At 52.6% G+C, this 110,966-nt stretch carries 98 protein-coding genes and 1 pseudogene; 52 read left to right on the top strand and 47 right to left on the bottom strand.

What is annotated here, in order from left to right:
* The 3 genes and pseudogenes from F454_RS16670 to F454_RS0109910 all read right to left on the bottom strand — a co-directional run.
* Nucleotides 1–697: pseudogene (locus F454_RS16670) on the bottom strand (transposase); the annotation flags it as partial.
* Between the two features lie 152 nt (nucleotides 698–849).
* On the bottom strand, nucleotides 850–1,635 hold the full coding sequence (locus tag F454_RS0109915) for a class I SAM-dependent methyltransferase (RefSeq protein ID WP_018970505.1): 786 nt from the start codon (nucleotides 1,633–1,635) through the stop codon (nucleotides 850–852).
* Nucleotides 1,636–1,960: 325 nt separating this feature from the next.
* Entirely contained in the window at nucleotides 1,961–3,898 is a 1,938-nt protein-coding gene (locus tag F454_RS0109910) for a phospho-sugar mutase (protein WP_026292835.1), read from the bottom strand.
* Between the two features lie 97 nt (nucleotides 3,899–3,995).
* On the opposite strand from F454_RS0109910, the gene F454_RS0109905 reads away from it, so the two are divergent.
* Together F454_RS0109905 and F454_RS0109900 are read left to right on the top strand one after the other, a co-directional pair.
* A complete protein-coding gene (locus F454_RS0109905; RefSeq protein WP_018970503.1) occupies nucleotides 3,996–4,901 on the top strand; it encodes a class I SAM-dependent methyltransferase in 906 nt (301 codons plus the stop codon).
* Nucleotides 4,902–4,954: 53 nt separating this feature from the next.
* A complete protein-coding gene (locus F454_RS0109900) occupies nucleotides 4,955–5,629 on the top strand; it encodes an ABC transporter ATP-binding protein (RefSeq protein ID WP_018970502.1) in 675 nt (224 codons plus the stop codon).
* Between the two features lie 3 nt (nucleotides 5,630–5,632).
* On the opposite strand, the gene F454_RS0109895 is transcribed toward F454_RS0109900, so the two are convergent.
* The 4 genes from F454_RS0109895 to F454_RS14845 form a co-directional block, all read right to left on the bottom strand.
* Nucleotides 5,633–6,421: a hypothetical protein gene (locus tag F454_RS0109895; RefSeq protein WP_018970501.1), complete on the bottom strand. Its 789-nt coding sequence runs from the start codon at nucleotides 6,419–6,421 to the stop codon at nucleotides 5,633–5,635.
* A gap of 15 nt (nucleotides 6,422–6,436) precedes the next feature.
* Nucleotides 6,437–6,667: a hypothetical protein gene (locus tag F454_RS0109890; RefSeq protein WP_018970500.1), complete on the bottom strand. Its 231-nt coding sequence runs from the start codon at nucleotides 6,665–6,667 to the stop codon at nucleotides 6,437–6,439.
* A 57-nt stretch (nucleotides 6,668–6,724) separates the two neighbouring features.
* Nucleotides 6,725–7,342 carry an HAD family hydrolase gene (locus F454_RS0109885; RefSeq protein ID WP_018970499.1) on the bottom strand — a complete coding sequence of 206 codons (618 nt, stop codon included), beginning with the start codon at nucleotides 7,340–7,342 and terminating at the stop codon, nucleotides 6,725–6,727.
* 197 nt (nucleotides 7,343–7,539) lie between these two features.
* On the bottom strand, nucleotides 7,540–8,934 hold the full coding sequence (locus tag F454_RS14845; RefSeq protein WP_033367832.1) for a UTP--glucose-1-phosphate uridylyltransferase: 1,395 nt from the start codon (nucleotides 8,932–8,934) through the stop codon (nucleotides 7,540–7,542).
* A gap of 184 nt (nucleotides 8,935–9,118) precedes the next feature.
* On the opposite strand from F454_RS14845, the gene sufT reads away from it, so the two are divergent.
* From sufT to F454_RS0109860, 3 genes are all read left to right on the top strand, one after another.
* Nucleotides 9,119–9,667 carry a putative Fe-S cluster assembly protein SufT gene (gene sufT, locus F454_RS0109875; RefSeq protein ID WP_018970497.1) on the top strand — a complete coding sequence of 183 codons (549 nt, stop codon included), beginning with the start codon at nucleotides 9,119–9,121 and terminating at the stop codon, nucleotides 9,665–9,667.
* A gap of 722 nt (nucleotides 9,668–10,389) precedes the next feature.
* Nucleotides 10,390–12,561: a catalase/peroxidase HPI gene (gene katG, locus F454_RS0109870; protein WP_018970496.1), complete on the top strand. Its 2,172-nt coding sequence runs from the start codon at nucleotides 10,390–10,392 to the stop codon at nucleotides 12,559–12,561.
* A gap of 603 nt (nucleotides 12,562–13,164) precedes the next feature.
* The gene (locus F454_RS0109860; protein WP_018970494.1) at nucleotides 13,165–13,584 is read left to right on the top strand and encodes a hypothetical protein; all 420 of its coding nucleotides are present in this window, start codon (nucleotides 13,165–13,167) and stop codon (nucleotides 13,582–13,584) included.
* 162 nt (nucleotides 13,585–13,746) lie between these two features.
* On the opposite strand, the gene F454_RS0109855 is transcribed toward F454_RS0109860, so the two are convergent.
* From F454_RS0109855 to F454_RS0109845, 3 genes are all read right to left on the bottom strand, one after another.
* The gene (locus tag F454_RS0109855) at nucleotides 13,747–14,898 is read right to left on the bottom strand and encodes a 5-(carboxyamino)imidazole ribonucleotide synthase (protein ID WP_018970493.1); all 1,152 of its coding nucleotides are present in this window, start codon (nucleotides 14,896–14,898) and stop codon (nucleotides 13,747–13,749) included.
* Between the two features lie 21 nt (nucleotides 14,899–14,919).
* Nucleotides 14,920–15,402, bottom strand: coding sequence for a 5-(carboxyamino)imidazole ribonucleotide mutase (gene purE, locus F454_RS0109850; RefSeq protein ID WP_026292832.1), 483 nt, complete (start codon nucleotides 15,400–15,402; stop codon nucleotides 14,920–14,922).
* A gap of 147 nt (nucleotides 15,403–15,549) precedes the next feature.
* Complete coding sequence (locus F454_RS0109845) at nucleotides 15,550–16,581, bottom strand: tRNA dihydrouridine synthase (protein ID WP_018970491.1); 1,032 nt, start codon at nucleotides 16,579–16,581, stop codon at nucleotides 15,550–15,552.
* An 80-nt stretch (nucleotides 16,582–16,661) separates the two neighbouring features.
* On the opposite strand from F454_RS0109845, the gene F454_RS16745 reads away from it, so the two are divergent.
* The 3 genes from F454_RS16745 to F454_RS0109835 all read left to right on the top strand — a co-directional run bounded on the left by F454_RS16745 (nucleotide 16,662) and on the right by F454_RS0109835 (nucleotide 18,501).
* Nucleotides 16,662–16,745, top strand: coding sequence for a PEP-CTERM sorting domain-containing protein (locus F454_RS16745; RefSeq protein ID WP_083912956.1), 84 nt, complete (start codon nucleotides 16,662–16,664; stop codon nucleotides 16,743–16,745).
* Between the two features lie 212 nt (nucleotides 16,746–16,957).
* Nucleotides 16,958–17,626, top strand: a complete 669-nt coding sequence (locus F454_RS0109840) for a PEP-CTERM sorting domain-containing protein (RefSeq protein WP_156817239.1) — start codon at nucleotides 16,958–16,960, stop codon at nucleotides 17,624–17,626.
* 203 nt (nucleotides 17,627–17,829) lie between these two features.
* Nucleotides 17,830–18,501 (top strand): PEP-CTERM sorting domain-containing protein, encoded by a 672-nt coding sequence (locus F454_RS0109835; protein ID WP_018970489.1) that lies wholly within the window; start codon nucleotides 17,830–17,832, stop codon nucleotides 18,499–18,501.
* A gap of 203 nt (nucleotides 18,502–18,704) precedes the next feature.
* Here the strand turns inward: F454_RS0109835 and F454_RS0109830 are convergent, their stop codons facing one another.
* The 3 genes from F454_RS0109830 to ribD form a co-directional block, all read right to left on the bottom strand.
* A complete protein-coding gene (locus tag F454_RS0109830; protein WP_018970488.1) occupies nucleotides 18,705–20,123 on the bottom strand; it encodes a DUF1501 domain-containing protein in 1,419 nt (472 codons plus the stop codon).
* Nucleotides 20,124–20,210: 87 nt separating this feature from the next.
* Entirely contained in the window at nucleotides 20,211–23,462 is a 3,252-nt protein-coding gene (locus F454_RS0109825; protein WP_018970487.1) for a DUF1553 domain-containing protein, read from the bottom strand.
* Nucleotides 23,463–23,751: 289 nt separating this feature from the next.
* Complete coding sequence (ribD, locus tag F454_RS14840) at nucleotides 23,752–24,831, bottom strand: bifunctional diaminohydroxyphosphoribosylaminopyrimidine deaminase/5-amino-6-(5-phosphoribosylamino)uracil reductase RibD (RefSeq protein ID WP_018970486.1); 1,080 nt, start codon at nucleotides 24,829–24,831, stop codon at nucleotides 23,752–23,754.
* A gap of 375 nt (nucleotides 24,832–25,206) precedes the next feature.
* Here ribD and F454_RS0109815 point away from each other — a divergent pair, with 375 nt between their 5' ends.
* The 5 genes from F454_RS0109815 (at nucleotide 25,207) to F454_RS0109800 (ending at nucleotide 29,553) form a co-directional block, all read left to right on the top strand.
* Nucleotides 25,207–26,598 carry an FAD-binding oxidoreductase gene (locus tag F454_RS0109815; RefSeq protein WP_018970485.1) on the top strand — a complete coding sequence of 464 codons (1,392 nt, stop codon included), beginning with the start codon at nucleotides 25,207–25,209 and terminating at the stop codon, nucleotides 26,596–26,598.
* Between the two features lie 87 nt (nucleotides 26,599–26,685).
* Complete coding sequence (locus F454_RS14835; RefSeq protein WP_018970484.1) at nucleotides 26,686–27,306, top strand: GDSL-type esterase/lipase family protein; 621 nt, start codon at nucleotides 26,686–26,688, stop codon at nucleotides 27,304–27,306.
* Nucleotides 27,303–27,545 carry a hypothetical protein gene (locus tag F454_RS14830; protein ID WP_156817238.1) on the top strand — a complete coding sequence of 81 codons (243 nt, stop codon included), beginning with the start codon at nucleotides 27,303–27,305 and terminating at the stop codon, nucleotides 27,543–27,545. The genes F454_RS14835 and F454_RS14830 overlap by 4 nt, the downstream gene beginning before the upstream one ends.
* Before the next feature lie 289 nt (nucleotides 27,546–27,834).
* The gene (locus tag F454_RS0109805; RefSeq protein WP_018970482.1) at nucleotides 27,835–28,164 is read left to right on the top strand and encodes a hypothetical protein; all 330 of its coding nucleotides are present in this window, start codon (nucleotides 27,835–27,837) and stop codon (nucleotides 28,162–28,164) included.
* 84 nt (nucleotides 28,165–28,248) lie between these two features.
* Nucleotides 28,249–29,553: a YiiX/YebB-like N1pC/P60 family cysteine hydrolase gene (locus F454_RS0109800; protein ID WP_169334362.1), complete on the top strand. Its 1,305-nt coding sequence runs from the start codon at nucleotides 28,249–28,251 to the stop codon at nucleotides 29,551–29,553.
* Nucleotides 29,554–29,563: 10 nt separating this feature from the next.
* Here F454_RS0109800 and F454_RS0109795 read toward each other — a convergent pair whose 3' ends face one another.
* On the bottom strand, nucleotides 29,564–31,054 hold the full coding sequence (locus F454_RS0109795) for a trypsin-like peptidase domain-containing protein (protein ID WP_018970480.1): 1,491 nt from the start codon (nucleotides 31,052–31,054) through the stop codon (nucleotides 29,564–29,566).
* Between the two features lie 17 nt (nucleotides 31,055–31,071).
* Nucleotides 31,072–32,934: a hypothetical protein gene (locus F454_RS0109790; RefSeq protein WP_018970479.1), complete on the bottom strand. Its 1,863-nt coding sequence runs from the start codon at nucleotides 32,932–32,934 to the stop codon at nucleotides 31,072–31,074.
* 108 nt (nucleotides 32,935–33,042) lie between these two features.
* Here F454_RS0109790 and F454_RS0109785 point away from each other — a divergent pair, with 108 nt between their 5' ends.
* Nucleotides 33,043–33,462, top strand: a complete 420-nt coding sequence (locus F454_RS0109785; RefSeq protein WP_018970478.1) for an acyl-CoA thioesterase — start codon at nucleotides 33,043–33,045, stop codon at nucleotides 33,460–33,462.
* Between the two features lie 9 nt (nucleotides 33,463–33,471).
* Here F454_RS0109785 and F454_RS14825 read toward each other — a convergent pair whose 3' ends face one another.
* Together F454_RS14825 and mnmG are read right to left on the bottom strand one after the other, a co-directional pair.
* Nucleotides 33,472–33,912, bottom strand: a complete 441-nt coding sequence (locus tag F454_RS14825; RefSeq protein ID WP_018970477.1) for a DUF1499 domain-containing protein — start codon at nucleotides 33,910–33,912, stop codon at nucleotides 33,472–33,474.
* An 11-nt stretch (nucleotides 33,913–33,923) separates the two neighbouring features.
* Nucleotides 33,924–35,798: a tRNA uridine-5-carboxymethylaminomethyl(34) synthesis enzyme MnmG gene (mnmG, locus tag F454_RS0109775; RefSeq protein ID WP_018970476.1), complete on the bottom strand. Its 1,875-nt coding sequence runs from the start codon at nucleotides 35,796–35,798 to the stop codon at nucleotides 33,924–33,926.
* A 207-nt stretch (nucleotides 35,799–36,005) separates the two neighbouring features.
* Between mnmG and pdhA the strand changes: the two genes are divergently transcribed.
* From pdhA to F454_RS0109755, 4 genes are all read left to right on the top strand, one after another.
* Nucleotides 36,006–37,070 carry a pyruvate dehydrogenase (acetyl-transferring) E1 component subunit alpha gene (pdhA, locus tag F454_RS0109770; protein ID WP_018970475.1) on the top strand — a complete coding sequence of 355 codons (1,065 nt, stop codon included), beginning with the start codon at nucleotides 36,006–36,008 and terminating at the stop codon, nucleotides 37,068–37,070.
* Between the two features lie 41 nt (nucleotides 37,071–37,111).
* Nucleotides 37,112–38,095 (top strand): alpha-ketoacid dehydrogenase subunit beta, encoded by a 984-nt coding sequence (locus F454_RS0109765; protein ID WP_018970474.1) that lies wholly within the window; start codon nucleotides 37,112–37,114, stop codon nucleotides 38,093–38,095.
* A 218-nt stretch (nucleotides 38,096–38,313) separates the two neighbouring features.
* Nucleotides 38,314–38,667 carry a hypothetical protein gene (locus F454_RS0109760; RefSeq protein ID WP_018970473.1) on the top strand — a complete coding sequence of 118 codons (354 nt, stop codon included), beginning with the start codon at nucleotides 38,314–38,316 and terminating at the stop codon, nucleotides 38,665–38,667.
* Between the two features lie 205 nt (nucleotides 38,668–38,872).
* Entirely contained in the window at nucleotides 38,873–40,162 is a 1,290-nt protein-coding gene (locus F454_RS0109755) for a pyruvate dehydrogenase complex dihydrolipoamide acetyltransferase (RefSeq protein WP_018970472.1), read from the top strand.
* Nucleotides 40,163–40,315: 153 nt separating this feature from the next.
* Here the strand turns inward: F454_RS0109755 and F454_RS0109750 are convergent, their stop codons facing one another.
* From F454_RS0109750 to F454_RS0109735, 4 genes are all read right to left on the bottom strand, one after another.
* A complete protein-coding gene (locus F454_RS0109750; RefSeq protein WP_018970471.1) occupies nucleotides 40,316–41,056 on the bottom strand; it encodes a PEP-CTERM sorting domain-containing protein in 741 nt (246 codons plus the stop codon).
* A 337-nt stretch (nucleotides 41,057–41,393) separates the two neighbouring features.
* Nucleotides 41,394–43,127: a bifunctional lysophospholipid acyltransferase family protein/GNAT family N-acetyltransferase gene (locus F454_RS0109745; RefSeq protein WP_018970470.1), complete on the bottom strand. Its 1,734-nt coding sequence runs from the start codon at nucleotides 43,125–43,127 to the stop codon at nucleotides 41,394–41,396.
* Nucleotides 43,128–43,130: 3 nt separating this feature from the next.
* Nucleotides 43,131–43,853: an NRDE family protein gene (locus F454_RS0109740; RefSeq protein WP_018970469.1), complete on the bottom strand. Its 723-nt coding sequence runs from the start codon at nucleotides 43,851–43,853 to the stop codon at nucleotides 43,131–43,133.
* Nucleotides 43,854–43,857: 4 nt separating this feature from the next.
* Nucleotides 43,858–44,385 (bottom strand): hypothetical protein, encoded by a 528-nt coding sequence (locus F454_RS0109735; protein WP_018970468.1) that lies wholly within the window; start codon nucleotides 44,383–44,385, stop codon nucleotides 43,858–43,860.
* Nucleotides 44,386–44,580: 195 nt separating this feature from the next.
* Between F454_RS0109735 and F454_RS0109730 the strand changes: the two genes are divergently transcribed.
* On the top strand, nucleotides 44,581–45,384 hold the full coding sequence (locus F454_RS0109730) for an MlaE family ABC transporter permease (RefSeq protein WP_240471559.1): 804 nt from the start codon (nucleotides 44,581–44,583) through the stop codon (nucleotides 45,382–45,384).
* Between the two features lie 74 nt (nucleotides 45,385–45,458).
* On the opposite strand, the gene efp is transcribed toward F454_RS0109730, so the two are convergent.
* From efp to F454_RS14820, 3 genes are all read right to left on the bottom strand, one after another.
* On the bottom strand, nucleotides 45,459–46,022 hold the full coding sequence (efp, locus tag F454_RS0109725) for an elongation factor P (RefSeq protein ID WP_018970466.1): 564 nt from the start codon (nucleotides 46,020–46,022) through the stop codon (nucleotides 45,459–45,461).
* Between the two features lie 87 nt (nucleotides 46,023–46,109).
* Nucleotides 46,110–47,093: a KpsF/GutQ family sugar-phosphate isomerase gene (locus tag F454_RS0109720; protein ID WP_018970465.1), complete on the bottom strand. Its 984-nt coding sequence runs from the start codon at nucleotides 47,091–47,093 to the stop codon at nucleotides 46,110–46,112.
* Nucleotides 47,094–47,106: 13 nt separating this feature from the next.
* Entirely contained in the window at nucleotides 47,107–48,306 is a 1,200-nt protein-coding gene (locus F454_RS14820; protein ID WP_018970464.1) for a formylglycine-generating enzyme family protein, read from the bottom strand.
* Nucleotides 48,307–48,353: 47 nt separating this feature from the next.
* On the opposite strand from F454_RS14820, the gene hisA reads away from it, so the two are divergent.
* The 3 genes from hisA to F454_RS0109700 are packed head-to-tail and all read left to right on the top strand — an operon-like array spanning nucleotide 48,354 to nucleotide 50,447.
* A complete protein-coding gene (gene hisA / locus F454_RS0109710) occupies nucleotides 48,354–49,121 on the top strand; it encodes a phosphoribosylformimino-5-aminoimidazole carboxamide ribotide isomerase (protein ID WP_018970463.1) in 768 nt (255 codons plus the stop codon).
* A 34-nt stretch (nucleotides 49,122–49,155) separates the two neighbouring features.
* Entirely contained in the window at nucleotides 49,156–49,977 is an 822-nt protein-coding gene (locus F454_RS0109705; protein ID WP_018970462.1) for a M90 family metallopeptidase, read from the top strand.
* Nucleotides 49,978–50,021: 44 nt separating this feature from the next.
* The gene (locus F454_RS0109700) at nucleotides 50,022–50,447 is read left to right on the top strand and encodes an RNA-binding S4 domain-containing protein (protein WP_026292828.1); all 426 of its coding nucleotides are present in this window, start codon (nucleotides 50,022–50,024) and stop codon (nucleotides 50,445–50,447) included.
* Between the two features lie 21 nt (nucleotides 50,448–50,468).
* On the opposite strand, the gene F454_RS0109695 is transcribed toward F454_RS0109700, so the two are convergent.
* Nucleotides 50,469–51,626 carry a substrate-binding domain-containing protein gene (locus F454_RS0109695; protein ID WP_018970460.1) on the bottom strand — a complete coding sequence of 386 codons (1,158 nt, stop codon included), beginning with the start codon at nucleotides 51,624–51,626 and terminating at the stop codon, nucleotides 50,469–50,471.
* 137 nt (nucleotides 51,627–51,763) lie between these two features.
* Here F454_RS0109695 and xylA point away from each other — a divergent pair, with 137 nt between their 5' ends.
* Both xylA and F454_RS0109685 read left to right on the top strand, forming a co-directional pair.
* Complete coding sequence (gene xylA, locus F454_RS0109690; protein WP_018970459.1) at nucleotides 51,764–53,068, top strand: xylose isomerase; 1,305 nt, start codon at nucleotides 51,764–51,766, stop codon at nucleotides 53,066–53,068.
* 205 nt (nucleotides 53,069–53,273) lie between these two features.
* Nucleotides 53,274–54,824 carry a xylulokinase gene (locus F454_RS0109685; RefSeq protein WP_018970458.1) on the top strand — a complete coding sequence of 517 codons (1,551 nt, stop codon included), beginning with the start codon at nucleotides 53,274–53,276 and terminating at the stop codon, nucleotides 54,822–54,824.
* A gap of 223 nt (nucleotides 54,825–55,047) precedes the next feature.
* On the opposite strand, the gene F454_RS0109680 is transcribed toward F454_RS0109685, so the two are convergent.
* Nucleotides 55,048–56,514: a glycosyl hydrolase family 28 protein gene (locus F454_RS0109680; RefSeq protein ID WP_156817237.1), complete on the bottom strand. Its 1,467-nt coding sequence runs from the start codon at nucleotides 56,512–56,514 to the stop codon at nucleotides 55,048–55,050.
* Nucleotides 56,515–56,610: 96 nt separating this feature from the next.
* Here F454_RS0109680 and F454_RS0109675 point away from each other — a divergent pair, with 96 nt between their 5' ends.
* A complete protein-coding gene (locus F454_RS0109675) occupies nucleotides 56,611–57,117 on the top strand; it encodes a hypothetical protein (protein ID WP_018970456.1) in 507 nt (168 codons plus the stop codon).
* A 16-nt stretch (nucleotides 57,118–57,133) separates the two neighbouring features.
* On the opposite strand, the gene F454_RS15815 is transcribed toward F454_RS0109675, so the two are convergent.
* From F454_RS15815 to F454_RS0109650, 5 genes are read right to left on the bottom strand one after another with little or no spacing between them, the layout of a single operon-like run.
* Nucleotides 57,134–57,904, bottom strand: a complete 771-nt coding sequence (locus tag F454_RS15815; RefSeq protein ID WP_018970455.1) for an energy transducer TonB — start codon at nucleotides 57,902–57,904, stop codon at nucleotides 57,134–57,136.
* Between the two features lie 3 nt (nucleotides 57,905–57,907).
* A complete protein-coding gene (locus F454_RS15810; protein ID WP_018970454.1) occupies nucleotides 57,908–58,327 on the bottom strand; it encodes an ExbD/TolR family protein in 420 nt (139 codons plus the stop codon).
* Between the two features lie 24 nt (nucleotides 58,328–58,351).
* Nucleotides 58,352–58,945 carry a MotA/TolQ/ExbB proton channel family protein gene (locus F454_RS0109660; protein ID WP_018970453.1) on the bottom strand — a complete coding sequence of 198 codons (594 nt, stop codon included), beginning with the start codon at nucleotides 58,943–58,945 and terminating at the stop codon, nucleotides 58,352–58,354.
* Between the two features lie 55 nt (nucleotides 58,946–59,000).
* Entirely contained in the window at nucleotides 59,001–59,933 is a 933-nt protein-coding gene (locus F454_RS14805; RefSeq protein ID WP_018970452.1) for a DUF6607 family protein, read from the bottom strand.
* 21 nt (nucleotides 59,934–59,954) lie between these two features.
* Nucleotides 59,955–62,003 (bottom strand): TonB-dependent receptor domain-containing protein, encoded by a 2,049-nt coding sequence (locus tag F454_RS0109650; RefSeq protein WP_018970451.1) that lies wholly within the window; start codon nucleotides 62,001–62,003, stop codon nucleotides 59,955–59,957.
* 214 nt (nucleotides 62,004–62,217) lie between these two features.
* Here F454_RS0109650 and ald point away from each other — a divergent pair, with 214 nt between their 5' ends.
* On the top strand, nucleotides 62,218–63,336 hold the full coding sequence (ald, locus tag F454_RS0109645) for an alanine dehydrogenase (protein ID WP_018970450.1): 1,119 nt from the start codon (nucleotides 62,218–62,220) through the stop codon (nucleotides 63,334–63,336).
* A gap of 11 nt (nucleotides 63,337–63,347) precedes the next feature.
* Here the strand turns inward: ald and F454_RS0109640 are convergent, their stop codons facing one another.
* Nucleotides 63,348–64,232 carry a helix-turn-helix domain-containing protein gene (locus F454_RS0109640; protein WP_169334361.1) on the bottom strand — a complete coding sequence of 295 codons (885 nt, stop codon included), beginning with the start codon at nucleotides 64,230–64,232 and terminating at the stop codon, nucleotides 63,348–63,350.
* A gap of 154 nt (nucleotides 64,233–64,386) precedes the next feature.
* Between F454_RS0109640 and F454_RS0109635 the strand changes: the two genes are divergently transcribed.
* The gene (locus tag F454_RS0109635) at nucleotides 64,387–65,355 is read left to right on the top strand and encodes a L,D-transpeptidase family protein (protein WP_169334360.1); all 969 of its coding nucleotides are present in this window, start codon (nucleotides 64,387–64,389) and stop codon (nucleotides 65,353–65,355) included.
* 112 nt (nucleotides 65,356–65,467) lie between these two features.
* Here F454_RS0109635 and pheT read toward each other — a convergent pair whose 3' ends face one another.
* Complete coding sequence (gene pheT / locus F454_RS0109630) at nucleotides 65,468–67,870, bottom strand: phenylalanine--tRNA ligase subunit beta (protein WP_018970447.1); 2,403 nt, start codon at nucleotides 67,868–67,870, stop codon at nucleotides 65,468–65,470.
* A 350-nt stretch (nucleotides 67,871–68,220) separates the two neighbouring features.
* Here pheT and F454_RS0109625 point away from each other — a divergent pair, with 350 nt between their 5' ends.
* Together F454_RS0109625 and F454_RS0109620 are read left to right on the top strand one after the other, a co-directional pair.
* The gene (locus tag F454_RS0109625; RefSeq protein WP_156817236.1) at nucleotides 68,221–68,670 is read left to right on the top strand and encodes a hypothetical protein; all 450 of its coding nucleotides are present in this window, start codon (nucleotides 68,221–68,223) and stop codon (nucleotides 68,668–68,670) included.
* 88 nt (nucleotides 68,671–68,758) lie between these two features.
* Complete coding sequence (locus tag F454_RS0109620) at nucleotides 68,759–69,262, top strand: DUF2059 domain-containing protein (protein ID WP_018970445.1); 504 nt, start codon at nucleotides 68,759–68,761, stop codon at nucleotides 69,260–69,262.
* A 187-nt stretch (nucleotides 69,263–69,449) separates the two neighbouring features.
* Here F454_RS0109620 and F454_RS0109615 read toward each other — a convergent pair whose 3' ends face one another.
* On the bottom strand, nucleotides 69,450–73,184 hold the full coding sequence (locus F454_RS0109615; protein ID WP_018970444.1) for a 3-keto-alpha-glucoside-1,2-lyase-like domain-containing protein: 3,735 nt from the start codon (nucleotides 73,182–73,184) through the stop codon (nucleotides 69,450–69,452).
* Between the two features lie 324 nt (nucleotides 73,185–73,508).
* Between F454_RS0109615 and pheS the strand changes: the two genes are divergently transcribed.
* Nucleotides 73,509–74,525, top strand: coding sequence for a phenylalanine--tRNA ligase subunit alpha (gene pheS / locus F454_RS0109610; RefSeq protein WP_026292824.1), 1,017 nt, complete (start codon nucleotides 73,509–73,511; stop codon nucleotides 74,523–74,525).
* A gap of 72 nt (nucleotides 74,526–74,597) precedes the next feature.
* Here the strand turns inward: pheS and tadA are convergent, their stop codons facing one another.
* A complete protein-coding gene (tadA, locus tag F454_RS14800) occupies nucleotides 74,598–75,161 on the bottom strand; it encodes a tRNA adenosine(34) deaminase TadA (protein WP_018970442.1) in 564 nt (187 codons plus the stop codon).
* Between the two features lie 187 nt (nucleotides 75,162–75,348).
* On the opposite strand from tadA, the gene rpe reads away from it, so the two are divergent.
* The 6 genes from rpe to F454_RS0109575 all read left to right on the top strand — a co-directional run bounded on the left by rpe (nucleotide 75,349) and on the right by F454_RS0109575 (nucleotide 80,976).
* Nucleotides 75,349–75,987: a ribulose-phosphate 3-epimerase gene (rpe, locus tag F454_RS0109600; protein ID WP_240471557.1), complete on the top strand. Its 639-nt coding sequence runs from the start codon at nucleotides 75,349–75,351 to the stop codon at nucleotides 75,985–75,987.
* Between the two features lie 72 nt (nucleotides 75,988–76,059).
* Entirely contained in the window at nucleotides 76,060–77,031 is a 972-nt protein-coding gene (locus F454_RS0109595; RefSeq protein ID WP_018970440.1) for a CPBP family intramembrane glutamic endopeptidase, read from the top strand.
* A complete protein-coding gene (locus F454_RS14795) occupies nucleotides 76,977–77,735 on the top strand; it encodes a ComF family protein (protein ID WP_156817235.1) in 759 nt (252 codons plus the stop codon). The genes F454_RS0109595 and F454_RS14795 overlap by 55 nt, the downstream gene beginning before the upstream one ends.
* Nucleotides 77,736–77,782: 47 nt before the next feature.
* Complete coding sequence (gene accD / locus F454_RS0109585; RefSeq protein ID WP_018970438.1) at nucleotides 77,783–78,613, top strand: acetyl-CoA carboxylase, carboxyltransferase subunit beta; 831 nt, start codon at nucleotides 77,783–77,785, stop codon at nucleotides 78,611–78,613.
* A 35-nt stretch (nucleotides 78,614–78,648) separates the two neighbouring features.
* On the top strand, nucleotides 78,649–79,902 hold the full coding sequence (locus F454_RS14790) for a bifunctional folylpolyglutamate synthase/dihydrofolate synthase (protein WP_156817234.1): 1,254 nt from the start codon (nucleotides 78,649–78,651) through the stop codon (nucleotides 79,900–79,902).
* A gap of 72 nt (nucleotides 79,903–79,974) precedes the next feature.
* Nucleotides 79,975–80,976, top strand: coding sequence for a V-type ATP synthase subunit I domain-containing protein (locus F454_RS0109575; protein WP_156817233.1), 1,002 nt, complete (start codon nucleotides 79,975–79,977; stop codon nucleotides 80,974–80,976).
* 23 nt (nucleotides 80,977–80,999) lie between these two features.
* Here F454_RS0109575 and F454_RS0109570 read toward each other — a convergent pair whose 3' ends face one another.
* The gene (locus tag F454_RS0109570; RefSeq protein WP_018970435.1) at nucleotides 81,000–82,628 is read right to left on the bottom strand and encodes an esterase/lipase family protein; all 1,629 of its coding nucleotides are present in this window, start codon (nucleotides 82,626–82,628) and stop codon (nucleotides 81,000–81,002) included.
* 32 nt (nucleotides 82,629–82,660) lie between these two features.
* On the bottom strand, nucleotides 82,661–83,872 hold the full coding sequence (locus F454_RS0109565; protein ID WP_156817232.1) for a carbohydrate porin: 1,212 nt from the start codon (nucleotides 83,870–83,872) through the stop codon (nucleotides 82,661–82,663).
* A gap of 175 nt (nucleotides 83,873–84,047) precedes the next feature.
* Between F454_RS0109565 and F454_RS0109560 the strand changes: the two genes are divergently transcribed.
* The 11 genes from F454_RS0109560 (at nucleotide 84,048) to F454_RS0109510 (ending at nucleotide 95,446) form a co-directional block, all read left to right on the top strand.
* Nucleotides 84,048–85,064, top strand: a complete 1,017-nt coding sequence (locus F454_RS0109560; protein ID WP_018970433.1) for an HAD family hydrolase — start codon at nucleotides 84,048–84,050, stop codon at nucleotides 85,062–85,064.
* 6 nt (nucleotides 85,065–85,070) lie between these two features.
* Nucleotides 85,071–86,684: an arylsulfatase gene (locus F454_RS0109555; RefSeq protein WP_018970432.1), complete on the top strand. Its 1,614-nt coding sequence runs from the start codon at nucleotides 85,071–85,073 to the stop codon at nucleotides 86,682–86,684.
* Between the two features lie 72 nt (nucleotides 86,685–86,756).
* Nucleotides 86,757–88,289 (top strand): arylsulfatase, encoded by a 1,533-nt coding sequence (locus tag F454_RS0109550; RefSeq protein ID WP_018970431.1) that lies wholly within the window; start codon nucleotides 86,757–86,759, stop codon nucleotides 88,287–88,289.
* An 83-nt stretch (nucleotides 88,290–88,372) separates the two neighbouring features.
* Entirely contained in the window at nucleotides 88,373–89,341 is a 969-nt protein-coding gene (locus F454_RS0109545; RefSeq protein ID WP_018970430.1) for an AAA family ATPase, read from the top strand.
* Nucleotides 89,342–89,367: 26 nt separating this feature from the next.
* Complete coding sequence (locus tag F454_RS0109540) at nucleotides 89,368–90,330, top strand: DUF58 domain-containing protein (protein WP_018970429.1); 963 nt, start codon at nucleotides 89,368–89,370, stop codon at nucleotides 90,328–90,330.
* Between the two features lie 3 nt (nucleotides 90,331–90,333).
* Nucleotides 90,334–90,744 carry a DUF4381 domain-containing protein gene (locus F454_RS0109535; protein WP_018970428.1) on the top strand — a complete coding sequence of 137 codons (411 nt, stop codon included), beginning with the start codon at nucleotides 90,334–90,336 and terminating at the stop codon, nucleotides 90,742–90,744.
* A complete protein-coding gene (locus F454_RS0109530; protein WP_018970427.1) occupies nucleotides 90,741–91,730 on the top strand; it encodes a VWA domain-containing protein in 990 nt (329 codons plus the stop codon). The genes F454_RS0109535 and F454_RS0109530 overlap by 4 nt, the downstream gene beginning before the upstream one ends.
* Entirely contained in the window at nucleotides 91,723–92,628 is a 906-nt protein-coding gene (locus F454_RS0109525; protein WP_018970426.1) for a VWA domain-containing protein, read from the top strand. Before F454_RS0109530 ends, F454_RS0109525 begins: the two co-directional genes overlap by 8 nt.
* A 77-nt stretch (nucleotides 92,629–92,705) precedes the next feature.
* The gene (locus F454_RS14785) at nucleotides 92,706–93,281 is read left to right on the top strand and encodes a tetratricopeptide repeat protein (RefSeq protein ID WP_169334358.1); all 576 of its coding nucleotides are present in this window, start codon (nucleotides 92,706–92,708) and stop codon (nucleotides 93,279–93,281) included.
* Nucleotides 93,278–94,525 (top strand): BatD family protein, encoded by a 1,248-nt coding sequence (locus F454_RS0109515; RefSeq protein ID WP_018970424.1) that lies wholly within the window; start codon nucleotides 93,278–93,280, stop codon nucleotides 94,523–94,525. Before F454_RS14785 ends, F454_RS0109515 begins: the two co-directional genes overlap by 4 nt.
* A 120-nt stretch (nucleotides 94,526–94,645) precedes the next feature.
* On the top strand, nucleotides 94,646–95,446 hold the full coding sequence (locus F454_RS0109510; protein WP_156817231.1) for a hypothetical protein: 801 nt from the start codon (nucleotides 94,646–94,648) through the stop codon (nucleotides 95,444–95,446).
* Between the two features lies 1 nt (nucleotide 95,447).
* On the opposite strand, the gene F454_RS0109505 is transcribed toward F454_RS0109510, so the two are convergent.
* From F454_RS0109505 to mqo, 4 genes are all read right to left on the bottom strand, one after another.
* Nucleotides 95,448–96,380: a DUF6268 family outer membrane beta-barrel protein gene (locus F454_RS0109505; protein WP_156817230.1), complete on the bottom strand. Its 933-nt coding sequence runs from the start codon at nucleotides 96,378–96,380 to the stop codon at nucleotides 95,448–95,450.
* Nucleotides 96,381–96,446: 66 nt separating this feature from the next.
* A complete protein-coding gene (locus F454_RS0109500; protein ID WP_156817229.1) occupies nucleotides 96,447–97,004 on the bottom strand; it encodes a DUF6036 family nucleotidyltransferase in 558 nt (185 codons plus the stop codon).
* A 296-nt stretch (nucleotides 97,005–97,300) separates the two neighbouring features.
* Nucleotides 97,301–98,233 carry a ribose-phosphate diphosphokinase gene (locus F454_RS0109490; RefSeq protein ID WP_018970419.1) on the bottom strand — a complete coding sequence of 311 codons (933 nt, stop codon included), beginning with the start codon at nucleotides 98,231–98,233 and terminating at the stop codon, nucleotides 97,301–97,303.
* A gap of 116 nt (nucleotides 98,234–98,349) precedes the next feature.
* Nucleotides 98,350–99,885 carry a malate dehydrogenase (quinone) gene (gene mqo / locus F454_RS0109485; RefSeq protein ID WP_018970418.1) on the bottom strand — a complete coding sequence of 512 codons (1,536 nt, stop codon included), beginning with the start codon at nucleotides 99,883–99,885 and terminating at the stop codon, nucleotides 98,350–98,352.
* Between the two features lie 251 nt (nucleotides 99,886–100,136).
* On the opposite strand from mqo, the gene F454_RS0109475 reads away from it, so the two are divergent.
* The 5 genes from F454_RS0109475 (at nucleotide 100,137) to F454_RS0109455 (ending at nucleotide 105,639) form a co-directional block, all read left to right on the top strand.
* The gene (locus F454_RS0109475; RefSeq protein WP_156817228.1) at nucleotides 100,137–101,561 is read left to right on the top strand and encodes an arylsulfatase; all 1,425 of its coding nucleotides are present in this window, start codon (nucleotides 100,137–100,139) and stop codon (nucleotides 101,559–101,561) included.
* A gap of 92 nt (nucleotides 101,562–101,653) precedes the next feature.
* Nucleotides 101,654–102,589 (top strand): homoserine O-succinyltransferase, encoded by a 936-nt coding sequence (locus F454_RS0109470; protein ID WP_018970415.1) that lies wholly within the window; start codon nucleotides 101,654–101,656, stop codon nucleotides 102,587–102,589.
* A gap of 99 nt (nucleotides 102,590–102,688) precedes the next feature.
* A complete protein-coding gene (locus F454_RS0109465; protein WP_169334357.1) occupies nucleotides 102,689–102,973 on the top strand; it encodes a hypothetical protein in 285 nt (94 codons plus the stop codon).
* Nucleotides 102,974–103,041: 68 nt separating this feature from the next.
* Nucleotides 103,042–103,509 carry a GAF domain-containing protein gene (locus F454_RS0109460; protein ID WP_018970413.1) on the top strand — a complete coding sequence of 156 codons (468 nt, stop codon included), beginning with the start codon at nucleotides 103,042–103,044 and terminating at the stop codon, nucleotides 103,507–103,509.
* Between the two features lie 87 nt (nucleotides 103,510–103,596).
* Complete coding sequence (locus F454_RS0109455; protein WP_018970412.1) at nucleotides 103,597–105,639, top strand: FAD-dependent oxidoreductase; 2,043 nt, start codon at nucleotides 103,597–103,599, stop codon at nucleotides 105,637–105,639.
* 8 nt (nucleotides 105,640–105,647) lie between these two features.
* Here F454_RS0109455 and bamJ read toward each other — a convergent pair whose 3' ends face one another.
* The 6 genes from bamJ to F454_RS15805 form a co-directional block, all read right to left on the bottom strand.
* Nucleotides 105,648–106,241, bottom strand: coding sequence for a BamJ family beta-barrel-assembly machinery protein (gene bamJ, locus F454_RS0109450; protein ID WP_018970411.1), 594 nt, complete (start codon nucleotides 106,239–106,241; stop codon nucleotides 105,648–105,650).
* A gap of 23 nt (nucleotides 106,242–106,264) precedes the next feature.
* The gene (locus F454_RS0109445) at nucleotides 106,265–107,002 is read right to left on the bottom strand and encodes a Dph6-related ATP pyrophosphatase (protein ID WP_018970410.1); all 738 of its coding nucleotides are present in this window, start codon (nucleotides 107,000–107,002) and stop codon (nucleotides 106,265–106,267) included.
* A gap of 190 nt (nucleotides 107,003–107,192) precedes the next feature.
* Nucleotides 107,193–108,398: a serine hydrolase gene (locus tag F454_RS0109440; protein WP_018970409.1), complete on the bottom strand. Its 1,206-nt coding sequence runs from the start codon at nucleotides 108,396–108,398 to the stop codon at nucleotides 107,193–107,195.
* 133 nt (nucleotides 108,399–108,531) lie between these two features.
* The gene (locus F454_RS0109435) at nucleotides 108,532–109,098 is read right to left on the bottom strand and encodes a hypothetical protein (protein WP_018970408.1); all 567 of its coding nucleotides are present in this window, start codon (nucleotides 109,096–109,098) and stop codon (nucleotides 108,532–108,534) included.
* Nucleotides 109,099–109,650: 552 nt separating this feature from the next.
* Nucleotides 109,651–110,049, bottom strand: coding sequence for a DUF4279 domain-containing protein (locus F454_RS0109430; RefSeq protein ID WP_018970407.1), 399 nt, complete (start codon nucleotides 110,047–110,049; stop codon nucleotides 109,651–109,653).
* 114 nt (nucleotides 110,050–110,163) lie between these two features.
* Nucleotides 110,164–110,646, bottom strand: a complete 483-nt coding sequence (locus tag F454_RS15805) for an Imm26 family immunity protein (RefSeq protein WP_018970406.1) — start codon at nucleotides 110,644–110,646, stop codon at nucleotides 110,164–110,166.
* Between the last annotated feature and the right edge of the window lie 320 nt (nucleotides 110,647–110,966).

Below are 110,966 nucleotides of genomic sequence, written 5' to 3'. Positions count from 1 at the left end.
CCTTCATCTATCACATTAAGTGTTCGAAATCTCCTTCCATGATAGAGGCTGTCACTCATGAAGTCCATCGACCACATTACATGTGGCTCTGACGAGACATTCAAAGGTTGCTGCACTCTCTGTGGAAGACGCTTCTTTTTGCGTCTTGGAAGATTGAGGTCTAGATCCTTATAGACTCTCCAGACCTTCTTGTGGTTTTAGCTATCACCATGCTGCCTCATCCAGTGGTAGCACTTCCAGAATCCCCATCGGCTATGTTTACTTACAACACTATTAAGCCTGTCGATGACTGGCTTATCACGTCGTAAGCGATCTGTAACTCCTCGGTAAAAACTAGAACGAGATAGCTGAAGAGCTTGGCAAGCTTTGGACTTGGTTAGTCCTCCTTCAAGCACAAGCCAGTCGACTGCTTCTTTCTTTTCGACTGGCTTCAGAGCTTTTTTTCAATCAACGATTTAAGCGCATTGTTCACCATAGCTAGATCAGCATACATGCGCTTAAGACGACTATGTTCAGCTTCTAGCTCCTTGATTCGCTTAAGCTCGGAGACACCTAACCCTCCGTATTTGCTCTTCCACTTGTAATAAGTTGGCTGGCTAATCCCATGCTTGCGACATACGTCGCTTACTTTTATTCCTGCATCGGCTTCCTTTAAGATGGAGACGATCTGAGTCTCACTGTATTTGCTTCGTTTCATTTTGCTTCTTTATGAACGAAAACCTCTACTTTAGAAATGTCTCAGTTCAGGGGAAGCTTACATCTCATCTGTGGAGCTCTGAAAAACAATTTTTCGGTGTAGGAAATAGCTTAGGTTCCGGTTAGGATTGGGCTGTAAAATATAGCCAATTCTTACCTTTTTGCAATGATTCTCAATCCACCATCAACTCCTAACACCTGAGTAATCGATAAGAGGAATCTTTTGAGCCCAGAGGCTTTATATTGAACAGGTTGGTAACATCTCTTGATATTCGAAAATCCTGCTTCACTCAAACACTTTTTCAGTGCTACCTCAGAAAATAGATTTATATGTGTTGGATTCTGGGACTCTCTCCATCTAAACCGCTCGATTCTCGCACGCCAACCTAATGAATTTGGTGTAGTAATAACAAGCGCACCATGATCAGATAACAAATTATACACTTTGGCAAGCTCAGCAACAGGATCAGTAATATGTTCAATTACCTCGGTCATAAAGATCCAATCAAATTTTTCTCCATCCAGTACTCTTAGGTCTTTCACCCAAGATATAGATAGCCCAGGATTATTACCATAAGGCTCAAAAACATACACATCGACACACCCAAATTCTACCAAAACAGAAGCAAGTTGTCCTGTACCACCACCGTAATCGAGACATCTCCCATCATGGTTGAATTGGACAGATTTTAACAAAGAACGGCTAATACCTAAATCCGTTGACCCTGTTGCAAACCGATCAGATGTATCATTCTCAACCCATGCATTAAGATACAATTCATTCAACTCCTCTTCAGATGGTAAATCATTATAACCAATGGCTCCACAATTGCAACATTGCCATCTATTCCAATTTGGCCTTTTTATAGGCCCTATTCCCTGCTTTGTTATTCCTTCACACCATCTGCATTGGGACTTTTCTTGGATCTTATATTTCATCTCTTTCTTTGTTGGTTAAATACACTCATCGAATAATTGTTAGCCAAACATGGCACACTATTGCTAACGGCAGAACGGATTTTCACAAGATAATATCTGTGTCGAACCTTCAGGGCTAGTGTTCTTTCTCTCCTCTGCTCACTCATAGGCTATACTTAGCCATCTTTGGAGACACACTCCACAAACCATTGCCGAAGGCTCTGAGTGAGACGTAAAAAACCCAGGGCTCCACGAGGCACCCTAGGTTTTTGAATCATTCTGGTTCGTGCGCATTCGGCTACGTAAAACGTAACAACCTAACACGTTGAACCGGATGCTAGGCAGCCTAGCCCATTCTTGTTTGAGCGTCGGCCTCAAGTGCGCTCCAGAGGCTTACGAGGCCGTCGCGAACCTTTTGCTTGCTCGCGTCGAGATCCGCAGCTGGCTCATCCTTACCGAAGAGGTAGAACTTGATCTTCGGCTCGGTGCCTGATGGTCGAACCGCAAAGGAACGGCCATCCACCAGCTCCACAATCAGCATGCCTGCATTCGGGATGCTGTCGCCCTCACTGTCTTCAAACTGTTCTTTAGCAAAGTCACGGACTCGGGCAACGGCCACGCCATCCACCTCACTTGGTGGCTTGTTGGAGTAGGACTCATTGAGCGCTTTGATCTGGGCGGCACCTTCTGCACCTTCCATCACCATCGCTTTTCCGTCTTCTAAGTAGAATCCGAATTCTAAGTAGATTTCATCGAGAAGACCAGCAATGGTCATGCCTTGGCTCTTCGCGTATGCCGCGACTTCTGCAAACATGACAGCCGCCATGTTGCCATCCTTGTCGCGCACAAAGTCAGCACCAAGGTAGCCGTAGGATTCCTCACCACCAAAGATGAAGAAACGAGAATACTCGAGTCTCAACTTACGGCTCTCCTCTTCACTCAGGTCGCGGTACTCGCCTTTCTTGTCAGCTGGAATGCCGTCTTCATACTTCTGAAGTTTGTCGGCAATGAATTTGAAGCCGGTGAGTGTGTCCACCATGTTGACGCCATACTTGTCCGCAATCGCGGTCTGTAGCTCAGTAGTCACATAAGTCTTGATCAAGCACGCATGACCACGGTTCGAATCGTTGAGGATCCCGAGGTCAAACATCGTCTTGGTGCGGTACCAAGCCATCAATGAACCGATCTGATTGCCTGTGAGCAGCTGCATTTCGCCAGCATCATTGCGCACGGCCACGCCCATGCGGTCGCAGTCAGGGTCGGTGCCGATCACGATCTCAGCGTGCTCCTTTTCCGCCACCTCAATCGCCATCGCGAGAGCTGGTGCGTTCTCAGGGTTTGGAGAAGCCACCGTTGGGAAGCGACCATCCTCGCCGTCTTGCTCATCCACCGTGAGGACATCGAAGCCGAGCTCGCGAAGCATTGGCACTGAAATGTGACCTCCTGTGCCGTGGAGGTTGGTGAAGACCACCTTAGCCCCACCATTCTCAAGTAAATCCGGACGCAATAACAGCGTCTTTAGCTTGTCCATGTAGCGGCGGTCTGCCTCTGCTCCTAGCACGGTGAGTGTGCCTTGCTGATCGGCTGGAAGCGCTTCGTAGGCTTCTTGAGTCACCGACTGGAACTCTTCAAGCACGCCACCAGCGTGCGGCTCAACAAGCTGGGCACCTTGGTTGAAGTATGCCTTGAAGCCATTGTCGTGTGCTGGGTTGTGGCTCGCTGTGAGCACCACCCCAGCGTCCAATCGTAGCTCACGAATCAAAAACGATAGCTGTGGCGTCGCACGTGACGCTTCAAAAAGGTAGGCGTCACAGCCAAGATCCGTGCAGACCTTGGCACAAAATTCTGCGAAGTCGCGGGAGTAATGGCGTGTGTCGTGCGCAAAAGCAAAACTCGGCTTGCGCTCGATCCCCTCGCTTGCGAGGTAGTTCTTCAAGTAAGCAATCATACCGCGAATCGCACGCCCCACATTGTAGAAGTTCATGGTAGCTGTGCCCACACAGGGATGCTCTGGTCGCTCAAGTGGGCCACCTGCGCCTTGCTCGGCCTCGGTAACTACCTTGCCCACGGTGCGGCCACGCAAACCACCTGTGCCAAACACTAGGGTCTTGTAAAATCGATCATTGAGTTCTTCCCATGCTTGCTGAGCCACCAGTTCATCAATCGCTGCTTGCGCAATCGGTGAGTCTGTACCAGCAAGGAGGGAGGAGATATTTTCCAAAGAAGACTCCAGCAAATCTCCATTGGTAACGGCTTCTTTCAATAGGGGTGACAAGTTACTCATTTCGCACTGGATCATAGAATCAAGAAATGAGATAGCAATCACACAAATCCTCTTTCTGCATAACTCTCGTCACAATAGTGACACAACGAGAATCATTATGAACGATACTATCTATCAACTCTTCGAAACTTCCATTAACAAGCGATCCCACCTGCTGGATGCCAACACTGATGCGCTCCGCTTGTTCGACGGAATCGGTGATGGCATCGACGGTATCTTCCTCGAAACGTTTGCGGATCGATGGCTTCTTTCATCCAGAACATCACATCTACCACCACAAGTGAGAGATTACATGTTAGAATCTGGTAGAACTGTCTACTGGAAGCGACTCGACCAACACCAAAAGGAAAGCCCTAGCCACCTCGCCGGCCCAGCACAGGACGAAGCATTCACCGCGAAGGAATCGGGGATCGACTACAAGATCAGCTTCCAGTCTGGTTACTCGCAAGGGATCTTCCTCGACCAACGCGAGAACCGCAAGCGGGTGCGCCAGCGCGCCACCTCAGGCCAGCGCGTCCTCAACACCTTTGCCTACACTGGAGCCTTTTCGGTATCAGCCGCCATGGGTGGCGCCACCACCTCCACGCTCGACCTCTCGCAGCCCTACCTCGACTGGGCCAAGGAAAACCTCAGCCTCAATGACAAATCTCCCGAGGAACATTATTTCTGCAAAGGCGACACCTTCCACTGGCTGCGCCGCTTTGCCAAACAAGGCCGCAGCTTTCACGGTATCATCCTCGACCCGCCGACCTTTTCACGCGATAAGGACGGCAAGGTCTTCCGCGTCGAAAAAGACTACCACCGCCTGGTAGACCTCGCATCACAGTGTCTCGAGCCCGGTGGTTGGATCTTAGCATCCACCAATTGTCGCAAGCTCAGCATCCGCGAATTCCAACAAGAAGCCACCCTCAAGCTACGCAAAAAACACCAAGTCTCCGCCCTGCCGATGCCCGAAGAATACAGCGGCGAGGCCTACCTCAAATCTCTCTGGATTGATTTATAGAAGTCATAAGTTAGGCCTTCACACGCCCCACTTAGCAATTCACACTCCCAACCATGAGCCTCATCACCGCCCAGAACGTTCACCGTGGCTACACCATCGGCAAGAAGCGCATCGAAGTGCTCCGTGGCATCGACCTCAGCATCGAGGCCGGCGAAAAAATCTTCCTCTGCGGCCCCTCAGGCGCAGGAAAGACAACGCTCATGTACACCCTCGCTGGATTGGAACGCCCAGAGCAAGGCACCGTCACTGTCGAAGGCACCAACCTCTATGGCATCAGCAAAAACAAACAGGCAAAGCTACGCAATGCCACGATGTCCTACATTTTTCAAAACTTCAACCTGATGCCGGAGCTCACCGCACTCGAGAATGTCATGATCCCGGCACTCATTGGCGGCAGAGACGCTGCAGCCGCCGCCAAAACGGTGCTGGAACGCGTCGGCCTCGGACACCGGCTTGACCACCTCCCCGCCGAGCTCTCAGGCGGAGAACAACAACGCGTCTCCATTGCCCGCGCTCTGATCAACAAACCCAAACTGGTCTTTGCCGACGAACCAACCGGCAACCTCGACTCGAAGAATGGCGATCAAATCATGCAATTGCTCATCGAACTCACCACCGAGGACAACACCGCACTCGTCGTCGTCACCCACGACACCTCGCTCGCCACCCTAGGCGACCGCACCTACACCGTCGTAGACGGCACGATCGAGCAACAAGTGTCACTTTGACCATCACGATGAAGGCCTTCTCTTACCACGTTTGGAATCTATTTTTCCATCGCCATCGTGGTCTTCGCCATGGGGCATGCTGTTGTGGTAGTTGATACCCTCGCGGCGCCCTTGGCGGATGTGATTGCCGTAGTGCTGGCGTTCTTCGCGCATGCGATATTGCGCATGAAGCTGTACAAGCGTCTTGCTGAGAACATCAGATGAGGTGTTCAATGCCACCTCCTGCACTACCCTGCCAGTCTGTCCGAATCGATCCGCTTGGATCACCACGATCCCTTGGCTAAGTGTCTCAACTCCCACTTTAGATTGCCAGCCGCGATCCCCATCTCCAACTTGGTCGAAGTGCAAGCGCCCAGCGAGTTCTGGATGATTGGCCACCTTGCGCAGCGTCGCCACTGTCTCTGGCTTGGCGCCGATACTGAGCACAAGCAAGCGCTGATCTGCCGCCGCCACATTCAATGCTTGCTTAAAGCTATCAAAGTCCTGAAGCAAGGGAGCCTCTTGTGTATTCCTCTGAGGGTAACGACTCGCAATCTTCTCCATCCCCGCGATCACCGAGGCGTTGTTCCCATCACCACCACCAAAAATCCGGTAGGGACTGCGGCCTGAGCGCGTGAGTTTCTCGCTAGCATCCGGTGAGTACACCACAAAGGCGGTGTTCTTCATCTTGCCGTCCAAGAGACTGCGAATGCGCTGCTGCGTGGACTCACTCTCATAGGTCTCTAAACGAACACACACATAGTCTTTGCTGGCAGCCACAAACTCTGGGTCGGAGAGCAAACTGATCTCCACATTCTTGTAGCCCGGTCAAAACGTGCCCGAAATGTTCGAGCATTGCGCAGCGGCAGCAAAAAAGAAAATTGGCCTATTGCTGCGCTGAGCCTCGGCGAGGCCACTACTCCAAGTAGTGTACCAACGCACGCTCTCCGTGCCTAGTGGGGTGTTGAGCACACCAAGATCAACCGGGCGCACTCGTTGCTGAGACCATGCTGGCACAATGGCCAACATACTGACTGCTGCAATGAGGAGTTTCTGCATGTGTATTCAAACACACGAAACTCCAATAGGTTGCAGCTTTCCGTCAGTAAAAAGAATCTAGTCGACCAAACACAGTGGCGCAGGAACGCGTACCACTGTCATCCCAGCCGTCTGCGCAGCCATGATGCCAGGTGCAGCATCCTCGAGCACAAGACATTGCTCAGGCTCTACTTCCAGTTTATCAGCAGCTTCAAGGAACACATCAGGAGCTGGCTTGCCGCATACCACATCATCAGCCGTCACCACCTCGTCGAAAAGGTCACCAATTTCAAGCTGCTTGAGAGTAGCCTCAACCACCTCACGGCTGCCGCCAGTAGCGATGCCAAGTGGCATCTTGCCTCGGAGCGAGCGCGCGAAAGCAATCACTTCTTCATTGAGTTTCACTTTACCCAGCCCCTGCAAGAATGCCTTGCGCTTGGCAGAGGAGATAACCTCTGGGTCGAGGCTCAAATTAAACTCACCATTGAGTTCTGCCACGATGTCCTTCGTAGGGCGCCCCCCCATGGAGTAGAACACATCCTCGGGGAACACATCTTTGGGAGCGCCATTTGCGCTGAGAGCTTCACACCAAGCAGCAAAGTGTGCTGGCATGGAATCGACCAAGGTACCATCAAGGTCGAAAATAACTGCGGAATAACCAGATTCAGGGATTTCTAGTGAGGTGAACTGTTCCATATGCCTCCGTATGCCCATTAGCTGATCACACTGCAAGCCAGAAGTTTGCACATCATGAAATTACCGTAAGACGAAATACGCATAATGGCAGAAATCCCCATAATTTCCATAGATTTCAATCAACAAAAAGGGCAATGAAACTGATTCATTGCCCTGATGATGCTGAATTAAATCAAGAAATATGACCGGTAAAATGACTAAATTGTCACCGTCTCATTTTGGTAAATCCCGCTGGCCACCCAGGAAAGTTCCTCGGTGGTATTTTCGATGCTCACCACACCGCGTATGGTGACATCATCGCAGAAGCGCACCGGCCCTGTGATACTCAATTTATCAGCAGCTCGAAGCGATGGAATACCGAGCCCACCCAGGCTATCTACCAACTTGTATGCATCACTAAGGCTGACAATTGGTGGCTTGGCATTGCGCTCAGGAATGAGGGCAACCCGTCCATCTTCCGTGGTGGTGTATGCGTCCGAACGAAGGGCAAAGAGGTCTGCGGTAGTCTTCACCGGTGCAAAGCGCGAACGCGGGACACAGATCGCACCCGCTCCCTGGAAGCACTCGATGGCTGCTCCCATCGCAGTCTCCAACTGGTACACAGGTGTGGACGCTTTATTCCGTGGGTCCACCGTCTTTTTGTTGATGATCACTGGCAGTGGCATCACCCCGCCGTGCTCCTGCAACGCCGCCTTGAGAGCCGCGAGATCAATCCACAGGCTGTTGGTGTTGAAGTAGCGATGCTTCTCCACGTTCTGAAATTCCGCGAGGTCTGAATCTGCAGTCTGCGCCACTTCGCGCAATAACATCTGCTGATCCTCCACACGCACCGCAAGGTGACCACCCTTCTTGTCTGCTTCGGTGCGACGCGTCGCTTCCATGAGGAAAGGCTTACCGCTCTCTGCAAAGTAGCGCAAAATACTTGGATCAAGAACTGCGCCAAGGTTGTCAGAGTTCGACATAAAAGCGTACTGCACGCCATCAGCCAAGAGCTTATCCAACCAGCCAGAACCTTCAATCGCAGCGTACAAGTCGCCATGACCCGGCGGACACCACTCAAGATCTGAGTTGTCTGGATTGCTCGCAGGAGCCATGCTCGCCGCGTCGATCTTTGGAATTTGATTCTGCATCAACTCCACCTCTTCCTTCGCCGAAAATGATGGGTCCTCGTGTTGTGATAAATGAGATAGCGTGTCTTCCGATGTGCTAAAGCTGTTCATTAAAAGAAACTTCACTGGGGCGCCAGTAGACTGACGGAGGTAGGAAATCTGGTCCACAATCACGTCGAGGAATGTGGCACCTGGCTTGACCTCAAGCAGGCTCTTAGCCTTCTGCAATCCCATGCTCGTCCCGAGACCACCGTTGAGCTTGATCACCACGGTCTTCGCCAAATACTCTGGATTGTAACTTTCTCCCTCTCTAGCAATGTCTTCTAACATTGGGAGGTCCGCAACCGGCTCAATGGAAGATTCGCGGATTTCGGAGGAGGCACCAGAGAGCAAGGAATGATAATTGCGCTCAAAACTCAAAATGGCAGCTTCGCTCACATTGGCCTGCTCCATCTTTTCTCTAAACGGGGTAAAGGAACTCATTTCACTCTGTGATGTAGCGTAATCAATGAGTAAGTCACGTCCGAAGTTTCCTGCCCACCTCATCATCCCAATGAATAGATTGAGTATCTAGCGACACCGACGATGTCACAGTGATGTCACCTGCTCACTTTCCAACCGATCACAATACACTTGCAACTTGGCCACTCCGCAGCAAACTACCCGCATGAATCAAGAAATCATTCTCGAACGCGAAGTCGAAGCAATCCAGATCCCGAGCGGCGATGCCATCACCCTGCCACAAGGCACTCCAATCGTCGTCACACAAACACTCGGAGGTAGCTTCACCGTTGCCACCCAAGCCGGCCTCGCACGCATCTCAGCCAATGACGCAGATGCCCTCGGTATCGATGAAGCCGAAGTTCAAGAAAAGAAAGAATACATCAATAAACTCAAGGACGCGCCACTCGAAGACCAAGTCTGGGGCCAACTCAAGGAAGTCTACGATCCAGAAATTCCGGTCGACATCGTCAACCTAGGGCTCGTATACGACTGCGTGCTCACCGAGAACGACAATGGTAAAACAGAAGTCAATGTGAAGATGACCCTCACCGCTCCCGGCTGCGGCATGGGCCCCGTCATCGCAGCAGACGCACAAGCGCGCATCATGTCACTCGATGAAATCGAAGACGCTCAGGTGGACCTCGTCTGGGACCCAGTCTGGAGCCAGGACATGATCACCGAAGAAGGCAAGATGAAGCTCGGCATGATCTAAACCGACCCACGCCCTCCCCACTACTCACTGCCAATCAATTAGATACACGCAGTTAGAATCAAACATTCGTTTTTCGAAAATCGTCACAAATAGCAAGATTGTTCAAAAAAATACTTGTACAATCTTGCTCTCAAGCGTATAAATAATCTCAGAAAGCAAGCAGTGCTTGTTTTCGGCCAGAGTCAGTATTTCGGGGGGAATTTCCTGACTCTGTGCCTAATCTTTCAAGAGCCCAATTACTGAAAAGTGATTGGGCTCTTTCTTTGTCAAAACCCTGCACTCTTCTCCCCGTAGCTTTAAACTTTTTTTCGCATGGTGATAATTGAATTTGTTTTGCAGATAATTAAATTTAAACGACTTACAATAGTAGAAATTCCACCTGTTATTTGAATAGCAAGAATATACAAAAAACCACTTGAACAATCACAAGGTGTTGATTAAAAACAACATCAGAAAGCAAGCACTGCTTGTCTTTCGGCCAGAGTCAGTATTTCGGGGGGAATTTCCTGACTCTGTGCCTAATCTTTCAAGAGCCCAATCACGGTAAAACGCGATTGGGCTCATTTTTTTGCAATCACAGTAGGGCTGAGACCAACGAGCAAGACCACTTCTATTTAGTATTAACTTGCTAGAAGAATTTTTGCTCAATACCTTAGTGCATGGTGAAACCGTGAAATAAGGTATTTATGATCGATCACCATCAAACCCTAAACTGAACTCCCATGTCAGATCAAAAACAAGCCGGCAAGTGCCCATTCCATCATGGTGCGACCACAAGCTCCGAAACACCCAACACCTTCTGGTGGCCAAAAAACCTCAACCTAGACATCCTCCACCAACACGACAGCAAACCCGACCCCATGGGCAGTGGATTTGACTATCGTGAGGAACTGAAATCATTAGACTTTAAGGCACTCAAAGCCGACCTCACCGCATTAATGACCGACAGCCAGGATTGGTGGCCGGCAGACTGGGGGCACTATGGCGGCTTGATGATTCGCATGACTTGGCATGCTGCTGGGACATACCGCGTGGCTGATGGTCGAGGAGGCGCTGCCACAGGAAACCTGCGCTTCGCACCACTCAATTCCTGGCCAGACAATGCCAACCTCGACAAGGCGCGTCGCTTACTTTGGCCGATCAAAAAGAAGTACGGTAACAAGCTGAGCTGGGCTGACCTTATCGCTTACGCTGGCACCATCGCCTACGAATCAATGGGACTAAAAACCTTCGGCTTTGCCTTTGGCCGCGAGGACATCTGGCACCCAGAGAAAGACATTTATTGGGGTTCAGAAAAAGAATGGTTGGCACCAAGTGGCAGCGAAGGTAGCCGCTACTCCGGTGAGCGCGAACTCGAAAACCCACTCGCATCGGTGATGATGGGACTTATTTACGTCAATCCTGAAGGTCCAGATGGCAAACCCGATCCCGTCAAAACCGCTCAAGACATTCGCGTCACCTTTGCCCGCATGGCCATGAATGATGAAGAGACCGTGGCACTCACCGCCGGTGGTCACACCGTGGGCAAGGCACACGGCCGCGGCGACGCCTCCAAGCTGGGCCCCGAGCCAGAAGCAGGCGCCATCGAAAACCAAGGCATGGGCTGGCTGAACAAGGATGGACGCGGCATCGGCAACGATACCGTAACCAGCGGGATTGAAGGAGCCTGGACCACCCACCCGACACAGTGGGACGGCGGCTACTTTGACATGTTGCTCGGCCACGAATGGGAGCTTGCGAAAAGCCCAGCAGGAGCCTGGCAATGGGAACCAACAGAAATTGCCGAAAAAGACAAACCGACCGACGTCGAAGATCCATCGGTCCGCTACAACCCGATCATGACGGATGCCGACATGGCAATGCGGGAGGATCCGATCTATCTAGAAATTTCCAAACGCTTCCATGCCGACCCTGCCTACTTCTCCGAAGTTTTCGCCCGTGCTTGGTTCAAGCTCACCCACCGTGACCTCGGGCCAAAAACGCGCTACATTGGCCCCGAGGCCCCCCGTGAAGACCTCATCTGGCAGGACCCCGTGCCCAATGGCAATCACGACTACGATGTGGCAGCAGCTAAATCACTCATTGCCGATAGCGGGCTTAGCACTGGTGATCTAGTGGCGACCGCCTGGGACAGCGCCCGCACCTTCCGCCATTCTGACAAGCGCGGTGGCGCCAATGGTGCCCGCATCCGACTCACCCCACTATGCCAGTGGGAAGGCAACGAACCCGAGCGGCTAGAGCGCGTGCTCGCGGTGTACAACCAGATTGCTAAAGAAACCGGAGCTAGCATCGCCGATCTCATTGTTCTCGGTGGGAATGTCGCGATCGAACGCGCTGCCAAAGCCACAGGAGTCGATGCTTCCGTACCCTTCACATCAGGTCGAGGTGACGCCTCAGCCGCCTGGACTGATGCAGAGTCTTTCGCGCACCTAGAGCCCTTGCACGATGGCTTCCGCAACTGGCAAAAAGATGACTACGCGGTGCAACCTGAAGAACTACTGCTCGATCGCGCCCAGCTCATGGACCTCAGCGCCCCGGAGATGTGCGTGCTCATTGCCGGCCTCCGTGTCCTCGGTGCCAACCATAGCAACTCACCCGTCGGCGTCTTTACCGACAAGCCTGGATGCCTCAGTAATGACTTCTTCGTCCACCTCGTAGACATGAACAACGACTGGGTACCCACAGGTAAAAACAGCTACGAAATCCGCGACCGCCAGAGCGATGCCGTCAAGTTCACCGCCTCACGCGTCGACCTCGTCCTCGGCTCGAATTCGATCCTGCGCGCCTACGCCGAAGTCTACGCCCAAGACGACAACAAAGAGAAATTCGTCCACGACTTCATCGCCGCCTGGACCAAGGTCATGAACGCCGACCGCTTCGACCTGGAAAGCTAAAGCTCAACAATAAGGAAGCCTAGGTTAGAACGCCTAGGCTTCCTCTTAACTCTTTGTGAGCCAAGGATGGCTTTCCAATGAGGAATTACGAATGAGGAGTGAGGTACACTCGGGTGCTGCTATTGATAAATCACATCGCTGAAGGCGATACATATATCACGCGTTCTTCGAAGCTTTAGCGGAATCGGAGCCTAGGGTCAGAGCGGCAAAGCCGCGCGCAACCCTAGGTTCACGAAAAATAAGAATAGTAGGCTGAAGGCCTACTATATAAGTCACACAGCTCAGGCTAATGAGACACGTTTTGCCTATGCTTATGTAGTTCCCTTCAGACAACACACATATTTATCCCAACACACCCAGCCATGCGGCTACGCCTTTGACTGGGCTGGTATGTGAATCACCTTTGGCGATAGCGGCCTGCCGCCTAGCTTCAAAACGACATCAAAATACACAGCCAACTCAGCCGCTCGGTTCGTGAATCTATAATTCATCCCTAGCTGCAAGAGAAGAACCAGCCCTGCCATCAATACTGAGCATCATGGGTTTTGGGTTATGACCAATTCTCCTTGCTAGAACTGCGTATCTCAGAATAGTTCTAACATCATGCATCCCTACAAGATTGTTAGTCCGCTGATATTTATCATTACAGCACTTTTCTACATCAATGCGCACGATTTGATCTGGCCCAATCCAGAGACCGAAGCTGGTTATCACTTTTACCAAACAATGCAGACTCAACAGAACGGCATGCTGGCATACGCCTCCAAACAAGGAGCGCTAGAAACCGTATGTATGATCGTGATGCTGGTGTGTGCGGTCCAATGGCTCATCGGTATTTGGGTAGAGCGCGATAAGGTAGAACCGATCCAGTTCCCAAGCATTCGAGTGAAGCAAACCAGCCGCCCTGCTGAACTTTCCGAAGACGAATCGGCGGACTTCCAACAATGGCTCGAAGAAGACGACGCCCGTTCATACCTCAGTAAGAAAGACCAACTGAGGAAGTTCAGAGCGCAGCGAAGCTAGGTCAGGCTTCGCCTTCCAATGAGGAATTACGAATGAGGAGTGAGGAATGTGTAGAACGGCTCAGCAGAAGCTAGGGCCATCGCGTCAATCGCTTGCGCCCCCCTCTCTACTGACTACTCTTGAATCGTAGATTCACCCCGACCTGTCGGGGCTACTGCCTACTTACTCAAACAACACCGAGCGAAGCTTCTCGCTTTGTTCGAGGGCTGCTTCGAGTGTCGGTTCGACGAAGTTGACGTGGCCGAGCTTGCGGCGGCCGGCCTTCCATTCTTTTTCATAGAAGTGCCACTTGGCGCCGGTGAGGGCCGCGATCTCTGGGTTGTTGAAGGCGTCTTTGTCGTCCTTCCAGATGTCGCTGAGGAGATTGACCATGACGGTGACTCCGTGCGGGCGTGGTTCGCCGAGTGGTAGGCCACAGATCGCGCGCACGTGCTGTTCGAACTGTGAGGTCACACAGCCGTCATTGGTGGCGTGGCCGGAGTTGTGCGGGCGTGGGGCGATCTCATTGACCCAGACGCCGCCGTCTGGCAGCACGAAAAGCTCGACCGCGAGGATGCCCACGTAGTCGAGGCCCGAGATGACTTTTTCTGCGAGCACCTGAGCGCGCTCCGCCACTTGCTGGCCGACGCGACCCGGCAGGATCGACACGTCGAGCACGTGGTGGCGGTGGACATTCTCCACCAGCGGGTAGGCTTGCACATCTCCCTGCGGGTTACGCGCGACGACCACGGAGCATTCCATGGTGAATGGGACAAAGCCTTCCACCACGAGTCGGCAGGAAGCATTCCAATCGGCGATGCAGGCGGCGAGATCTTCCTCGCTCTTCAAGCGCCACTGGCCTTTGCCATCATAGCCGTCGGTTGCGGTCTTTGCCACGCAGTTGCCATCGAGCGCCGCGAAGGCTGCGCTGAGCTGCTCAGGGGTGTCGACCACGTGGAACGCTGTTTGGTCGGCATCGATGGATGCCAAGAAATTGCGTTCAAGCTCGCGGTTGCCAGTGATTTCTACGGCCTTGGCATTCGGACGCAGCACCACCTTTTCGGCCACCGCCTGCATCAATGCCGGCGGGAGCTTCTCGGTCTCAACGGTGCAGACGTCCACCTTCTCCACGAATTCCGCGAAGGCGGCTTGGTCGTCGTAGCTGGCTGAGATCACTTGGTCGACCTCTCGGTCCACGGAGGCGCTGTCGGCACCACCAGACCATGCCACCACCTTGTAACCCAATGGCAAAGCTGCCTGGGTCATCATACGCGCCAATTGGCCGGAACCTAAAATACCAATCGTCGACCCTGGAAGGAATACTTGCTCAGCCATAGCAGTGTGAATTGAAAGGGTTTAGTCTTCGAGCTTCATCTGCGCCACCATCTCCACCATTTCTTCACGGTAGGCTTTGAGCTTCGCATTGAGCTCTGGGCTGCGTCCAGCGAGCATGCTCACGGCAAACAAGCCAGCATTCGCGGCACCTGCTGGGCCAATGGCAAAGGTTGCCACTGGGATGCCCTTTGGCATCTGGACGATGGAAAGTAGGGAGTCCTGACCATTGAGAGCACTGGACTTCACCGGGCAGCCAAGCACCGGCAGCGTGGTGATCGCGGCAATCATTCCCGGAAGGTGTGCCGCACCACCAGCACCAGCAATGATCACATCAAAGCCATTCTCCTCAGCCTGTTGGGCAAATTCTACCATACCAATCGGGGTGCGGTGCGCACTAACGACCTTTGCCTCGTACTCGATACCAAACTTGTCCAACGCCTCAGCCGCCAATTTCATTGTTGGCCAATCCGAGTTACTTCCCATTACGATTGCTACTTTCATGATAGTTCTCTGTGAAATTTGATTTGCTGCGCACCATAACGAGCCAAACCAGAATTGCACGACTTTTTAGTCACGGCAGTAGAGCGCCATAGAAAGTCCTGAGTATCTACGAGAAAGATAGAATCACCACCTCCCAAGTATGGCAGTATCTCAGCGATCAAGTAGCTTTGAAAAGCCAGAGAAAAGCTTCGACTCAACAGGAGGCGCGTCTGGCAGCGGCTGATTGCTGAGCATGAAACGATCACAGATGCCGAAGAATTCTTGTTCACTTTTGGCACGCCTGATTTGATATTCAAATTCTGCATCAATCCCCTGAGCAATATACGCCATGTACTTCTTCATGCGGTTGACGTGACTCGATTCAAGGTAGTCTTTAGCCTCAGCCGCCACGGCGTGGTAGAGCTTGGTAACGTAGCCGTGAAGGTCTCGGCGGGTCGGCACGCTGGGCTCTCGACCTTCGTAGCCATCAATCAGCTGTTGGAACAACCAAGGACTGCGGATGCCACCGCGGCCAATCATCAGGCCTGCGGCTTGGGTCTTGGCATGGTAGGCCCTTCCAGTGGCCACATTCACCACATTGCCATTGGCGATCACTGGGCAGGACATCTCCTGCACCGCCTGAGCAACGAGCTCGTCGTGCACCGGTGTCTTGTATTGCTCGCGCACGGTGCGCCCATGGATCGTGAGCACATCAATGGCGTGCTTTTTGAAAACACTCAGGATCTCATCGAATTCCTCATGGGTTTCGAATCCCACCCGGGTCTTCACGGTGAAGCGCCCCTCAATGCAATCGCGCAACTCGCCGAGAATACGATCCACATGCGCTAAGTTGCGCAACAAGCCCCCCCCTGCATTCTTACGGTACACCGTGGGAGCTGGGCAACCGAGGTTGAGATCCACCCCCGCCACCGGATGATCCATCAAGTGCCGAGCCGAACGCACCAATGCCTGAATGTCCTGCCCAATCATCTGAGCAAAGACTGGCTTACCCGTGGTATTGAGATCAATCGAGCGCAAAATCTTCTTCTCCAGCGTCGAGTCCTTGTGCACGCGAAAATACTCGGTCACATAGTAATCGGGACCACCATAACCATTGATCACCTCCATGAAGGGCTTGTCGGTGATGTCTTGCATCGGCGCCAGCACAAGAGCCGGGCGATGTTCTGGAAATAAGGAATCCATGGCGGCGTCCCACAGCACGTAACAGATCAACAAACAATATCAAGTGCGAGATCCCCCAAGGCTGATGCAGCCACAATAGCTTGGCCGCAGTACCAGAACCATCAAGCACTGCGCTTCTTGGTCTCACGCTTGGCGGTCTCGCCTTCGTGCGCCGTCGTAAGTAAACGAATAGCAGTTGCTGTAAGCAAATCTCTGAAAGGCACCTGGAAACAGGTGTCTTTTTTTGTGCGCACCTCGCGTCGACAACGAAATCCGCAACCAATGCGCGAATCCTATAAAATGAGGATAGTTAATTGTGACAATATCCTTGTGAACTTTTTATAGTCATTATTACCTACAAACCAGTTATTTATAATAACCATACAAACAACCGACTATGAAAACACACACAATGATGCTGATGGCCCTAGGGCTCACCAGCCTATCTGCTTACAGTGCGACTTACATTGCTGTAGACCAATTATTCAGTAGTGCAGCGACCATATCAGCAGCTAATGGCGGCAACGATAGTGGGCTCAACACCTTTACCTCTACTGGCTATACTGGTGATGGTACCAACGCCATGTCGATCAACTACGCCTACACCATGGATCTCTCCTTGATTGGTGGCTCCGGAACAGAAACACTCAATTTTAGTGTCGATTACACCTCTGCTGGAACTTTAGGGTTTTTTGGTGCACAAGTTGCAGTCGTTGGTGGTGATACGACTGCCACAGATCCCGGTGAGTCCATAACGGCTACTATCAACTTTACTCCGACTACTGTGTTTACAGATGTTACGTTCAACGCATTCCAAAGCTATGGCGCCGGTGACATTTCCGTCAACAGTGGGACTGCTGTCACCAATGACAACCCATATGTAGTGATCAATAGTAACACATTCACATATGAAAACGTGGATGTAAATGCAGCTAACCGTGCGAACATTGGCTACATGACACTGAATGTCGTGACAGCGGACTCAGTAGCAGTGCCTGAACCTAGCTCAACCGCCTTGGTTGGTTTGGGTGGCTTGGCTGTGCTTCTGCGCCGCCGCAAGATGTAGCAGCAAGTACTCCATTTATCGTACCCCGTGAAGCGTTAGGCTCACGGGGTTTTTTGTGCGCGCCTCGCGTCGACAGCGAAATCCGCATCCAATGCGCAAATCCCATAAAATGAGGATGGTCAACTGTGACAATATTCTTGTGAATTATTGATAGTCATTATTAACTACATGACAGGACTTTACAACAACCCTAAAAACCACCTATGAAAAAACACACAATGATACTACTAGCCCTCGGGCTGACAACACTCTCTGGGTACAGTGCCACCTATGTAGGTGTGGACCAAGTATTCGACAACCTCACCACCAACACAGCTGCGAATGGTGGCAATGACAGTGGCTTAAACACATTTGTGGCAACAGGTCCTACGGGTGTTGGCACAAGTGCAATGTCAGTAAACTACACCTACACCATGGATCTTTCCTTGATTGGTGGTACAGGTACCGAATCGATCAACTTCAGCGTGGACTACACTTCAACTGGCACACTCGGCTTTACTGGCGGCCAAGTAACCATCACAGATGGTGCTACTGCATTCATTGATTCCGGTGAATCACTCTCAGCGACTATCAACTTTAACCCTGGCCCTAGTTCAGTCTTCACAAACATCACATTTGGCGCATTCCAAGCATACGGGGAAGGTGACGCCTCGATCAATAGTGGGGCTACTATCGCTACCTCAAACCCTGTGGGGGCAATCAATAACACCAGCTTCACTCTTGAAAATGTGGACCCGGGTTCAGATGTCTTTGGCATTGGCTTCATGACACTGAATGTCGTGACAGCGGACTCAGTAGCAGTGCCTGAACCTAGCTCAACCGCCTTGCTTGGTTTGGGTGGCTTGGCTGTGCTTCTGCGCCGCCGCAAGATGTAGCAGCAAACACTTCATTTATCGAACCCCGTGAGGCATTAGCCTCACGGGGTTTTTTGTGTCGAATTCCTGATGGTTTGCTAGAGCATTCACCCATCAGGTGCAGTCTTCATTGCCACTGGAGAAACGAGCATAGGCAAAACAAAAGCACAAAAAACCCAGAGCCCGTTTCCGGACTCTGGGTTGCCTTATGAGAACTTCAATCGTTACCCGTGGCCCGCCATATGCGAGCTATGAAGGATGTCCGTCACCACACGTGCTGGCTCGACTCCTGTAATCTTCTGCTCGAGCCCCTGGTGGAGGTAGCTGAACTTATGGAAGTCTAGGCCGCTACGCTCGAGGATGGTAGCGTGAAGGTCACGCACGTGCATCTTCTGGTCTGGGGTGATGATGTTGTAGGAGTACTCATCGGTATCACCGTACACCATACCACCCTTAACACCTGCGCCTGCCATCCACATTGAGAAACAACGTGGGTGGTGGTCACGCCCGTAGGTGGTCTCGTTGAGCACACCCTGTGAGTACACCGTGCGGCCAAACTCACCACCGCATACTACGAGTGTGTCCTCTAGGAGGCCACGCTGCTTAAGATCCTGAATCAAGCCGTAACATGCACGGTCGATATCGCGGCACTGGTGCCCAAGGTTTGTTGGTAGGTTGACGTGTTGGTCCCAACCGCGGTGGAAAATCTGAGTGAATCGCACGCCACGCTCAGCGAGGCGTCGTGCCATGAGAGCAGTGTATGCGAAGGAACCTGGTGTCTTAGCTTCCTCACCATAGAGCTCGTATGTGTGCTCAGACTCATCACTCATGTCAGTGAGGTCTGGAACAGACATCTGCATACGATATGCCATTTCATACTGCTCCATGCGGGTCTGAATTTCTGGGTCACCGACCTGCTGGAGTGTCTTTTGGTTGAGTGCAGAGAGGCCATCAAGCATGTTGCGACGCATGTTGCGATCGATGCCTGGAGCGTCTTTGAGGTACAACACAGGATCTCCCTGAGAACGAAGGTTCACCCCTGCGTGTTTACCAGGAAGGAATCCAGTTCCCCATAGGCGCGATGAGATCGCCTGAGTGTTGCCATTCGGCACAGAAGGATCTGCGTGCAACACACAAAATGTTGGTAGGTCATTGTTCAATGAACCTAAACCGTAAGAAAGCCAGGAACCAAGGGATGCCTTACCAGCCTGCATCGAACCAGTGTACATGAGCTGGTTCGCCGGCTCGTGGTTGATCGCATCGGTTTGCATGGTTTTGATGATACAAATGTCATCCACCATCTTCGCGATATTAGGAAGGGTATCAGAAACCCATGCCCCAGACTCACCGTATTGCTTGAAGTCAGCAAATGATGGTGCCACAGGGAAGGAAGCCTGCCCGGCAGTCATGCCGGTGAGTCGCTGCCCGGAAGCCACCAAGAAGTCTTTGATATCCTTCTTGTATTGGTTTTTGAGCATCGGCTTGTGGTCGAACATTTCGAACTGCGAGGGACCACCAATGAGTGAGATGTAGATCACACGCTTGGCTTTTGGCTCGAAGTTTGGCTGCCCGGTGACCTTACCAGCAGCGCCCATCAATTCTTTAGGGAGTAAAGAGGTCAACGCAGCAGCACCAAGGCCCATTGCATTGTTTCTAAAGAACTGACGGCGGCTTACAGCAGTGTTGGTCAGATCAACTGATTTGAGAATATCCGTATAGTTCATTGATTTTTATTTGTTGAGTGTTTCGTCCATATTTAGGATCTGGCTGGCAACGAGTGTCCAGCTAGCGAGCTCTGGTTGCTCGGTGGTGGTTGCTTTCGAGTCACCGATAGCGACGAGCTTTTCAGCTTGCTCTGGGCTTGCTTCAAACTGTTTCAGCGCTTTCTGGTAGGTTGCGTCGATGATCTTGATTTCCTCACCAGTGAGCTCACGGCTGAGGAGTCTCTTAGAGATCCAGTTTGCACGGTCTTGTAATGCGTCGCTGTTTTGAATCGCATCGTCAGCAAGCTGACGAGATGCTTCGATAAACTGCGGATCATTCATGACCACAAAAGCCTGGAGCGGTGTGTTGGTGAGCTCACGCTGCACACAACTAACTTCACGCATTGGGGCATTAAGAATGTCCATTGCTGGGTGCGGAGCGGTACGCTTGAGGAAGGTGTACATGGATCTGCGGTATACCTTGTCGCCCGAGTCACGCTTGTAGAAGCGCGTGTTGGAAGTAGGCATCGCCACGGATTCCCAGATCTTCTCTGGCTGGTACGGCTTCACCGAAGGGCCGCCAAATTCATTGTTCAGGAGACCGGAAGCACTGAGTGCGAGGTCACGGATCTGCTCAGCATCAAGGCGGTAACGTGGACCACGGCTGTAGAGCTTGTTATCCGGGTCACTCACCATCTTATCAGCTGTGAGTACAGCGGACTGACGGTAGGTGCTAGAAGTGACGATGTTGCGCATGAGTTGGTGCATGTCCCAACCGCTTTCAACAAAATCCACAGCCAACCAATCGAGAAGTTTTGGATGCGATGGACGGCTGCCCATGACACCAAAGTCCCCTACTGATTCGACGATCCCTTTACCAAAGATGTAGGACCAGTAACGGTTCACCGTCACACGAGCTGGGAGTGGGTTTGCTGGATCAGTGAGCCACATCCCGAGGCCGAGGCGATTCTTTGGCATATCCTCTGTCATTGGAGGAAGCGCCGCTGGTGTACCAGCACTGAGAATCTCATCATCCTTCACATTGTACTGTCCGCGGATCAATACCTGGGCAGTTGGCTTGGAATTGGTCTTTTCCTGCATCACGAGGCTGTAGTGGCCACGTGCTTCGTAGGCGAGCTTCTCCTGCTTGGAATTCACCAAATCAGTATGCATTTCGCTGGACTTCGGATCGACTGATTCGAAGTAGTAGACACGGGCTAGACCCTTCTCTTTATCATCCATCTGGAAGTCTTTCTTACTATTCTCCAACTTCTGTCCGAAATACACAGCGAAGGCATCGCCATCACTGAGCGGCTTGTTGAAGAACTCAATATTCTGAATCGCTCCACCATTGAAGTAATTGGCACCGTAACGGGATCCCACGATGAATGGTGCGTCTGTCTTGATGCTTTTAGCTTCCTTGCCATCCTTCAGGGTGTTTTGGGTAGCGCTCACACGCTCAGACTGACCATTGATGAACATCTTCACACCATGTGGTGTGGCAGAGCCATCGTACGTCACGGTCACGTGTGTCCATGTGTCGATTGGCAGCTTTTTCGTGCAAGAAACCTTGAGGGCACGCGTTGGCCATTCATCGACCACGTGCATCGCTAGGCCTTGACCTTCTACGTAGATGTCATAGCCACGGTACTTGTTTTTGGCATCCATCTTGGAGATCACACCTGCTGAGTTTGTCTCAGGGATCTTGATCCAGAAACTAAAGCCAAATGGTTGATTGTATTCATATTCGCCGACTTGCCCGAGATCGATGATGTTGTTGTTCTCGAACTTCGCAGCTTGACCACCTGGACCATCCACCCATTGGATTGGTTGTTTTGGAGTGGCAGCCACTTCGGCACCTTCTACCTTGAGACCATTCGCTTCGCCATTGAGTGGGATGCGGAGGGTGCGCAGTTTCTCTGAGCTCTGCACCATGTCATCCTTGGCACCAGTAGTCAGCCACTTGGCAAAGTTGCCGTGGTTTTGCTGTTGGTGCACGCGGCTTTCATGCGTGAGTTTGTTGATCTTGGCAACGAGGGCATCAAATGATGCTTCTTCACCTTTCTTCGGAAGGAACACATATGGCGGGTGCTTTTCGTTGTTACCATCCAGCGGGCTCATCGGTGTGTTGTTGAAGAACGCGGTAAGTTGGTAATTCTCTTTGGTGGAGATAGCATCAAATTTATGGTCGTGACAAGATGCGCAGCCAGTGGTGAGACCAAGCCAAGTAGCGGCTACAGTATCAGTCATGTCCTGCATATTCATCGCACGCACCTCTTCAGCGATTGAGCCACCTTCACCAGTGGTTGGCAAACAACGAAGGAAACCGGTAGCCACCTTCTGCGCATTTGACGCTTTGACCATCATGTCACCGGAAATCTGCTCGCGAGTGAACTGATCGAAGGGCATGTTGTTCTTGAACGCTTCAAGTACCCAATCGCGGTATGGCCAAATCGAACGGTAGTTGTCGATGTGGATACCGTGGGTGTCTGCGTAGCGAGCCACATCAAGCCAGTGACGCGCGAAGTTTTCGGCGTACTCCTGAGAATTGAGAAGCTTGTCTACGGTCTCGGCGTAGACCACATCAAAATCGCGGGTGTCTGCGAGAATCTTTTTGAGCTCATCGGCTGCTGGCGGGAGGCCTGTGAGATCAAAGTAGAGGCGGCGCAGCAGACGAGCATTGCTCTGTTCTGGGTTTGGCTCAACTCCAGCAGCTTCCATCTTCGCAAGTACGTAGTTGTCTAAGGGATTGCGTGGCCAATCAGATTTCTCGACTTCAGGGAGCTCGTTCTTTTTAGGAGCAATGTATGCCCAATGATCTTCGAACTCGGCACCTTGCTCGATCCACTTGCGCACGAGTTGGATGTCGCGCTGATCCATGATCTTGCCGTGCGGGCTCTTGCTTGGGTCAGGTGGCATCACTTTATTGACGTCATCGGTCTCCATGAGCTGAAGCATGTAGGATGCATCTGGATCACCTTTCACCACCACTGGCTTGCCATTGGCACGAGGTGAGAACACATCGTCTGCTTTGTCCACGCGAAGAGGTTCACCTTCAGGCATACGCGAACCACCATCAGGTCCATGACAATGGTAACAATTCGCCGACAAAATAGGCTGAATATGTTCATTGAAGGATACAAGCTCAGGAAGCGGCTCAACCTTCTTCTCAGAAGGTGCTGCTGGTTCCACGTTCGCTGTATCTTCCACCTGCGGTTTTTCGGAGCAGGAAACTACCGCGAAACTCGCTAAAATACTAACATTAAAATATCTCCACATATGGTCTTTATGTACTTTGAATAATGGCTAAATTCTATCACCATTTGGCGAATTTTTCCACTAATTTGCAAAAACTTATAAAAATTTTATTTTTTATCCTAAATATATAGGATTCGTTTTGGAGATATACCGATTCCACTATAAACATGACCACGTATTTTGGAGTTTTTCGCCTGAAATCAGAGACCCAAAGGTGCGCGCATTTGCACACCAATAAGCCAACATAAGCAATTCGCTGATGATAAATCACATCGCCAAGGACGCGTGAAGTTGCGAGGTCGCAATCGGATTACTGCAAGCGATCCACAATACCGCGGATGAGTGTGTCTTGATCGACTTGTTGTGACTGGACTTCTACTAGGCTAAAGCTTCGTGGCAGATGATGGCCGATGCCAAATCCAAAGTCCTCTCCACCAGTAATGATAGGAGCGTAAAAAAGGTAATATTCATCGATCAGGTCTTCTTCGACAAATTGGCGCATCAATCGTCCACCACATTCGAGAAGCACAGCAGTGCAACCACGATCTCCCAAATCCCGAATCACTTCAGCAAGTGGCTGATCCTGATACAGAATGGTTCTATTTTTATGTGCATCCGTGAAGAGGTGTCGTTCTTCTGGGAGACTCTGGCGACCAGAATGGGTCAAGACAGCACGCCATGGTTGCTCCTTGTCAGGAGACGTTGTTTGGCTGCGCAAGGTGAGTCGTGGGTTATCACGACGCACCGTTTTCCCCCCCACGACAATGGCATCCACTTCGGCACGCAATTGATGCACGATTTCACGGCTATCTGGACCGGTGAGCCATTGTCCTTCACTTGGAGGGCGGGTGATACGGCCATCGAGACTCATGGCAGTCTTCGCGATGACCCAAGGCATGCCTGTGGTCATGTGTTTGGTAAATCGTCGAATCAAACGATCGCAATCTGCTTCAAGAACACCCGTTGTCACCTGAATATTGGCGGCGCTCAAAAGGCGCTGCGCTGCACCCACATGCTTTGGATTAGGATCTTCTGAACCGTAAACCACATGCGTCATCCCGTGTTCGATGATCCCATCTGTACAAGCCGGTGTTCTGCCAGCCGTCGAGCAAGGCTCAAGCGTTACATAAATGGTGGCCCCCTTCAAGGCATCGGGTCCATGGTGGGCTTTAACAGCAGCGATGGCTTCGCGCTCGGCATGTGGTAGTCCCGCTTTTTTGTGGTACCCACGCCCTAGCTCAAGCCCATCCTTCACAATCACTGCACCTACTGGTGGATTCGGACTCGTCATGCCAAAGCCAAGATAGGCTGTATCAATGGCGACTTGCATCCAATAGGCATGATCAAACACCTTACTTGGTGGTACGGACTGCTGAGATTCGGGATGCATATGGGTATTGTGAATAAGCCTCTATAAGGGTCAAGGTGTATGTGGGTAACTTGTGAATTACGAACAACAGTGAATAAGTTTTTGGGTCATTCTGCAGGCCGGTGAACGGAACACCACAACACCACAAAGTTATTCACACGCTTCTCACAAGCACATACTCTATATGGTTGATCGAGTTACGACGAAAATCGGGACTTATCCACACGCTTAAGATGAAGAAAATTTCTCTCTAAAAAAAAGAATATAATAAACAGTGTGAACAAACTAGCTAGTGAACAAACCATCCGAACTCAATTAGAGAAGCTCGTGAGCTAGAATGATTGCATCAGTCAGTGGATTTTGACATTAGCTCCATAATAGATACAGTCCGAATTCGTGAAGACATTGTATCAAGACCTTATCGCTCTCATACCTGAAGAATGCGTTTCTCAAGTAGATTTAGACATTGAAAGTCACAGCATCGATAAGTGGCATGCCTCAGCAAAACCTGATGTGGTGGTCTTCGCCAAGAGCACCAAGCAAGTAGCAGTAGTGTTGTCATATGCCAACGAGCACAAGATTCCGGTGTACACGAGAGGTGCAGGTGTTGGGTATGTCGCTGGCTGTGTGCCATTGCGCGGCGGGATTGCCCTCAGTGTCGCATCCATGAATCAAATCATCGAAGTGAATCCTGAAGATGGCTGCGTGGTCGTTCAACCTGGTGTCATCACAGGAGAATTACAAGAAGCGGCTCGCAACATTGGGTGGTATTACCCACCCGATCCCGCATCACTCAAAGAATGTTCTATTGGTGGAAACATTGCGACGAATGCTGGTGGTCCCCGGTGTTTAAAGTATGGGGTGACCAAACAATATGTGCTCGGCCTTGAGGTCGTGACAGCCAGTGGTGAGATCATGCGTGTGGGTGGTCGTTGCCATAAGAATAAAACAGGCTTTGATCTCTGTAGTCTTATTTGTGGCTCCGAAGGGATGCTAGGTGTTGTGACTGAAGCAACACTGCGCATCATCCCGCATCCCGAGACACGCGCCATGCTCGGTGTGTCATTTAAAGACTTCCCCGCTGCAGCTCGTGCGGTGCAGGCGATTCTTGATGCTGGAGTTTTGCCAAGTGCTTTAGAAATCACGGATGCCTTCACTTTAGCGGCGGCAAGAGATTATCTAGGTCAAGATTCCCTGCCTCCAGGTGATGCTTATTTGATGGTGGAGATCGATGGCCGTGTGCAGTCGGTCAAACAGGAGCTTGAAGGGCTCAAGGATCTCTTATTTGGCATCGGAGCTCTCGACATCAATGATGCACCCGATGAAGCCGCCTGTGAGCAAATTTGGCAGCTCAGGCGCGATTTTTCCTATTCTCTCAAACACACAGGTCTTACCAAGTTGAATGAAGATATTGTGGTTCCGAGAAGTAAGTTGGTAGAGCTAGTGGAATTTGCACGGGGTCTTCAGGATGAAACAGAGATTCCTGTGGCCTGTTTTGGTCATGCTGGTGATGGTAATATTCACACCAATTTGATGGTGGAAGACTATGCAGACCCGGAGACGAAACAACGAGCTGACGCAGCCTTGAATCAACTCTTCAGCTGGGTGCTCTCGAATGGCGGGGCGATTACTGGCGAACACGGTGTGGGATTGGCAAAGAAACCCTGGATTAAGCAGGCCTTGGGAGAGGTGAACTATGCGATGCATCAAAGTATCAAGCAAGCGATGGATCCCAACAACATCCTCAACCCAGGGAAGTTCCTCGACGACGACGGTGTCTATTGGTAAGCATCTGATCACCTAATCCGCCAGCAGTTGTTGCGCTGGGTCTTCAGCTGCAACGTTTCTTGCTTTAATTGCATTCCACACGTCACGATGGATCGAAAATTAATCAACTCAGTCGTTTTGGTTTGGATCATTTCTTTGGCTCCATTACTGGCAAACTCTGATCTCCTTCAGGGTAAAAAGAAGATTCTTTTCCTAGGCGATAGTATTACTCAAAAAGGGCAATATGTGGCTTATTTTAATGCTTGGTTGGTACAGCAATATCCCGAGCAAGGTGTTGAAGTACTCAATGCTGGCTTGGCAAGTGAGACGGTATCAGGGCTCAGCGAAGCGTCTCATATGAAGCATGGCTTTGCTCGTCCTTGCCTTTTCGAGCGCCTGGAGCGGGTTTTGGCAAAGACTGAACCCGATTTGATTATTGCCTGCTATGGGATGAATTGTGGTATTTATCAAACCTTGGATGTGCAACGTTTCGCACGCTATCGACATGGGATTGGGCGCTTACGTGCCGCTGCCAAACAATACGGGGCGGAGCTCATTCATGTGACTCCACCGATCTATGATAATCATGGCAAGGAGGGTTTCGACTACGATTCTGTATTGAGCCATTATGCCGCATGGTTGGTGATGCAACGCAGCCAAGGATGGCATGTTATCGATCTTCATCACTCGATGCGACAGAACGTAGATGATAAGAAGGCCATTGGATGATGACTCAGGCATTGATTGCCTACTTTGGCGATAGTTCTTCAGCGCAGCTTGACTCAGCTCAAGAATTGATTGGCAAGAAGCGATTGAAGGCAATTGAACAGCGGCTACATGCCTATCTTCAAGCGATACACTCGGAAACCAAGCCATTGCGCCCTGGTGCTCCCAGTGGGCAGACGCTTGAGTCTGCGGCGATCATCGCCACTGAGCTTAGTTCTGAGATTTATCCGCCGGTGGAGTGATCATGATTTATCCTGCATAGGCTATTTGCAGCTACTTAGTGGGCTCGCATACCATGCATGGCACAGTGCTGTATGAGAGTGTTTCTGCAAGGGATGTTTCAGGTCACAATCGATTCAAAGGAATTGAGGATAAATGCCAAATTTTAAGGCATCATATTTTTTTAATCTGATTGAATCATAAATCATTCATATTGCTGCATTTCAATCACCTGATTAATTTTAAAATAGCTTCCAGCTTGTCCTGATGAAAATCTGAGTTATCAGTAACTGTAATACGAATTCTTTGCTTATGATTATCACACTTCAAGGGATGACAGATGAAGATAAAGATGTAGTACGATCGAGTACTCTTCAGGCTCTGGAAAGAGCTGGCGCAACACTCATTGATTCGAAAGAGTTTTCCGAGATTGCGATGAACTACATGATGGAAATTCCAGCAAACCACTTTGGCCGCCTTCGGACGGAGTTGAGTGCTCTAGACATTGTCTTATACCCACCAGGCAGCTTGGAATTCCGCGTGGGCCAAGACAAGGATTGCGGTCCAGTACGCGCAAAACTTAACCTTACCTTCAAGCAAAAGGAAGTGGAGCAAGATCGCGAGCTCATGGGCTCTTGTTAAGTGCTTGATCGAGGCTTCTCGCTTGCATTCTGCTGATTGCCTTCTTTTGATAGAAGAATGCAGGATGGTGACCTAGAGCGAACGATGGAATTGGTGGTATCTACCATCAAAGGAATTCCACTCGAGGTTGAGCTCGATGGTGTGTTGGCACTTGTTCCTAAAGTCCTCGAGCGCGGTTACTTTCTGCCGAGCGAAGAACTGGCCTTGCGCGAGTACTATCGGCAATACCTCTGCATGCGCTCAATTCTTTTGGGGGCGGTGGCGGATCTCGAGCCGTATTGTGATGACCTGAGCGATTGGGATTCTAGTATCCGTGCCTTTGCGGTGGCTTTCACTGCCGCCTGTGCATTGACGCGAGCCTCTGGTTACTTGGTGGATGTTGTGGCTGATCATTCGATCATTTGGAAGAAGCTTGATGAAGCGGATGTCGGTGGTGGACTGGGTAAAAAAAGTTTTACTCGAGTGTACAAAAACCTTGGCTCGTCGAGACGCCAGTGGCGCTTCTATGAGGCTATTTTATTTTGGGAACTTCATGCCGATGAGATCATGCACTTACCTGCTGCACATGGCGCCTATGCTGAGCTTATTGAGCTGTTGGAGACTGAACTTCCCTTGTTGGAAAAGCGAAAATTATCTTACCTGAAGCGTCATTTCAATTACCGGATTCACGCATTCAAGCGAGGTCATCGTAGTAGTTATCGCAAGGTGATGTTTGAGTTGTTTCGTATGAGTGGTCGTTTGATTGCCGACATCAACAATCCGGTAGTAGCGATTCAGAAATCTGGTAAGCGAGTGACCCCTCGAGTGTTGAGAAAGGCTCAGTCGATTTTGCAGCCGGGTGATGTCATTATCACGCGCCACGATGAGGCGATGAGTAATTTATTTTTACCTGGATTTTGGCCGCATGCCTCATTCTACATGGGTACTCAAGACCAACGCGATGCTCTCGGCTTGATGGCAGAGGCCCTGCCTGGTACTTCGACGGTGGAGGCCAAGAAAGATGGGGTGCGGATGCGCCAGCTAGATGAGACACTTGCAGTGGATGCATTTTTGATTCTACGACCCAAGCTTCAAGATGCCGATCGCGCTCGCGTGGTGGAATCAGCCATGGGGCTAGCTGGTAAACGTTACGACTTTTTATTCGACTTTCGGCAGTCTGAGCGGCTTGCTTGTACTGGCGTGATTTATCGTGCGTATCAAGGGACTTTGAGTATGCCGTTTGAGCTGCGTGAATGTGCAGGTCGCCTGTGTCTCTCTGCTGAGGAATTACTCGATCAAGCAACCAAGCATGGTACTTTTGACGTGGTGGCAATATACGGTGTCAAAGGGATTAAGGTTCACGAAGGCGAAGCTGCTAATGAGCAATTGTTGCTTCACAAAACAAGGTGATGGGTCTCACTTATTGGTCGACAAATTTTTCAATCATCACTGGCTCAGCTAGCACTTGGCCCTCTCGAATGACATAGAGTTCGATGTCTTTACGCACTGCATAGTATTCTACCAAATCATAGAATTCGTTGGGCTGGTTCATGCGGTATCGGTTGATTTGGTAGATGATGTCTCCAGGCATGATTTGACCGTCAGCTAGTGAATCTGCTTCCACACCACGTACGATCACTCCAGTGACACCAGCACGGCGGTGTTTGCTATCTAGAAAACCAACGGTGATACCCAGCTGTTGAAGGATGTTGTTTTGTCCACCGAGTTCAGGCTTAAACTGGGCAATGTCTGGATTAAATTCTTCCAAGGTGACCGCACTTTGGATTTCCTTGCCTTGGCGCCAGATTGTGAGTGGTAGTGGCTTACCAATTTCACTGCGCTGGATGAATCCGATGAATTGCTCCGCATCTCGCAATGGGTGCTTGTCAAAGTTGGTAATGATATCCCCTTTCAGTATCCCTGCCGCTGCCGCAGGCGTGCCAGGACCAACCTTGTCGATATAGGCTCCGTACTCACCATTGTATTCCAATAAGGCTCGTTTGGCGGGTGTGAGTTCGGCGAAAGCAACTCCCAAAAAGCCTCGTACTGGTTTGCCGCGAGTCAGAATATCCTGATAGGTTCGCTTCACAATGTTGGATGGAATCGAGAAACTAATTCCCTGGAATCCTGGGTTCTTATCATTGTTGGATAGAATATTGGAATTGATACCGATGATCTCTCCGAAGATGTTCACTAATGGCCCACCTGAGTAGCCAGGATTGATGGCAACCGAGCTTTGGAAGAGCCCACCTTGAAGGTCAGAGATCGATCGCTCTCGTGCTGAAATGACTCCGTGAGTCATCGACTTTCCGATGCCGAAGGGGTTACCAAAAGCGAATACGATGTTGCCCTCGCGTACTTGGTCTGAGTCTGCGAATGGCAAGGTTGGTAGCGTTTCTTCACCCTCGATCTTCAGGACAGCTATATCGAGTGCTGAATCTTTACCGACTAGGGTGGCCTTGTATGACTTGCCATTGGACAGGCGCGCCGAGATTTCTTTCATGCCAGAGACTACGTGGTAGTTCGTGATGATGTGACCCTGCGGGCTGACCAATACGCCTGAGCCTTGGTTCATGACGTTTTCAGTGAGGGTGCGAATGCGTCCAAAGCGGTCACGCACACGTTTGTTGCCCATGCCGGAGCTGTCTAGACTAACAACCGCTGGCATCACAGCTGCTGTGATCTTGGTGTATTCATCATTTAGCTGACTGAGTAAATGTACCTCAGAGGGAGTGATCGGTGCGTCGCGGTGCGTTTGGTCTAATGTGATCACCTCACCGTAAGCGCCAGAGTTCTTGATGAATTCCAGCAGGCCTTGCGTCCCATGAAAGCTTCTGATCACTACCGTCGTTAAAAATGACGCCAAGAGTACAATGGTGATAATTAAAAACTTTCTATATAAGTTTTTCATTACTTAATAATATTAAATTAACTATCTATTGATGATAGTGTTACTTGGATTCTGTTGTGAATCTCTTTGATTGATCTCTGGCCTTCAAGTCTGGATTTTCCGACGCGTGACCTGAGTGATCTATCATTATCAAATAGTTTACTATACAGGTTGAGAGCGTTGATTAAGTGATCAACATCTTTGTATAGATCACGGTAGCGGTTTTTGACTGTGATAGGCGTCAGTGACGTAGCTTCTTCAAGTGAGGCAATGATTTGATCTGGAGTGATGCGCGCATCGAGTAGGCGATTGAGCTCGTCATCCTCGTTTATCTCTTCTGGCAATGGTGGGGTTTCCATCCAAACCTCCAATGGGTAGATCAGCTGAGTCCAGTATTGCTCCACCGATTCAGCATCCAAGAACTCAGGTTCATCGGGGTCTTGTTGGAGGGTGGCGGCACTCAATTGTTGAGGGTTGAGTGCCACTACTTTATTGAGTTTCTGCTGCACAAACTTGTTTTTGAGCATGGCATTGACCGAGCGCCCACGGACCACTTCACGGATTTGCTCGAAGAGCTCAGCAGCCTCAGCGTCTGCTCCTTCGTCTGATTCGATGAGGTATTGACGAACCCCATGGATGTCTTTCACCCCAATGATGTCGTGCTGTAGGAAGAGCGAGCTGTAGCCCAATGTCTTTGATTGCTCAAGTAGGTCGAGAGCATCAGATGGTACAAACACCATTTGGCTCACTTCATTGGAATGTAATTCGTGGATCATACTCCAAAAATTAGCGTCAATAATGAGTTTTCCATCTGCATCGAACTCTCCATACACAATGTATGGTCTAGAAGTAAATTTATTATTTAATGATAAATCTAATTTAGATATCATTGATGTAGTAGTGGTGCTTCCGTAAATAATATAATTATAGTTATCAGGTACGAGCAATGTGATGGTTGCAAAGTCGATGTCTTGTCCATACTGTTGGAGTGCAGATTTAGCCTGCGATTGGAAGTGGCTGAGGAAGTGGTTGGATCTTTCAATCGACTCAGAGCTGAGTCTCATGACCGAATCGGCGGCTGCAAAACGGAGATTACGCTTGGATTCTTGTTCAAATGAACTGCTATTTTTCAGCTGATAAAGAAGATTTTTCTTAGAACTGTCCTTACCTTTATCAACGATATCTATTTTTGCTTTTTCACCGTATTCATCAGAAGAGTAATGGCCATGAACTAAGCTTAAGCTGGATTCGAGGATGTGCCATTTGCCTGTGATGCTTGATGATTCATCCTCTGCTTCCAGATCTTTTGAATTCTGATCAGGATCCTTTGACTCAGGAGCTTGTTCATCGACATGAAGTTCTTCTTCTTGTGCTGTTTTTTGCTCTTGAGCACTTGGATCAAAGCTTTCCTCGCTGGGAATGGTCTCAAGCCAATAGCTGGAGTCTGGCATGTCAAGTGAGCTATCCTGGGCTCTACGGAGAATGTCGTCGCAGAGTGACGCCAGAGCGATGTTGTCAGGGCTACGCTTTGAGCTGCGGAGGTACTTGAGCATCCGTTTTATGGGTGCTGGTGTTGCGGGGAAGTTGCCCACAGCTTCGGTGCTTTTGGACGCGATCAATTGGTTTCCAAGAGCTTCGATGGTCTTTGGTGCAGTACCGATCTGTTGAGCCAATACAAGACCTTTGTAGGCATTGCGTCGTTGTCTCGGTGTGCCATGCAGCTGTTGTGCAGCAACGTCGCATAAATATTGTGAGAGCACTGTCTGTGATTGTGCATCTAGTAAAACTTGATCTGCTTGGAGTAGGAGACGAACCGGCTCCGGTGCTTGCTGGCTAGCAGCTACTACAGCTATTGGCGTGGCAAGGAGGAGGCTTCCGGTGGTGACTAGGCTACGAATCATGGTGGTGTTCTACTGAATGATCATTATCGCTATATGGAGACACTAGCAAGTGTTTGATACTTCGAAAGGGTCTTGTTTGTCTGATGATTTAAATCTAATGCTGTGTGTATGAGTGATTCTTTACCAAGCTATACCTTGCACGAAGATGTGATGTTCTACGATACAGACCTCGGTGGGGTTGTCCATAATCTAGCTTATCTGAGAATGATTGAAGCTTGCCGCACGAAATTAGCCACCGAAGGTCTTGGGATGGATCTAAAAACAATGGCTGAAACGAATCTTTATCCAGTGGTACTATCCTCTGCGGTGGAATACAAATTCCCCGCGACACTGGGCCACAAGTTGAAGGTGATTGTCTCACTCGATTCGGTGGAACGTGTGAAATTTTGGGTGAAGGCCGAAATCTACGCGGAAGGTGTCGACCGGGTGCTGGTCACGGCGCGACAGTCCTTAGCAATGGTGCAGATGCCCAACGCGAAGCCTCAGAGGCTTCCTAAAGAATGGCGCGAGCGCTGGGCCACAAGTTAAGATTGGTACTCACTGCATCAAATAGCGTATTTTCTCAATGCGCTGGCTGTTACTCCCTAGGTCACTGATCCCTACCCTGCTTGCGCTGCGCACGTGGATGCAGCCAGCGTCTTTGTCCCATCTGGCTTCAAAATCTTGTGAGAAGCCAAATATGGGCGTTTTAAAGACAGCGTGTAAGTATTCCTCTTGGAGTGTGATGAAGCGCCCTGACATCGATTCTAAGACGTCCTGTAGCTCATCCCAAGCTTCGTACTGTTCTGCTTTTAGTGCCTGTGTGTTGGCCTGATCGCCTTCGCTACACACCATGTTGCTATGACTGATGGTGGTGCAGAGTCTGCCATCCCTGAGTCCCTGAGCTGCATTGCGTATGTGTGACCAGGTGGCAAGCAGCTTGAGGCTCAGTAAGCTCCCAGCCAATGCAATGATCATTGGTTCTGTCAGGCTATCCATAAGGTCGGTTGCTAGGATTCTTGAGATTCGGTCTTTTGCTTATCGAGCCAAATGGAAAGGAGACTCACATCTGCTGGAGTGATTCCTGCAATACGTGAGGCTTGCCCTAGTGTCTGTGGCTTGATGCGTCCAAAGCTTTGTGACGCTTCACGTTTCAGGCCAACAATGGAGCTGTAGTCGAGGTCCTCCGGAATTTTTTTGTGTTCCATCTTGGCGAGTCGGTCGACTTGTTTGCGTTGGCGCTCGAGGTGTCCAGCATACTTGAAGTCGGTTTCGAGTACTGGCCAGATTTCATCTGAAAACCTGGTGCGGAAGGATTCTGGGAGGTCTTCCCAAGAGTTTTCCGCACGGCGGAACCATTTATCGAGACGGGTTTGCTCGTGGGTGGTTTCACGGATGAAGGTACTAGCTTCCTCCATCTCAGCTATCTTGGCAGCGGTGAATTCAGCCCGTTCTTTGTCGACCAAGCCAATGTCGGCAGCACGAGGGGTGAGACGAATGTCTGAGTTGTCTTGGCGTAGGAGGAGTCTGTATTCCGCGCGGCTGGTAAACATTCTGTATGGTTCCTCGCAGCCCTTGGTGACCAAGTCATCGATCATCACACCGATGTAGGATTCATCACGGCCGAGAATATACGGTGCTTCGCCTTTCACTTTGAGTGCCGCATTGGCGCCTGCTATAAGCCCTTGGGCGGCAGCTTCTTCATAACCTGATGTGCCATTGATTTGTCCAGCGAAGTACAGATTTTCTACGCGCTTGGTCTCAAGGCTCGGATAGAGTTGAGTTGGTGGGCAGTAATCGTATTCGACCGCGTATCCTGGGCGTATGATCTCGGCGTGCTCGAGTCCTTCGATTGAGCGAATGAAGTCGAGCTGTACGTCGTAGGGTAATGAGGTAGAAACTCCATTGATGTAACACTCCAGGGTGTGACGGCCTTCTGGTTCAATGAAAACCTGATGACGCGGCTTCTCTGCAAACTTCACCACTTTGTCCTCGATGGACGGGCAGTAACGCGGCCCCACAGACTCAATTTTGCCAGCATACATGGGCGATTGGTGTAAATTGTCGGCAATTATTTCGTGTGTCCGTGGATTAGTATACGTGATCCAGCATGGTAATTGTTCCACGTGGAACTCTGGGTCACCCCAAGGGTTGAGTGTGAAAATATCATCCTTATCACGCTTCAATGTGTGTGCCATGTATGAAAACTTTGGTGCTGGAGTATCACCAAGTTGCTTCTCACATTTACTGAAGTCTATCGAGCGAGCATTCAGTCTACATGGAGTTCCAGTCTTGAAGCGCTCGACTTCGAAACCTAGGTGTTTGAGGCTATCACTGACGGTAGAGATGGCATCACCCATGCGCCCCCCCTTTTCATTTTTTAGCCCGACATGCATCAAGCCACGCATGAATGTGCCTGCTGAAAGGACCACTGACTTGGCTAGAATCTCCATCTGCAGGCTGGTGCGGATGCCGTAAATTGTGTCATTGTTGACGAGTAATTCGGCCACATTGCCCTGGTGGAGATCAATATTCTCCTCCCCTTCAATCACGCGCTTCATGCGGAATTGGTAGGCCTTTTTATCACATTGTGCTCTCGGTGCTCGCACGCTGGGACCCTTTTTCATGTTTAGCATGCGGAACTGAATTGCTGTGGCATCGGTGTTGAGGCCCATGGCACCACCCAAAGCATCGATTTCGCGTACCATGTGTCCCTTAGCTAGCCCCCCTATTGCGGGGTTGCAGGACATGGCTCCAATGGTGTCGAGGTTTTGCGTAAGTATGGCCACAGAGCAGCCAAGGCGTGCCGCTGCAAGTGCTGCTTCAACACCTGCGTGCCCAGCGCCAATCACAAGCACATCGTATTGCTTTGGATAACGAAACATAACGTCGCGACTGTACTCCTGAAGGCATGATTGGCAAGCCGCTATTCGTTGCTGTTGTTCCACGTGGAACATGAGGTGATCATGGTGTAAACCATGAACCATATCGATACCAACACTAGCAGATAAGACTTGAGGTAGTGTTGACGCAGAGTTACTCACGACATAAGATCCACTCGGCAGAGATCAACTTGAACATCTACGTTTACAATGGCAACTACTACTGATTATTCTCAGGTGCCTATCAACCAGCAGCTCAGCGCTGATGATAAGATAGACCTATACAGACTCTTGGCGCGTATTCGACGCTTTGAGCAAGCAACGCAAAAGCCTTATTCACAGGGTAAGATGGGTGGCTTTCTCCACCTCTACATCGGTCAGGAATCGGTCGCTGTAGGCACAGTTTCACTATGCGGTCCACACGACCACGTCATCACGGCTTACCGTTGTCATGCGCATGCGCTGGCTTGTGGGATGGGCATGAATGAATGCATGGCTGAGCTTTTCGGCAAGGCAACTGGATGCTCTAAGGGCAAAGGTGGCTCGATGCACTTTTTTGCTCCAGATAAGAATTTCTGGGGCGGACACGGTATCGTGGGGGGGCAGACACCACTCGGGCTTGGGCTTGCGTTTGGTGAAAAGTACAAAGGCAACAAGGGGGCTTGCATTTGCTACATGGGTGATGGTGCGATCAACCAAGGTGCCTTCCACGAGTCCCTCAACATCGCAGAATTGCATGATATTCCAGTGGTCTACGTGATTGAGAACAATGGCTATTCTATGGGCACCAGTCAGAAGCGTTCATCGGCATTCAAGGACACCTTAGCTAAGCGTGCTGAAGCATACGATATGGCATGGGATACCGTGAATGGTGAAGACCTCTATGAGGTGCGTGCAAAGACTCAGGAAGCACTAGATCGTGCGCACAATGAGAGTAAGCCAACGGTACTCGAAATATTCACTTACCGTTACTATGGCCATTCTGTGGCTGATGCAAATCACAAGAAATACCGTACTCCAGAAGAGATCGCAGACTACAAGAATAACCACGATCCAGTGGTGTTGTGGAAAAATCAGCTTATTTCGGAGGGCCTCCTCACTGATGAAGGTGCCAAGGCGATTGATAAAGAAGCAAAGCAGGAGGCTGCTGCTTCCGTAAAGTTTGCTGAAGAGTCACCGAACCCCACCGTGGAATCAATTTTCGAGGATGTGTACTGGGAGGTAGACAATCAAACAGAAGCTGGAACAACAGGCCGCCACTTCTTCAACGACTAATCCACGCGCCAATCAATAGAACCAATTACTAACTATTAGATATGAGAGAAATCGAATATAGAGACGCGTTGAATGAAGCTTTTGATGAAGAGCTCGCGCGTGATGAAAATGTGGTGCTCATGGGGGAAGAGGTAGCCCAGTACAATGGGGCTTACAAAGTGACTCGAGGTCTTTGGGACAAGTGGGGTGATAAGCGTGTCATGGACATGCCGATCTCCGAGGCTGGTTTCATTGGCATGGGTGTGGGTGCTTCCATGCTCGGGGTCCGTCCAGTGATGGAACTGATGTTTTGGTCCTTTCACTCTGTTGCATTCGACCAATTGGTCAATAATGCCGCTAACGTGCGTTACATGTCTGGAGGTCTTTGTTCCTGTCCGATCGTGATGCGTGGTCCCGCTAATGGTGGTACCAATGTGGGAGCGACTCACTCACACACCCCAGAGGGGCTTTTTGCAGCCTTTCCTGGTTTGAAAGTGGTGTCCCCTGCGACTGCAGCTGACGCTAAGGGGTTGATGAAGACTGCAATTCGCGACAATGATCCAGTCTACGTGATGGAGAATACGCTTCTGTATGGTGTGAAGGGCCCGGTGCCTGACCCAGCAGATGGTGACTTCACCATCCCACTCGGTGTGGCTGACATCAAGCGTGAGGGCACTGATGTGTCCTTGATTGCTCATGGGCGCAGTGTGCTTCATGCGCTTGAGGCTGCCGAACAGCTTCAAGCTGAGCATGGTATCAGTGCTGAGGTGGTTGATCTTCGCTCAATTCGCCCGCTTGATCAGGATGCCATCATCCAGTCGGTGAAGAAGACAAACCGTGCTGTACTTGTCGATGAATCTAAACCGTTCTGTGGCGTTTCCGCTCAAATCACGACATTGATTCAAGAGTATGCATTTGATTATCTAGACGCACCGATCAAGCGCGTTTGTTCACTTGATGCTCCTGCCATTTACTCCCCTGCTGTGGAGCCTGCTCAGCTGCCAAGTGCGGACAAGGTGATCAAGGCGGTACTTAGTATCTCCTAGCGGCGATCATTCAATAATTTAGCTAAGGGCTAAGGAATCAGTTCCTTGGCCCTTTTTTGGGCCTTTGGGTCAGCAAGGCTCGCATGGTTGAATGTTAACTATTGTAGCTACAATGTAATTACAAATTTGTGAATTAATGAGCTGCATGAAAATAATACGTTAATCGGATAGATTTTATTTGAAACATTCGATCAGGGATTTAGGCTGACACTCTACTTATGAAATCTGCATTAAAAATCCTATCCACCTCATTCGCAGCTTTTTACTTAGCTTCGTGTAGCACGGAGCCAGTGTATTATGATGCTAGTCTTGCGCCAGTGAGTGAAGACGGCACTGTGAGCGTATCCTCTGGGAAGTACGCTGAGCCGATCGCCTATGCTCCAGCACCGAAGCCAGCCCCTGCTCCTGAGCCAAAAGCAGCACCAAAGAAGAAAAAGAAGTGTGCCTGTGCCAAGACTGCGAAAGCCAAAAAAGACAAGTACAAGAATAAGTATTCTAACGTCAGCATGCAGGGCTCAGATGGTCTTCGCCAGATTGGTCTCGTGCCAACAATGAAGCCACTCGCTGAATAGCAAATTCAGATTTTTCTTACGGGACATTGACCCGAAGCCTTCCCTTTTAAACTCACCTAGGATGATCTCTAGGTGAGTTTTTTGCATTTGATTGTCAGTAATCATGATTTCTCCTTACTCGAAGCAATATTCGTCTTGCGGATTCTAGGATATTAAGAGAAAACGTTGCTACATCACGAAGGTGGTGATTCGAAAATTTTTTGTTATGCCTATTAATATTGAAATGCCAAAGCTCTCGGACACGATGACTGAGGGTACTCTTGTATCTTGGCGCAAGCAAGCTGGTGACGAAGTCGAGATCGGCGACATTCTCGCAGAGATTGAGACTGATAAAGCTACGATGGAGATGGAAGCCTTTGATGAAGGCACTCTCGTGGAAATTCTCATACCCGAAGGAACCAAAGCACCTGTGGGTGCTGTCCTTGCTGTATTGGCTGAGGAGGACGAAGAAGTGGCTCCAGCAGCCACGCCAGCCGCTGCCAAACCAGCTGTAGTAGCTCCGAGTGAAGCCGCACCAGCAGCAGTTCCTGCCGCTGCGACCCCTGCCCCAGTCTCGGCTGAAGGTGAGCGTCTTCGTGTTTCACCACTCGCTCGCAAGATCGCCGCTGAACAAGGTGTGGATCTCCATGCCATCCAAGGTTCTGGCCCAAGTGGTCGCATTGTGAGGGCAGACGTAGAGGCGGCTTCAGCAGCTCCTGCCCCTGCCCCTGCCGCCGCTGCAACAACTGCTCCAGCGCAGCCTAGTCCTGCAGCTGCTAGCTCCCCTACTCCAGCGCCACAAGGTATTCTTCCTACGGTTGGGCCAGGAGATAAAGTAGTCCCAATGTCCAGCATGCGTAAGATCATTGCTGAGCGTTTGCTTACTTCCAAGGTGACGATCCCACACTTCTACCTCCATGTGGAATGTGATGCACAGCCACTCATGAGCCTCCGCAAGCAAATCAATGCTCAAACTGAGCAAAGCGGTGGCAACAAGTACACGGTCAATGATTTCATCGTTAAAGCGATCATCAATGCGGCTCAAGAGGTTCCTGCGGTCAATGCTTCGTACAATGGCGATAGCATTGTAGAATTTGCTAACGTGGGTGTTTCTGTGGCGATTGCCGTAGAAGACGGCCTGGTCACTCCAGTTGTCAAAGAAGCGCAAAATAAGTCACTCCTTGCGATTTCTCAGGAAATCAAGGACATGGCCAGTCGCGCACGTGAGAAGAAGCTTAAGCCATCTGAATTTGACGGTGGTACCATCACGATCTCCAATCTTGGTGCCTGGGGTGTTGAAGGCTTCGACGCTATCGTGAACCCACCACAGGCTGCCATTGTCAGCGTGGGTGGAATTATTGAAAAAGCTGTCTCGGTGAATGGTGAGATTCAATCAGGTCTCCGCATGAACCTCGGTCTGAGCTGTGATCACCGAGTGATTGACGGCGCCGTTGCTGCTACTTTCCTCAACGCGGTGAAGAAATTTGTAGAGCAACCTAACCTGATGCTCGTCTAAGCGATTCTCGGCCATTTTCAGGCCGTTTATGAGTATTTAACATCAAACAGCCCAACCATCATGATGGTTGGGCTGTTTTTTTGCTAGAATGGCTGATTTACTTCAGCTGATTGTTGTTGAGTAAAGTGACGGGCTAGTTCGCAGGCACTGGTACTAGGAAGCTAGACTTACCTGATCATTGCGGCGACGTATGCTGAGCATGGCGAGTGTGCCAAGTGCGGCAAGGGCTGTGGTGCTAGGTTCTGGTACCCCAACATGGGAAATGTTGTACACTGTGGCAATGGAGGTGTAGCCAGTTGATGTGTCGCGTCCGTTGAATTGCGCGATGCCGTACTCCAACACACCGGTTCCTGTTGCAACCCACTCAAAGTAGATGTTTGTGCCGCTGGTGTCCATAGCTGTGCCCGTAATACTCGTGGTTTGGAGTACTTGTTCGAGTACCACCAAGCCGTTGAGTAGAATGACCACAGTCAGTGAATCGGCATAGTCCACACCACTGTAGCTGGCCTCGCCGTCTGTCCAGTCGTAGGTGAAGTTAAAGGATTCTCCTGCGGTGATGCTAATGTTGCCATCACGGATTGCTGAGCCGTTCGTTGGCTCGATAGGGGCGCTGTTGGTACCGACTACACTGCCTAGGTAGTGATCAGTTACGATGGCATCAAAATAGTTATCACCAATACTGGTATTCGCGTCAGCTTCACCAGTGGTGCCTTCATTTAAGCGCAAAAACTCATCGATCTCGCTCTCAATGGTCGACCGATCGGTCGAACCTGAGCTGATCGTGTAGCTGCCTCCACCATTGTCGGTGACTTCACCAAGTGTGGTGACAAAAGCATTTGCAGTGCTGAGGGTGGCAAAAGCCACCAGCACAATTGGGGTGTTCGGGGTTTTCATAATGGGGTGAATACTGGGTATATGGTATACCGAAATTGTTGTCAATAAGCATCATGATCCGTTAGATTTCTGATGGTCGGATGAATTGATGCCGATTCACTTGTTAGACTGATCGTATGTGTGGCAATGAATTATGACAATGATACTGAGAAATTCCTTTAGAAATATGGCTTAAATGGTTCTTGTCATTTTTACACCTTGTCTAGGTGAAATCTAACATGTCGCGAATCCTGAGTGGGGCGTTTATAGGATGCGTCTTTTTTTCCGCAAGTATAAAAAATGAAATCCTATCCATATGAGAGTATGAATAGGATTGAGGGTGATGATCGACTCTCGCTTAGGCACCGAGGAATCGTTTCTGGTAGCGACTTGGGATTTGGTCTAGCTCGACCATGAGAAGGCAGTAGACTGCGTCATTGAAGGTGGGTTCGACCTTGAAGCTGAGGAATTTTGCTTCGAGTGAGGCATAATAGCGGGCGAGTGGTGGGATACCGCGTTGGCCTTCTTCGATTTCTTCGATCACTGTATTGAGTCGGTTCAAGCCGTGCGGCGCATAGGCATCGGCGAGGAGTCTATGGTATTGGGTGCGCGGGATGAATGGGTTGTTGTTACTGATGGCGCTGCGTAGCTCTGTGGAAGCGCTGTGATGGCGGTCTAGGGTGTCGATGATGACAGCCTGGGCGAGCGGGGTGAATTCTGCCGATACTGTGACGGAGCCATAGAGGGTGCTACAGTGGTGCTGTTGTGCCACGCGTCCGAGACTCTTCCAGAGCACGTCGAGCACGACTGGAGAGCCTTGGTACTCTGGTGGTATAAAAGAGCGACTGAGTTCCATCGCATTGCCGATGCGCTCGTAGAAGCTCTCTTTGATGTCAAAAATGTGGTTGAGGTAGAGGCCATGGCTACCACGCTCTTTGAGGATCTGTTGGCTGAACCCCACGCGGTAGGCACCTGCGATTTTGCCAGATTGGACATCGGTCACTACGATGTGGTGGTAGTAGTCGTCTTCTGCGGCGAGGTCGATGGCCTTGCCGCTTCCAGCGCCAATGCGGTCGAAGGTGATGCTGCGTAATTTACCGATTTCCTGCATGACTGAGGGTTCCTCGGTTCCTTGGAAGCAGAAACTATGAAATTCTGGGTGCTCGATCACTGGCACCTGTGATTGGCTCAGCATCTGGTGGAAGTTGCTTGGGGTGTCGCTCATGGGCACATCAGCACCGGCGATGGTAGCGCTCGGTTGAGCTGGTGACTTGTCGGCCCCAATGTAGCTGTGAGCGCGGATGATTTCTTCCTTGTTACTGAAGCGATTGATTTTTTGAGCGAGATCGGGCTGCATCGTGAATGAATGTGTGAGGGTGATGTGGTGCTTGGCCTGAATGAAGACCTCTTTGGCTAGGCGCTTACTGCGACGTGTAATGTGATCTGGGTCAATGGCGAGAAAGGCATCTGAGTTCTGGCCAGTGATGTGGCAGAAGATGATGCGTGCGCGGTAGCGCTCAGCGAGTTTGAGTGGGTGGTCCGACCAGGGAAGATCACAGATTTGTTGGGTTTGAGCATCGATTCCTGAGACTCTGGCGGCGGGGAACATGACCAAGGTTTCACCCTTTGAGAGCGTCTTGTGCATTGCCTTCACTGCGGCCATATTTTGGCGTTTGGCTTCGCCTTCGGCAAATTGGTCGACGGCGATGACGTTGTCTTGGAGTGCTTGGATATTGCGCAGTAGGCGGTTGGCAAGCATCAACCATTTTCCCTCTGTGTGTTGGTCAGCCAATTGCATCAGAGCGATTGAATCGATGCAGCCGTAGGGGTGATTGGCTACGAGGATGCTGGGACCAGGAGCGGTAAGCTCCTGACCTAGCTTTGAGTCAAAGCTGCGCTTGGTCCCCATGAGCTCGAAGCTTGTTTGAAAGAAGCTGGTGGCCCCAGGCTCAGCTTTTTCAGTGATTGCACGGTAGAGTTGGTTGAGGCGGCGGAAGCCCAGAAGGCGCTCCACCGCTGGCTGAAGTAACCGGTAGATTGGCCTCAGCACGGGGTGCTTGATGAATTCGGAGGTGTCGACGAGCGCGTTCATGCTTCAACCGTGGTGCTGGAGGACGGAGTGGCTGAGCGTGTCAGACCGACGTTCGTGGTACTCCATGTGTGTTTGATCTTGGTGCACGTGGATCTGGGTGCGACTCACGGTCATGGTGAGGTCGCGACACATGTAGACAGAGCTCCAAGCTTGGCCTTCTGGGGTCGTCGCGTGGAAGCTTGCTTGATCCACTCTACCTTGGATGACGTGTGTTACAAAGGCAGCTTGGCGACTCGCTTGAACGTCATCTGTCTGCCACGACGAGGATGTGTAGAATGGGAATGGGGGGCGTACTTCGATGAGTTTGGACTCATCCCACTGGTACAGCCGCTGTTGGCGACATTTTGCGTCCCAGAGGATGATGGTGAAGGCTGGGTAGAGGTTTTCCTTTAGCATCAATCCAAGCTGTTCGAGCGCTGGCTCGATGGCGTTGAAAGCCATCATGGCACGCACCACCATGCCGCGGCTAGCGTAGTCACGTTCCGGAGTGGGGGGTACGGAGTAGAGGTTCAGCAGGCAAACGACAAGCTGAGTCTCATTCGCCGCGATCCAGGTGCCACCACGCTTTGGGTCAGTCGGAAGTAGGCTGCGGTAGTGGCCGATTTGCTCCTCCTTAGGTGGGTGTGCTTCCTCACGCGCTTTCAGTTCGTCGCGGTTGAAATACACCGATAGGCGCTGTGAATCCTTAGAGGAATCATGGGCCCATTTCCAGCTAACCGTGCACATCGTACTACTGAGCCACTGCGACTACTTTGTCTTGGCCCTTTTGGTGTGCCACCGTCGAGGCGGCAATGCCAAAGCCTTCAGTGGCGGTGAGCTTGAGAAGCGAGCACATGGTATGGATGATCGCGTAGTGGTGTTGGGCGTGGGCAATAGAGTAGGCTGTTTCACGTGCTACGGAGGAGGCGCAATGCATGCACTCGTCAGAGCCATGGGAGAGCTTGCCTTGGAGTTCTATTGGATTGTCGTAGATTGCTGGATCGAGCTGGAGCCATTTGGCGCGTAGGCGCTGGGTGGACTCCATCGCTGCCATGCGCGAGTTTTCTATTGTGGTGTCACGCTTGCGTAGGTCGTAGTTGACGAACCCTTCTTGGTAGCCTTCGTATAGCGTGGTGAAGTGCTCTAACACGTGGCGGTAGTGACCACCGATAGATCCACCATACACCTCTGGGTGCTTCACGGTATAATGCGAATCGCTTAGCCCTTCGAGGACGGCTAAGCCTTGGTCAAATATCTCTGCTACTGCTTGATGGATCATGTGTATTGGGTAGTTTTACAATCTATATAATCTGCTGATTCTAAAACAAGAATCGATTGGGGGCTCAGACTTTTTTTGTGACAAGATCAACATGTCACGTACACACTGTGAGTGAAGTGTTGTGGCAATTATTCCAACAATGTGTGATAGATATTTCACTTCACAGTACTCCTAATCTCTACTAACACTGAACCCGTGATCGCAGCATTACGCGCAATGGGCGGACCATTGATCCACCTCCTCAACTACCTAGGCTCCCTGACACTATTGCTTCAGGAGGTAGGTCGCTCGCTTGTGCATGGGCGCTTTTGTTCCCAACAATGGCTGAAGCAGTTGGTGGAAATCGGCTTCCGTTCGCAGCCGATCGTGATTCTTACCGGGAGCTTCACTGGTTCTGTCTTGGCGGCGCAAGGGCTCTTCCAGCTGACTCAGATGAAGATGCAGACGATGGGCGGAGCATTGGTGAGTGTGGGAATGTTGCGCGAGTTAGGGCCGACGATTACTGGATTGATGTTGGCGGGTCGTGTGGGGGCATCGATGGCGGCCGAGATTGGTACGATGCGGGTGACTGAGCAGGTGGATGCCTTGCGCTCGATGGGGGTGCATCCAGTGGATTATTTGGTGACTCCGCGCTTTTTGGCGATGGCGATTGCCACTCCTTTGTTGATTGCTGAATCAGCATTTTTCGGGATTGCTGCATCCTATTTGGTGGGAACGCAGATGTTTGAAGTTCCCGAGGCGTATTGGGTGGCACGCATGAATGCCCACACGGAGATGGCGGATATTGTGATATCGATGATTAAGGGTTTTGTTTTTGGGATGATCATTGTGTTGGTTTCATGCCAGCAAGGGATGAGCGCGCGAAATGGTGCAGTTGGTGTGGGGCAGGGGACTACCAAGGCGATGGTGATCTCCTCGATCACGATCCTCATTGCCAACTTCTTCATCACTCTGGCCCTCAATATCCTCTTCCCGATTGGCATCACGTCTCCGGGATAAGGGAACTTTGTTTGAGGCACAAAAAAACCACGCCCTGTTGAGAGCGTGGTTCGATAGAGTGTTGGGGTTCCAGCTTAGGCGCGACCGAGGTAGCTGCCGTCTTCTGTGTTGACTTTGAGGACGTCGCCCTCTTTGACGAAGAGTGGCACTTGCACCACCTTGCCGGTCTCGAGAGTGGCTGGCTTGGTTGGGTTGTTGGCGGTGTCGCCTTTGATGCCTTCGGATGATTCCGTCACCAAAAGTTCTACGGTGAGTGGGAGGGTCACTGTCACAGCATTGCCTTCGATGAAGAGCACTTCTACTTCGAGACCTTCTTTGAGGTAGTCGACTGAGTCTTCCACCAGTGCTTTGTCGAGGGTGATGGTCTCGTAGGTGGTGAGGTCCATGAAGTTGAAGCCGGATGGGTCTGCGTAGGAGAACTCAAGCTTCTGGCGGTCGGTTTCTACGATTTCAACCTTATCGGAAGAGGCGAATCGGATCGACTTGGTTTTGCCAGTTTGGAAGGAACGGATGGTGGCCGCCACGAGTGCGTTGCCTTTACCAGGGGTGCGGTGCTCGAGGCCGAGGATGATGCCTGTTTCACCTTGGTACTTGATACATTGACCTTTTTTTAGGTTGGTTGCTACTAATGATGCCATAACTTAAAGTGTTGAATTGGTGTTGTTGGGGTGATGATTGGGCGCACCCGCTACTGGTTGTTTGGTACGGAATTGGTGCCTGCTTGGCTAGACAATTTTTAGGCGAGCGAGGTCTTGTGAGTCGACGAGTCCTACCACTTCACCATGCTTGTTGGTGACGATGAGGTCATCGATGCGGTGGTTTTCGAAGCAACGCAGCGCCTCGGTGGCCAGTGCGAGCTCTGCAATGGTGATGGGCTCGCTGTGCATGAACTCAGAAACTGGTTTGTTGCCGACGGCATTGTCATGTTGGAAGGTGCGAGCAAAGTCGCCGTGGGTGAAGACGCCCACGAGCTTCTTTCCCTTGCCTTCAACGACGATTGCTGTGCCCGTGCGTGCTGTACTCATGGCGGCGATGGCATCGCCCACTGTGTCTGTGGCGGCGATGGTGGCGACCTGTTTGCCCGTGCGCATGATGTCGCGCACGCTGGTGAGGAGGGCGCTGCCGAGTGAGCCTCCTGGGTGGAAGCGGGCGAAGTCTTTTTCTGTAAACCCTCGAGCCTCTAGCAGCGCCATAGCAAGGGCATCACCCATGACGAGAGCGGCGGTGGATGAGGAAGTGGGGGCGAGGTTGAGAGGGCATGCCTCACGGGTGATCGGGGTGGCTAGGGTGATGTCTGCGTAGTCTGAGAGGGTTGATTGTTTGCTTTTGGTGATGGCGATTAGGCTCACGTTGAAGCGTTTGATGTGTGGGATGAGTTCGATCAGCTCGCGTGTTTCGCCAGAGAATGATAGGGCGATGACGGCATCGCCATCAGAGATGATGCCTAGGTCGCCGTGCAGCGCATTTTGTGAGTTGAGCACCACGGCGGTCGAGCCAGTGGAATTGAGTGTGGCGGCGATCTTATGGCCAATATTGCCAGACTTGCCGATTCCCACGACGACGATTTTGCCGCGTTTGTTGATGCATTTCAAGAGGGCGTCGGCGGCGTCAGAGAAGGAATGATCGAGAGATTTTGAGAGGTTCTGTAATGCCTCGACTTGGATGTCGATGACGCGGGTTCCCAATTCTCGGAGCTTGTCAGGAGTCATGAGTGCTTGTTTTTTATGGGTTCGTGCTGTCTTTGGGGGCGTCCATCACGCAGCGGAAGCCGGTGTGGTGTGCAGGCGTGAGTGGCTCACTGTAGTGGCGTGCTGCTGGACGGAATCGAAGGCAGTAGGAAAAGTGGCAGAGGAAGGAACCGCCGCGTGCCACGCGCAGGTGGCTCAGCTCATGCATGCCGGGCTGTGCGGGTGGGCATGTGCCGGTGTTCAGCAGGGCAGATGATTGCATCTGGGTGAGTGGTTCCTTCGGACCTTGTGGGTTTTTTACTGGGTTGAGGATGTAGTCTTCGTAGAAGCGCGGGTTGAAATAATCACTACAGATTTCCCAAACATTTCCCGCCATGTCGTAGAGGCCGTAGTCGTTCGCTGGGTAGGATTTGACCGGGGCGCTGAGGTGGAATCCATCGTCGGCTACGGAAGCATTTGGAAAGTCGCCCTGGAAGCAATTGGCCATCCATTTCCCATCATGCTTGACCTGAGATCCCCAGATGTACATGCGTTTTTCGTGGCCCCCGCGCGCCGCGCGCTCCCACTCAGCTTCAGTGGGAAGGCGTTTGCCAGCCCACTGAGCGTAGGCCATGGCGTCGTAATAGTTCACATTGACTACTGGATGATCCATTTTATCTTCGATACTGGATCCTGGTCCTTCTGGGTGGCGCCAGCTTGCTCCTGGAGTGTAGGCCCACCAGCGCCAGGCATTGCCATTGCTGCGAGGGTTCACGGCTTCTTCTGGCTTGGTGTAGACATTGGCACCGGGCAATAGAGCATCAGCAGGCGCGTTGGGGAAATCTTTCTGGTCAAGCCCACGTTCAGCCTGTGTGAGGTAGCCGGTCTCTTGGGTGAATTTGGCGAACTGGCGGTTGGTCACCTCGGTGGCGTCCATGAAGAACCCATCCACGGCTACTTGGTGTTGTGGGCGTTCTTCGAGAAAGTGTTGGTGTGCGATACGGCGGCGTTGGCTTGCATCAGTCACCCCTTCGAGAAAGATCTGCAGGTTGCCTGGGTCGTCGTTGTTCCCGCGCCAGTAGGTTCCGCCAGGAATCCAGACCATCCCTTGAGGGGCGGCCACTGGGCCCTGCGGGAGTTGTGTGGCTTCAGGCTCACCCTGGCTTTGCGTGGCTTGGTCGGATTTTTGTGAATCGCATGAGACGCAGCAAAATGCGATGCTCGCTAAGGTGAGTGATAGTTTGGTGAAATTCATCTGGCAGTTCTTTACTTATGCATTCAGTCGCTTTTAATGCCTTGGCAATGACGCAGTTTAGACCATGTATCGATCTTCACAATGGCCAAGTGAAGCAAATTGTTGGAGGAACTCTATCGGATGATGGCGCGGGCTTGAAGGAAAACTTCGTGGCCGACAGCTCAGCTGCTGAATTCGCACAAATGTACCAAGATGATGCCCTCAGGGGAGGGCATGTCATTCAGTTGGGACCAGGTAATTTAGAGGCCGCGCGCGCGGCGCTTCAGTCCTACCCTGGTGCTCTGCAATTGGGTGGGGGAGTGAAGCTGGAAAATGCTGCAGCATGGCTCGAAGCTGGAGCCAGTCACGTCATTGTCACCTCATGGTTGTTCGATGCGGATGGGACTTTCCGGATGGATCGGCTGAAGGAACTAAGTCGCGAGATCGGGCGTGAGCGGCTTGTGGTGGATCTCAGTTGCCGCCGCAGCCCAGAGGGTTGGGTGGTGGCGATGAACCGCTGGCAGACACTCACTAATGTCAAGGTAGACCATGCCTCGCTCGACGCCATGGCTGAATACTGTGATGAATATTTAATCCACGCTGCCGATGTCGAGGGTCTCTGCGGTGGGGTCGACCTCGAACTTGTCGAACTGCTTGGCCACTGGGCTGGTATTCCTATGACCTACGCAGGTGGCGTTGGCACCATGGATGACGTCCTCGCTGTTGATCGTCACAGTGGTGGTCACATCGACATCACGGTAGGTTCAGCATTGGATATTTTTGGAGGCACAGGAGTTGTCTATAAGGAGCTCGTGCAGTGGAATGCGAGAGGATAAGAGTCCGCTCGATGGAACAAATTAGATCACCAAGATGCTCGGCAACACCATCAACCTCGCCCCATTCATTCTCGTAGTCGTGGTCTTGGCTGCGGCGGGATTGGTCATTCGCGCGCAGCAAAAGCAGAAACAACAACGTAGGAGTCGTCTCTTGGAGCAATGCTTTAGTGACACGATCCGTGCGGAAATTGCCGAAGACTTTCACCTCTATGCCAAACTTCCCGAAAAGCTTCGCGATGAACTCGATGGCCTCATCCACGTCTTTCTGAGCGAAAAAGAATTTGTGCCCTGCGGAGGGCTCGATGCCGTCAGCCCCCACATGCAGCGTGTGATCGCCGCGCAGGCCTGCCTCCTGCTGCTGCGCTCTCCACACCACTTTTATGCCAAGCTGCGCAGCATCCTTGTCTACCCAGACGCCTACCATGCCCCCGGTGCCGATGGTGCTGTAGACACGCGACTCGGCGAGAGCTGGAGCAATGGTTCAGTGGTTCTTTCATGGAGTAGCGTTGTGGGCGGTGGACGCAATGAGCACGATGGCCATGCCGTGGTTATCCACGAGTTCGCCCACCAGCTCGATCAAGCCGATGGTGCTGGTGATGGAGTTCCTTATCTAGAATCTCGTGGTGCCTACCAAGCTTGGGCCAATGCCTTCCAGCCAGCCTTCGAGCGCTTCAGCCAGATCGCCGCTGCAGGGAAGGCCAACGTCATCGACGACTACGGTGCTGAGAACCCCGCAGAGTTCTTTGCCGTTGTCACCGAAACCTTCTATGAAAAGCCCAAGCAGTTGCAAAAAAAGTACCCTAAAGTCTACCAGCAACTGAAGCAATACTACGGCGTCGACCCGCTCGAGTGGTGAGCCAGTGGCTTGCAATTTTCGCTCATTCACCTCATCGTTACCGCGTGGACGATGCATTGACGACAGTACGAGTGGACAAGTGGCTCTGGGCAGTACGCTTGTTCAAGACTCGTAGTTTGGCCGCTCAAGCCTGCCAGGCAAACAAAGTCAAACGTGGGATGATTTCACTTAAAGCCTCGAGTAAAATCCAAATTGGTGACCACCTTGAAGTGCCAACGCACGATGGCCTCTACAAGCGCCATATCGAAGTCACAGGTCTCTACGACAAGCGCGTAGGTGCTCCGATCGCTCAGGCCGCCTACCTCGATCACACCAGTGAGGACACCCTCAAGGAAGCCCAAGAAAAGCGCAGCGAGCAACGCCTCAACCGCCAGCTACGCAAGCAAGGTGACCAAGGCCGGATGACTAAAAAACAACTCCGCGACTGGAGGAAAGGCCTCCAGTCCTACAAGCGGGAGCATGAGGGCTAAGGGGGGCAGGCACTCTGGGGTCTAGCCGCCCAAGGCGCGCTTTCTCCAGGAGCTTGGGCTGGTTTTTTCGACACGTTTGAAGACGACGGCCATGCGTTCTGGATCGTTGAATCCCGAGAGTTCGGCGACGAGTGAGATCGGGTGGTTGGTGTCGACGAGGAGTTTTTTGGCGTGGTCGACGCGCATGCGGCAGAGCATTTCCCAGGGGGTGCAGTCGAAAAAGGAGCGGAATTTGCGCTCGATACTGCGGCGCCCGAGCTTGAGTGCATCGCAGAGTTGGCCAACGCCGATGGGGTTTTGCAAGTTCTCAGAGAAGTAGGACATGGCGCGGCGTAGTTCGGTGTCGGGTACGGCGAGGTGGTTGGCAGAGTGGCGGAGGATGACGCCGCTGGGTTTTAGTAGGATTGGTTCATCGGGTAGCGGCTCACCAGCAAGCATGGAGAACATGGCCTCGCCCACGCGTGCGCCCAGTCCATTCCATGGGATGGCGACGCTGGAGAGCATGGGGTAGGTGAGGCCGCAAACGAGTTCGTCGTTGTTGGCCCCAATGACGGCCACTTGGTTGGGCACCTCGATGCCCAGCTCGCGGCAGACTCCGCAGATGAGGCGGCCAATGGGATCGTGTACGGCAAACAGTGCGACAGGTTTGGGGACTGCCTTGAGCCATTCGATGAATGTGGTGCTAGCTTTCACCACGTACTCGCTGTATCCGGCATTGCGGATGCGGGGTTCGCTGTAGCTAGAAATAGGGTGTTCGAGTGTGTCGCCGAGTGATTGTTGGATCCGTTCGCTAAAGCCCGCGATGCGTTGTTCGGAATAGGGGGTGCCATTGCCGACGCAAGCGAAGTTGCGGAAGCCGGCTTGGATGAATGCTTCAGCGGCTTCGGCTCCCACAGCCCAGTCATCGACGTCGATGCTCACGACATCGTTGTATTGGATGTCAGTGTCGGCGATGACTGTCGGAAAGCCGAGGTTGATGAGGTCTTCGGTGATGTCTGGCAGCCACTCAGTGATCAGGCCTGAGGGTTGCATTTCCTGGAGTAGGCTGGCGAGTTCTTCAAAGTCGCGGTCGATGTGTAGGACGCGAAAGTCTTGGCGCTCCAGCACAAAGGGGACCAATGAGGGGGTGATGCGGCGAAGAAATTCTTCACTCATCACAATAGCAATTTGCTCGTTCATCTCGGTAGCAGACTACCTTCATTGTTTGTCGCAAATCAACAGAAAAGCTACGCATAATGCGGTTACATTGTGATGAGAATTCCCATATGGTGCTGTCATCTCCCCACTAGGGACCGATAATTTAACAGGTAAACATCATGCAATATTTCGACTGCGACAAAATTCAATTTGAGGGCCAAGGTTCTAAGAACCCATTGGCATTCAAACATTACAATCCTGAAGAGCTGATCGACGGCAAGTCCATGAAGGATCACCTTCGCTTTGCTGCTCCGTACTGGCACGTCATGCGCAACGAGCTCGCCGATCCATTTGGTGGCGGCACGGCGGTGACTCCTTGGGACGATGGTTCCAACACCGTGGAAAATGCGCTGAACCGCGTGGACGTGTTCTTCGAATTCCTCGATAAGATTGGCATCGATTTCTACTGTTGGCACGATCGCGACATCGCACCAGAGCTCGACAACCTCGCAGCATCGAACGCAGCACTTGACCAGGTAGTGGCTAAGTTGAAGCAAAAGCAGCAAGAGACTGGCGTTCAGCTTCTCTGGGGCACCGCTTGCCTCTTCTCTCACCCACGTTACTCTCAAGGCGGCGCCACTTCTCCAAACGCACAAGTGTACGCATACGCTGCCGCACAGGTGAAGAAAGCACTCGAATGCACCCATGAGCTCGACGGCCTCGGCTACACCTTCTGGGGTGGTCGCGAAGGGTACTCCACCCTTCTCAATACTGACATGAAGCGCGAGCTCGACCACTTGGCGGCCTTCCTTCACATGGCCGTGGATCACGCTAAGAAGATCGGCTTCAATGGCCCATTCTACATCGAGCCAAAGCCGCGTGAACCATCCACGCACCAATACGACTCCGATTCAGCAGCTTGTTTGAACTTCCTGCGTGAGTACGGTCTTATGGATCATTTCAAGCTCAACATCGAGACCAACCACGCAACACTTGCGGGACACACGATGGAGCACGAACTCACTGTTTGTAACAATGCCAACATGCTTGGTTCGATCGATGCCAACCGTGGCGATGAGCTCATCGGTTGGGATACCGATCAGTTCCCAACAGACATCTACCTCACCACGCAGGTCATGCTTTGCGTGCTCGAGATGGGTGGCCTCACCACGGGTGGCCTCAACTTTGATGCTAAACGTCGCCGTGAGTCACACGATCCGATGGATCTCATGCACGCCCACATCGGTGGTATGGACACATTCGCACGCGGTCTCAAGATTGCGCACAACATCCGTAAGGACGGACGCATGTCTGAGTTCGTACAAGCGCGCTACAGCACCTTCGACAAAGATATCGGCGCGAAGATCGAAGCCGGCGAAGTAGGATTTGAAGAACTCGAGAAGTATGCTCTTTCAAACTCAGAACCGACACTGGGCAGTGGTCGCCAAGAGATGATGGAGAACCTTCTCAACGAGTTCATCTAATAGCAAGGGGTAGTGGCTATCTCCACCCGAGTACACCCGTTCACTACCCCTTGCCACATCTTCCAAGAAGAACCCCCTTTCTCCATATAGCGCGCACCCTGCGGCATGGTCTTCCCTGCCATGGGTGTGCGTTAGCCCCCCACTAGATTCACATCTGGCACGACACCACACTACAAAGCACCCACCACCACACTACAAATTCATTATGCCTCAGGTACTTGGAATCGATGCTTCCACTCAAAGTTGTTCGGCCATCATCATTGATACCGAATCCCATTCCGTAGTCGCAGAGCACTCGGTCAACTTCGGCCAGCGCCTGCCTCAGTACCAGGCCCCGAGTGGCTTCATACCCGATGGTGCCGACGGCCAAGTGCACGCCGATCCTCGGATGTGGCTCGACGCCCTCGAGTTGTTGCTAAGCGAGCTAAGCGAGCAATGTGACCTCTCCCAAGTCAGTGCCATTTCTGGCGCGGGCCAACAGCACGGTTCAGTCTACCTCAATGCCCAATGGTTTGACTGCGTGGCAGCTCTCAGTCCTTCGCAATCGCTGGCTGAACAGCTTCAGCCTTGCCTCAGTCGGAGCACTTCGCCGATCTGGATGGACAACAGCACTTCGGTGGAATGTGCTGAGATCGCTCAAGCGTTGGGCGGCGATGAAGTCGTCTGTGCCAAGTCTGGCTCCATCGCTGTGGAGCGTTTCACCGGCCCCCAGGTGCGCCGCTTCTACAAGAGGCAGCCAGAAGCCTACGCGGCGACGGCTCGCATCCACCTCGTATCTTCATTTCTTTGTTCGGTGCTCGTCGGGCAAGACGCTGCGATTGACACCGGCGACGGCGCTGGCATGAACCTGCTCAACATCCAATCTTGGGAATGGGATGCTGAGCTTCTTCAGGCCACTGCGCCTGAGCTTGCCAGCAAGTTGCCTGCTGTGGCGCATGGTGACCACTGTGTGGGTGATGTGGCCACTTACTTCATCGAAAAATTTGGTTTCAGTGCCGGCACCAAAGTCACGGTCTTCACTGGTGACAACCCGAGTAGCCTCGTAGGCATGGGAGCTAGCACACCTGGCAAGTGTGTGATTTCTCTGGGCACTTCTGACACATTCTTTGCTGCGATGCCTGAAGTCGTAGCGGATCCAGCTGGCTGTGGTCATGTCTTTGGCAACCCGAGCGGCGGTTCCATGTCGCTACAGTGTTTTGTCAATGGATCGCTTGCGCGTGAAGAAGTGAAGGACAAGTTTCAATATGATTGGGATGCCTTTACTCAGGCATTTTCCAACACCGAGGTGGCGAATGAGGGCAAGGTGATGTTGCCTTTCTTCCGTCCCGAAATCAGCCCACGCATCGATGTTGAGGCGCCATTGATGGCGGGCAGTGATGCCTTTAGCTCATGGCAGGAAGCCGACGCCGCGATTCGCGCCTGCGTCGAGGGTCAATTTCTCAATATGAAGCGATCCACCGCTTGGATGCAGCTCGAGACCTCCACCATTTACCTCACGGGCGGGGCATCGAAGAATGATGCGATTGCGCAGGTGATCGCCGATGTGTTTCAGGCGAAGGTGCAGCGCCTTACAGTGACGGGTTCCGTCGGCCTAGGTGCCGCATTCCGCGCTGCTGTGCACAACCATGGAGTGGCGCTGATTGCGCTGGAGCAAGCGTTCTGCAACACCGATAGCAAGGCGATGATCACCCCGCAGGTAGCCGCGGACCGTTATGCTGCGAATGCCGCCTCCATTGACCAACTTCTCTCGAGTTAATCAGGCGAAATAAGGATATTTTACCGAGAATGGTTTGACAAAAATCGATTAATCATTCACTTAACAACCCGTCTTAATTGGTCGTAAGACCTTTATGACAGCCGTCCCCTTTTTGGGAGGATAGGGGGCGGCACCCTTTTTTCAGTAATCCTTCGATATGAGCCGATCTTATGCGGCTTTTTTTGTGCTCGGATGCTTCGCTGCTCCGTGTGGTGGTCTTTATCTACTCAAAGTTGAGACGGTCGACGAAGTCACCCACTTCAAGCTGCGGGTAGTCGGCGAGGATCTTCTGGCCATTGATGCTGCAGTTTTCAAAGCGCACATCACTGACGCGGTGGCTTTCATCAAAGCCTTTGACGACCACGAAATAGTCGCCCTTGTCACCCGTGAGTGCGATATCTTTGATGACGACGTCTTTGATGTAGCCGGCGCGCTCGCTCTCACACCATTGGTTGAACTCGCTGGCGATCTCGATGTAGTTGCGTGACTGGGCTTCGCCGCCTACCTTGATATTCTCGATACGGATCGACTCCATGCGCATCTCTTCGCAGGCGTGGAGCATGAGGAACTTTTTAGGGTACTTCTCGTAGCTTAGGTAGGGCACAAAGCTATCGGCGAAGGTGATGTGGCGCATGTACTCAGCGTGCGACTCATCGCCCAGTAAGATGGCGGTGCAGAGGTCCGACCAGAACATGCAACGGCGCACCTCGATGTGTTCCATGTTGCGGTGGTTCTCGCCCTCCATGCCCTTGAAGGCAAAGCTATCGTCGTTGGTGCGGACGAAGCAATCGATGACCTTGGCGTGCTGGGTATTGCAGAGGTCGATGCCATCGTCATTATAGCTGTGGGAGCCCACGATCTTTACGTTGCGGATTTCGATATCCTCACCACCGCGGTCGACCAGAGTCCAGCCGCGGGTGTGCTTGCGTAGGGTGATGCCTTCGATCAACACATGCTTACAATGGTCGAGAAAGAGCATGTACTTCCAGTTGTGTTCTTCTCCGGCGTTCTCCAAGAGCCCGCGCCCGCGGATGGTGATGTTGTCGCCCTTGGCCACCACGCGGCCCGTGACCACGGCGCCATCCGCGAGGTAGAGTGTTTGGTTGTCAGCTATTTCAATGACGCCGGCTTGGTGGTGTCCGGGTCCGAAGTAGATGACATCCGGGTCCTGTGGGTCGGGCTTGTCTTGCTCCAGCGCATTGGCGAAGAGCAGGAGGGGATCTTTGCGGCCTTGGTGGTTGCGCTCGATCAGGTACTGGCCCGGGCGATCGAGGGTGAAGCGCGCACGGTTGCCATCGATGCTGCTCGTGATGGTGCCATCGACACTGCGGATGCTGAGTGCGCTGAGGGGCTCGGAGGATTGGAGTTCGACCTCTACTTTGCCGCTGAAGTCGAAGTTGCCAAAGAAGTAGTCGGCATCGAGATCAAGGGGCGGCTGCTGCACGTCCTTGGAGACGCCAGCGGTGTAGATGGGGACCACCTGGCCCTCCACTTTGATGCGGTAGGCCTCGGTCTTTGGCTCGCGCTGGACGTGCTCGGCGACCGCCACCATGGTGGATTCGGGCTGCCTCTCTTGCTGCTGGCAGCTGGTGTTGAAAAGGGCAGCCGCGCTGAGTGCTGCGCAGGCCATCAAGCTGCGTAGGAGGACGATGGGGGATCTTGTTTTTATGGAGATACAATCACAAGTCATTAGGAATGAGTACGTGGTTCCTGATTCGATGTATCCTGAACTTTCCTTTTCGCTTCAGATTTGCTACATGTGGACGTTCTAAACCCAAAATACCCAATGAAAAACACCATCCTTATCAGTGCCATTGCGCTCCTCAGTGTTGGCGCGTCACACGCCGAGAAATCCAATGCCGACATCCAAAACGATTTCCTAAAGACGGCGAAAAAGTATGATCAGAAGGCTGAGCTTGCAGCCATTGCTGGTAACAACAACGATGCCGCCATATACAAAAAGCTTGCTGACATGAAGCGCGATGCCGCCAAAGTCGGGGGAAACTACGACTGGACCGAATACCATAAGCTGCAGGGGCAGCTAAACCACGGCAATGACGGTGCCAAAAAGCATGGCGAAAAGCACGCTAAGAAGGTGAAGAAGCAAAGCTACAGCGTTGAAGGCGCGGCGCAGAAGTACGACCAGCTAGCAGCCCAATCGATCGCATCAGGCAATGCTGAGCACGCTGCAATTTACAAGCGCATGGCTGAGATCAAACGCGAGGCTAGCAAGTCGGGCGGCAGTTACGACTGGAGCGAATACCACGAGCTAGAAGGCAAGCTGAAGAAGTGACCACTGAGGGGCCCAATTACTGCAATCGGTAGACGATGCGTTCTACTTTAGTGCTGGCGATTCGCTGACCCAAGCCATTTTTGGCTGGAGTGTAGGACCAATGCTTGATGGCTTTGAGCGCCGATTGGTCGAAGTGTTTGTGCCCGCTGCTTTGCTTGAGTCTGAGTTCTGTGACTTTGCCGGCCTTATCGACACTGACCTGCAGTACCACGGTGCCTTCAATGCCGCGGCGGCGCAGGGTGCGTGGGTAGTGTGGCACGTGGCGGGCATTGTTGCCAGGTATGGCTTCGCTCACGATCTTCTTGGCAAGCGCTGCCTTGCGGGCGCGGGCGGCGGCTAAGTTCTGTTGTTTGGCGGCCTTGCGTTGGCGTGCTAGCTGGCGTTGCTGTTCGGCTTTGAGCTCTGCCTGGGCTTGTTCGCGCTGGATTTGCTCCAGCTGCTGTTTGAGTTCATCCTGGGCCTGACGCTGCTGGGTGGCTGTCTCTGGAGCTAGGCTTTGTGGTTCCATGAGTGCCTCGCTGTGCTTTGGCTCGGCTTGCTCCCTCGGTAGCTGCGCCTCGAGTACTTCGTCAGCCGCTGTGACTTCTTTTTCGATCTCTTGGGTGGCTATCGGGCAGCTTGTGTCGGTGATCGTGAGCTCTTCGAGGAGGTCGATGGCGATGCCGCCAGCTTGTTCCTCTGAGGCCTGTAGTTCATGCTCTGGGATAAAGCTGAGGGCGAAGACGGAGGCGTGGAGACCCAGTACTGCGGCAATGACTCCAGTCCATTTGGCTGATTGTTTGATCATGCTTTATTCTCCTGTGATTGGCTGAGCTTTCTTGTGGTAGCTGAGTTGGTCGATGCCGGCGGCCTTGGCGGCTTCGATGGCGGCGATGAAGGTGCCGAGGTGAGCCCCGCGGTCACCACGGATTTCCAGTCGCGTGGTGCCAGTGGCTTGGATCTGGCTGTGCAATGCGTAGCGCAGGCGATCTGGTGAGAGTGGGGTCCCATTGAGGCTAACGGCGTTTTCTGCGGTGATGAGCAAGGTGTGTTTGTCCACTTGTTGATCGACTTGCTCGGCTTGGCTCGCGCTGGTTGGGAGCTCGACTTGCTGGTCGGGCTTGGTGAAGTGGCTGGTGACCATGAGGAAGATCAACAGCTGGAAGACGACGTCGATCAGGGGAGTCATGTCGATGCTGGCGTCGATACGCTTGGTTCTATCTATGACCATGGCGAAATTTGGTTGAGGCTACTCTTAGGCAGTGAAGTAGTATTCTTTGAGGTGGGAGGCGAGCTCGTTGAGGTCGCGGGCGAGCTTGTCTACTTTGGACTCGAAGAGGCGGGCTGCGGCTACTGCCGGAATCGCTACGATGAGGCCTGCCACGGTGGTGAGGAGGCCAGTCCAGATCCCGCCAGCGAAGTCTGAGGTGCTCACGCCATCGCCAGCGGCGGCGATCTGTGCAAAGGCGAGTACCATACCCCAAACGGTGCCGAGTAGTCCGATCAAGGGCGAGATGGCGCCGATGGTGGCGAGGGACTTGAGTCCACGTTCGTGATGGCTGATTTGGCGGTTGGCCTCGCGTTGGTAGACGTTAAGGCAGTGAGTTTCACCTTTCTTTAAGTCGGAGCTAAACGCATGCAGGACCTGCAGCATCGGATTCTTGGAGTGGTGTTGGCACTCTTCCAAGGTATCAATCTGCGTCACCACCTTGCCCAAGCGGTATTGTCTCACACTAAAATAACATAGTCGTTCGAGTATGATGATGGCGGAGATGATCGAGAGCACCAGCAAGGGGTAGACAAAGAATCCACCCTGCTGGATAAGTTCCCATAGCTGAAGGTCCTGCATGGTAATTTGGTGTTATGAATTGGGGGGATTGGTTCGCACTCAGCGAGTAAAAGTCTTACTGTTGATTGATGAATTTCGAGGCAGCAGCTTTGAAGCCGACGAGCTTGTCCTTGCCTTCTTCTTCAGCGATTTCGACCATCTCGTATGTCATGTCGCGGAGGCTGGTGTCGTCGTGGTACTTGGCGAGTTTGATCATGGAGTTCTCGGCATAGAGCTGGTTCCATTCTTTGCGTACAGTGTCCCAGTATTTGGCGTATTTGCTCCAGTAGTCTCGGGCGACGGTGAAGTCGTATTCGTTGTCACGGACGTAGCTATTGAGGCCGATTTCATGTGCGATGATGGCGCCTGGCTTGCCATCGCGGCGGACGCATTTGGCGTTGTGTTGTTCGTGGTGCCAGCCATTGGCAGTGACGACATTACGATTGGTACAGAGCACGATATCGTAGTCCTTGCGTTTGGTGGATTCTCGGCGTGGGAGCGGTCGAGCACCACCCTCTTGGGATACCCAGATGCTGCTGCCTTCGAAGTGTTGCCAGGTGCCATAAGCTTCGTAGCGTGGGCTATCATCCACTTGGGTGACAAACTGCGACCATGTACCCTTGGCTTTTGCTGCGGTGATGCTGCGTGATTCCCATTGGTTTTTCGCGGTGTAGTCGAGGATTTCAGTGTCTTGGTATTTCCATGTTTGCGACCAATGCTTGATGACTTTTGGCTCCTTATCTTTCATCTGCACGACGAGGAGATGTTGGAAGGTGATGGAGTCCCCGTTGTCTTCGACGAGCTCGACGAGTTCGTGTGCATTGGCGGTGTATTGTTCTTTGAGTTCGTAGTCTTTTTTAACGGCAAGGGATTCGCGGAATTGGAAGTCTACTTTGAAAGCGCCTTCAAATTGGAGGATCGCCGCGCGGTCTTGTTCAAACTTGTCGGCATTGGCGTGGGCGATGCTGGCGCTTGCTAGTACGCCGAGAATAATGGCTTTGATTTGCATGATGTGATGTTTTGTTGGTGATTAGAAGGAGTAGGATGCTGCAAGGTAGACATTGCGGCCTGGCTCTACATTGGAAACCGAACTGCGCTCGTAGGCTTGGTCTAGGAGGTTGTCTACGCCGGCTGTGAGAAGGAGGTCTTGATTGATCTGCCATTGGGCGAAGAGTCCGTAGATGTCGTAGCCGCTGGTTTTATTTTCGTCGTCTTGTACCTTGTCGGCGCGATCACCGCCGAAGAGGGCATTGATGCCGAAGGTGAAGTTGTCCTGCACGGTGTATCCAGTTTCTAAGTAAATCTTATCGCCTGGTGTGCTATTGAGCTTGTTGCCGGTGCTGTCATCTTCAGCTTTCATGGTGGAGAATGTGCCCTTGGCGTACCAGAGATCGGTGCGGTAGTTGGTGGTGAATTCCAGACCTTTGCGTGTGGTTTCCTCGCGGTTCACCGCTTGGGTGTACTGGGTCATGGTGACTGGGCCGAAGGGTGGGGTGAATCCCATCACCGTCTCGGTGTCGTAGTCATAGGTGTTCTCACCTTTTTGGTAGAAGAAGCTGAGTTTCGCGTCGAAGAATCCAGGTCCGAGTTCGCGCTTGAAGTCGGCACCTATTTCGAAGTTGTCGCTGATCTCTGGCTTCAGATCTGGGTTGGCAATGAAGTAGCCCTCGCCAGAGAAGCTCGGTGATGAGAAGGCAAAGTGACGGCCAGATTGGTAGAGTTGATTCATCGTGGGTGCGGTGAACGCCCTCGCATAGTCGCCAAAGAGGCTGAGGCCCATTTCCGTGTTGTAGCGGGCACCTAGATGAGGTGAGAGCTCAGAGTTGGATTGTGATTCAGAAGTGCTCTTGCTAGAGAAACTGTCGTAGCGCAGGCCAGCGGCAAGTTCGAAACCATTCTCGAAGTTGGTCCAGTTCTCAATATACGCAGCCACATTGTCAGCGTCGGCATTGGGGCGGCCATAGAAGGTGCCTGGGGTGCCAGCTGAGTAGTCCGCCCGGGTGTCACGCCCTTCTTGTGTATCGTGAGTGAATTCAAAGCCAGAGACGAGTGTGTTTTCTTGGCCAAAGGCCGTGTATTTGCTGCGGTTTGAGATATCGATTCCGAAGGTATCAAAGATCTGTTGGTTCACTCGACCAAAGTTAGATGCTGCGGGGTCTGTCTCAGCATACTGGCGGGTTTGATCGGTTTTGTTGTAGTAGATCGTTGATTGCAGATCCACCAGCTCGCTATCCGCTGGGCTGAAGGAATGTGAGAGTGAGAATTGCTTGTAGCGGGTTTCACGGTTTACCAGCGGGCTGCTGGTGCCGACATCGATTTGTGGGTTGGCGCCGTTTTGGTCATCGGCAGCGTAGTGGTTGAAGCCGAAGCTGAAGCTGTGCTCATCGTTGGGGCTGTACTCGGTTTTGAGCAGCACGCTTTCGCGGTCCATGGCTGAGCCTTCAGAGGTGAGTCCGTTACCTAGTTTGATGTCTTTGGAGTTGCGATTGATGTAGCCGAGCAGAATGGTGAGGTCGCCCTCGCCCGCAGCCACGAGCCCGCCGTAGCTGGTCTCTTCGTTCACATTTTGGTAGCCAAGCTGTAGTTTTCCGCCGATTCCCTTGCCTGGGTCGATGAGGTCGAAGGCACTGTAGGTGCGGAGATTGATCACGCCTGCTGCTCCAGATCCATAGAGGTGGCTCTTTGGGCCGCGGATGAGCTCGGCTGAGGTGAGGAAAAAGGGATCAATGAAAGATCGCTGCCCTCCGTGCCCGGTGACAAAGTTTTGCTTGGCGCCATCGACTCTTACGGTCACAGCGTTTCCGCCTTGGCCGCGAACCTCAATTTGCTGGCCAGTGAGGCGATTGCCTCCAGTGATTTCTACGTTTGGTTCATTGCGGAGAAGTTCGTTGAGTGAGCGTGATTGCTTGCGTTCGATGTCCTCTGCAGTGAAAGTCGATACTGCTGCACTGGTGTCATTTCTGTCCTGCTCAAAACGATTCGCAGTCACGATGGTGGAATTCTCATCGGCCTTCTGTGTCTGAGCCTGGAGGACGGCTGAGGTGCACGCTAGAAGGGTTAGTGGTCTTGCTAATTTCATAAAGTTTAATGGGTCAGTCGTTGCTTTCTGTGTGAGGAGTTTCGCCTGAGGAGGCGCAAGATAGAACGAGATCGAACCAATGCGCTAACGCTGCCTTGTCTTCGACTAGCGGTTGCTTGCGATGCGCGTTGTTTAGATCAATCCAGCGTCAATGAATCATTGCTTTGATTGATCTCCTTGTTGTGCTAATTTGGCTGTTAAGTTTCATTCCCCCATGCACATCGGATTACCCAAAGAAATTAAGAAGCAGGAGCATCGAGTCGCGATGACTCCGGCTGTGGTAGCTTCACTGGTGCACTCTGGCCATCAAGTGAATGTGGAACGTGGTGCTGGGCTGGGAGCTGGATACAGCGATGAGGAATACTCTTTTGCTGGGGCCTCGATGCTGGATCGTCCTGATCTTCTATTTGCGGCCTCTGAATTGATTGTGAAGGTGAAGGAGCCGCAACCTGACGAGGTAGCGATGTTGAATGACTCGCACACCTTGCTGACGTATCTGCACTTGGCGGCTGACAAGCAACTCACTCAATCACTCACCGCCAGCGGTTGTACCGGGCTAGCCTATGAGACATTGGCCGTGGGGGAGCGACTCCCTCTGCTAGAGCCGATGTCTGAAATTGCCGGGAGCATGGCTCCCATCGCAGGGGCCTACCACTTGGCGAAGCACACGGGTGGTCGCGGCACTTTGCTAAGTAGCGTGCCTGGGGTGGGACCGAGCAAGGCGGTGGTGCTCGGTGGTGGCACTGCTGGAATGCATGCTGCCCGTGTGGCTGCCGGAATGGGTGCCGATGTTACTATTTTAGAATTAGATTTCGAACGGATGAGAATGTTGGAGATGAACTTTCCACAGATCCATACGATGTACTCGAGTGAGGCCAATTTGCGTGAGCTGTTGCGCTCAGTTGATTTGCTTGTTGGGGCGGTGCTACTACCTGGTGCTGCTGCGCCGAAGTTGGTGACACGTGAGATGCTGGGCTTGATGCCTGAGGGCTCGGTGATTGTGGACATTGCTGTGGATCAAGGCGGCTGTGTCGAGAGCACGCGAGCTACCACCCATGCGGCACCGACATTCACGGAGTCTGGGGTGCTACATTATTGTGTGGCCAATATGCCGGCGGCCTACGCGCGCACTGCGACCATTGCACTCAGCAATGTGACAGCGGCATGGATAGGGCGCATCGCAGGTCTCGGTCTCGAGTCGGCTCTGAGTCAATTTGCAGAGCTGGCGAGTGCCGTCAATTGTACCCAAGGGATGCTTACCAATGAAGCGGTGGCTCAATCGCACGATCTGCCTTGGACCCCACGCGAGGCACTCGGCTCTTCAGGTGATTGAGCGATGCTTGGTTAAGCATCCGTGTTGACCATTTCGGAGGGCAGGCGTCCTGTTTCTTCATGGAAGGCTTTGGAGAAATGTGAGAGGGAGCTATAGCCCACTTCCATCGCAGCTTCCGTCACATTGTAGTCTCCTTGCTCGAGCAGCTCCGCAGCTTTTTCTATGCGCAGCTTTCGGTGTTGTTGCTTTAAGGTAATCCCGGTTTGTTGCTTGTACTGGCGGCTGAGATAGTGGGGAGCGCAGCCGACGCACTCGGCAAGCTGGCTGAGGTCGAGGTTTTCATCGAGATGTTCTTCCAGCCATCGATTGCAGGCAGCAACCCGCTCGCTATTGCGTTGTTTGACCATGCTACAAAAGGGCTGAGCTCCAAGCGTGCTCGTAGGGGCGAAAAGATGGTGAGTCAGTATCTCGAGTACTTTGGCCATGAACCAATAACGTTGTGCAGGGCCTTCGACCGGAGGGGCACAGAGATCGCTGACGATGCCTCTCTCGGTGAGGCTCATGCTCCTCACTTTCCCTAGAACTTGGTTCGCTCGCGCGCTATTCTCAATCGCAGAGCGAAGGTCTGGATGGAAGGCGGAAAGGCGCGAACCAAAGGTGTTGCGCAGCCAGGTTTCACTCACGATTAAAACCAAAAAATCATGTGTCTCCTGTGCTCCTTTGCGGCTGGCTATCAATGATTCGTCTGACCCGTGGTGAAAGGCAAGCATGGTGCCGGCGCTGAAGTTCACGCGCAATGAGTTTCCCAGCAATATCCCTTCGCCTGCCTGGTTGAATATGATGTGCAGTGCCCCTTGGTGCAGACTATCAGCATAAGACTCCACATAGCCACGATGCCAGCGCAGCTCCACGCCGCTACTGCTATAGTCGCCATACAATGTCCGATGTTCAATCACGTCATTAGCTATAAATGAAATTGAGACGCATTTGCAATAGATTAATGAAGTGATTAGATTGAAGTGGACGTGTGTGTGGTTCTTGTGATGAAGATCGAGATTGTTGTGATTTCTAACTTGCTGGCTGCGAAGATGGTCGCTAGCAATGAGGGTGATGAAACTACTAAAACCTCTCATGATTTCGGCGGCTCTGCTCAGCGGTGCCTTACTCAGCTCGTGCGCGACGACGACCCAGCAGACGAAACTGGCGCCAGGTCAGTTTGAATGGCATCCAGAGCGTTCGCCTTCTGGCCCAGTCCTGATGGTTGTGAGCATCGATGACCAGATGGCTTATGTGTACCGCAATGGGGTGCAGATTGCGCGTTCAACGGTGAGTACTGGTCGTGCTGGCAAGGAAACCCCCACTGGTGTGTTCCAGATTCTTCAGCGCAAGGTGGATCATGAGTCGAACGTCTATAAGGGTGCGAAGATGCCCTACATGCAGCGCCTGACTTGGACAGGTATTGCGATGCACGCAGGCCAGCTACCTGGCTACCCAGCATCGGGTGGTTGTATCCGACTACCGTATGAATTTTCTCAGAAAGTGTATGGAGTGCTCTCCAATGGCTCGACGGTGGCGATCACCAAGAAGGGCACTGTGCCCTCTTACTCAGCCAAGCCAGCGAATGTCTTGATGGCGTCGAAAGCCAAGAGTTCTTCAAATCAAGCGGTGCCTGACATGCAGGGTCGTGTGATCTGGGAGCCGGGCAAGAGCCGCTCTGGTCCATACTCTGTGTTGCTTAGTTATGCTGATCGAACCGCCTATGTGTGGCGCAATGGTATCAAGATAGGTCAGAGCCCCTTTGCGATTGCCTCAGGCACGCGTCCACCTGAAGGTGTGTTCATCAAGTTAGAGAATGGTGATGGACCTCGTTCATGGTCTGTCTTGAGCTTGAAGAAGAGCCGCGTGAGTGGATCGCCAGCGGAGCAGATTGCCAACAGCATTCAGTTCCCAGCAGAATTCACCCGCAAGACACGCGGTATTCTGAGCCCAGGTACTATTTTGCTAGCGACTGCGGAGGCGTCCAATGCCAGCACGATGTCAAAGCGTGACTTCGGCATTATCCAGCCAGACAAGCAATAGCTAGACTGAGTCACAAGCTTTCCCATTGAAATCAAAACCCCCAGCTCAATTGATGAGCTGGGGGTTTTTTATTGAATCAAGCGGGGCGATGATCCCCCGGACTCGAGTCGCCTTAGCGGAAGCTAAGCTTGAGCTTGTTGGCAAGGGTGTCGAGCAATGCTTGGTGCGCCTTGTCGACCTCTTTTGCTTTGAGGGTCTTGCTTGGTGAGCGGTAGTGGAAGCTGTAGGCCACGGACTTCTTGTCGGCTGCGATCTTCTCGCCTGAGGCGTCAGTGAAGACGTCGAAGCAATGGAAGTCGACGAGGAGGGATTCGTTGTGCTTCTTGATCGCGGCTTCGATGGCGGCATTCTCGAGCGTGAGTGGTGCCTCCATGGCTGCGTCACGGCTGGAGCCAGGGAATTGTGGAAGCTCGTCTACTTTCTCCACGCCGGTGGCGAGTTGTTGGAGTTTAGCGAGGTCGAGTTCGGCCACGTAGACTGGGTTGTTGGCATCAATTTCGCGGCAACGTGCAGGAGTGAGTTGGGCGAAGGCGCCGATTGGCTTGCCATCTGCGAGAACGTCGGCAGCGAGGATGAAGCCGTCGCGCTTGCGCTCCTTGAGCTGAACTTGAGCTTTCGGCAGGATCGCGGCAACGATTGCCTTGAGGTCGAAGAGATCGGCGATGCTCGGCACCTTGGAGGCCCAGTTTTGTGGGGCATTGGTGCCGGAAACGAGGAGCGAGAGGGACTCGGCTTCGAGATCCTTGGCTTTGCCACCACCAGCATTGCGGAATTGCTTGCCCATTTCGAAGAAACGCAGCGACTTGCGGCCTTGGCGGATGTTGCGCGCGGCGACTGCGACGAGTCCTGGCACGAGGCTAGGGCGCATGATCGCGTGGTCTTCGGAGAGTGGTAGGGCGACCTGCACGAGATCGCCATCCATGAGTGGGCGCTGTGGTAGGGCGTCGCACATTTGCGCCACCATGTTGTCGTTCGAATGAGCGGCAATGAGTTTGATCGTCTGAGTTTCGTAGAACCCTAGGCTTGCGAGCTGGCGTTTGAGGCCGAGCTGGTAGTCGTAGGCGTGGTCGACAGCGGATTCATCGACGTAGGCACCGACGAAACGGCTCTCCACATTTTCGAGGCCGTGGACGCGGGCGATCTCTTCGACGAGGTCGATGTGGCGTTGGAGGTCGAGACGGAAGCTTGGGATGTTCCAGAGGTCGTCGGCACCTTCTTCGAGGCCGAGCTTGGTGAGGATGTCTTTGGCTGCTGCGTGGGTGATCGAGCCGCCCATGAGTTGGTCGAGCTTGGCGATGTCGAGCTTCACCGGCTGGGTGAGCACGGGGGCTTCGCCAGCTACGGCTGCTGGGCCATCGATCGTGCCACCGGCGACTTCGACCATGAGCTTGGCGGCAAGGCTGGCTGCTTTGAGCACTGCCTGTGGGTCTGAGCCACGCTCGAAGCGGTAGGATGAGTCAGAGCTGAGCGCGGTGCGGCGTGAGCTGCGGCGGATGAACGATGGGGTGAAGTAGGCGGCTTCGAGCACCACATCGGTGGTGGACTCGGTGACGCCCGAATCGTTGCCTCCCATGATGCCAGCGAGTGCGAGGGCTTGGCCGCCCGCATCTGAGATGAGGAGATCGTCCTTGGTGAGAGCGATTTCTTCGCCGTCGAGCGGGAGGAACTTTTCGCCCTCAGCGGCGGTGCGGATGTCGAGGGAGCCATCGAGCTTGGCTGCATCAAAGGCGTGCAGCGGGTGCCCGAGTTCATGGAGCACGTAGTTGGTGATATCGACGATGTTGTTGATTGGGCGCAGGCCAATGGCATTGAGCTTGGTCTGCAGCCACTCTGGGCTGTCGGCCACTTTCACGCCGCTGATCTTAGTTGCTGTGTAGAGTGGGCAGCGCTCAGGGTTGCTGAGAGTGATGTCGCTAGCAGCAGTGGCGTCGAGAAGGTCGAACGCTGGTTCGGTGCGGGACTTGCCAGTGAGGGCGGCGAGCTCACGCGCCATGCCACAATGGCTGAGAAGGTCTGGACGGTTCGGGGTGATTTCCACCTCGATGATGGTGTCGCTTGCGAACATCTTCACCAATGGGGTGCCAATCACCGCGTCTTCATCGAGAATGAAGAGGCCGTCTTCAGCATCGACAAGGCCAATCTCGCTAGCGCCGCAGAGCATTCCCTTGGATTCCACATCACGCAGCTTGCCCTCTTTGATGACAAACCCGCCGCCGAGGTCGGCACCGGGGAGAGCGCAGGGGACTTTGTCGCCCACCTTGTAGTTTTGAGCACCACAGACGATCTGGCGTAGGGATCCTTCACCGGCATCGACTTGGCAGACCTTGAGTCGGTCGGCATTTGGGTGTTGCACGGCATCTTTGATCTGCGCCACCACGACGAGCTCGGTGCTGAGTCCTTGTTGCTCCACTCCTTCTACTTCCACACCTGCGAAGGTGAGGAGGTCATCGAGTTGGGCAATGCTGTGGTCGCTGAGGTCTAGGTGGTCGTTGAGCCAGTTGAATGATACGTTCATGGAATCGGTGCAGTGGATTGACTGCGAGTTGCTTGTTCAGCGTGCTGATTGAATTCACCAGCACCTTCTGTTTGATAGGGTTTCGATGCCGTAAATCCCTTAGAATGTCAATCACTCAGCACCGGGAAGCTTCACCTAGATTTCCATCTAGCCCTTCAACAACTCACTCCTAAGTGCCGGCCGTGAAAATCAATCTTCATTTTTCTATCAGATGCCTTGTGGATACTTCAATGCGGTGGTCGTGGAGTAGTTTCTTGTTGTCGGCTATTAGATTATGTTAGGTATTGTGTATGGTGATCAATCATTCCTATGCATGTCGATTTTTCGCCGTCTCAGTGGCGGTGTGTTCTATGAGTGTGGTGCCAGCACTCTGGGCTCAGGAAAAAGCCCCGAAGAAACTGAAGGCGAAAACTTCTGAGGTGACGAAGCCTGAGCAAAAGAAAGTGGCAAAAGTGAATGCCAGCGAGTGGAAGTTCGATGCTGCCACGAAGAAGTCGCTCCGAGAGTTTTACAAGCAATATGCTGAGAGTGATTTGGGTCTGCCATCCGGCATTGCCAAGAAGGTGGCGGCGGCTGATCCATTGCCATCCGGATGGCGCGATCAATTGAGTCCTGGCTGGAAGATCGATGAAGCCTGGCAGCAACGTCTCCACATCGTATCGATGGCTGATTTGCCATTGGATTTCAAGGTCAGCCATGATGTTGGTGTGTACCTATTGGGCGATCGTATTTTGCGGGTGGATGAGGGGAACAAGGCATTGATCGACGCGGTACGCATCCCGACGATCAAGCTGAAGTGAGTCAAACGCTAGGATTCTAGCAATTATAGCTTGTACTCAACTGCGCTCAGTACATGTTAGACCAATCTATTGAACTCAAAAACGACCTATGATGAAAAAACCACTAATTCTCGCTCTTGCCTTGATGAGCCAAGGTGCCCTAGCTGACGAAGCCTCCACAGCCAAAGCCAGAGAGCTGATGGAAGTGATGGAGATGCGCCAGAACGTAGAGAAAGCCTTTGGTCAGGTGATCAAATACAATACGGGGATGATCGACCAACAGCCGGGGATGACTCCGGAGCAAAAATCCACAGCAAAAGAAGCGGTCACTGCCGCGACCAAAGTAAGCATTGAAGAGATGCTGAAGGTCGATTGGGAAGGGATGTTTGCCGAGATCTATGGTGAGGTGTTTTCTGTGGAGGAGGTGCAGGGTTTGATTGATTTTTATCAGTCACCAGTCGGTAAAAAGTTCACGGCAAAGCAAGCTGAACTCACTCAGGCAACCATGGGGCGGATGCAAATGGAGATGGCAAAGATGATGCCTAAAATCCAGGCTGCCACGCAAAAGGCAGTGATGGATGCAACAGCTCCAGCTTCGAAAGCTTCGGAATAAGTGCCATGCTTGGGCGAGGTCTTTCGCCCACATGTGCTGGATCTTGACTGTCTGCTAGATGGTGCTTGTGCCATGATGCATGGCTTGCTTGTGCCCTGTGTGTTGGGCTAGCTTCTAGACACAAATTCGCCGGGAACCTGTGATGGCGCCCGGCGAATGCAATTGAGTGTTGGAATGACTGCTTAGATTAGTCCTCAGTATTCGGAATACCGCTGGAGAGGAGGTAGCCAATCAAGTCACGTACTTCCTCGCCATTCATGCCATTCATGAGCATTGGAGGCATCTGAGAAACTGGGCTCTCGACGATGCTTTCAACATCTTCAAACACGATGGAGGTTGGCTTGAGTTCTTCCGTGGTCTTGGTCATCGGGTAGATGTCGTACACTGCTTCACGTGGTACCACCACGCCGGTGAAGACTCTGCCATCCTTGAGTGTCACAATCTTTGAACCGTATTGATCGGAGATTTCCTTACTTGGCTCGATGATGGACTCGAGGAGGTAGTTGGCACTGAACTTGGTGCGTACCATGCTCAGGTCAGGGCCGATGTCACCACCGAGGCCGTCGAAGCGGTGACATGAAGCACAGGCGCTTGCGAAGAAGAGGCTACGTCCGTTCTTAATGTTAGCATCTTTGAGCGCTTGCTTGGTCACGTATGGGCGGGCGTCAGCCACTGTCCAGTTCTTGCCTGGACCCTTCGGTGGGTTGATTGCGAACTTAGGCTTCGGATCGAAGTCTTCACCTGTGATGTCGTTGAGTGCCACGCGCTCTTCCGGTGTGCAGTGACTGAGCACTTCGTCACGGATGTTGGCGAGGAACTTGGTGTAGCTCAAACCACCTGGGTGCTTAGCAGCATCGTAGAGGAACTTGAGGTGCTCGCGGCGTTGCTCCAATGTCCAACCTTCTCTGAGGTTACGAAGCATGAACGCGTATCCAAGCTTCTGCACTGGTGGGTAGTCGGCAAGCAAGCGAGTCACTGGGCCACCGTAGTTTTTATTGCGGCTGATCACGGATCCCTGCCAGTTTGGCACGACTTGCTCGTGTGGAGCTGCGATCATTTCGAGCGCTTGGGTGATGATGGTAGGTGACTTGAGGTAGATCAAGACACGTACGAGCTCGGTGTTGACTGAGTCGCTCTTGCTAGGAAGCTGCGGGCTAAACTCAGCGATGAGTTTGTCACGCATTGCATCTTTTGGCTCACCCATGCGGATGAAGCAAAGTGCGTAAGCACGGAGGAGTCCTGTATTTTCTTCGGCACTGAGCTTGTTCATGTCGAGTGCGAGGAGTGCGTTGAGGAGCTTCTCTTGGTGTTCAGGAGTACCCTGACGGGCAAGTGCTACTGCGGAAGCAATCAATGCCTGTGGGTTCTTTTCAGCAAATACCTTGTCTGCCCATGTGTCGACTGGCTGAGACTCGACCGCCACACGAGCGGCACCGCGGAGCCAGCGATCCTTGGATGAGAGGTGTGGCCATGCTTTGGCGACAGCAGATGGGTCTTGCGCACCGTGGAATACTTCGAGCGCACGACGTTGCTTGTGCATTTCAGGAAGTTCGTCGTTGTTCTGAGCGATAGGAGCTGTGGATTCGCTACCATTGTATTTGATACGGCAGAAGCGTGAAGCTGCTTTACGACCACCTACAGTGAAGTAGAGGTACCCGTCTTTACCAACAACAGCGTCGGTGAGTGGCAGTGGTTCGCCGAAGCAGAACACTTCTTTTTCAGCTTTGTAGCCAGCACCGTCAAACTTCCAGTGGAGGGCGTACATGGTGCCGAAGGTCCAATCGAGTGCGAAGATCGCGTCTTGGTACTTGGCTGGGAACTTGGTGCCGATACCGGAGATCACGCCAGTCGGGGAGCCAGGGCCAACTTCTGCGATAGCAGGAAGGCTGTCTTCGTAGTATTCAGGCCATTTGCCTGAGCCTGAGCGCCAACCGTAATCGGAGCCACTGGCTACGAAGTTGATGCGTGTGGCGCGGTACCATGGTGATCCCATGTCCCACTCCATGTCGGCGTCGTAGGTGAAGCTATCACCGAAGCGGTTGCTAGCAATGCCGTATTGGTTACGGTAACCTACTGAGATGATTTCGTTTTTCTTGGTCTCAAAGTCGTAGCGTGCCATGTAGCCACCTGGCGCCATGACGCCGCGGGCGTGACCGCGAGCATCCCACTCACGCTTGAGCAGGAGGTCTTCTTGCCAGCCTTGGACTCTGGAGCGTGAAGTGATCTCTTTCTTCGGCATTGGGGTGTGGTTACCCGCTACGAGGTAGAGGCCTTTCTTGTCTTCAGTGAGACGGATCGCGTGGGTGCCGTGCTCGGAGTGGTTCACTGCAGTTGGCAGTTCTTCCGAGTGGTCGAGGATGCCGTCACCATCGGTGTCGGTGAGCTTTTGCATCTTAAAGCGACCGTAGTAGTAGAGTGCGCCGTCATGCCATGCGAGGCCCTGAGCTCCTTCGAGTTCGATCGGTACTTCCTCGATGAGGAGGCGGCCGGATTCTTCATCCACAGTCACGCGGTGGAGGCCACCTTCGGTGTACTGGTCACTGGCGTAGAAGCGTCCTTGGTCGTCAACAGTGAGTGCCACCTTGGATCCCATTTCTGCTGGGAATGCGAAGAGTTCTTCCACCTCGAAGTCATCGAGAGTGGTGATCTTGGAGGCAGGAGCGTCAGCAGTCATGCCGAAGCTACCCCATGGCTCGACGCCGAGGTCGCCTGAGCTCTTGAGCTCGAGATTCCAGTTGGCAGATACTTGAGGGTCGGTCTTCCAGTTGTCGGCAGGCGTGGTGCTAGCATTCCAGCTAGTGTCACTGACGATTTCGGTGAGTTCGCCACCATGTTGCTGCATGGAGAGCTTGAAGAGAAGTCCTGCGATGCCGCCAGCATTGGTGGCTTCGATGGCGACGAAGTTTTTGCCAGGCTTGAGCTGCTTGAGGATGGACTTGGAAATGAATGGGTTGTTCCAGGAATCGGACTTGGCGATTTCTTTGCCATTGATCCAGAGGGTGAAGCCGTTGTCACAGGACGCCATGATGGCGGCCATGGTGGTTTGCTCAGGAAGGTCAAAGGACTTGGTGAGGTAGATTGGCTTGTTGTCGTGCGGGTTGTCTTTCCAAACCCACTGCGCTTTCTTGCCATTGATGAAGTTGATCTCTTCCGCATCGAGGTCGAACTTGACCACGGTGCGTAGCTTGTCCATTTCCTTTTCCTTCTCGGTTTGAGCGAGGAGGGACTTGGCTTCAGCGCCTTCGACCTTGCGAAGTACGATGTCCTTGTACTCGACCTTCATTGGCTCACCAGCGTGAATTTGAAGGGCAATGATGCCTTTGGAGTGAGCTTCAGGGTGATTGTCTGTCACGTCGACGGTGGTGATGCCGTTGATTTGGTGGATCAAGCGATTGCCCACAGCGACAACGCGCAATTCATTCCACTGCGTGGCGTTCCACTTGATGTCTTTGTTGCCGAATGCGGTCACTTCCTTGGTGCCGTCGGCTGCGATGTCTACCTTTTGGAAGCGCTGAGCGACGATGCCGCGCTTGCCACCTTGGTGGTAGAGCATGCCGAAGAAATTGTTATTCGGGTGAAGGTCAGCTTGGTAGCCGTTCACAAGGTAATTGTCTGGGCTGGCTCGCTTACTGCGGTATTGGAGGCCTGAGTTGTTGCCTTCGTAGCGAACTTTGAGGGTGATTTCAAAGTCTTCGACTTCGCCACCATCCCAGATGAGAAAATTGCCACCAGATGGGTTCTCAGGAGTGGTCTGACCAACGATGATTCCGTCTTGTACGGACCAAAATTTCTTATCTCCTGTCCAGCCGGAAAGGTCTTTTCCGTTGAACAATTCTTGGGGCTCACCGGCATAGGTGAGGGCGGCGGTGCTGATGCATGCCAGCCCTACGAGGCCTGTGATTCTCTTCACTGTGTTCTTCATGATCTGTGGTGTTTAATGGATGTGAATGATTAGATCCACTCGAAAAAAGTGGTGGTAATGGATGAATGTGTATCGGGGCAGTGTACTAGGTCTCTTGAAGAAAGCAATTTATCGTGAAGGTATGTATCACGATCCTACCCGTAACTTGCTTAAGAGTACCATTAAGGGACGGGTGTTCTATCAGTCATGAGTCTAATAGAGTATCCCAATTATATAGGATATGTGCAAAGTCTGAAAGGATCTTTGACAAGGGTTTGAGCCCAGTCTGTGGCGATAAAACCAGTGGACAGTGATGGGGATTTATGGCAGGCATTCCACAAGTTCATGAAACAGCAACTCGATACGATCCAAGCTGATGCGCTCGCAGCCATCGCCGCTTCCGCAGACCAGAAAGCGCTCGATGACACACGTGTGGCCTTCCTCGGTAAGAAAGGAACCCTCACCGCCGCCGCCGCTGCGATGAAGGATCTGCCAAACGAAGAGAAGCCAGCCTATGGTCAGGCTCTCAACGTGGCGCGCAAGGCCGTGACTGAAGCGATCGATGCAAAGCTTGTCGAGCTGCAGGAAGTGGAGGACAAGAAATCAGTGGATGGGATTGATCTGACACTGCCGCCTCGCGAGTTACTTGAAGGGGGGCTCCACCCACTTACCTTGATTAAGGATCGTGCGGTGCAGATATTGCGCCGTATGGGTTTTGCCCTCGCGGATGGTCCAGAGATTGAAACGGAGTATCATTGCTTCGATGCGTTGAACACGCCAGATGACCACCCAGCGCGTAATGAGAAGGACACCTTCTATTTTGATAGTGGTAAGTTGCTTCGAACCCACACTTCTTCTGTCCAGATTCGCACCATGGAAAAGGCGACTCCTCCTGTGCGTATCATCGCCCCGGGCTCAGCCTATCGCCGCGATGAGATCGACGCCACCCACCTTTCTGTATTCAACCAGCTCGAAGGCCTTTTTGTGGCTGAAGATGTGAAGCTTGGCGACCTCAAGGGGACCTTGGAGTATTTCTTCCGTGCGCTCTTTGGTACGGAGACTGAGATTCGTTTTCGCCCGCACTTTTTCCCATTCACGGAGCCAAGCTTCGAAATCGACATCAAGCTTCATGCCAAAGGCCAAGAACCAAAGTGGATCGAAGTAGCTGGCTGCGGCATGGTAGACCCCGCAGTGTTTTCCTCCTTGGCTGAGAGCCGTGGTGATGAGGTATTTGATCCAGAGAAGGTCACTGGATTTGCGTTTGGTATGGGGCTCGACCGCCTTGCAATGATCCAGTGGGGCATCAAGGACATCCGTCTGCTGATTGACAACGACACCCGATTCCTCAAGCAGTTCGCATAAACGAATAGGCTGCGCCGACTCAGAGTGGCCGGCCGAAGCGAACCATGCTTCGCGGACATGAGGGAGTATCGACTATTGTTCAGCCACATCTTCTGCGCTTGCTTGCTGCGCTTCCTCAAGCAGCTTTAGCTTGGCGGCATCGCGTTCAGCTTTCTTTTTCGCTCTGGCCTCACGAAAAAAGCTTTGGAGGATCTGCAGGCATTCTTCTTGGAGGACGCCTTTGGTGGTCTCGCAGCGATGATTGAGCGGTGGGTTGGAGTCTAGCAAGTTGATCCAGCCGCCCGCAGCCCCCCCTTTGTCGTCAGGGATGCCGTAGACAACGCGATCAGGGCGGCAGTGCACGATGGCACCGGCGCACATCGGGCAGGGTTCTTTGGTGACATAAAGGGTGCATCCAGTGAGGCGCCAGTCGCCCAGCATGCTTTGTGCAGATGTTAGGGCCAACATTTCTGCGTGTGCAGTGGCATCCTTGAGTGTCTCGACTTGGTTCCATGAACGGGCGATGACTTTTTCATCTTTGACGATGATGGCTCCGATGGGAACCTCGCCAGCTTTGTAGGCTTTCATGGCCTCGCGCAGTGCGAGCTCCATGAAGAAGGTGTCACCTTTGGGTTCGATTTGGAACTCCTCGCTCATGCGATTAGCTGTAATTCGTCTGCGGGCTTCTGGCAACCATGGAAAATTGCCGAGTGATGCTTGATTGTGGGATATGCGCCTTGTGAAAATTCCGCGATTCCGAGAAATGCCAAATTGGCCACTTGAATCTCGATGGGTTCTCACTATGCTTTGGGCTATGAAGAAATGGCACCATTCTGATCGTATCATGGCACCCTCATTGTTGGCTGCTGACTGGGGAAAGGTGACGGAAGAAGTCAGCCGTGCGATTCATTCTGGTGCGGATTGGTTGCATCTCGATGTGATGGATGGCCACTTTGTAGACAATATTTCCTTTGGTCCTCAGATGGTTGAGGCGATTCACGAGAGCAATGACATATTTCTGGATGTGCATTTGATGATCACGCGTCCGGACCATTATTTACCGCGCTTCATCAAGGCGGGTGCAGACATGATCACGGTGCATGTGGAAGCAGACCACGATGTGTCGGCCACGCTGTTGCTGATTCGTGAAGCCGGGGTCAAGGCTGGTTTGGCCTTGAATCCTGCGACCCCATTTGAAGAGGTGTTGCCGTACTTGGATCAAATCGACCTGCTTTTACCGATGACCGTCGTGCCAGGCTTTGGCGGGCAAAGCTTCATGCATGACATGATGGCGAAGGTGGAGGCCGCGGCAGCGTATCGCGACGCAAATGGCTTACATTTCCATATTGAAGTGGATGGTGGAATCAATACAGAAACAGCGGCCATCGCCGGGAAAGCTGGGGCCAATGTTTTGGTGGCTGGTTCTTCATCATTCCAAGCACCGGATATGAAGGCCGCGATCACCGCAATGCGAGAAGCATAGTGGGACACTACCTGCGCGGACAGCTGCAAGCGGTTGTTGCTAGTTCCAGAGTCATCGTTTAGGCTGCGACCAGTGACACGACTACTCCAACACGATTTGTTCAAGCTCTTCCTATTCATTGTGGCGAGCTTTGTGGGTGCGGCCTTACTTTCCCCGCATCTTTATTCTTGGGGCAAGGACCTCGCGGCTGAGGCAGCGGTGGCTGAGCTTTCGGCACCGATGGAATGGCTGGCAAAGAAGTGCGACAACGCGCGCTTTTCGCGGTACTTCAACCGCGCATTGATGGCGACCGCTCTGGTGTTGTTGTTTCCTCTGATCAAGAGTTTGCGCCGCAAAGGTGGTGAGAAGGAAGAGAAGAAGCCTTTCCTGCAGCGGATCAATCCTCAGGCTAGGGGTTGGAGAGACTTGGCGCTGGCGCTGGGTTTTTCTGCTGGGTTTCTCACGCTTTTGGTGGCCTTGCTGTATCAATTAGGCTGGATCGAAACCGCTGATGATTTTGTGTTTGCTAAGGCTTTTCAGAAGGCAATCATTCCCGCGATCATTGTATCTTTATTGGAAGAATGGTTGTTCCGTGGGGTGCTCTACTCGGTGCTGGCACGCAAGCTGAACGTGGCTGCGAATATCACCGGCCTCTCGCTTTTCTTTGCAGCAGTGCATTTTCTCTCGCCACCCGATGGGGCACAGGTGGCAGACCCTCGCCATTTCCTTGCCGGCTTCGAAATGCTCGGCTTGATTGGTCAAAAGTTCCTGACTGCAGCTGAGTTTTTTGGAGTATTCATGACTTTATTTGTGGTGGGGGTGACATTGGCCTACACCCGCTATGTGACTGGTAGCTTATGGTTTGCTATTGGCCTGCACGCCGGTTGGGTGTTTTCTCTTAAGTTTACCAACCGCCTGACAAATCCTACTGGTGAAGGGCGCAGTATTTGGTACAATGATAGCCTGATGGATGGCCTTCTTCCACTTGCTACATTGGTGGTGACAGCGGCATGCATCGCCCTCTACTTCCGAATGCGTCCCCCGTGCAAAAACCAAGATTCCTAGATAGCGCTCTCGATTACCTGTACCCTCCATCTTGTTTACAATGTGAGCTGAGTACGGATGGTGGCAGGCTGCTCTGCCCAGATTGCGTTGCAGCGGCGGCGCGCGTGCGTGCGCCATTTTGCAGCCGTTGTGGCGAGTGCTACGATGGCGTGATCGAGGGGCAGTTTGCCTGTGCCAATTGCCGCGACTTGAACTTTGCTTTTGAATTTGCCGAAGCGGCACTGCGCAACACGGCGAAGAACCACGAGCTGATCGTGAGCTACAAGTACGGTAAGCAACGCTACTTGAGTGGTGAGTTGGCGCGGTTTTGTGCCGAGGTGATCGAGCAAAGCCCGCGCTTCAAAAGCCTAGCGTCGCCGATCCTGGTGCCAGTCCCGCTCCACTGGCGCAAGCAATGGCAGAGGGGCTTCAATCAAGCGGAACTGCTGGCTCAAGAGCTTAGCAAGCTCACGGGTGTGCCATGGCAAGCGTTACTCAAGCGCACCCGACACACTCAAACCCAGACACGTCTGAGCCGCCAGCAGCGTGCGGCTAATCTCAAAGACGCATTCACGGCGCGGCGTATTCCCGAGGGATTTGAGAGTGTGATTCTCATCGACGATGTCTTTACGACTGGCTCCACGGCTCAGGCCTGTGCCCAAGCCTTGAAGAAACCGGCATCGCAAATTGAAAACATAGTTGTACTTACCGCATTACGAGGCTAGGCTTTGGCCATCTAGCCAGATGGGCTACGCAACATTTTACCAACGCCATGGGAATTTTCGAAAGACCAAGACTACGCAATAGCAAGAAGAAGGACATGCCAAACGACCTTTGGACCAAGTGTCCAGCGTGTGGCTCCATGATCCACACACTTGATCTCGTTCAGAACGACCAAGTTTGTACCAGCTGTGATCATCACTTCCTCTTAGGCTCACGTGAGCGTATTGCGAGTATTGCAGACAGTGGTTCTTTTGAAGAAACCAATGCAGGATTGTTCGCTGAAAATCCACTAGACTTCGCCAAGTACGAGGAAAAAATTGCGATGCTTCGCCAGAAGACTGAACTCAACGACGCGGTGGTCACTGGTCGCCTCACGATCGAGGGCCAGCCAGCAATGATCGCCGTCATGGACTTCAAGTTTTTTGCAGGTTCCATGGGCTCGGTGGTTGGTGAAAAGATCACGCGTGCGGTGGAAGATGCCATGGCTGAAAAGCGTGGTATGATTATTATTTCTTCTTCCTCTGGTGCTCGAATGCAAGAGGGCATGCTCTCGCTGATGCAGATGGCTAAGACATGCGCAGCTCTGGCGCACCTCTCCGAAAAAGGACTACCATACATCTCTCTCATGACCCACCCTACGACTGGCGGAGTCACAGCATCATTCGCAACGATTGGGGATATCAACCTCGCTGAGCCAAAATGCATGATCGGCTTTGCCGGGCCTCGCGTGGTGAAAGAGACAACCCACCAAGACCTCCCTCCGGGATTCCAGACTGCTGAGTTTATGCTAGAGCACGGCCTCATCGATGCGATCGTGCAACGCCACGAAGTGAAGAAGAAGCTTGGCCAGCTACTCAGCTACATGATGCCACAAGCATGATTTGAGCTGCATGTGGCAAGTGGTGCGCCCACATCGTGAGTTGCTCACCACTGCACACCGAATACGAAGTAATGACTTATCCGGAAGCGTTAGAGTGGCTCTATTCCACCCAGACCTTTGGTATTAAGCTGGGACTGGACGGTCCACGTCAGTTGCTTCGTCAGTTCTTTGCAACCCCGCAGCGCGGTACCAAAGTCGTGCATGTCGCAGGTACGAACGGGAAAGGATCAACCAGTGCCATGGTCGATTCCCTCGCGCGAGCCACCGGCATGCGCTGTGGATTATTCACTTCGCCACACTTGATTGAATTTCGCGAGCGGATCCGCGTCAACGGCGAAATGATCAGCGAGCTTGAGGTGCTACAGAGCGTCGAACAGCTCAAACAATTGGTCGCCGACTGGGACCATCACCCGACATTTTTTGAGCTCACACTCGCGATTGCTATGCGTCATTTTAAGGCCATGGATTGTGAGATGATTGTTCTGGAGACTGGGATGGGCGGTAGGCTAGATGCAACGACCGCAGTGCCTGCAGATGTGTGTGTGCTCACTCCGATTGCCGATGACCACAGCGAGTGGTTGGGAGAAACGTTGGAGCAAATTGCTTTTGAGAAAGCCGGAATTATTTGTGAAGACAAACCAGTTATTTCCGCCCCTCAGAGCCCGGAAGCTGCGGCCGTGATTGCTGAAGTGGCGGGTGAGCGAGGTGCCCCACTCACCGTGATCACTGAGCCTTTGAGAGGCTATCAAATTGATCTAGCAGGGGAGCACCAAGCCGAGAACGCCAAGTTGGCAGTGGAGGCGCTCAGTGCCCTTGAGCTGCCCTTGAATTTTGACATCGTACAACAGGGGCTCAAGCGTATCGATTGGCCCGGGCGCTTTGAAGCGATCAATCACGACCCTGTGACGATTGTCGATGGGGCGCATAACCCACATGCAGCGAAGGCATTGGTGGATACCTGGAAGTCCCGCTATGGGCAAGATCGTCCCGTGTTGGTGTTTGGCGCTGCTCAGGAGAAAGACGTGGCGAAAGTGTTGGGCTTGCTTGCTGCTCATAGTGCAGAGATTCATTTGGTGCCGATTGATTCGCCGCGCAGCCTAACAACCCAATCACTCACCTTGATGCTGCCTGAGGATAGCCCTCCGTATATGGCTCATCGGAATCTACAGTCTTGTTTGCAATCACTGAGTAATTCGAAAGGCCCGATTTTGATCACCGGTTCTCTTTTCCTTGTGGGAGAGGCCAAATCGATCATTCAAGGAGGGATTTTTCAGCGCAGTAGCCAGTAGATCCCGGACGAAGAAGCGCGTGGTGCTAGCTTTTTATTGCTCTATCAGTTAGGTGATGTAACTATGGCGGCAATGAAATCATTATTTCTAGCAACATCAATCCTCTGCACCACTGGTGCTGTTGTTCTAGCGGAAACTCCCGCTCAGCCAACTAAAGTACCGATGACCATGGAAGAGCGTGAAGCATCCGTGGTGGCATTGGAAAAGCGTATCCAGGAACGCCGCGATCGCCTGACTGAGCTCAGCGAGGACGCGCTTCGTCTCGATGATCGATTGGAATCCAAGGTCGACAATATTGTGAACAAATTGGCTTCATTGAAAGATTCGCAGGGCTCACGTCGCCGGATCAGCGCGATCAAGATGCAAGCGATGGAAACTCTGGCTGACGACGTGCAGAACTACCAACGCCGCCGTGCTGAGTTGGTCCGCGAACTTCGCAAAGAAAATCCTGAGCAACCAAGCGATTTGGTGGAGAAGGATGTCGCTCTTTTGGACCAACGAGTGGAAAAGCGTGTGGCACAGGTGTTGAAGCTTTCTAATTCTTTTACTCAGGAAAAGGATACCAAGAAGTATGAAACTACGGGTTACCGTTCCTACGGTTGGAATGGTTGGTACAGCAATGAGCGCGTGGATGAAAAATGGCGCCAAAACCGACGCGATAAGAGCATGAATAAGCGCCAGCGTGATGCAGTCAATGAAGGTCTGAAGAAGTCGCTCGAGAGCTACAAGCGCCAGCTCGCTGATGTGGAGCGCAAGCTATCTTCTGAAAATAATTCCGCTGAATACACTGAGCTGCTGCAGTCTGAGAAAGCGCATGTTGAGAACGTGATCGCCATTCGCGAGAAGCAACTGGGTGAATTTGTTCTGGTAGAGCAGCCGAATACCCAGCCAGTGTCACAGCGTGCGGCTCTGGATATCGAAGCTGCACTCGAAGATGCAATTTCTGATTTTGATTCGGACATCCGACAGATCAAGCATAAGTATGCGGAGATCGTGGAGGAACGACGTCAAATCGCTAAGCTTGAGCAGAACCTCGAAGCTCGTAAAAAGTGGCTCGAAGAGCACAAGCAATAGATGCCTGCAATTCTTACTAGAAGTTAGAGTTCTAGAATTTTCAACACCTCGGCGATTGCGTCGGGGTGTTTTTGTAGGTTGTGCCATGAAGGGACGACGCATTCGGATTCATCATTATTGATACTCGAGCTAGTGTAAGGCACGAGCCCGTCGGAGCTTTTTTCTAGGTCGCCACCCCAGCCTCGATCACCAATGATTGAGTAGTATGTGACGCCATCAATTTTGGGGCGAGATTCGATGTAGAGGAGTACGGGATGATTGAGCTCTAGGCTGTAGATCCCATCGAGATTCTGATCGATATCCCAGAGGCTTTGACCGAATTGACTGAGGTCGTGTTTGTAGCTGCTAGGATCAATTTCCAGCAACGATTTGGGGATGCGAACGAAGTGCGAGGAAACTCTGCCTATCCAATTGCTGGCGTAGGGTGATCCTTTGTGAGGAGTCCCGAGAAAGATGGCTTTATCGATAAAGTCGATAGGAGCCTCGCGCACCAGCCCTTGAAGCGTTTCTTTCACCTTTTCGGTGGCCTTTAACTCTTCGATGCTAACACGCGACAGCCTCTCGAACTCACCTTCGAAGTCACGTGTTACCACGCTGGTGAGAAGCCCCCCCATACTGTGTCCAACAAGTACCATTTTCTCTGGCTTGTTGTTATAGGTTAGCCGCGCCTTTTGCAGTTTGATTAGTTCTTGTTTGAGGTGGTTAGCGTTTTGGGAGATTGGAAAGCCAGTGGGGTAGTAGAAGACATAGATTTGATATTTCTTGCGGAACTCTGGGTTTCTCATCATGGCGTGAACCGGCTTGAGCCAGAGGTTGGGCGTGGCAGCAAGCCCGTGGATGAAGACAATGGGGGTTTTCTTTGGGTCAATGGGAGCGGTGTTGTACAGACCCATCTGAGAGAGCCCATTGTTTGGGCGCCAGACATTCTGCAACCCTGAGGTGATGAGGCTCTTGGTCTTCATGTCGTAGAACGCGACGGGGTCAGTGAAGTTGGCAGCTAGTTGGCTAGATTTTTTGGGATTGCGAAGTTCGAGTGTGAGACGCACTTGGGATTCACCCACGGGATGCCAATCGGCAAGGGCTGTGGCGGATTGGATATAGCCCGCCATAGACATGAATGGATGTCTATCGAGTGATTGAGCGCTGGCATAGGTGGTGGCTAACATGGGAGCTCCTGGACCCTTGCGTTCAATGGCGGGATCCATGCCTGGAGTGGCGAAGCGTCCACTGAAGTGGAGTTCATCAATTTTATGCACACCGAGTTCATGACAATCGACGGTTTTCGGTAGTGCGATACTGAGCTCGGGATGCTCGATAGTTTGGCCCCAAAGTTGGTGCTTGTTGATGAGCTCCGTGCCCATACCTAGCGCGTGCTGGTAGGCTCGATAGGCCCACTCAGACCGGGATCTATGGGGTTCTAGGTCATGAGCAGCAGTAAGAAAGCAGGCCGCAGCGTATTCGGGGCGAAAGGTGTAAGATTGGTATGCTTTGCGAATTTTGGAGCGAGCCGATTTACTGTAATGCCAGTCTTTCTTTGGCATGGCCGCGAGTTGCTCATTGGCTTGGTTGGCAGTGACCTTGGTGAGGCTCGGCACACAGCTAGTGAGTGCGATGAGGCAGGCTGATATGGCGATGGCGCAAAGTGGTTTCATCGGGGTGTGAGCGATGCTAGGCAGCTATTGTATTAGAAGTCAATGAGCCCTCTCAAGCCAAAGATGACTGCGTAGTTTGCTGGGATGCTGTCACCTACTTGGATTTGTATGTCGGGGGTGACTTCAAAGCCAAACTTGGAATGATGACGATAAAATACCTCAAGGACTCCTTGGTTTTCTTTAGTCTCAGAGGACTCACCGGCACCGATGGCTACGCCGATGAGGTCCTTCTCTCGGAGTGTTTGACCATAGCCTATCGCCATCATTTTGCGCAGATCGGTTTGAATGCCTTGGCTCTGTCCGTAGCGGGCGAAAATAGAGTGGTTGCTATCGGATAGCTGGAGCTCGTAGATTGCGCTGAGGCCGTAGTCTGGATCGACTTCTTCGGTGGCGTCTGCTGCCCATGTGGTGAGCTGCAAACGGTGTTGCTGGTTGCTCCCGGTGCCCCAGATGTAGCCTGCTTGGAACCCAGTAAAGAGGTTTTTTGAGCTGAGGTTGAAGTCCACTTGTTCTCCTGTTTTACTGGCTTGAACTTGAGTGAGCGCGTAGGTGAAATCGAATCCATCGGTGGCTTGCCAGCGAACAATGGCACCAGCGCCGAAGCGTGGGAAGGCGATGGTGGGATTGGTGGAGAAGACGCGATTCAAGAATGCTTTCTTCGAGCTGCGCAGGGCGTGACTGTCCAAGCGGCCTTCTGTACTGAGCTGTCCATAGCGCAGTTCCACCCGGCCCTTGAAGAAAACGTTCTGGAGGTAGAAGTCGGGGATTTCAAATCCATTGCTACTAAAGCCATCGGTAGTGCCGAGAGCGGATCCGATCTGCGTGCTCAAGCTGGCTGCTGAGTTTTCTAGGATCGCGTGGCGGTGGCGTAGTCTGAATTTGAGCGAGATTCGTCCGTCCTGTACGGCGCCAATTTTTTGTAGCAAGCGGCTTGGGTATTTCTCGTCGATGAATATCAGGCGGCCGGTGAGGCTGAGCTCGCCAGAACCTCCCGTCTTACTCTGGGGGAGGGAGCCTTGAAACAGAGCGCTGTAGCTTAGTCCCAGATCAATCCTATCAGTGGACAGAATGTAATCGATCGGTTTCTCAATGTTCTTCACCCCTGCAATCGACAGTTCAGCCGCCTCAGTAGCGGCATCGGCGGCACTCGTGTCAGCCAGCAACACAGTAGTTGGGGAGAGTGCCAAGCAAATAGCAACTGTACGAAGAACTGACATGAGCAATGCCATGTATAACTGATGCATGAGTACTTTGTCAATCAGGTCTAACATCCACTAGTAATTGGACATGTGGAAGCAGCAGAGATCAGAATTTTTCTGATGCTTGGAGATGACTTCGAACTTGTTGAGGTGAATGAAAGCGTGCCTGTCACCCAAATGAACTTGATTGAAATGCGAACATGCGGTAGACCGGTAGACAATGCCCCTATTTAAAAATCGTATCCCAAGAGCTGTTGTGGCTCTTACTGGGTCAATCCTGCTTGGCTTTTGTAGTGTTCACGCAAATCCGATATTACCCTCATGGGCTGACGGCGCCGCACGCGCCAATGTGCTACAGTTTATAGACAAGGTGACTGACAAGTCGAATGCCGACTATGTGAAGCCAACGGATCGTGTGGCTGTGTTCGACAACGATGGGACTTTGTGGGCGGAGCAGCCGATTTACTTTCAGATGATGTATGCCTTCGATCAGGTACGCGCGCGACTTGATCAGAACCCTGAGTGGAAAGAAAAGGAACCCTTCCGATCGGCGCTTGCCAATGATTACGAGGGAGTCCTCAAGTCAGGAGAGAAGGGTATTTTGGAGTTGGTGATGGCCACCCATGCTGGGATGAGCACTGAGGAGTATGCGGAATCAGTAGCTCAATGGATTGCCACAGCGAAGCACCCAAGTACTGGGCGCATGATTAAGGAGATGGTGTATCAGCCGATGTTGGAGCTGCTAGAATTGATGCGTGAGGAAGAGTTTGTCACGTACATCGTCTCTGGTGGTGGTGTGGATTTCATGCGAGTTTTTGCTGAGGAAGTGTATGGCATCCCTCCTGAGCAAGTGATCGGCAGCCGGCTCGAAGTAGAGTTCACCAATGAGGGTGGAATCCCTACATTGATGCGCAAAGCGAAGATCGACTTTATCGATGACAAGGGAGGTAAGCCGGTAGGCATTCATACCCACATTGGCAAGCGACCGATCGCTTGTTTTGGCAATTCAGATGGAGATCTGGCAATGATGCAATGGACTCATGCTGGTGAAGGCGCACGATTTTGCATGTACATTCACCACACCGATGAGAAGCGTGAGTGGGCATACGACCATCCATCTGCGATCGGCCACTTTGAAAAAGGCCTGAATGAAGCCAAAGAGCAACAATGGACGGTCGTCGATATGAAACGAGACTGGATCAATATTTTTCCGAACAAACAGAAAACCACCAAATAAAATACAATGAAAGCAACGAAACTAGGCTTCCTAGGGGCCAAGTCAGTATTTGGAGCAATTGTGGCTGCCTCAGCAGTCCTCTTTGGCTCCGCCGATTACTTGCATGCGCAAGATAAGAAACCTAACATCCTAGTGATTTGGGGTGATGATGTCGGCCAATCAAACATCTCAGCCTACACACGCGGTGTGATGGGGTACACGACACCAAACATCGATCGCATCGCCAAAGAAGGCATGCTATTCACCGATTACTATGGTGAGCAGTCGTGTACAGCAGGACGCTCCTCCTTCATCATGGGGCAGAGCGTGTTCCGTACAGGTCTCTCCAAAGTGGGTCTCCCTGGTGCTGATCTCGGTATGCAAGTGGAAGACATCACCATCGCAACCGTGCTGAAAGACCAAGGCTACGCCACCGGTCAGTTTGGTAAAAACCACCTCGGTGACAAAGACGAGATGCTTCCGACCAATCATGGATTTGACGAATTCTACGGAAACCTCTACCACCTCAATGCTGAGGAAGAGCCAGAAAATGAAGATTACCCTACTGACTACAAACTGCCTGACGGCCGTACCTTCCTTGAAGCCTATGGCCCGCGTGGTGTGATCAAGTCTTCTGCTGACGGAAAGATCGAAGACACTGGTCCTCTTACCAAGAAGCGCATGGAGACTGTTGATGACGACACCGTTGCGCATGCAATCGACTTCATCAAACGTGCTGAAAAGGCAGGCAAGCCCTGGTTTGTCTGGTGGAGTGGTACTCGTATGCACTTCCGTACTCACGTGAGTGAAGAGAAAATGACTCAGATCAGAAAAGAGTACCCACACGCAGATGAGTACACCTGTGGCATGCTCGAGCACGACATGCACATCGGTCAGTTCCTTCAGGTGCTGGACGAGCTCGGTATCGCAGACAACACCATCATTCACTACTCCACAGATAATGGACCTCACTACAACACATGGCCAGATGCTGCTTCTACTCCATTCCGTGGAGAAAAGAACACCAACTGGGAAGGTGGCTGGAGAGTTCCTTGTGCGGTCAAATGGCCAGGTGTGATCAAGCCTGGTTCCGTTTCTAACGGCATCGTTCACCACATGGACTGGCTCCCAACCTTCGCTGCCATCGCCGGCAACAAGACCATCAAGGAAGACCTCCTTAAGGGTTACAAGTCCAAGGCGCTTGGACGCGAGTACAAGAACCACCTCGACGGCTACGACATCTCTGCGCACCTTGCAGACCCACAGAAGACCAAGTCTCCACGTAACGAGATTTTCTACTTCTCTGATGATGGTGACCTCACCGCACTTCGCTATGGTCCTTGGAAGTTGATCTTCATGGAGCAGAAGACAGTGGGTGGTTTCCGTGTGTGGATGGATCCATTTGTACCACTCCGTGTGCCACTCATCTTCAACCTTCGTCGCGACCCGTATGAGCGTTCCGAGATTACCTCGAACACGTACTATGATTGGTTGCTCGACCGCGCGTACCTCCTCGTTCCTGCGCAGGCATACGTAGGACAATTCCTCAGCACCTTTAAGGAATACCCACCACGCCAGAAGGCCGCTTCCTTCTCCCTCGACCAAGTCATGGAGAAATTAGCAACACCAGCGAAGAACTAATTTTTCATTTTCTAACGGGATGCATTTTAACAAGTGCATCCCGTTTTTTTTCTCATCCATTTTCCTAACACTATGAAACTAAAAAAAACCCTTGGCGCACTCGCGTGCTGCCTCACGATCGGCTCGACACAGGCTGCCGAAGAAAAGCCTAACATCCTGATTATTTGGGGTGATGATATCGGACAATTTAACGTCAGTGCCTACAACCGTGGCATGATGGGCTATAGAACGCCGAACATTGACCGCATTGCAAGCGAAGGCGCGCTCTTCACGGATTGGTATGGCCAGCAGAGCTGTACTGCCGGGCGTGCGGCATTCATTACTGGCCAGTCGCCAATGCGCACAGGCCTTACCAAGGTTGGGCTGCCAGGCTCACCTGAAGGCATGATGAAGGAGGACCCCACGATTGCAGGTCTGCTCAAGGATCATGGCTACATGACAGGGCAATTTGGTAAAAACCACCTTGGTGACCGCGATGAGATGCTCCCAACGAACCACGGGTTCGATGAATTTTTTGGTAACCTTTACCACCTGAATGCTGAGGAAGAGCCTGAGCATCCCGATTATCCAAAGGATCCAGAATTTAAGAAAAAGTTTGGTCCACGTGGAGTGATTCACAGCACTGCGGATGGTAAGATCGAGGATACTGGTCCACTGACGAAGAAGCGTATGGAGACTGTGGATGGTGAAGTGACTGAGAAGGCACTTGACTTCATGGATCGCGCCAAGAAAGCGGATAAGCCATTTTTCCTTTGGTGGAACAGCACACGGATGCATATCAATACCCACCTTAAGCCAGAATCTAGAGGCAAGACTGGTCTTGGTGTCTATGCGGATGGCATGGTCGAGCACGATGTGATGGTCGGTCAGCTTCTGGATAAGCTAGAAGAGCTCGGCATCGCCGATAACACGATTGTCATGTACTCCACTGACAATGGTGCTGAGACGTTCTCATGGCCAGATGGTGGAACCACGATGTTCCGCGGTGAGAAAGCGACACAGTGGGAAGGTGGCTTCCGTGTTCCTACTGCGATCCGTTGGCCAAAAGTAATCAAGCCGGGTACCGTGATTAATGAAATTGGTGCGCACGAAGACATGCTCCCAACATTGCTGGCAGCTGTCGGTGAGCCTAACATTAAGGAAGAGCTCAAGAAGGGTAAGACCGCGATGAACCGCGAATACAAGGTGCACATCGATGGGTATAACCTTCTTCCATCCTTCAAGGGCGAGGCTAAGGAATGGCCACGTAAAGATTTTGTCTATTGGACGGATGACGGCAGTGTCGCGGCTCTCCGCTACGGAAACTGGAAAGCCACATTCCTCCAGCAAAACGCACATAGTTTAGACGTGTGGATCGAGCCATTTGAAGTGCTGCGCGCTCCCCGTCTTGTGAATCTTCGTATGGATCCATTTGAGCGTGCTCAAGATGAAGCGATTGGCTATCCTAAGTTCTTTGTCGATCACATGTTCATGATTGCTCCAGCTGCCGCGTATGTGGGCAATTGGCTTCAGAGCTTCAAGGAATTTCCTCCACGTCAGAAGCCAGGCACCTTCAATCTCGATCATGTGATGGAGAGCATTTCTAAAGGCGCTGGCGATAAATAATATTTCTATTCATCATCGGGGTGCTTCTATGCTGGAGCATCCCGATTCTTTACTTAGCCTAACATCAACACGGATTTAATTTTATGTCATCACACGCATCAATCAAGCAACTTCAAGAGTGCATGCAGGCTTCGATCATTGGTCAGGAAGCTGTGGTTAAGAGCATTCTTCTTAGCCTCCTCTGCAATGGGAATGTGCTGCTAGAGGGTCTCCCTGGTTTAGCAAAAACGCGTGCGGTGAAGAGTCTGGCTGAGCATCTCGTAGCAGACTTTAGCCGCATCCAGTTCACCCCAGATTTATTGCCTTCCGATATCACCGGTTCAGAGATGTATCTAGGTGAGGACTCGGCGGAGCGTTTCGAATTCAAGCCAGGCCCCATTTTTGCGAACATCGTGCTCGCCGATGAAGTGAACCGTGCGCCAGCGAAGGTGCAGGCAGCATTGTTAGAAGCGATGGAAGAACGCCAAGTGACTGTTGCTGGTGTGACTCACAAGATGCCACCCCTATTCATGGTGATGGCGACGCAGAACCCAATCGAACAAGAGGGGACTTACCCGCTTCCAGAGGCGCAGATGGATCGCTTTTTGATGCATATCTCAATTGATTACCCCAATGACAATGACGAGAAGGCGGTGATGCGTTTGGTACGTGGTGAGAGCGCCCATGGGGCTGAACAGCCCGAGCAGGTTTCTGTGCCGCAGGAGGCTGTGTTTGCAGCCCGGGCGGAGATCGACGAGGTTGAGATCAACGATGCGATGGAAGACTACATTGTCGCCTTGGTGGCAGCCACGCGCAGGCCGGCAGACTTTGATGCGGACCTCGCCCGATACATCCAAGTGGGTGTGAGCCCGCGTGGGACGATTGCTCTCGACAAAGCATCGCGTGCGCATGCTTGGTTAGAGGGGCGCCGTGAGGTGATCCCTGATGACATCCGAGCGGTACTTAGTGATTGCTTACGCCACCGCATTGGGCTGACTTACGAGGCGCAGGCGGATGGAGTCACCTGCGATGATGTGATCGGCAAGATCGTGAAGTTGGTTGCAATTGCATGAACGTCATTAGCATCGATTAGGTTGTTGTGGATTGGTCCCGAGTCAAGCGAGTGAAGGCTGAGCATCCAGAGGAAACTCAGGGGGTGTATACGTCTTTGGAGGAGTTGATTCGTTTTCAGTTTCTCACGCGCGACTTTTCTTTTCTTCCAAGCCAGCCGGTACAATCGATCTTGGCAGGCCGCTATGCTTCTCATCTGAGGGGGCGGGGATTGAACTTTGAGGAATTGCGGAAGTATCTTGTGGGTGATGATGTGCGGATGATCGACTGGAAGGTGACCGCACGCACGCGTTCCCCTTATGTGCGGGTGTATACCGAGGAGAAGGATCGTTCGGTGTTGGTGCTATGCGACCAGCGTATCAATATGTTTTGGGGCACGCGTGAGCGGCTCAAGTCGGTCACTGCGGCGCAGGCTGTCGCCCTCGCAAGCTGGCGAGCAACGGCGGTAGGAGATCGGGTGGGGGCGGTTATTTTTAATGATGAAGCGGTGATCAAGCATCGACCAAAGCGTGGCCAACAGGGCGTGATGCAAGTGCTCGACTCGGTGGTGAAGATGAATCATCAATTGCATGCGAATACTGAACTACAAAGTAATGACGGCATGCTCAATGAGGCGCTGAAGCAAGCACTCAAAATGGTCACACACGATATGTTAGTGGTTGTGGTTAGCGATTTTTATGGTGTGGATAAGACCACAGAAAAGCTGGTGGCTAAGCTCGCGCAGCACAATGATGTGCTCGGAATCTTGGTGACTGATCCAGTACGTGAGGCGCCCAGTGAACAACGTGTGACAGCCAGTGATGGGACGCTTCAGGCCGAGCTACCATTCGAGCGCAAAGCTGTTCGCGATATGGTGGCGGAGAGCTACCGTGAGGAACGAAGGCAGATCACTCATTTCATGCGCAAGCTATCAGCTCCATTGCTAGAGATTAGCAATGAGGGCGATGTGGTGAATCAAGTTAGAAAGTTGTTAGGAGTGCCGACAAGGTAAATCATGGACGCAGGAGACATCAATGAATTGCGTGACATTGCGGTGCCTGAGGCTCCGGCGATATTTCCTATGGCATCGGGCTTGGTCCTGATTTTGGTTTGTATTGTGTGGTTATTACTTTGTGCTGGTTGGTATGTGTGTTTGAAGCGTCGCGCCTCGGCGTATCGCCGTGCTGGAGTGACTTTGCTAGGGCAGTCGCGATCGACGCGTGAGGTTTCTGCTGTGTTGAAGCGCGTGGCGATGGTGAGTCATGGTCGTGAGGCAGTGGCCTCGTTGTATGGAGCGGCGTGGGTGGAGTACTTGCAGGGGACTTGTGCCGGCGTGGAGTTGCTGCCATTGGCTGAGGCAGGGGATCAGGAAATAAGTGAGCAGCTTAGGCGAGAGGCTGCCAAATGGATTCAGAAGCATCGATGATTAGTTTTTTACACCCATGGTTGTTTCTTTTGGCTGTGTTGCCGCTGCTGCTGCGTATGGTCTTGCCCCCCTTTCGTGAGCCTCGGCAGGCGGTGCGTGTGCCGTGGTTTCGTAGGGTGCTTGATCTGGTGGGGGGGAAGGCGCATGAAGGTGCTGTGGTGGCTGAGACCCCTTGGCGAACCATCTTGTTCCGTTACCTTCTCTGGTTGCTTTTGCTTACGGCGCTGGCGCGACCGCAATGGGTGGAGCCCGCGATATCGCGGGTGACCCCAACAAGAGATCTTTTATTGTTAGTCGACTTGTCTGGTTCGATGGAGACGAAAGATTTTAAGAATAAAGAGGGTGAGCAAGTGGATCGTCTCACTGCAGTGAAAGAGGTGCTTGATGATTTCCTGACTCGCCGCGAGGGGGACCGGGTGGGATTGATTGTCTTTGGTAATGCGGCCTTTGTGCAGGTGCCTTTCACGCAAGACCTGACAGTGTGTCGTCAGTTGCTCGATGAGATGGCGACGCGGATGGCGGGCCCGCGTACGGCCTTTGGTGATGCGATTGGATTGGGCATCACCCTCTTTGCTAAGAGCGAGAACCAAGACAAGCTAATCATTGCCCTCACGGATGGCAATGACACGGGCAGCAAGGTGCCGCCTGCTGAGGCTGCCTCGATTGCGAGTGACCAAGGGATCATGATTCACGTGGTTGGTGTGGGTGATCCTGCTGCTACGGGTGAGGAGAAGCTCGATGAAGCGGCCCTCACGCAGGTGGCGAAGAATACCGGTGGGTCGTATTTTCATGCCAATGATCGTGCTGAGTTGGAGGGGATCTATGAGCAGATTGACCAGATGGGGACGCGCGAGATCGAGAGCGAATCGTATCGCCCGCGCAGCGATCTGTTCCATTGGCCACTGAGTCTATGTTTATTGCTGAGTTTGTGTGCTCAACTCGTAACGATGCTACGAACCAATAGGTCAGGAGGTGCTCATGTCTGAGTTCCATTTGATCCGCCCTTGGTTTTTGCTGGCTCTGATTCCGGTGTTTCTCATGGCGTGGGCGCAGCGCAGGCAGCACCAAGAAGGGGCTGCATGGATGAAGATGATCGATCCTCGTTTGTTGAAGCATTTGATCGTTGGCGAGCAAGGCCAATCCAAGCTGCAGCCCTCGCAGGTGTTGCTGGTGCTCGGTGTGCTCTCTGTGATTGCGCTCGCGGGTCCCAGCTGGCGCAAGCAAGCTTCGCCCTTTGCAGATGATCAAGCGGGCTTGGTGGTTCTGCTGAAGCTTGGGGCGACGATGGAGGCGACTGATGTGCAGCCCTCGAGGCTCGACCGCGGTAAATTTAAGATGCGAGATCTGCTGTCTCTGCGCGAGGGGGCATCTAGCGCTTTGATCGTCTATAGTGGTTCGTCGCATTTGGTGATGCCTTTGACCAAAGACGATGCGATTATTGCGAGCATGGCAGAGGGTTTGACTCCTCAGGTGATGCCGAGTCAAGGCGACCGCCTCGATGAGGCTATTTCTGATGCTGAGGAATTGTTAGAAAACGCTGGGGTGCCGGGCTCTATTTTGGTGATTGCCGATACGGTTGACGCCACCCAGCTGCCGCTCTTGGAGCAGCATCGTTCGAAGGTGCCTGTGCAGTTTTTGGCTATTCAGCCGGGTCAGGCGTCGATAGACCGAGGGATGAGTGAGGCTGCCAAGGTGCTGGGAGGAGAAGTCATCATGATGACTCAAGATGGCAGCGATGTGCAGCGGGCGAGCGCGCTGGCGAAGACCAAGATCCAGCATGCAGCGGCTGAGGATGGGTCTGAGCGCTGGCTCGATGGTGGTTATTACTTGCTGCCATTCATTTTGCTAGGGGCGAGCCTTTGGAGTAGGAAGGGGTGGCAGTAATGGAAGGAAAAAGGATAGAGAGCAAAGGACAAAAGGTAGTACTTACGGCTTGTGTTGGAATGGGATTAGCGTTGTGCGTGAATCTTTTGCTCGGGAATGGATTTGCTCTAAGGACTGCTGACCAGGGGGCTTACGCCGACTTTGAAAAAGAAAACTATCAGGAAGCTGCGGAGGGGTTTGCTGATGCCCAGTGGCGCGGTGCGGCGTACTTCCGCGCTGGCGCATTCAAGGAAGCGGCCAACGTGTTTTCCGGGATTCAATCTGCGGAGGGGTATTACAACTATGGTAATTCCCTTGTGATGTTAGGGAAGTATCAAGCTGCGATAGAGGCCTACGATCGCGCGTTGGCGGCGGGGCCTGATGCAGATGCGAGTCGCAATCGCTCGATTGCAGAGGCGCGGATGAAGGCACTTGATTTTGAGGGTGGCAACATGACGGACGGAAAGATCGGAGCGGATGGTATCACCTTTGAACAAGGCAAGGGTTCATCTGAGCAAGATGCTGGGGAAGAGGTGGTGCAGGGTGCGCAGTTAGATGACGCACAAATGCGTGAAGTGTGGCTGCGCAAGGTGCAGACGAAGCCCGCCGATTTTCTCAAGGTGAAGTTCATGTATCAAGATGCCGCACGCCAAGAGAAGGGGGGACAAGAATGAATCATTGGTTCTTTGTATGGTTGGTGTGTTTAGGCTCACTCACTGCAGCTGAGCAGGTGGTCGTACGCAGCTCGGTGGTACAGCAAGAAGCTTGGCAAGGGCAGCGGGTGCGGTTGATTATCGAGGTGCTAGGGAAGGATAGCTGGGCTCAGATTCCCAACATGCCGGTGATAAAGATTCCAGGCGCTTACGTTCTGCCGCCGAGTAGCCAGGGGGTGCGTGCTCAGGAAACAATCGATGGCGCCAGCTACACCGGTCAGCGCTACGAACTCTCTGTCTATCCTCAGCGTGGCGGTACCATCGAGATCCCGGCGCAGGCAGTGGAGGTGAGCATGACGGTCTTCGGATCTAGCGCAGATCCCGCCAAACAACAGACGCAGATCCCCGCCGCAAGTTTCAAATCAAATGTGCCTCCAGGCGCGCAGGGGATTGATTGGCTCGTCAGCACTTCACAATTCGACGCGCAGCAGACGTGGTCGAGCGAGAGTGACGAATTTCAAGTAGGAGATGCGCTCACACGAAGCATCACCCTGCACGCAGCTGATGTTTCTGGCATGGCTTTCAAGCCGCTAGAATACCCGCCGATGCAGGGGCTTGGCATTTACCCAGCAGAGCCGAGTGTCGATGACCAACGCGACCGCGGTCGCCTCTCCGGCACGCGCAAGGAAGAGGTGAGCTATATCTTTCAAGGTGCGGGTACTGTAGTGATCCCAGCGCTCGAGCTGCAGTGGTGGGATGTGCAGAATGAGAAACTTCACAAGATCGTGCTAGAAGGGCGCGAGCTGCAGATTAGTGGTGGAGCTGGAGCCAGCTATGTGGAACAAGGAGTGGGTGTCCAAGCCAGCGGTGGTTGGAAGCTTGCGCTGCTCGTTCTAGTAGCTTTAGCGGGCTTGCTTTGGTGGCGTTGGCAGGTGATTGTCGCATACGTTTCGGCCAAGCGTGCGCGTGCTCGTGAGCATGAGAAACACGACTTTGCGCGCTTTGCTGAGGTAGCAGCTAGCGGCGACATTGCGGGTGCCCAGGGTGCCTTGATGCATTGGTTGGACAGGATCAATGAGTCAGTTACTCCAGCAAGGTTGGAGCCATTTTTGAAGGAATACGCAGGTGACGGGTACCGCTGCGAGGAGTTGATTCATCAGCCAGTTCAGCTCTATCAAGTGATGGTGAAGGCTCGTAAAAATTGGCAGCGGGAGGGCAGGCGTCGCAAGAAAGCGGAGTCGCTTCTGCCGCCGCTCAATGGCTGAACCAGTCTGCGATGGGTGGATGCGCGAAGTATCCTCATTCGAAACGTGACCAATAAGTTAGGAGTAGTTAGGATGCAATTTGTGAATCGATCCCTTTCCAGACTGGTGCTTCTCTTGAGCATGGTATTCGTGACCTCAGTGCGGGGACAGGGAGTGATTCGCGATGAGCGTGCTGACCCCAATTACATGTATGCGGCGGTGCTGGGATCGGGGTTTTACACGGTGGGTGATGCGAGCCTCACGATGTTGCGCGTGCCATTCAAGCTTACCTTGCGTGAGGCCAATGATGAGGATGCGAAGCTCAATCTATTGCTACCCGTGGTGATTGGGTACGTGAGTTTGGACCCGACTGATGTGATTGATCGCTGGGTTCCTACCAATTTGGGGACCTTGAGTTTTTTTCCTGGAGTGGAATGGGAGCACCAAGTGCGGGAGGATTTGGTCGTAAAGCCTTTTGCCCAAATTGGCGGGGGCTATGACTTTGAGAGTAGTATTTGGAGTGGCTTGGTGGCTGTAGGTAGTCGCTTTTTGTGGACGAAGCAATTGACCAATGAATGGCAATGGCAGGTCGGTAGTTCGCTGCAATGGGCCTCGGGTTGGCAGGAATCTGGGCTGAGCTACAGCAGCTTTGGCTTGCTGGAATTGGGGACGGATATCCAGCGTGAGTTGCCGTGGCGCTTGCGTGAAAAGCAATTGCTCGGCAGCTTGTATGGGCGAGTTCGTTATTTTGCGAACAACTGGAATATCGCAAGAAGTCCAGACGACCCGATCGACGTCGATTTACTTTATGAGCTTGGAATGAGCCTAGGAGTGGATAAGGGCTATGAGCTCTACGGAATTGAGATGAACCGTGTTTCGATTGGCTTTGTATGGGGCGGCGACGCGCGTGCGGTGAGCGTCGGTACTAGCTTTCCGTTCTAGCTCAATAGCGGTAGTTGATCGAGAGTGTGGCGAAGGGGCCGGGCTTGACGTCGGACTCGCCTAGACGATTGTTCTCGAGGTCTTCGAGCTTCAAGTTTTGGGCCAAGGAGATACCGACGTCGGCGGAGAGCCAGAAATTTTTGTAGATCCGTTGTTCTGAGCGGATGGCCAAATTCACTCGTTTGTAGTTGATGATGTGATCCGGCAGCACATCATTTTCTTTTACCTTCCAGGAGGCGGATGAGAAGCGTGCGCTGACACCCACAAACCAATCATCGTTGATGCTATAGGAGACACCTGCGATAGGGCCTAGAATGTAGGCTTCGACATCGGTGCATGGTCGGTAGATGAGTTGGATACCCGGGTAAAAGGTGTCGACGCCGTAGTAATGCGAGTAATAGACACCGCCGATGAGGCGAAAGTCTGGGTTGATAATGCGCCCAGCACCGAAGGCCATAGCGATGGCGTCATTTGATCCCGCTTGGAAGTCGCCATTGAAGCTTGGCATGACCATGCCGCCTACGATCCACTCGTGGTTGATTTCTTTGAGTAAGGCGATGGGGATGTTTACCGAGTGCAGCGTGTCTTCGCTGATGATGTTGGGGATGCTGCTGGAGAAGGTGTTTTGCGTGTAGTAACAGAGGGCGATGAGGTACCAGTCGTCTTTGCTCAGAGGCAGTATGGGCGCAAATAATGAGGAACGATTTGACTTTAAGCTGCCATCAAAGGCGTCAAAGTCGGTGGAGAAATTGTATTGGTGATTGACGAAGCCAATAAAGTAGCCGGGGAGCTTGGTGGTGGTGCTCTGAGAACGGGTGAAAAAATCTAGATGAGGTGCTCCAAACTTCCAGGATTTGTCTTCTTCGAGGTCTTGAGCCTGGGCCAAGGATGCCAGAGACATCGCGCCGGCTATGAGGGAGGGTTTCCAATTCATGCGCATGGTGCACTATTCAATACTGAACCTGAGCACGACACAAGAAGGGAATGTTGGGAGCAATGATTAGACTTCATCGAGCTCTTCGCAAATGAGGGCGAAGTGCTTTTCTACGGTGGGTAAGAGGTCTGGGTGTGGGCAGCCGCTTTGGATAAAGTCGGAGAGTTCCTCGCGGCAGATGATGCCTTCATTGATCATTCCTGCGACGAAATCGATGTCTTTCTTACGCCCTGCCTCAGTTTTGTTGTAGGCGAGGTCGACGGGGTCGAGGCAGTAGCCGAGGATGCCATCCACCTCAAATTGGACGCAGCGATCAAGCCACCCCTTAGGTTGGGAGAGCATGGTCCAGTCGCCAACGCGCTCCACGTAGAAGGCGTGCTCGTCTTCGAATTGAGATGCCTGGCCGACGAGGTCATCGCCCGGCTTGAAAGTTTCTGTTTTCAGCTTGCGCAGTGGGAACATGTCGATGTCCGCTGAGAGCCTCAAGTATCCTGGGGCATCGGGATGCGATGCGAGGATTGAGGCTGAGCCCACGACGACGAAGCGACGGCGGTCGTACGCCTTGGCGGCTGCTACGAGAGCAGTTTTCAAGTCGGTTTCGAAGAGTTCTCTTGGAGTTTGCATGGTCATGGGATGGAGGGGGAGGTTCGGAGCAGGAGGGGATTGCCAGTGCCTCGTCACAGGGATTAGCGAGGAGCGTGCCAAGATGCTAAAAGTGGATCATTTGAATGCGCTAGATAAAAAGAACGACACCTTTGTGACGTCTTTTGACTAGCGCATGCCAAGGTGGGAGCAGTCATGGGCTGGCAAGACGTGCCCAGGCTGCTGCAGGAGCGATTCAATGGCTCGGTGTCGAGGCTGAGAGATCGACCATGCAGCACAGAGAATGCGTGCCGCGAGGACTCTGCAAGGCAGATGGCTTAGAGGTCGAAGAGCGAAGTCACACTCTCACCATTGTGGATGCGACGGATTGCTTCGCCGAAGAGTTGGGCCACGCTGAGTGGGATCACGTTGCTACCGTGCGCTTGTGGTACCGAGTTGGTGGTGACCAAGGATTCGATTGGTGAATTTTCGATGCGCTTGCGGGCGGTTTCGCCAATCACGGCGTGTGAGACACCGGCAAAAATTTTCTTACAGCCGCCTTGTTCGCTGAGGATCTTGGCTGCAGCACAGAGGGTGCCGCCGGTTTCAGTCATGTCGTCGATGAGGAAGACATTTTTACCTTCGACATTACCGATGACATTGGTGGCTTCTACCTTGGTGGCGCTGACGCGGTGCTTGGCGACGATGGCAAGGTCTGCGCCGAGTGCGTCGGAGTAGAAGCGTGCGTTTTTCACACCACCAACGTCTGGTGAGACGACCACGAGGTCTTCACCCACCATGTTAAGTTCTTCCTTGAGGTACTTGACCATCACTGGGCGGGCGTAAAGGTGATCCACTGGGATGTCGAAGAAGCCTTGAATCTGGGCTGCGTGGAGATCCATGGTGACCACGCGGTTCACTCCGGCTGCGGAAATGAGGTTGGCCACCAACTTGGCGGTGATGGGAACGCGGGACTTGTCCTTGCGGTCTTGGCGAGCGTAGCCAAAAAATGGCATCACCGCGGTGATGCGGCCGGCACTAGCGCGGCGTGCAGCATCCACCATGATGAGTAATTCCATCAGGTTATGGTTGGTCGGTGGGCAGGTCGGTTGGACGATGAAGACGTCTTCTCCACGAATATTTTCGTTGATCTGTACGAAGGTTTCTCCGTCAGGAAAAGCGTCTACCGTGACATCGGCAATGGAGGTCTGAAGGTAGGCGGCAATGTCCTCTGCGAGCTGATTGTGAGCTGAACCTGCAATGATTTTCATAACTGGGTGTGCATCTTGCCTAGCGATGATCTACTAGACAATGCCGAAGTGAAAAAAGTAAGGAGTTACGAGCCGCGAGCAGGTGGAGATGCCTGCCCGCAATCTCTGGCGATCAGTTAGACCGCTGCCGTGGCGGCTTGTGCGGCTTCGATGCCGAGTGCCTTGTCGGCGCGCTCGCGCTCTTTGCTGTAGAGAGCGGCGTCCTCTGCGAGAACCTTGCCATAGGAGCTCACCATTCGCTGGAGCTCCTGCTGGGAAGAGGCTTCCTTGAGGAGTTCGCCGAAGCATTTCTCAAGTACTTCGAGGATGATGGCCACTGAGGTAGAAGCACCTGGGGAAGCGCCGAGGAGGGCGGCGAGGCTGCCGTCTTGTGCTGAAACAACTTCGGTGCCGAACTGCAGTTTTCCGCCGAGTTCTGGATCCTTCTTGATGATCTGCACGCGCTGGCCAGCAGTGGTGAGATTCCAGTCTTCGAGCTTGGCGTCTGGGAAGAATTCGCGGAGCACATCCACGCGGTCTTTGTGGGTGTTGACCACTTCTTGGTAGAGGTACTCGGTGAGGGTCATGTTGTCGCGGCCAGCTGCGAGCATTGGCACGAGGTTGTCCGGGCGTACTGAGTTGATGAGGTCGAACACGGAGCCACGCTTGAGGAACTTCGGTGAGAAGCCTGCGTAGGGTCCGAAGAGGAGGCTCTTCTTGCCATCGATGACGCGGGTGTCGAGGTGCGGTACAGACATTGGTGGGGCGCCAACAGCAGCCTTGCCGTAAACTTTGGCCGCGTGCTTTTCGATGACTTCTTCGTCGCTACAAACGAGGAACTGGCCACTGACGGGGAAGCCGCCGAAGCCCTTGCCCTCGCGGATACCGGACTTCTGGAGAAGCTTGAGTGAGCCGCCACCGGCGCCGATGAAGACGAAATCTGCGTGGAGTTTTTCGGAGCTGAGTTCACCGTCCTGACGGACGCGTACTTTCCAGCCACCTTCAGCAGTACGGTCGATGTCGCGCACGCTGGTTTCGGTGGAGAGAGTCACGCCATCGAGTGAGGCGAGGTGGTTGATGAGAATTTGGGTGAGGGAGCCGAAGTCGATGTCGGTGCCACCGTCGACGAATGTGGCTGCGATCTTTTCGTTTTCTGAGCGACCTTCTGCGAGGAGTGGGGCCCACTCACCGATCTTGTCGACATCTTCTGAGTACTCCATGTCGGCAAAGAAGTGGTGGTCTGCCATCGCTTGGAATCGCTTGTCGAGGAAGTCGACTCCGTCTTCGCCGCGGCAGAAGCTCATGTGTGGCACCTTGCGGATGAAGTCTTGAGGGGATTCGATGACACCTTGTTCCACGAGGTATGCCCAGAATTGCTTGGATTGTTCGAACTGCTCGAAGATGTTGACTGCCTTATCGATGCTCACGGAGCCATCTTTTGCTTGTGGCGTGTAGTTGAGCTCGCAGAGTGCAGCGTGACCGGTACCTGCATTGTTCCAAGCGTGGGAGCTTTCGAGTGCGACACTAGGAAGTGCTTCGATGATCTGGATGGTGGTCTCTGGCTTGAGTTGTTTGAGCATCACACCGAGGGTGGCGCTCATGATGCCCCCGCCGATGAGGATAACATCTGGGTTGTTGTTCAATGCACTGGTGGAAGGTGGCTGGATGCTCATGGTATTAGGTCGTTCGATTTTGGGTGGTGTGCCCTCAAGATTCTCGGAATGCGCGCTGAGTAGTTCATAAGCAGCTCGTTGTCAAATCCATCTCCAGTGAAGTGGATGAATGCTGCTAATAGAGTGTTTGATTGAAATAAGTCGCTGGGGACTTTCGTATCATTCAAGTTGTTGCGCATGCTAGGATCTACAAAGGATTGATCTTCTGTATGAAAGTGACTTCATTCTGATTGAAAATGACTACAATGACCATGCCTGTGATAAAGAAATATTTGTGGTTGATGCTCGCTGTAGCGGCCACCCTGGCGGAGGCAAAACAACCGAATATCATTTATGTGCTGGCCGACGACCTCGGCTATGGTGATCTCGGTTGCTATGGACAGAAAGTGATCCAGACACCGCATTTGGATCGCATGGCGGCTGAGGGTCTACGCTTCACCCAGCACTACGCGGGGAGCACAGTCTGTGGGCCATCGCGCAGTTGTTTGCTGGAGGGAAAGCACTCGGGGCATACCTATCTGCGAGGCAATGGGCACATGCAGATGCGTGAAGACCCACACGAGGTGATTTTTCCGCGCGCATTGAAGGAGGCGGGCTACCACACGGCGCTTATTGGTAAGTCTGGATTAGCCTGTAATTCCGACGATGCGAGTTTACTCAATAAGAAGGGATTTGATTACTTTTTCGGTTTCACTTCCCATAGTGCGGCGCATTCCTACTTTCCCGATTATCTCTGGCGCAACGACCACGGTGTGGTGACCAAGGTCGAGTACCCGAATAATGCGAAGCATGCTGGCGATAGCTACAGCACCGACATGGTGATGGGTGAGGCGCTGCAGTACATTGAGCAGCAGAAAGAGGGCCCCTTCTTCTTGCACCTAGCCTTCCAGATCCCCCATGCGAGCCTGCGTGCTAAGGAAGAATGGAAGGCGAAGTACCGTCCTATTCTCAAGGAAACTCCACGGCCTGAGCGTGAGCAGCCCGAGCAAGGGTACTCCTACGAACGCGAACCGCGCACTACCTTTGCCGCAATGGTGTCCTACATGGATCACAACATGGGCTTGTTGCTGCAGAAGCTCAAAGACCTAGGGATTGATGAACATACCATCGTGATGTTTTCTAGCGACAATGGCGCGATGCAAGAAGGTGGTCACAAGATGGCGAGCTTTCAATCCAGCGGCGACTACCGCGGTGGCAAGCGTGATCTCTACGATGGAGGTGTGCGCACCCCGATGATTGCATGGTGGCCTGGCACGATCGAGGCTGGCCGTGTGACTGACCATCTATCTGCTTTCTGGGACATTTCACCGACGGTGCGTGAGCTTTCAGGTGCTGAGCCGCAGGCCGACACCGATGGCATCAGCATGGTGCCTACCTTGATTGGCAAAGGGGAGCAAAAGGGGCATGAATTCCTCTATTGGGAGTTCTATGAGCATGGGGGCAAGCGCGCGATCATTCAAGGTGATTGGAAGTTGGTCTTACTCGACACCAACACCGAGCTGGAGCCGAAACCTGCGCTCTACCACCGCCCCACCGACATCGCCGAGCAACACAACTTAGCAAGCCAGAATCCGGAACGCGTGGGTGCCTTGCTGAAGCTGATGGAATCTGCTCACGTCACCTCTGAGGTGCCGCAATTTCGTCTGGCACGCGAGCGCCAAGCTGCCAAGGAGTAGCCTGCTTCGCTTGCGGCTGAAGTCGTGGATTTGGCTCGACAAAACAAGCGCTGGATTTATTGAGCGAGCAGGTGTAAGTAACAGATCACACGATGCCCATTAAGATTCCAGATACGCTACCAGCGCGCGAGTCGCTGATGAACGAACAGGTTGACCTCATCGACAGCTCCACAGCTGCGCGTCAGGACATCCGCCCGATGCGCGTGTTACTGTTGAATCTGATGCCTAAGAAGGCGCAGACGGAGATCCACTATGCGCGCCTTCTCGGGGCGTCGCCTTTGCAGGTGGAGCTCACCTTGATGACCACCGCTAGCTACAGCCCTAAAAATACAGGCAAGGATCACTTACTCGAGTTTTACCGCACCCTCGATGATGTGCGCGATGAATACTTCGACGCCCTGATCATCACCGGGGCACCGATCGAGACGCTTCCCTTCGAAGAGGTGAAGTACTGGCCTGAGCTTCGCGAGATTGTCGAGTGGTCAAAGACCCATGTCTTCCGTCGCTTGGGGATTTGTTGGGGAGCACAGGCGCTTTTGTATCTATTGCATGGTGTGGATAAGGTGCAGATGGAGGAAAAGCTTTTTGGTATCTACGACCACAATTTGAGCCCGCACCATGGCAGTCGCCTGATGCAGGGCTTCATTGACCGCTTTCCGATGCCAGTCTCACGCTACACAGCGAATACCGTGGCTGACATTGAAGCCGCAAATCTGAGCATTTTAGCCCAGTCTGAATGTTCGGGTGTGGGTATGGTGCGCTGCGACCGCAGTGGCGATCTCTTTATTTTCAACCATCTCGAGTACGATGCTGATACGCTGAATGAGGAATACCGTCGCGACCGAGATGCTGGCCTGGATACGGCAATTCCAGAGAATTATTTTCCAGCGGACAATCCAGACTGCGACCCGATCAACCGCTGGCGCCCCTACGCGTTCTTGTTGTTCAATAACTTCATTAATGAAATGTACCAAGACACGCCATTTGATTTGGCGACTGTGGACTATGAGGCGACCATGGGTGCTTAGTTTGCACGGTCGTGCGTTATTTTTGATGGGAATTAGAGCGCTTATGTAGCATCCTACGTGGGTATGGGAGTGCTGCTGATCCAATTGATTTGCCCGGTGATGATTATCATTTCGGTGCTGTATCCATTCTTGCGAGGCATGCGTCGGGTGCATTGGTTGCGCTCGGTGGCGTTGGGCTGGGCATTCTTTGTGGCTGGTTGTGTGTTTCGCGAGCATCTCGGCCCTTGGCTTGCTGGTGCGCTGATTGGCGAGGGGGCGCGTGAGGAAGTCCAGTGTGTGCATTCATACATGATCTTGGGTGTGGCGCTTGGTTGGATCTTTCCCTTGGTGTTCCACGGTTTAGGCCTGTGGTGGGGGGCGCTGCGTGAACGTCGTGCAGTCTGAGCTGCTGCCCTTTGAGGAATTGAGATTCTCGTTTGAAATCTGAGGAGAATTGGTCGACAGTGTGGGCTATGGAAGCTGACCTCAATCCCATCGACTCGCTACTCGTTCAACCACTTGAGTCCTGTGCTCAAGCTGTTTTAGAAGAAACGCTCAAGGCATTCGCCTGCAGCACTGGTACCATTCACGTTTGGAATGCTGAAACGCAGTTGCTTGAGCTCATGGCCCAGCAAGGGATTCCTGAGTTTTTATTGGAGAAAGTTTCTAAAATTCCGATGGGTAAGGGGATTGCGGGTGCGGCGGCGCAGCAAGGTGATGCAGTGCAGATCTGTAACTTGCAGACCGACGACTCCGGGGTGGCCAAGCCAGACGCCAAGCACACCAATGTTGCGGGCTCGGTGGCGGTGCCTATCCAGAGGGGAGGCGAGTTGTTAGGAACATTGGGGATTGGAAAGTTTGAGCCTTATGATTTCAGCGATGCTGAGATTGCTCAGCTCAATCAGGTGGCAGAGCTCATTGCTGCGAATCTTCAGCAATGAATCGGCGCGCTCATCTAAATTGATGATGCCGTAGAGGGGGGATTGTGTTATCGTGCCGCGTTGCTGATAATTGGCACTTGATTGCGGATGAACCGATTCACTATTTTTCTGATCACCATCATCAGCTCGGTAGCATGGCTCCGGGCTGAGGTGATCGATCAGCACGCGGATGTGATCGTGTATGGTTCCACGCCGGCTGGTTTTTGTGCCGCGATTGCGGCGGCACGCGAGGGCGCGGACGTGGTGCTGCTAGAGCCGAGTGCCCACATCGGTGGGATGATGACTGGCGGCCTGAGCTTCAGCGAATCGAAGCAAATGCGCCGTGAGAGTTTGTTGGGATTGTTTGATGAATGGCACAAGCGTGTGGTGAGTGATTACACCAAGCGTGGCCTCCCATCTCCCTACAATGCTTGGTTGAAGAATCAATCAGGTTGGAGCTATGAACCACATGTGGCGCAGCGAGTGACGCGTCAGATGCTACGCGAGGCGGGTGTCGAGCTGCTTACCGAACAGTCCTTGGAGAAGCTAAAGATGGAAGGGTCACACATCGCCACACTCTTCACATCGAAAGGAAGGTTTACCGCAGATGTCTATGTGGATGCCAGTTATGAAGGGGACTTGATGGCGGCTGCTGGAGTGCAGTGGGAGATCGGGAGAGAAGGGCGCGGTAGGTATTCTGAGGCACTCGCTGGAAAGCAATACTCGAAAAAGAAGATCGATGTGGACGGCTTTGACGCAGAGGGTGCACTGCTGCCATTGTTGACTGCTGATTCTGCAGGTGAAGACAAGTCAGGCGATGGGAATATCATGCCTTATGCCTTTGTGCTTTGTTTGACGGATGATCCTCACAATCGCGTGGAGATTCCGAAACCTGCGAAGTACCGGGCTGAGCGTTTCGAGCTGATTCGGCGGTACTTGCGCGCTGGAGGTCGGGATCTAGGCATGGGCTTGCGACCTCTACCAAGAGGCAAATGGGAGGGACGCCATGCGACGAGCATGCAATTCTCGCTGGGATTCGTAGGTGGCAGCCAAGGCTGGCATGCAGCCTCATCATTTGAGCGGCAGAAGATCTGGGAAGAGCACAAGCAATACACGCTCGAATTTTATCACTTTCTAAGCACTGATCCAGAGCTGCCTGAGTCACTGCGCAGTCGATACGCCGCGCTTGGGCTGTGTAAGGACGAGTATCAGGCACATGGGCATTTCCCGCCGACGCTGCATGTTCGTGAGTCGCGCCGGATGGTGGGAGAGTACCGCATGAGCCAGCAAGACATCATGGTAGAGCCGCATAAAATTGATGCGATCATGGTGGCGTCCTCACCCATTCATCTCCACGATTGTCAGCGCATCGCGCTTAAGGGCGGTGGGGTGATCAATGAGGGAGCTGTCTTTCCCGTGATGGCACCCAAAAGTGCGGTGGGCTACGCCTACCATGTGCCTTACCGTGCGATTTTGCCGAAGCATGAGCATTGCCAAAACCTGCTCGTGCCGGTGGCGCTATCCGCCTCGCATGTGGCATACGGGTCGCTGCGCACTGAGCCTACCCGGATGATGTTGGGGCAGGCCGCTGGGGTCGCGGCATCTTTGGCTTCGAAGCACAAGATAGATGTGCAGCGGGTGCATTATACGAGCTTGCGCGAGCGATTGGTGGCGCAGGGCATGGAGCTGGAGCTTCCCGCGGTGAAGGGCTCCGTGGGACCTCAAACGCAGAAGGGCATGGTCTTGGATAATTCCGTGGCCATTCTCAGTGGCACATGGCAGCGATCCACGGTTTTCAAGCCTTTCATCGGCAGAGACTATTTGTTCAGCAACAAGCATGACTACAAGCAGCGGGGCGAATCCCTCGCGACCTTTCGCCTCAAGGTGCCGCAGCAAGGGACCTATGCTTTGCTGATGGCCTACTCGCCCCATGCATCGAGGGCGACCAGGGTGCCCGTGACCTTGGTTCAAGGTGCCCGCGAGCATAGGTTCTTTGTCGATCAGACCTTACCGATGCCGGATGGCAAGGTATTCCGAAAGATTGCAGAAGTGGCCTTAGAGTCGAATGAACTGATCGATGTGACGGTGAGCAACAAGGATCTCGACGGCTACGTAATCGTTGATGCCTTTCAGTTTATTCAGGTGAAGTAGGGCTGGTTTTAAAGGACTGCGAGGAGTTCTACCTCGAAGACCAAAGTCGCGAATGGTGGTACTTTGGATTCAGCTCCGCGGTCGCCATAGCCGAGAGCTTGGGGGATGTAGAATTTGAACCGTGCGCCAGGGTGCATCAGCTGGAGGCCTTCCTTCCATCCTGCGATGAGTTTAGCCACGCGGAAAGTGGCTGGCTCGCCACGTTCGATACTGCTGTCGAAGACAGAGCCATCGATGAGAGTGCCGTGGTAATGGGCGCGTACTTCGTCGTCGATACCTGGGGTTGCGGCGGTGTGGTCACCAGGGGATAGAATTTGATAGAGCAGTCCAGAGCCGGTGGGTACTACCCCTGCGTCTGAGGCCTCGAGCGCGGAGAGGTAGGCTGCGTTGTCGTCTTTGAAGGCATCCTGGCGTGCTTGTTTCACCAGTTTGGTGGCTTGCATGTAGGCTTTGAGGTCGATGTTGCGGGAAGTGCCATTGGCCTTGTCTTGGATGGCTTGTTCGACTGTGTCGGCGATGAGGAAGGAGTCTTCCAGAGCGGCGGCCCCGTTTTTGGTGCCTAGCTTGTAGCTGACAATTTCGCGTGCTTCTTCGTGGGTCATAGAAAGTGGGATGGGTCGGGGTTTCAGTCGGTGAGCTGGATGTCTTGGAAGAGGAATTCGGTATCCCAGCTGGCCTTGGCGCCGCAGCGGGCTTGGTCATCTTGTTCGTCTTTGTCTGCTGGTTTGTAGCTGGAGGACTGGATCTTGCCAAGGGTGATGGGGATGGGCGCGGAGAAGTTGGGCGCGTGGTGTACGAAGCTGTGGAACTCTCCATTCTCGCCACAGGGGTCAACCGAATCAGGAAGCTGCGTGAGGAATTTGTGGTCGTAGCGCTGGCCAATGAGCTCGGCTGGTACCTTTTCAGAATTGATGCAGACGATGGTGGCTTGGATGCCAGAGTCGATGATGCGTTTAGCCAGTTCAGAGGTTTCCGCTTCGAGCCAGATGGGGAATTGGCATTGCAGGCCGAGCGCCCGCATTTGTCGTTCGCGGTATTGCTTCAAGTCCTCCAGAAAGATATCGCCAAAGGCGCAATGGGTCGCCCCCTGCGCCTTGAGCACGCCCATCTCTCTCGCGAGGATCGCGTCGTAGTCGTCCATGCTGCAGCCCTCTGGCAGGTAGAATTTATGGAGTGGTAGGCCGAGCGCAGTAGCTTGGGCTTCCACCAGCGCCTCCGCGACACCGTGCATGGACACGCGCTTATGGGCACTGCTGTGCGAAGTCACCAGCCCGTGCACCTCGCGCTCCTGCATCAACTTCCAGAGCGCATAGGCAGAGTCCTTGCCCCCGCTCCAGTGGAACCATGTTTTTCCTTCAGCCATCCCCAGCAGTCTCCGCACTCAAGCCCCCGCGGTCAAGACAGGGATGCCCGATGCGCTGGGCTAACGGAACTGGCGGCGACGCGGGGCTATAGAAAGCATGCTGGCCAGTAACGCCAATAGCTAAGGCGTTCTTTTGAAGCTAGTCTGTCTGGGGTATTCACGGCTCGGTTTTCTGGAGGTGCCAACCTTTTTAGTAGCTCTCTGCTATGTCATGGATGATGGAAAAGGCCTCGGCAAACTCATCGGGTCCTTGGCCTCGGACGAAACTCGAAAATTTGGAAATGATCAGGTTCTTGCTGCGATTTACGTAAAGAAACTGACCACTTGAGCCCAGTGCCATGATGACGTCATTCCCCATCTTGTACCAAAAGTTTTTATAGCCGGTTGATCCCAGCGGACCATATTTTTCAAGGTACTTGGCGTCACCTTTTTGCTCAGGGTCATACACGACGTTCCACACGTCATCGACATAAGCAGAACCTTTGGTTTCCAGCATGTGGCGGCCGAGCTTGGCGTGGTCTCGAATCGATGTCGCTTGCGAACCATCGGCGCCTAGTTGCCCAAACTCATTTCCGCCGAACCAGCTGGCGTCCTCAAACCCAAGGGTATTGTAGGATTCCTGAACCAGGTCTTTATAAGGTCGCTGCGCAATCGCTTCGCCTACGAAGGCGGATGCCAACACCGAACTACTGCTATAGACCCAGGTTTTTCCATGATCACCGTATTTCGGGTAATCGAACATCCGTTCGTACCAATTTTCAGGTCCTTTTTCCGGGTCATAAGGTTCCATACCAGCTACCGAAAAAGAAACCATGGTGGCACTATTGGGATCTTCATAATTCTCGGACCACTGCATGCCGTTTTTCATATCGAGCGCTTGCGCAAATGTTGATGCACCAAAGAACTTTCCTTTTAGCTGGGGCAAATACTCATCCAGTCGCCTGTTAAGACCTTTTTCCCCAATGCGGTCATAAATCGGCTGAATGGCAAATGAGGTAAACGCTTTGCCGGTTGAATGGATCTGGTGAATATCGTCAATGTCGAATCCATAGCGGAAGTACTGCTGTTTAATCACTCCGCCTTTCACCACAATCAGTCCATCCGTTGAATTAGCACGTAGTCGCGCCCGCATCTCATCTGAAAAGGGTTTGATGTTGTCGCTCATTCTAAATGGGCGAGAAATCGGAGCGGCCTTAAACCACATGCCTGACGCCTGAACCGTGTGCGGGTAGGCATTCGAAATCAGCGCTTTCCAGCCGGATTGATTGTTCTGTCTGGTGTCATCAATGTACTGGTTGCTGCGTCGACCGGCTTCTTCTGCCACTGTTATGGATACCATAGCCAACGCGCCCACGGTAATTGCTGTCGAGATCTTGGTCTTTTTGCTCAATTTCATGTCAAATTTTCTAAGGGTTCTGATTTAGTGCATAATGCGTTGCTGTGATTTAACTCTCAACAACTGGTAAGCCGAACGTCATAGCACACCAACCGCCTGACGGCAGCCGCGCGTTGACTTTGGGTTAAGGGTGCTAATCATCTGAAAAATCCGACTCGGAGCGGGTCAGGCGGTTGGGTGCTGCGCATTGTTCTCCTTGGTTGGTTTCTGAGAGGTCAAATTGCTTCAGGATGAGCTTCACCTCCGAAACGGTTTCAGCGCTGTCCGTCCAAAAATCAAAAATCTCTCCCTCCCAGTTGTAGAGGGTCGAGCGATAGAGCGAAGAGTAAACGTATGAGCTCCAAGCGAACGAAGCAGAAAGGGCGAAGAGTGAAATGCCAATCTCCTTCTCGCTCGGCATAAGGGTGTGACCGGGGGAATCAATGAGCATCCTATCCTCACCGCGACTCGATCGAATACCCGCAATCGCGATCATCTCGCTCTGCTGATAAAGACTCCAATCTGTCATGTGAATGAGGGAATCTGAATCGGGGATGATCCGCTCGTAATAATGGCGCGCCAACGCGTCTTGCTGCTGATACGTGGAGGGCGCGTAGAACTGTAAATAATGGCGGGGAGCCGCGTCACCGTGATACGGATCCTTTGGGATGGATCGCTCGCGCAGCCATTCTGTGATCTCGCTTTCAGTTACGCATCGCATGGAAATATTTTCAGGAGAACGTCGAGGACAGGCAACCCGCCTGACGAGTTCGTAGTCCTAGTGGTTTTTAGAGTTTTACGGGCGGGTTATCGGGTTGTCCTGCTCCGACTGGTTCGAACCTATTAGGTTTCCCCATTTGTCGAATTCGATATCGCATTTACTGCAATAGTCTCCTCCCCATAGAGCCATTCTTATTGTTTTTGGGAATCTCCATTTGGGGCTTATTTCTCCGCAAGATGGGCACTTCATCCTCTTTACTGTAAATTTCTCTTGGCAGTCAGGACACTTCGATGGAGGTCTGAATACGTTCGAATGATTCCATTCTTCATTCTCATTTCTTTCCCACCCACAATTCAAACACTCTGTGGCTATTGCCCATCTCCTGGAGTCGAGTTTAGGTTTCATTTTCTTATCGAACGTCCAAATCCACTCGCCGCTGACTCGAATTACAAATCAGCTGTTAAACGATGGAATACCTTTAAACTACAGAAAGCGTCGACAAACTCAAGCGCCGTCAGCGGTTGAGTGCGATGTCTTGTTGTGCACCGGCAATTAGTTGTTGATGCAGATATCGATTGTTAGACCAAGCTCGGAAACCCTTCGAGTTAATTCCGGCGAAATACTCAGAGACGCGACTGAATCGAATGCCAAAAAGCAGTCAAGCGAGCATCTCCATCCCATGCTGCTCATCTTCGAGAACTCTTGCTCTCGGTCCTGCAAACGCACCAACCAAGATTCAATTTTCTCCTCCAGTGTATCGTTCGACTTCTTGCCGAAACGCTTCCAGCCACCCCATTCGTAAAAGCTTCCCGGAGCTAACTCTTTCTCTTCTCCGATTCGCCAAGATTGCGATGGTTGCAATTCGAGCCATTCAGTCACTTTTGCGGGATCTAGGTCCTCGCCCAGAATCATCAACGTAGCTGATGCAACATATTCATCAAGGGGCTCCATTTTATTGCACAACGTCCTAAGTGCTATCACGCGCTGCTGGCAGCGCCACTTCGGATCATGGTTAAAGGTTGCACGTTCACTAAAACTTTCAACAGCACAGTGGCAACGCGTTGATCAGCCACGGCTTGTTCTGCTTGTTGGTTTTTTGGGTGCGAGCGATCTCACCCACATGTTCTCAACGCCAGCATAATGGTCATCAAGACGGGACTCAATGTGCTCCGGATCCCAGACCGCAGCGCACTCTAGCTCTACGACGTCGGAATAGCTGGCTGGAGACTCATGGCCTGCGCCCTCATAAATCGAAAACTCCCCAGAGATCGAATCCTGCTTGAAGAATCGATCAGCGCTCAGAACGGCTGGCGGCACTTCGGTAGCCCCGATAACCGACCAATGGCGCTTTCCTATCGCATACTTCATGACCCAGATCTGGAAGGCGATAGATGTATCCGCAATCTCTCTAATCGCGGGTCGCGAATCAAATTTTCGATCGAAAAATGCAACGCGGGGAGAATCAACAACCATCGCGTAGGTAAGACCGCCGCTCGGAAGTGCAATCTCCACGATGTTGCCGCTATCCCAATTCTTTCGCTGAGCCATTTTCTTAGCAGAACGTAAAGCACACCAGCCGCTGACCAAGGGCGAGGTGTGATTTTGAGTTTAAGGGTTGAAGATTCATGTGTGGAGATTGGTTCTCGGCGGGTCAGTGGTTGGGTGCAGCGTCTTCCATGAGAAGGTGTGGCAAGTGGTTTTCCTGCGATTGTTGAGTTTCTTTTGTTTTAGCGAGTGCTGGGGTGGCGAGTGGCGTCGAGAATGGGCCCGTGCTTGCTCGTCGGAGGCGCCTAGGTCGGCACCCAACAGCACGGTCGGGTGGCCCGAACGCCTAGTTGATTTAATAGCTTTCTATCAGTTAGGTGGTG

This window comes from Rubritalea marina DSM 17716 (assembly GCF_000378105.1).
Classification (GTDB): domain Bacteria; phylum Verrucomicrobiota; class Verrucomicrobiia; order Verrucomicrobiales; family Akkermansiaceae; genus Rubritalea; species Rubritalea marina.
This window is presented reverse-complemented; position numbering and strand designations above follow the sequence as displayed.

Excerpts from the sequence above, each read along its gene's own strand:
- F454_RS0109915 (WP_018970505.1), bottom strand. The coding sequence starts at position 1,635 with ATGAAATATAAGATCCAAGAAAAGTCCCAATGCAGATGGTGTGAAGGA.
- F454_RS0109910 (WP_026292835.1), bottom strand. The coding sequence starts at position 3,898 with ATGAGTAACTTGTCACCCCTATTGAAAGAAGCCGTTACCAATGGAGAT.
- F454_RS0109905 (WP_018970503.1), top strand. The coding sequence starts at position 3,996 with ATGAACGATACTATCTATCAACTCTTCGAAACTTCCATTAACAAGCGA.
- F454_RS0109900 (WP_018970502.1), top strand. The coding sequence starts at position 4,955 with ATGAGCCTCATCACCGCCCAGAACGTTCACCGTGGCTACACCATCGGC.
- F454_RS0109890 (WP_018970500.1), bottom strand. The coding sequence starts at position 6,667 with ATGCAGAAACTCCTCATTGCAGCAGTCAGTATGTTGGCCATTGTGCCA.
- F454_RS0109885 (WP_018970499.1), bottom strand. The coding sequence starts at position 7,342 with ATGGAACAGTTCACCTCACTAGAAATCCCTGAATCTGGTTATTCCGCA.
- F454_RS14845 (WP_033367832.1), bottom strand. The coding sequence starts at position 8,934 with ATGAGTTCCTTTACCCCGTTTAGAGAAAAGATGGAGCAGGCCAATGTG.
- sufT (WP_018970497.1), top strand. The coding sequence starts at position 9,119 with ATGAATCAAGAAATCATTCTCGAACGCGAAGTCGAAGCAATCCAGATC.
- katG (WP_018970496.1), top strand. The coding sequence starts at position 10,390 with ATGTCAGATCAAAAACAAGCCGGCAAGTGCCCATTCCATCATGGTGCG.
- F454_RS0109860 (WP_018970494.1), top strand. The coding sequence starts at position 13,165 with ATGCATCCCTACAAGATTGTTAGTCCGCTGATATTTATCATTACAGCA.
- F454_RS0109855 (WP_018970493.1), bottom strand. The coding sequence starts at position 14,898 with ATGGCTGAGCAAGTATTCCTTCCAGGGTCGACGATTGGTATTTTAGGT.
- F454_RS0109845 (WP_018970491.1), bottom strand. The coding sequence starts at position 16,581 with ATGGATTCCTTATTTCCAGAACATCGCCCGGCTCTTGTGCTGGCGCCG.
- F454_RS0109840 (WP_156817239.1), top strand. The coding sequence starts at position 16,958 with ATGAAAACACACACAATGATGCTGATGGCCCTAGGGCTCACCAGCCTA.
- F454_RS0109835 (WP_018970489.1), top strand. The coding sequence starts at position 17,830 with ATGAAAAAACACACAATGATACTACTAGCCCTCGGGCTGACAACACTC.
- F454_RS0109830 (WP_018970488.1), bottom strand. The coding sequence starts at position 20,123 with ATGGGCCTTGGTGCTGCTGCGTTGACCTCTTTACTCCCTAAAGAATTG.
- F454_RS0109825 (WP_018970487.1), bottom strand. The coding sequence starts at position 23,462 with ATGTGGAGATATTTTAATGTTAGTATTTTAGCGAGTTTCGCGGTAGTT.
- ribD (WP_018970486.1), bottom strand. The coding sequence starts at position 24,831 with ATGCATCCCGAATCTCAGCAGTCCGTACCACCAAGTAAGGTGTTTGAT.
- F454_RS14835 (WP_018970484.1), top strand. The coding sequence starts at position 26,686 with ATGGATCGAAAATTAATCAACTCAGTCGTTTTGGTTTGGATCATTTCT.
- F454_RS14830 (WP_156817238.1), top strand. The coding sequence starts at position 27,303 with ATGATGACTCAGGCATTGATTGCCTACTTTGGCGATAGTTCTTCAGCG.
- F454_RS0109805 (WP_018970482.1), top strand. The coding sequence starts at position 27,835 with ATGATTATCACACTTCAAGGGATGACAGATGAAGATAAAGATGTAGTA.
- F454_RS0109800 (WP_169334362.1), top strand. The coding sequence starts at position 28,249 with ATGGAATTGGTGGTATCTACCATCAAAGGAATTCCACTCGAGGTTGAG.
- F454_RS0109795 (WP_018970480.1), bottom strand. The coding sequence starts at position 31,054 with ATGAAAAACTTATATAGAAAGTTTTTAATTATCACCATTGTACTCTTG.
- F454_RS0109790 (WP_018970479.1), bottom strand. The coding sequence starts at position 32,934 with ATGATTCGTAGCCTAGTCACCACCGGAAGCCTCCTCCTTGCCACGCCA.
- F454_RS0109785 (WP_018970478.1), top strand. The coding sequence starts at position 33,043 with ATGAGTGATTCTTTACCAAGCTATACCTTGCACGAAGATGTGATGTTC.
- F454_RS14825 (WP_018970477.1), bottom strand. The coding sequence starts at position 33,912 with ATGGATAGCCTGACAGAACCAATGATCATTGCATTGGCTGGGAGCTTA.
- mnmG (WP_018970476.1), bottom strand. The coding sequence starts at position 35,798 with ATGTTTCGTTATCCAAAGCAATACGATGTGCTTGTGATTGGCGCTGGG.
- pdhA (WP_018970475.1), top strand. The coding sequence starts at position 36,006 with ATGGCAACTACTACTGATTATTCTCAGGTGCCTATCAACCAGCAGCTC.
- F454_RS0109765 (WP_018970474.1), top strand. The coding sequence starts at position 37,112 with ATGAGAGAAATCGAATATAGAGACGCGTTGAATGAAGCTTTTGATGAA.
- F454_RS0109760 (WP_018970473.1), top strand. The coding sequence starts at position 38,314 with ATGAAATCTGCATTAAAAATCCTATCCACCTCATTCGCAGCTTTTTAC.
- F454_RS0109755 (WP_018970472.1), top strand. The coding sequence starts at position 38,873 with ATGCCTATTAATATTGAAATGCCAAAGCTCTCGGACACGATGACTGAG.
- F454_RS0109750 (WP_018970471.1), bottom strand. The coding sequence starts at position 41,056 with ATGAAAACCCCGAACACCCCAATTGTGCTGGTGGCTTTTGCCACCCTC.
- F454_RS0109745 (WP_018970470.1), bottom strand. The coding sequence starts at position 43,127 with ATGAACGCGCTCGTCGACACCTCCGAATTCATCAAGCACCCCGTGCTG.
- F454_RS0109740 (WP_018970469.1), bottom strand. The coding sequence starts at position 43,853 with ATGTGCACGGTTAGCTGGAAATGGGCCCATGATTCCTCTAAGGATTCA.
- F454_RS0109735 (WP_018970468.1), bottom strand. The coding sequence starts at position 44,385 with ATGATCCATCAAGCAGTAGCAGAGATATTTGACCAAGGCTTAGCCGTC.
- efp (WP_018970466.1), bottom strand. The coding sequence starts at position 46,022 with ATGGCATCATTAGTAGCAACCAACCTAAAAAAAGGTCAATGTATCAAG.
- F454_RS0109720 (WP_018970465.1), bottom strand. The coding sequence starts at position 47,093 with ATGACTCCTGACAAGCTCCGAGAATTGGGAACCCGCGTCATCGACATC.
- F454_RS14820 (WP_018970464.1), bottom strand. The coding sequence starts at position 48,306 with ATGAATTTCACCAAACTATCACTCACCTTAGCGAGCATCGCATTTTGC.
- hisA (WP_018970463.1), top strand. The coding sequence starts at position 48,354 with ATGACGCAGTTTAGACCATGTATCGATCTTCACAATGGCCAAGTGAAG.
- F454_RS0109705 (WP_018970462.1), top strand. The coding sequence starts at position 49,156 with ATGCTCGGCAACACCATCAACCTCGCCCCATTCATTCTCGTAGTCGTG.
- F454_RS0109695 (WP_018970460.1), bottom strand. The coding sequence starts at position 51,626 with ATGAACGAGCAAATTGCTATTGTGATGAGTGAAGAATTTCTTCGCCGC.
- xylA (WP_018970459.1), top strand. The coding sequence starts at position 51,764 with ATGCAATATTTCGACTGCGACAAAATTCAATTTGAGGGCCAAGGTTCT.
- F454_RS0109685 (WP_018970458.1), top strand. The coding sequence starts at position 53,274 with ATGCCTCAGGTACTTGGAATCGATGCTTCCACTCAAAGTTGTTCGGCC.
- F454_RS0109680 (WP_156817237.1), bottom strand. The coding sequence starts at position 56,514 with ATGACTTGTGATTGTATCTCCATAAAAACAAGATCCCCCATCGTCCTC.
- F454_RS0109675 (WP_018970456.1), top strand. The coding sequence starts at position 56,611 with ATGAAAAACACCATCCTTATCAGTGCCATTGCGCTCCTCAGTGTTGGC.
- F454_RS15815 (WP_018970455.1), bottom strand. The coding sequence starts at position 57,904 with ATGATCAAACAATCAGCCAAATGGACTGGAGTCATTGCCGCAGTACTG.
- F454_RS15810 (WP_018970454.1), bottom strand. The coding sequence starts at position 58,327 with ATGGTCATAGATAGAACCAAGCGTATCGACGCCAGCATCGACATGACT.
- F454_RS0109660 (WP_018970453.1), bottom strand. The coding sequence starts at position 58,945 with ATGCAGGACCTTCAGCTATGGGAACTTATCCAGCAGGGTGGATTCTTT.
- F454_RS14805 (WP_018970452.1), bottom strand. The coding sequence starts at position 59,933 with ATGCAAATCAAAGCCATTATTCTCGGCGTACTAGCAAGCGCCAGCATC.
- F454_RS0109650 (WP_018970451.1), bottom strand. The coding sequence starts at position 62,003 with ATGAAATTAGCAAGACCACTAACCCTTCTAGCGTGCACCTCAGCCGTC.
- ald (WP_018970450.1), top strand. The coding sequence starts at position 62,218 with ATGCACATCGGATTACCCAAAGAAATTAAGAAGCAGGAGCATCGAGTC.
- F454_RS0109635 (WP_169334360.1), top strand. The coding sequence starts at position 64,387 with ATGAAACTACTAAAACCTCTCATGATTTCGGCGGCTCTGCTCAGCGGT.
- pheT (WP_018970447.1), bottom strand. The coding sequence starts at position 67,870 with ATGAACGTATCATTCAACTGGCTCAACGACCACCTAGACCTCAGCGAC.
- F454_RS0109625 (WP_156817236.1), top strand. The coding sequence starts at position 68,221 with ATGAGTGTGGTGCCAGCACTCTGGGCTCAGGAAAAAGCCCCGAAGAAA.
- F454_RS0109620 (WP_018970445.1), top strand. The coding sequence starts at position 68,759 with ATGATGAAAAAACCACTAATTCTCGCTCTTGCCTTGATGAGCCAAGGT.
- F454_RS0109615 (WP_018970444.1), bottom strand. The coding sequence starts at position 73,184 with ATGAAGAACACAGTGAAGAGAATCACAGGCCTCGTAGGGCTGGCATGC.
- pheS (WP_026292824.1), top strand. The coding sequence starts at position 73,509 with ATGAAACAGCAACTCGATACGATCCAAGCTGATGCGCTCGCAGCCATC.
- tadA (WP_018970442.1), bottom strand. The coding sequence starts at position 75,161 with ATGAGCGAGGAGTTCCAAATCGAACCCAAAGGTGACACCTTCTTCATG.
- rpe (WP_240471557.1), top strand. The coding sequence starts at position 75,349 with ATGGCACCCTCATTGTTGGCTGCTGACTGGGGAAAGGTGACGGAAGAA.
- F454_RS14795 (WP_156817235.1), top strand. The coding sequence starts at position 76,977 with ATGCATCGCCCTCTACTTCCGAATGCGTCCCCCGTGCAAAAACCAAGA.
- accD (WP_018970438.1), top strand. The coding sequence starts at position 77,783 with ATGGGAATTTTCGAAAGACCAAGACTACGCAATAGCAAGAAGAAGGAC.
- F454_RS0109575 (WP_156817233.1), top strand. The coding sequence starts at position 79,975 with ATGAAATCATTATTTCTAGCAACATCAATCCTCTGCACCACTGGTGCT.
- F454_RS0109570 (WP_018970435.1), bottom strand. The coding sequence starts at position 82,628 with ATGAAACCACTTTGCGCCATCGCCATATCAGCCTGCCTCATCGCACTC.
- F454_RS0109565 (WP_156817232.1), bottom strand. The coding sequence starts at position 83,872 with ATGCATCAGTTATACATGGCATTGCTCATGTCAGTTCTTCGTACAGTT.
- F454_RS0109560 (WP_018970433.1), top strand. The coding sequence starts at position 84,048 with ATGCCCCTATTTAAAAATCGTATCCCAAGAGCTGTTGTGGCTCTTACT.
- F454_RS0109555 (WP_018970432.1), top strand. The coding sequence starts at position 85,071 with ATGAAAGCAACGAAACTAGGCTTCCTAGGGGCCAAGTCAGTATTTGGA.
- F454_RS0109550 (WP_018970431.1), top strand. The coding sequence starts at position 86,757 with ATGAAACTAAAAAAAACCCTTGGCGCACTCGCGTGCTGCCTCACGATC.
- F454_RS0109545 (WP_018970430.1), top strand. The coding sequence starts at position 88,373 with ATGTCATCACACGCATCAATCAAGCAACTTCAAGAGTGCATGCAGGCT.
- F454_RS0109535 (WP_018970428.1), top strand. The coding sequence starts at position 90,334 with ATGGACGCAGGAGACATCAATGAATTGCGTGACATTGCGGTGCCTGAG.
- F454_RS0109530 (WP_018970427.1), top strand. The coding sequence starts at position 90,741 with ATGATTAGTTTTTTACACCCATGGTTGTTTCTTTTGGCTGTGTTGCCG.
- F454_RS0109525 (WP_018970426.1), top strand. The coding sequence starts at position 91,723 with ATGTCTGAGTTCCATTTGATCCGCCCTTGGTTTTTGCTGGCTCTGATT.
- F454_RS0109515 (WP_018970424.1), top strand. The coding sequence starts at position 93,278 with ATGAATCATTGGTTCTTTGTATGGTTGGTGTGTTTAGGCTCACTCACT.
- F454_RS0109510 (WP_156817231.1), top strand. The coding sequence starts at position 94,646 with ATGGTATTCGTGACCTCAGTGCGGGGACAGGGAGTGATTCGCGATGAG.
- F454_RS0109505 (WP_156817230.1), bottom strand. The coding sequence starts at position 96,380 with ATGAATTGGAAACCCTCCCTCATAGCCGGCGCGATGTCTCTGGCATCC.
- F454_RS0109500 (WP_156817229.1), bottom strand. The coding sequence starts at position 97,004 with ATGCAAACTCCAAGAGAACTCTTCGAAACCGACTTGAAAACTGCTCTC.
- F454_RS0109490 (WP_018970419.1), bottom strand. The coding sequence starts at position 98,233 with ATGAAAATCATTGCAGGTTCAGCTCACAATCAGCTCGCAGAGGACATT.
- mqo (WP_018970418.1), bottom strand. The coding sequence starts at position 99,885 with ATGAGCATCCAGCCACCTTCCACCAGTGCATTGAACAACAACCCAGAT.
- F454_RS0109475 (WP_156817228.1), top strand. The coding sequence starts at position 100,137 with ATGCCTGTGATAAAGAAATATTTGTGGTTGATGCTCGCTGTAGCGGCC.
- F454_RS0109470 (WP_018970415.1), top strand. The coding sequence starts at position 101,654 with ATGCCCATTAAGATTCCAGATACGCTACCAGCGCGCGAGTCGCTGATG.
- F454_RS0109465 (WP_169334357.1), top strand. The coding sequence starts at position 102,689 with ATGATTATCATTTCGGTGCTGTATCCATTCTTGCGAGGCATGCGTCGG.
- F454_RS0109460 (WP_018970413.1), top strand. The coding sequence starts at position 103,042 with ATGGAAGCTGACCTCAATCCCATCGACTCGCTACTCGTTCAACCACTT.
- F454_RS0109455 (WP_018970412.1), top strand. The coding sequence starts at position 103,597 with ATGAACCGATTCACTATTTTTCTGATCACCATCATCAGCTCGGTAGCA.
- bamJ (WP_018970411.1), bottom strand. The coding sequence starts at position 106,241 with ATGACCCACGAAGAAGCACGCGAAATTGTCAGCTACAAGCTAGGCACC.
- F454_RS0109445 (WP_018970410.1), bottom strand. The coding sequence starts at position 107,002 with ATGGCTGAAGGAAAAACATGGTTCCACTGGAGCGGGGGCAAGGACTCT.
- F454_RS0109440 (WP_018970409.1), bottom strand. The coding sequence starts at position 108,398 with ATGAAATTGAGCAAAAAGACCAAGATCTCGACAGCAATTACCGTGGGC.
- F454_RS0109435 (WP_018970408.1), bottom strand. The coding sequence starts at position 109,098 with ATGCGATGCGTAACTGAAAGCGAGATCACAGAATGGCTGCGCGAGCGA.
- F454_RS0109430 (WP_018970407.1), bottom strand. The coding sequence starts at position 110,049 with ATGGAGCCCCTTGATGAATATGTTGCATCAGCTACGTTGATGATTCTG.
- F454_RS15805 (WP_018970406.1), bottom strand. The coding sequence starts at position 110,646 with ATGGCTCAGCGAAAGAATTGGGATAGCGGCAACATCGTGGAGATTGCA.